This is a genomic window from Phytopseudomonas straminea, assembly GCF_900112645.1.
GTDB classification, from domain to species: Bacteria; Pseudomonadota; Gammaproteobacteria; order Pseudomonadales; family Pseudomonadaceae; genus Aquipseudomonas; species Aquipseudomonas straminea.
This window is the reverse complement of the sequence record NZ_FOMO01000002.1, coordinates 282,518-394,488: the sequence shown is the minus strand read 5'-3', so window position 1 is coordinate 394,488 and position 111,971 is coordinate 282,518. Positions and strand designations below refer to the sequence as shown.

The window sequence follows — 111,971 nt, the reverse complement described above, 5'->3', positions numbered from 1 at the left end:
TCACCTGGGGCATTCCAATTGGTGTCGGGGTAATCCTGTCTGCGTTCGTGCTGACTGGTATCTACGTGCGCCGCGCCAACAGCGAGTTCGACAACCTGAACCAGGCGATCCTGGACGAGGTGGGCAAATGATCGGCCGTATCCTTAGCGCCCTGGCCCTGATGGCCATGGCACCGGCCCTGTGGGCCGACGCGCTGACCGGTGATGTGCAGCGCCAGGCGGTCAACACGCCTGCCATCGTGATGTTCCTGGCTTTCGTCGGTGGCACCCTGTGCATCACCTACTGGGCTTCGAAACGCAGCAAGTCGACGTCGGACTTCTATACCGCGGGGGGCGGTATCACCGGCTTCCAGAACGGTCTGGCCATCGCTGGCGACTACATGTCGGCGGCGTCCTTCCTGGGTATTTCCGCCCTGGTGTTCACCTCCGGCTACGATGGCCTGATCTACTCGATCGGCTTTCTGGTCGGCTGGCCGGTGATCCTGTTTCTGATCGCCGAGCGCTTGCGCAATCTGGGCAAATATACCTTCGCTGATGTGGCGTCCTATCGCCTCAAGCAGAAGGCACCCTGTCGGCCAGCGGCTCGCTGGTTGTAGTGGCCTTCTACCTGATCGCGCAAATGGTTGGTGCCGGCAAGCTGATTCAGCTGCTGTTTGGCCTCGACTACCACGTTGCGGTCGTGCTGGTCGGCATCCTGATGGTGATGTACGTGCTGTTCGGCGGCATGCTGGCCACTACCTGGGTACAGATCATCAAGGCGGTGCTGCTGCTCTCCGGCGCGTCGTTCATGGCGCTGATGGTGATGAAGCACGTCGGCTTCAACTTCGCGACCCTGTTCTCCGAAGCCATCAAGGTACACGCCAACGGTGAAGCGATCATGAGCCCCGGTGGCCTGGTCAAGGACCCGATCTCGGCGATCTCTCTCGGCCTGGCGCTGATGTTCGGTACTGCTGGCCTGCCGCACATCCTGATGCGCTTCTTCACCGTGAGCGACGCCAAGGAAGCCCGCAAGTCGGTGTTCTACGCCACCGGTTTCATCGGCTACTTCTACATCCTGACCTTCATCATCGGCTTCGGCGCGATCCTGCTGGTCAGCACCAACCCGGCCTTCAAGGACGCCACCGGCGCGCTGCTGGGCGGCAACAACATGGCGGCGGTGCACCTGGCCAACGCCGTGGGCGGCAGCATCTTCCTGGGCTTCATCTCGGCGGTAGCCTTCGCCACCATCCTCGCGGTGGTTGCCGGTCTGACCCTGGCGGGCGCTTCGGCGGTTTCCCACGACCTGTATGCCAGCGTGTTCAAGAAGGGCAACGTCAACGAGAAGGACGAGCTGCGCGTTTCCAAGATCACCACCGTGTGCCTGGGTGTCCTGGCCATCGGCCTGGGCATTCTCTTCGAGAAGCAGAACATCGCGTTCATGGTGGGCCTGGCCTTCTCCATCGCGGCGAGCTGTAACTTCCCGGTGCTGTTCCTTTCCATGTATTGGAAAAACCTGACCACCCGCGGCGCGATGATCGGCGGCTGGCTGGGCCTTATCACCGCCGTGGTGTTGATGGTGCTTGGCCCAACCATCTGGGTCTCGGTACTCGGCCACGCGAAGGCCATCTTCCCGTACGAATACCCGGCGCTGTTCTCGATCGCCGTCGCCTTCATCGGTATCTGGTTCTTCTCGATTACCGACAAGTCCAAGGCTGCCGACGAAGAGCGCGCGCTGTTCCTGCCACAGTTCGTGCGTTCGCACACCGGCCTGGGAGCCAGTGGCGCTTCGGCTCACTGATCCACTGCTGGTAAACAAAAGGGGCGGCCTTCGGGCCGCCCCTTTTTTGTTTGCGTGGCGGATCGGCTTGCGCACCGCGGGATTGTGCTGGTGGATCTGATCGGCAAGTTGGCTCTTGCTGGAGGCAGCCGCTGAGCCCTGGCGGCAGGTGAGGCTCGGCTGTAAGGTCAGCCATTTTGAGGCGCAGCAGAGGCGATTAGTGGTGCCGGCGACGGGAAGGTCTGGCTCATATGCCGCGAAAGCGACTGCTGAACCTGAGAGAATCACCGCGCAGTGACAGAAGGTGCGAGTACCGCTCGCCGATAGTGCCGTAGCCGGCCTAGCTACCGTCAGGCCATTTCCACAGTCGGGTAGATATCGATATGGATGCGGTTGCGACCGGCGCGCTTGGCTTCGTAGAGCTGCTGGTCGGCGCGTTCCAGCCAGTCCCGCCAGCTTTCGTCGGCGTACAGCACGGCACCACCCATGGACACGGTCACCGGGCCATCGGGCGTTTTCAAATGCTGGGCGATCTGTGCCTGCAACTGCAGGGCAGCCGCACGCAAGCCCTTTTCGTTGGTGTTGCTGAGTAGCAGCAGGAATTCTTCGCCACCAAAGCGGAACAGCCGGTCTTCATGGCGGAAGCAGCGGTTGGTCAGCTCGACGAATTTGATCAGCACCTGGTCACCCATCGGATGACCGAAGCGGTCGTTGACCTGCTTGAAGTGGTCCATATCGATGACCAGCACAGCGCTGCTGATGCCGTGCCGGCGTTTATTGGCCACGGCGATCTTCAATTCCTGATCCATTATCCGGCGGTTGCGGGCGCCTGTCAGCGCGTCGCGAGTTGCCCAGGATTGTAGCTGCCTGCGCTGATAGGCGGCACGCTGGGCGAAAATGAAGCTCATGATGCCGGCGACCATCGCGGTGACGAGGAACGATAGCATTTGGTAGTGACTATCGAATACCGAGCCCGGCACCAGGGTCGCGTACGTTACCAGCACCGATAGCACCGCGCCCGTTGCCAGTAGCGCGATCAAGGGCACTACCATGAAGAAGTTCAGCAGGATCAGCGGATAGATCCAGAAAAGGCCGTTGACGCCCAGCTTGACTGCAATCAGCGTTGCGCAAAGGGAATCGACCGCTACCAGCCATAATCCGGCTTTGCGGGTATCGCCGGTTCGCCAGGCATAAGACATCGCCGCGATGGTCGACAGGACGATAACGGTGTCGGCGATGCCGACCGGGTAGTTGCCCTGGGAAAGGCGGTAGACCGCGTAGGGCGTAATGCCGAGCACACCGAAGAAGCCCATCAGGGTAATGATGCACAGCTGAAAATCCTTGCGCAGTCGCGCAAGAACACGGTTGAAACGTCTGCCCATGGCCTATTGTTCTCATAGATCGCGTGCTCGTCTGGCAGCCGATCTCGCACCTGTCTATAGCGCTTGGATCCATGGACAGCATCCATGGCGGGCAGTTGCGGCTATCGAGAAGCTTAGTGGCGGAAATGCCAGTGTCACTCTGGCTATGAGATATCAGAGTGCCATTGCGTTCAATATTTTTTTCAATCTGTAACGCTGCAGGCGTTCGGCCAGCGTTTCGGGCAGTGACGGGCAGGGTTCGAATCCCAGGCGGCTATAGAACGATTCGAGATCCGGGTGACAGAACAGCCACACCGGTGTGTCGACCTTTTGCAGGGCGCAGGTGATCAGTGCGCTGGCCACGCCTCGATGGCGTTGGTCGGCATCGACCAGCAGACTGGTCAGCCATTGCCCGTGGGCCATGGGCTGCAGGCACAGGGCGGCGATGATCTGCTTGTCTTCAGCCACCCACACCTGGTGGGCCGCCCGGGTGCGCATAGCCGAATGCTGGCTACGGTAGAACTTGTCGGCCAGGGGGCGCAGGTGGTCGGGCAGGCGGCGAAACGTTGGCATCGATCTGGCAGTTCATGAGAGTGCGCCAGTCTACGTTTCCGCTGCCCGGGCGACCAGTATCAGGCACTGCGTTTGAGAAGGCGCACGGCGCTGATTTCTGGTAGATCATCGCGGCGCAGGTAGACGCGCAGTGGTTCGCTGATAGCCAGGCGCTCGTCGATGCGCAGCTCGGCCAACAGGCGCAGGCGGTCGCGCTTGAGCGTCATCAGGTCGGCGCCGTCCGCGGCTTGCCAGACGAATTCGCTGGTTGGAGTGATGCTATCTTCGGCCACATCCAGACCGAAGGAATCTTCGCTGAAGCGCATGATGTGCTGGCCGGTCTTGAGGTTGAAACCCACGAACCCTTGCAACTGGTCGGCCGCGGCGCAGATGCCGGCAGAAGTGATAGCCATTGTGAGCCCTCGCGTAAGTGGATCGGCTCAGGCTAAGGGCTGGATGCGCGGGTGCCTTGTCGTGGATCAATGAATCGCCGGCCTGCATGCTGTGTCATTGCCGCAGCATGCAGGCCGATCAGCCTTCCGGCAGCGAGCGCGGCTGCGGGCCGATATCGCGGATGGAGTTCGACACGCGGTAGTTGGGCGCCTGCAGGGCGCTGCGGATCTTCTCGTAATCCTCGTACGGCAGGCCGCTGCGGCTGAGCATTTCCAGGGCGAACTGCTTGATCTCGGCGTCGGTGTAGGGGCGTTCGGCAGCCGACTGCGGGGTGGCGCAGCCGGCAAGCGAGAGGGTAAGAAGGGTGAGCAGAATGAGCAGTGAACGTTGCATGGTGGGCACCTGTGAGCGAGATCTTTGATAGCGCGTAGGCTATTGGCTGGCTCGCTGGCGCAGAAATCATTCACCTCGATAGTGGCTATCGGCACCTGAGGGCCTGTTCATGATCTTTCAGCCCAGACTAGGTGAGTTTGGCAATAAAGTGCTGGTAGCAGCCATCGTCGAGCGGGCCATGCCCGCGATTTTTCGCGCGCATGGCGCGCTCCCACAGTGGATCGGCTAGCGGCCGCTTCTGCCTTGTACCTACCGCTTCAGGCACATAAAGATCGTAAACAGGTTCTAAGAGGCTAAGTTGCGATCAACCCTTGGGCCAGATCAGCGGCAGTACATGCAGGCGCAGCAGCGGTGCCAGGTCGTCGCCATGCGGATCGTCAGGATGCAGCCAGCGCAGCTCTTCGAGCTCGGCTGCCGGTGCGACAGGATGGGAGAGGGCGGCGCGAAAGATATCGGCTTCAACGCGGGTATCGGCTTCGTTGGCGGCCGCTTCATTGAAACGGCCCAGCGGCGTGAAGGCCGTTTCAGGTAGCGTCAGATTCAGCTCTTCGTCGAGCTCGCGGGCCAGGGTCCGCAGGGCGCTTTCACCGGCTTCACGTTTGCCGCCTGGCAGCATGAACATGCGTGTGCCGCGTTTGCGCACCAGTAGCAGCCGGCCTGCGTCGTCGAGCAGGCAGGCGGCTGCGATGTTCAGGGTGCGTGGTGGCATGCTCAGCGCAGGTGGCTGTGCGGGGTTTCCAGCAGGCCGACCTTCACCGCCATCAGCGGCGAGTTGTTGATCCACACGTCGTCGATGACGATGGTGCGGCCAACATCTTCCTTGTCGGCGGCGACCAGCAGGTAGTAGGTGCCATCTTCCGGCGCTTCACCATCCCAGCCCATGCTGGTCATGCCGATTACCGTGGAAGGACGGGCAGGCTTGTTGGGGATGACCGTGCCGTAGGCGTCCATCAACACGGCGCGGGGCTTCAGGGCGAACTTGTTGATGCCCATGCAGGTGTGGTCGCAGAACGAGTTGACGTTCAGGCGATAGCGCTCGCCCTGCTTGAGCTTCAGCGAATAGACGCGATAGTTGGACAGTGAGCTGCCGAACTGCATGCTGGCATCGCCGGCGATGCCGTGGGGCACGCTGCTCTGCGGATCCAGCGGCAGCGGCACGACCTGGGCGTTGTGGATCGCCTCCAGGTTGCTGCGTACGATGCTGTCCTGATCGGCCGAGGCGGGGGCCTGCGCCGAGTGAGGTACGCCGCTGCAAGCTCCGAGCATAAAGCAGGCGGCAAGAATGAGGGATTTGTGCACGATGAAGCTCCTGTAAGGCGTATTCCACTGCGCCCCTGATGGGCGCGAAGGAAGCCGGACAGTATACCGGGTTATTGCGGCAAAACCGTGATGGATTGCCGCAATTTGCCGCTTCGGCTCAATTAGCCGGCCAGACCTACATAAACGTTCTGCACGTCGTCGTGGTTGTCGATGGCCTCCAGGAAGGCTTCGACTTCTTCGAGCTGCTCGGGTGTCAGGCTGGTGACCGGGTTCTTCGGGCGGTAGCCGAGCTTGGCCGAGTTGACGGTGAAACCTTGGTCCGGCAAGGCGCGGCTGACCAGATCTAGGTCGGTCGGCTCGGTGATGAACAGGGTGTTGCCTTCGTCGGCCTCGTCGAAATCCTGCGCACCGGCTTCGATAGCGGCCAGCTCAGGGTCGGCGTCGCTGTCGCTGGAGGCCTCGATCAGCCCGACATGGTCGAAATCCCAGGTTACCGAGCCGCTGCTACCCATCTGACCCTTGCGGAACAGCACACGGATCTCGGCCACGGTGCGGTTGACGTTGTCGGTCAGGCACTCGACGATCAGCGGCACCTGATGGGGGGCGAAACCTTCATAGGTGGTGCGCTCGAAGTTCACCGTCTCGCCGCTCAGACCAGCGCCTTTCTTGATCGCGCGGTCCAGGGTGTCCTTGGGCATCGAGGCTTTCTTGGCCTGGTGGATGGCTAGGCGCAGCTTGGGGTTCATATCCGGGTCGGCGCCATTGCGTGCGGCGACCATGATTTCCTTGACCAGGCGGCCGAAGATCTTGCCCCTGGCGTTGGCGGCGGCTTCTTTAGGTTTGGCTTTCCACTGGGCGCCCATGTCTGTTCTCTCGACTATGCGGATAATGGCGTGGCGCAGCCTTCAGGTGACCGGACAGGCTGTGCGACGAATTGCGGTGGCAGATTTTAATCGCTTGGCGTCGGCCTGGCACCCGGCAAATCGCATTTAAGCGGCAGGCATCGCTGCGAATTGCCCGGAGGAACCGGGCAATTGGGCGTTGCGAAGGGGGATCAGGGCGACTGGGTCAGCTTGTCGACCAGTTCAAGCGCCTTCTCGAAGGAGGGGTAGCCGCTCTTGGCAACGTCCAGTTCGGCGTAGTCGGCGCGGTATTCTTCGGCGCGGATCGGGTCGGCTTCATCGACCAGGTAGGGCTGCGACCAGATGCGATACAGTAGCGCCACGGCGTAGGGCTGCTGCTTCTCGGCAGCGGCTTCCAGCTTGGCCAGCACTTCGTCGGTCTGCGGGCCTTCGCGGATCATCAGAATCGCCTGGTAGAACTCCACTTCGCCGCGCTCGTCCTCGCTCGCCGCGCGGCGCAGCAGGGCATTGGCCAGCTCGTGGCTTTCCATATCGCCGGACATCACCAGCATCTTTGCCTGCAGCATGTCGTTCTGATAGAGCAGCTGACGATCGCGGCAGCTGTCGCCCGTCATCGGTTCATCGCAGGTGGTTGATGAAGTGGCGCAGCCCGCGAGCAGCATGCTCAGTAGCAGGCAGCCAACGCCATGTCGGCGGTCAATCATAAAAAATCCCCAGGCAAATCTGATGTATCGACCCGCGCGCCGTCTTCAGGTTCGCCGCGTCGTTGTTTTCCAGGCATGTTTTGTTAGCTCAGCGCAGCGCTTCGACCGCCGCGCCAATGAAGGCATAGGTTTCCATTTCCCGCTCGTCCATTTCCGGCTTCGGCCAGGTGCTCCAGATTACCGCCACGACCTTCTCTTTGGGATTGATATACAGGAACTGGCCAAAGATACCCTGGGCCTCGAAGACACCGCCGTCATGATTGGGCAGCGCTGCGGCTCCTGTCGGGAACAGCCACCACTGGTAGCCATAGCCCAGGGCGTAGTCGCCGTCGTACAGTTTGCCAGGCTCCAGGTGCGAGCCGGTGGGTGCACGAGTGGCGTGTTGTAGCCAGCCGGCCGGCAGGATGCGTTCGCCATTGATGACCCCGTCATCGAGGATGAACTGGCCGAAGCGGCCATAATCACGCAGCGTTGCCGACAGACCGCTGCTGCCGATTTCCTGGCCGGCACGGCTGTCGAGCTGCCAGAACGCATCGCGTTCCATGCCCAGGCGCGCCCAGATGCGCTCTGACAGATAATCGCTGGCCGTCATGCCGGTCGCCGCATGAACCAGTTCGCTCTGCAGGTGCGATTCACCCGTGCTGTAGTTGAAGGTGGTGCCGGGTGCCTGCGCCTTCTTCAGTGCGGACATCTGCTTGAGCAGCGCGCCGGGGTCGTTGGCCAGTTGCAGCTCGAACATGCGGCGCCGGTCCGATTGCGGGTCGCGATAGGTTTCGTCCCAGGCTACGCCGGAGCTCATCTGCAGCACCTGCTCGACGCTGACGCCGTCGTAGGCGCCGCCCTTGAGCTGTGGCAGATAGCGGGTGATCGGGTCGTTCACGCTGGCAATCTTGCCCTGCTGCACCGCAGCGCCGACCAGAGTCGAGGAAATCGACTTGACCACACTGAAGGACGTCCAGCGGGTGCTGGCGTCGTTGCCCATGGCGTAGCGCTCCAGGGCCACCTTGCCGTCCTTCAAAATCAGCAGGCCGCTGACTTGATTACGCTGCATGAACGCTTCTACACCCAGGCGCTGCCCATCTGCAGTGTATTGCACCGGCACCTCGCTACGCCTTGGCAGCGGCAGCACTTGGGCGCCGCGGTGCACTGTACGGGTGTAAAACAGCTCGTCCATGTTCCGGTAGGTTCCGGCCTGATACGCCGGCGGCAGCTCGTAGAGATCCTGGGCGCGGCCGATGCGCTCCGGCTTGTCGGCAGGCGTCGATGGGCTGGCACAGGCGCCTAGCAACAGGGCGATGGCGGCTGGGAGAAGGGCAGTGCTGCAACGCTGCAAAGTGGTCACGAGGCGTCCCCGGTGCGTGGTCGATGGCTCAACCATAGCCGATAACTGCGGCCGATAGCGCACTTGCAGCACAGCCGAGAGGTTGAACTGTCGTTTGCGGGCGCGGCTCTACACAGCATCTAGCACGCTGAAGGAGAGCTTCATGGAACTGCCCAACAAAGACCTCGGTACCCTGTTCGAGCAACTGGGCCTGCCGTCCGACCCCGCCAGCATCGACGCCTTTATCGCCAAGCACTATCCGCTGCCCGATGACGTGAAAGTCTCCGAGGCGCCTTTCTGGAATCAGGCCCAGGCCGCTTTTCTCAAGGACGAATTGCTGGAGGACGCCGAATGGGCGCCGGTGGTCGATGAACTCAATGTGCGTCTGCACGAGAACAAACTGGCGTAAGGCCTTAGGCCTTTTATTCGGTTGAGCTCAGGCGCTGCAACTCGCGCCTGACCATCGCCGCATATTCCGGCGGCGAGAGCTGGTAAAGCTCGCTGGCCACCCAGGTCAGCCAGCCGGCGCCGCGGCTGGCGCGCTGCTCCAGCAGGCGCTGGGCATCGGCGATGGCTTGCTCGGCACGTTGCTGGTGGAAGTCGGCACGGCTCATGATGGTTCTCTGTCTCGCGGAGCAAAGCGCTTATTGTCCCTGCCGCCAGGTGCTTGGTAAACCGAGCGCTGCGCGTTAGGCTCGCGGCTTGTATGCCTGATCGAGAGCCCGAGGATGCCAGCAGCGGTGAACTTCAAACAGCGAATTTGCGCGTTGCGCCCTGGCGATCAGGCTGGCGGCGATGTCGATCTGCTCTATGCCTTCGAAAGCGACCGCGGGCGGATCATCAACTCCGCGGCCATTCGCCGTCTGCAGCAACGCACCCAGGTGTTTCCCCTCGAGCGCAACGCGGCGGTGCGCAGCCGCCTGACCCATTCCATGGAAGTCCAGCAGACCGGGCGCTTCATCGTCCGCACGCTGTACGCCCAGCTCGGCGAGCGGGCTGCGGACTACGGCCTGGACGACTTGCAAGGCGCTCTGGAAAGCCTGGTGGAAATGACCTGCCTGATGCACGACATCGGCAACCCGCCATTCGGGCATTTCGGTGAGTTCGCCATTGGCGAGTGGTTCGAGCGGGCTCTGGATGGGCTGTTCGCCGTGGCCGTGCCGCAGCACCAGGCCAATCCTGATCTGCAAGCCCGCATGCGCGCCGACCTGCGCAATTTCGAAGGCAACGCCCAGGCGGTGCGACTGGTGGTCAATCTGCAGCGCCTACGCCTGACCTACACCCAGACCGCCGGCTTGCTTAAATACTTGCGCCCGGCCTACCAGCCCAGGCCCGGCAAGGGCACGGCCGGTGCCTACCTGAACAAGAAGCCCGGCTTCTATCTGTCCGAAGAATATTTTGTCGCCGAACTGCAGCAGGCGTTGGGTCAGGCGCCGGGGACCCGTCATCCGGTGGCGTACATCATGGAGGCCGCCGACGACATCTCCTATTGCCTGGCCGATATCGAGGATTCGGTGGAGAAGGGCATCCTCACCGTGACCGAACTGGCGCCGCTGCTGGTGTCCACGTTCGAGAAGCTGAAATCCCCGGACACTCCGATTCCCGGCTCCAAGCAGTCATTCCGGGGGCTGGTCGAGCAAGCTCTCGAGCGCTATCACCAGGAAGAGATCAACAAGGCCGGCGAATTCTTCGTCAAGTTGCGCGTCAGCATGATCCACCCGCTGGTGCAGCACGCGGCGCGGCAGTTCATCGACAATATCGACGCGGTTCACGCCGGCACCCTGGACCGCGCGCTGATCGAAGACGACAGCCTGCCTCACGCCATCGTGCAGACCTTCAAGGACGTGGCCATGGCGCGGGTGTTCTGTCACCGCGAGGTGGAAACCCTGCAGTTGCAGGGGCACCGGATCATTCAGGGCCTGCTGGACAGCTACGGTGCGCTGCTACGGGTGGATGCGCAGACCTTTGTCGAGCTGACCGAAGGCAACTGCCGCCGCGAGGCCTATCTGCAGATGCTGGTGCGCCGCCTGCCAAGCCAACTGATCAAGGCCTATCGCCAGGCTGTACGTGAGTGCGGCGAAGCGGATCGTGCCGCCTGGGAGTTCTACCACCGGTGCCGATTGGTGCAGGATTTCATTAGTGGCATGACCGATCAGCATGCCCATGACGAATACCGCACGCTGTCTGCGCTTTAAGTGCGTCAGGTGTTCTTCCAGACCAACTGCAGTCCGGCCAGCAGCATGCCCAGCCGGGCGATGCGGTAAAACCAGGTGTGGTTGATCCGTGACTGCAGCCACAGGCCCGTCCATACACCGAGCGGCACGATGGGCGCGAGCATCAGGCTGAGCAGTAGGTTCTCCTGGCTGAACTGACCAAGCCAGGTGTAGGGGATCAGCTTCATGGCGTTGGTGAGCAGGAAGAACATATTGATGGTGGCCACGTAGCGCAGTTTTTCCAGCTGCTGGGGCAGCAGGTGCATCATCACTGGCGGTCCGCCGGCGTGGGCGACGAAGCTGGTGAAACCTGCCACCGAGGACAGCGCCAGGCCGCGCCTGGGTTGCAGCGGTCGCGGCGCCGGGTCGCTCTTGAGCAGCCCCAGCATCACGAAGGAAATGGCGATCAGGCCGATCAACAGACCAATCAGATTCTCGTTGAGCAGCCCGAAGGTCAGCGAACCGATGACGATGCCGATCACCGCGCCGGGCAGCATGACCTTGAGGTTGGCCACGTCCCACTTGCCCCAGTAGGCCTTGAGCCCGACCACGTCGGCCAGGCAGAGGATCGGCAGCATCACTGCCACCGCCTGCATCGGCGAGGTGGCCAGGGCCAGCAGGGGCACGGCGATGCCGCCCAGCGCACCGCCGAAGCCGCCCTTGGACAGGCCGGTGAGAAAGACCGCAGGAATGGCGAACAACAGCAGGTCAGCGAGGGTCATTGCAGGAGGGCTCTTTCAGCGAATGCGCAGCGTAGAGGCTGTCGCCGCTGCCTCGCAAGCCAGCCGAGCATCATCAGCCTATTCAGGAGCGTCTGTCTCATGCCCGATTTCCAGCACCCCAGTCTCGATCTCGATGCCCGCTATACCTTCGCCAAACGGGTGGCGCTGGAAGCTGCCGAACGGGCCATGACCTTCTACGTGCGGCGCAGCGACCTCACTGTAGAGCACAAGGACGGCGATCTGCAGGATGTGGTGAGCATCGCCGATCAGCAGGTCGAGGCATTTATTCGCGGCGAACTGGCCGAGCATTTTCCGGAAGACGGCGTGGTCGGCGAAGAGGGCGGTAGCGCCGGCCTGCAAGCGCGCTGCATCTGGGTGATCGATCCCATCGACGGCACGGCGTGCTTTCTCAACGGCCTGCACAACTGGTGCGTGTCCATTGGCCTGCTGGTGGACGGCGAGCCGTTGCTTGGCGCCATTGCCGATCCCAATCACGGCGAGCTGTTTCATGGCTTCGTCGGACGCGGCGCCTTCGTCAACGACACGCCGTTACAGGCCCATGGCGCCGGGCATTTGTGCGAGGGCTTGGTCGGCGTTGGCACCACCCATCGCCCTGGCAAGGAACACTTTCTGCCATTTCTGCACGGCCTGCTCGATACCGGCGGTATGTTCGTGCGCAACGGCTCCGGTTCGCTGATGACCGCCTACGTCGCCGCCGGCCGGCTGATCGGCTACTACGAAACCCACCTGAAAAGCTGGGACTGCTTGGCTGGCCTGGTACTGGTGCGCGAGGCCGGCGGGCGCAGCAACGACTTCCTGCGTGGCGACGGTTTGCTCGCCGGCAATCCCTATCTGGTGGCGGCGCCCGGCGTTTACGAACAGCTGTCGGTACTGGTCGGGCCGTCTCTGGAAGCGCCCTGATTCAGTCCGGGTTGAACTCGGCGAACACCTGCTCGCCGGTCAGTTCGCGGGTCTGATTGGCGAAGCAGTAATAGGGTGGTCTGGATTCGACGAAGATCTGGCTGTCGAACTGCCAGTCACCGTGGTCATCGAGCAGGCCCACCGGCACTGCATGGTGGCCGTTGCTTTTCAGACGATAGAACAGGTGGGTGCCGCATTGGCCGCAGAAGCCCCGCTGGGCCCACTCCGACGAGTCGTGGATGCGCACCTGCTGCTCTCCACTGAGCTGCGCCAGTTCGCCTTCGGCGACCAGCAGCGGGCCGCCGCCCCATTTGCGGCAGGTCGCGCAGTGGCAGGCGCTGACGCTGGGGCTGGCGATACGCAAGGTCAGGGTGACGGCGCCACACAGGCAACTGCCATGTCGATCGAGATTAGCCATGGACGTGCTCCTTGAACGCGGCCGGTGCGCTTGCCAGCCTCAGGTGACAGGGGAGGCCGCCTCGACGACCTGGTGGATGAACTGCAGCTTGCCGACCACCGCCGCAGAAAGCACGAATGGATAGAGATCCTTGTGGCCCATGCTGCGCGCCAGCTCGTTGAGCATAGCGGCCAGTTCGATCCAGGCATTGATGAAGCGCAGGAACTCGTCGGCCTTCGGGTCGTGCGGGTCTGACAGCGCAGCGCCGGTGAACGGTCGGAACTCCAGTTCCACGTCGCCGGCGCGCATGCCGAAGCTCAGAGCGGTGTCCAGGGTGTCCATCATGTGCAGGTAATGGGCCCAGGTTTCCGCCCAGTCTTCCCAGGGATGCATGGTGGCGTAGGCACTGACGAACGATTCCTGCCAGTCGGCTGGTGCGCCCTGTTCGTAGTGGCGTTGCAGCGCGGCGCCGTAGTCGGCGCGCTCATCGCCGAACAGCCGGCGGTAGCCGTTCAGCCAGGGTGTACCGGCGACCAGCCGATCCCAGTAGTAGTGGCCGACTTCGTGGCGGAAGTGACCGAGCAGGGTGCGATAAGGCTCGTGCAGCTGAATGCGCGTCTGTTCGCGCACGTCGTCATCCGCCTCGGCGATGTTCAGGGTGATCAGACCGCGGGCGTGACCGGTCACCGGCGGTTGGCCGCTGAGGTCCGGGCCAAGAAAGTCGAAGGCCAGGCCGCGTTCGGTATCCTGGTGCTTGCTGATCAGCGGCAAACCCAGATTGAGTAGTTGCGCCACCAGGCGGCGCTTGGCGATTTCCAGGCGCGCCCAGCGCTGCTCGTTGCCGGATATCGACAGGTCGGGAATGGTGCGGTTGAGCTGGCAGGCGATGCACAGCTCGCCCGCGCTGTTGTGCGGCAGCAGCCAGTTGCAGCCGGCGGCGCTGTGCAGATTGGCGCAGCGCCTGTAGCGCCGGGTATCTCCGTCGATTCGCCAGCTGTGCGGGCCTTCACCGGCGTGCAGCGTGACCACCTGGCCGCGCTCGGGCTCGTAGCCCAGCGGCGACTGGCAGGCCAGGCACTGGCTGTTGCGAAAGAAGATGGGCTGGCCGCAGGTGCATTTGCCAAGGGCTTTCTGGCTGGGCGAGCGGGATTGGATGGCTGAGTCGCCAATGCGTAGGCCAAGGGCCTGGAAGAACCGGTTCATGCGAAGGCCTCACCCATGCTGACTACCGCAGCGATAGAGTGGCGTGCAGGGGCGGCGGTTCAGGGTTTTCGGCGAGAGGGGGCGGGGAGTGGAGAGAAGCCTGGCACCGGGCGGCACCAGGCGGGGGGTGTGAATCAGTCCTGGCGGCTGGTCACTTCAAGCAGGTGGTAGCCGAACTGGGTCTTCACCGGACCCTGCACCACGTTGACCGGGGCGCTGAATACCACGGTGTCGAATTCCTTGACCATCTGGCCCGGGCCGAACGAGCCCAGATTGCCGCCGTCACGGCTGGACGGGCAGCTGGAGTTGTCTTTGGCGACCTGGGCGAAATCGGCACCGCCTTCGATGGCAGCTTTCAGTTCGTTGCACTTCTCTTCGGTGGCAACCAGGATGTGGCGGGCAGTGGCTTTGGCCATGGGGAAACACTCCGTTCAAATGAGCTGCCGAGCCTACCGGATTGGCCCCATGAGTCAAATCGAGTGCGTTGCCGTTCGAGGGTGCCAGTCTTCGCGCAGGCTTTGCACCACATGCTCGATGAAGGCGCGCACCTTGGGCGTCAGATCAACGCGGTCGCGCACGCACAGGTAATAGTCCAGCGGCTCGATCAGCGCCTGGCTGCCAGCGTCTTCGGGCACCCCGAACAGCGGTAACAACTGCCCGCTCGCCAGCAGCGGCTCGGCGACGAAGGCCGCTAGGCGGGTGATGCCGCCGCCATTGACCGCCACCCTGGCCAGCACGTCGATGTCGTCACTGACCAGCGCCACGCGAAGCGGCGCGTCGAAACGCACGCCGTCGCGCACGAAGCGCCAGGGCATTAACCGTCCATCCACCGCGACCTTGAAGGCCAGGCAATCGTGCTGGCTGAGTTGTTCGGGCGCGCGAGGCGTGCCGGCTTTCTGCAGATAAGCCGGCGAGGCGCAGTAGATCGACGGCACGCTGGCGATATGTCGGGCCACCAGGCCGTCTTCAAGCTGTTGGGGAATACGGATGCTGATATCCACCGATTCCTGAATGTGGTTGACGCTGCGGTCGGTGGTGCTGAGTTCACAGGCGATGCGCGGGTAGCGGGCGGCGAAGGCCGGCAGCATTGCCGCCAGCACATACCGGCCAAAGGCGGCGCTAGAGGCGATGCGCAGGCGGCCCTGGGGCTGGTCGTGCTGCAGCGTGGCGTTGCTGCGCGCCAGCTCCAGATCACGCAGCACGTTGCGGACCTGGCTGAAATACAGCTCGCCACTTTCGGTCAGGGCCAGACTGCGGGTGGTGCGGGTCAGCAGGCGAATGCCCAGAGACGCTTCTAGTCGTGCGATGTTCTGGCTGGCTGCCGCCGCGCTGATGCCCAACAGACGCGCGCCCGCGGCAATGCTGCCGCTCTCCACCGCCTTCACGAAACTCTCGATGCCGCGCAGGGTATCCATAGTCGAGCTTTCTATTGGTAGCTGGATTGATAAGGTTTGCTTGGAACTGACCTTACCTGTGGGCGGCTACTCGGGGCAATGCGGCGCGTCGATAATCGCCGCCTCGCCACCCCTGGCTCTACACCGCTACCTGATAAGGATTTTTCCATTGCCCGATTCGACCCTGAATACCACCCGCACCAGCTGGAAGCTGCCGGCCAAGCTCTCGCCGATTGCTTTCGCCTTCTTTATGTCCGGGATTATGGCTTTTCTCATGTGCCTGGTGATCACCGCGACCAATCGCGGCTTGAGTGACGGTTACCTGAGTGCGGTGCTGGAAGCCTATCGGCTGGCCATGCCCGTAGCGTTCGTCTGCGTGATGGCCGTTCGGCCGGTAGTGGTGCGCCTGGTCAAATTGACGGTGAAAAGCTGATGCGCGGAGTGTGAGATGTATCCAAAAATGACGAAGCGTTACCAAATGATTCCGTGATGGATGGTAGGCTGTCACATCCGAATTCAGCCGATCCCATGGAGTTGCAGATGTACTACAAGGAGTTGTTATTGGCCGGCCTGCTGGCCACCGCCGTCCCGCTGAGCTGGGCCGACCAGGCGCCGCAAGCTTCGGATGCCCAGGAAAGTGCCGCTCAGCAAAGCCCCGTCGAGGCAGACGAAAGCGAGTACATGAGCGAGGAGCAGTTTCTCGACAGCCTCAATTTCCGCAGCGGCAAGGTGGTGTTGGGCGGCAATCTGGCGACCCTCAATCTGCCGGACAACATGGTGTTCCTGGACGGCGACGACGCCGAGCGCGTGCTGGTCCAGGCCTGGGGCAACCCGCCGGACGAGAAGCCGCCGCTGGGCATGATCCTGCCCAAGGGCGTTTCGCCGCTGGCCGAGGAGTCCTGGGCGGTGACCGTCGAGTACGAGGAAAGCGGCTACGTGTCCGACGAGGACGCTGCCGACATTGACTACAACGACATGCTCAAGGATCTGCAGGAGAGCGCCAAAGAGGACAACAAGTGGCGCGCTGAAAACGGTTACGAGCCGGTCTCCATCGTCGGCTGGGCCTCGGCACCGCACTACGATGCCGAGGGCAAGAAGCTGCACTGGGCCAAGGAAGTGAAGTTCGGCGACAGCGACGAGCACACCCTCAACTACAACATCCGCGTGCTGGGCCGTAAGGGCGTACTGGTGCTGAACTTCATCGCCGGTATGCACCAGCTGCCGCAGATCGAGCAGAACGTGCCCGCGGTCCTGGCGATGACCGATTTCAATGACGGTAACCGTTACGCCGACTTCAACCCGGACCTCGACAAGGTCGCCGCCTACGGCCTTGGCGCGCTGATTGCCGGCAAGGCGGCTGCCAAGGTCGGCCTGTTCGCCGCGGCCCTGGTGTTGCTGAAAAAGCTGTGGATCCTGCCCGTGCTGCTGATCGGCTGGGTATGGCGCCGCATCACCGGCAAGAAGTCCGAGGCGCAGTCAGCGCCGGTCGAGCCCCAAGTGCAGCCGCAGGCCCCGGCCGAGCCGGCGCCGAACGAGGTGCCGCCGAAGGTGTCCAGCGTGATGGATCTGAACAACACGCCTGACGACAAGCACAAGTAACGCCGTCGTCAGAATGAAAAAGCCCCGGCATCGACCGGGGCTTTTTCATGTCATTCGGGCAGGAACATCGCGATGGCGATGAACAGCCAGAGCAGGATGCCGGGTAGCATGCACAGCCAGTTGGCCAGGCTGAAACGGCTGTTCTGCTCGCTGGCGCTGTCACCGCTGGCCAGGTTGGCCTGTTGCTGGATGGTTGCCAGCGGCCAGGCTGTGACCAAGGTCGCCGCGATCAGCAGCACGATGTCCAGTATCGGATGGCCGAAACTCTCAACGCGGGAGAGGCCGTTACCGACGAAGACCATGATGATGTACGTCCAGGCGACGGCGGCGTATTTCCACTCGCCAAGACCCTTGGCCTGCAGCTGGCTCTGGATCAGTCGGCATAGCGAATGGATGAAGAAGATATGAAAGATCGAGCGCGCGGCGGGGCTGATCTTCTTCGGCAACATGGTGGCCCGCTGGCGATCCCAGTGCTTGTACGCCCAGTAGATCGAGTAGAAACCGAGGGTGAAGAAGTACAGCAGGTACAGCTTGCGGGTAGAGGTGACGAAAAAGGTGTCGCTGGCGCGCTCATGGGGCAGGAGATCGGCGCTTGGGGTCTGATAGATATTGTCCATTCTGGTGTCTCGCAGGCACTTTCTGAGTGCTATGGCTAGGCGTTCGCCAGGCGAACGGCTCCTCCAGGAGCGCGAGAGATTTTACCGGGTATTTCCAGAATGTGGCGTGACACGAGCCTTGGAAGGTGGGCCATGGCGGCCCACCGGGTAAGGTGCTCAGCAGTAGGTGTCGAGCAGTTCCTGCTTCTGGGCGCGCGGGCGGGCCCAGTCGTGCTGCAGGGTGCGCAGCACGTTGCCGATGAAGTCCCGGTCAGCCGCGGCGCGGCGGCCGACGTAGCCCTGGCCGCGGCGGTAAGTGCGCAGGCGGGTGCGCATGTTGGGGCGCTGGTTGACGAATTCGTCCTCCGGCTGGTCCGCCGGTACACGGTCGATACGGACTTCGCCGGTTTCGCAGACCCACAGGATGTGGTTGTGCAGACTGTCCTTGTGCTGGGAGAACAGTTGAGCGAGTTCGTCGATAGTCGGTTGCTGATTCAGGTTCATGGCGCTTACCCCTTCATTCTCTGTCTAGGGCGACCGCTTGAGCGCGGCCGTCAATGCCTGTGGCGTTTGAGTGCTGCCGACCAGCGTGTAGTGATGTGTGAATATCGCTACGCCGTGGCGGCTAACCGAGGTCGAGGATGCGGGGGAGAGTGTGGCGAAGACGGGATCGGATGCGGGAGATCGACTGATCAGCCACAGGCATCATGACAACGTCTCGCTAACGCTCTCGTCCTTGCAGGACGCTCGACTTCATCAATCTGCCTTGTGGGCAGTACATATCGTGGAACGCTCGGCTGGTATTACCGAGCTCGCCCAAGTGCCCTTGTCAGGGCTCCCATCAGGGGAGGCGAGCTCATCATGCAAAAGCGCAAAGGGACCGTCAATACTTTTGTAGTGATTTATTTTTACCACTACAAGAAATCTTTAAAGCCTCTGCGAAGCGTCTGGTACGCCGAAAAATGACCCTCCGGTCAACCGGCGAAGAGGCGCCCGTCGCGCTCGCGCTGGGCATCACGCTGCATCGATTCGAGGTTCTTCTCGATGGTCTCGCACAGCGCGTCCATCTGGATCTGGTGCTCGCTTACCTGGAACGGGCTCTGCAGGTCGCTACCGACCCGCTCGATGGCCAGCAGCATGAAGCCGACCACGGTCGAGGCCAGCGGTGTGTACCACTCCAGAGTCTCGACCAGACCGATGGGCACGATCACGCAGAACAGGGTGATGAACAGCCGCGGGAAGTACACATAGGGGTAGGGCAGCGGGGTATTGGCGATGCGCTCCAGGCCGCCCTGGCAGTTGGACACATCGACCAGCGTGGTTTCCAGGCGCGCCAGGCGGATGCTGTCCAGGCGACCGGCCTTGTACTCGCTGGCGATGATGGCCGCCGAGCCGTTGAGGATGTCGTTGGGGAAATTGTTGGTGGTGCCGCGCCGATCGAATTCCTCGGCGGACACGAAGGCACGCACTTCGTCATCGCAGGGCTGGTTGCGCAGGCTGGCGGACAGGCAACGCACGTAGGCTACGTGGCGGCGCAAAAGAGCAGCCTTGACCGGATTGCCGTCATCCTTATCGTCGATCAGGGTCAGCACCTGGCGGGCGAAGCTGCGCGAGCTGTTGATCAGTGCACCCCAGATGGTGCGCGCCTCCCACCAGCGGTTGTAGGCGCTGGTGTTACGAAAGCTGATCAGCACCACCAGCGCCGAACCGAGCAGGGTCAGCGGCATGGTTGGCAGGCTGATCTTGCGGTCGAGAAACAGCATGTAGTCGACCGTGACGATGATGTCCCAGATCAGCAGCCAGAACAGCGACCAGCCGACGTAGCCGAAGGTCTTGAGCAGGTAGCGATAACCCCGGTTGAAGGAATTCATCACGTGGAGTTCTCCGCGGGCAAGGAATGCGAAAGCGCAGAGGTTCGGACGTGGGGCCGGTGGAAAGGTTCGCCAGGTGCCGCCAATCAGCCGTGCTGGCGCGCACTGGCCAGCGCGCAGAAGAGTTCGACGTACTGGCGCGGCCCGCCGGCGAAGAGGGTGTCCAGGCGCAGCGGATCCTCGGCATCGGTGATGCCTGCCAGCGCCGGCCAGGGCTCGCTCGGGTGGGCTCGCAGATAGGCGGCATCCATGCCGGGGCGCTGCACTTCGCCCCGGCTGCTGTCGATGTACAGCACGCGGTTGTCCTGCCCGAATGCCTCGCCCAGTTGCTGCACCAGGGTAAGAAAGCCACGGTCGCTGCCGCCGCGCAGCCACTGGGTGCTGCCATCGTCAGCCGTGACGGCGGTGCTGGTCAGGGTATCGCCAACGCCGACCAGACGGGGCATGTGCTGCGGTTCGAAGCGTTCGACCGCCAACTGCAGCAGCGCCTCTAGGCTGGTCGGCGCCTGGCGCACGTTGAACGCTTCGCCCAGCGGATAGACGCCGGTGCGCTGGCCGTAATAGCGATTGAGGATCACCAGCACGCCGGCTTCCTTGATGGAGCCGCGCAGCATCAGTTGCAGATCGGTGGTGCCGGCTGCTGTGCCTTGCGCTGGGCGCAGGCGTTCGCGACCCTCGGCATTACGGCCAAGGTTGGGTGCGTAGTGCACGAAGAATGACTGCGCCAAACCCTGGGCGGCGGCCTTGTCGAGCAATTGCTGCAGGAGCGCGGCGCTATCGGTTTGCAGGCGCGCATAGAGATCCGGCCGCTCCTGCCAGTGATGATGGAAGGCGTTGAGGTTGAGCGTCGGCGATACCGGGTTGTCTAGCACGCTGCTGGCCAATAGAGGCTCGATATCGCGATCCGCCAGCCTGTAGGGTGCCTGTCGCAGCAGGCTTTGCAGCGCTTCGCTGAGCCAGACGGGTACGGCGGCTAGAAACGCCAACTCCTGGTCGCTTACGCCCGGGCGGGAGAGGCGCCCATGGCGATCCTGCAGCTGTACGCCACCAGCTGCCAGCCCGGGCAGGTAGAGACCCTGTTCCTGGCAACGTTGCGCCGAGCCGAGGGCACGCTCGACCAGGCTGTTCACACCGCGGCTACCGATATGTTCGCCATTGGTCAGCACCTGGAAATGACCATCCAGGTCGCGAGCGGCCTGCAGGTAGGCGGGGTTCAGCGTGCGGGTGAGGGGATCGCGCACCAGGTCCATGCACACACCATCCAGATCCTGGATGATCAGCAGGTTTTCGGTGCTGATGAGGCTGTCGAGCAGCGTAGAAGGGTCGAGCGAGTAAGCGGTTTCGGTCACAATCATGGCGCCCGAGTCTAACGCGGTTTTACCCGATGGGGCGATTGCCTGAAGCATTTGGCTCAGGCGGTTGTCCATCATCAGATTGGCAGAGCGGATCGAGAGGATGCACGGATGAGTGATTCACCCAAGCGGGTTCGGCAAATCGTTACGGCAGCGCTGCTGCTTTGCGCGAGTGCCGCGGGGACTGCGATGGGCGATGAAGCCGACCAACTGGCCAAATTGATCAACACCTATCGTGAGGCGGGGCAGGGCTGTGGCGGGCAAGCCAGCCCAGCTGCTGGCCCGCTGGCGCCGGATCGGCGCTTGGCCGCGCAGCAGGTCAATTCTTCCGAGCAGCTGCAGCAGGCGCTGCAGCAGGCCGGCTACCAGGCTGAAGCCGTGCAACTGATCCGCGTCACCGGCCCGAATACGCCGCAAGCGGCCATGACCATGCTGCAGCAGTCTTACTGCAAGCAACTGCAGGATGCGCAGTTCGCTGATATCGGCGTGCGCCACGAGGGCAACAGTTGGCAGGTGGTGCTCGGCCGCGCGCTGTTGCCGGCGCGCCTTGGCGACTGGCAGGAGGAGGGCAAGGCGATTCTGGCGGCTGTCAACAAGGCCCGTGGTACGGCACGGCAATGTGGCGACCAGCCCTTCGATGCCGCCGAGCCGCTGACCTGGAACGATGCCCTGGGTCAGGCCGCCCTGGCCCACAGTCGCGACATGGCGATGAACAGCCTGTTCAGCCACCAGGGCAGCGACCGCAGCCTGGTCGGCGCCCGCGCCACTGCCGCAGGCTACGACTGGACGGTGATCGGTGAGAACATCGCTGCCGGCCAGGGGCGCGCCCAGCAGGTGGTCGAGGGCTGGCTCGCCAGCCCGTCGCACTGCTACAACCTGATGAACCCGGACTTCCGGGAAATGGGCGCGGCCTACGCCAGCAACCCGCAGAGCCAGGCTACCATCTACTGGACTCAGGTGTTTGGGGCGGTGGGGCGTTCTGGGCTTTAGGTGGGCTTGGCGATCTGGCGGCGGTGGTTAGCGCGAATCTACGCCTGGCCATCACTTGTGGGAGCCGCTGCCAATACCGGTTTCTTGTTGATCGTCAGATCTGACGATCACTCAACAGCGGCGGCATCGGGCAATCCAGGGTGTCGGCCACTGCGCGCATCAGCTCCGCTTCACCGGCACTGATGCGTCCGTCGTGCTCGATGCAGCGGGCCATGGCCTTGAGCAGCTGCGGCTTCTGCAGTGGCCGCATCTGGTTAAGGCGGTTGAGCGCATCGTTCAGTTCGTTGATCCCCGCTTGGCGCTGTTCGGCAAAGGGCCGGTCGGTGAATGGCAGGGTGCTCCAGGCGGCCTGGAAGGCTTCGTCGGCGGCCTGCTCGCTGGTATTGCCGGCTCGCGCCAGGGCTGCCAGCAGTACGCAGCTTTCATTGCCCAGCGCGGCCAGCGGCAGACGACCCTGCACGGGGCGCTGCATGCCCAGGTTGCGCTCGACGATGCGTAGCAGCGCCCACTCCATGAAGCCCAATTGCCCGGTGCTGATCAGCAGGGTGCCGATATCGCGCTTGAGACTGACGAAATCCTGTGGCTCGAGTTGCTTGAGCGCGGGGATGGCCAGCTCCAGCAGCGGCAGGCGACGCCCGGCGGGCAACTGCTGCAGCGGCTCGGCCAGTTCCTGCAGACGGTCGGCCAACAGCGGTGGCAGGTTGGCCTGCATCCAGCCGAAGCGTTGCTGGCGTGTGGCCTGGTCCGGGCCGAGCAGCAGGCCGTAGAGAATCGTCAGTGCACCGTGGGGATCGTGGGCGGCGTCGCGCAGACGATCATCAATCTGCGCAAGGCTTTCACGCGCTTCTTCCAGGTGCAGGGGGTGGGGGTCGCCGATGCTGGCGATGGCCGCGCTCGCCGCGGCGGCGCTGAAGTTTGCGGTAGCCGGTTGTTGAGGCACGGCGGGCTTGGTAGGTGCTTCGAACACTTCATCGCCCAGCACCACGCCGTTCCAGTGAGGGTCGATACGGCGAATGCGCTCTTCCAGCGGTGGGTGGGTGGCCATCATCTTGCTCAATGCCAGGCCCTGGCCGAAGTACATATGGCTGTACTCGGCGGCATGGCTGGCTTCCAGGCGCGAACCGCGGCCGAGTTTCTTGAGAGCACCGGCGATGCCGCTGGGGTTGCGGGTGTACTGCACGGCCGAGGCGTCGGCGAGAAACTCGCGCTGGCGGCTGACCGCGGCCTTGATCAGGTTGCCGAAAAAGGTGCCGGCGTAGCCGATCACCAGCAATGCCAGGCCTACCACCATGACCAGCGCCACGACGTTGCCGCGGCCCTTGTCATCGGAGCGGCTGGAGGTGCGAGTGGCGCCACTGTTGCCGACGCCGCGCATCAGCAGCTCGCCGATCAAACCCAGTAGCAGAATGCCATGCAGCACCGCCACCAGGCGAGTATTGAGGCGCATGTCGCCGTGCAGGATGTGGCTGAATTCGTGGGCGATCACGCCCTGCAGCTCATCGCGGTTGAGCCGTTCAATGGCACCACGGGTGATGCCGATCACTGCGTTCTCAGGTCGCAAGCCGGCGGCGAAGGCGTTGATGGCAGGCTCTTCAAGCAGGTAGACGGGCGGCACCGGAACACCGGCGGCCAGGGCCATTTCCTCCACCACGTTGAGCACCCGTTGCTCGCGCATACCTTCGGGCTTGAGGTTGAGCAGGCGCCCGCCGAGGCGCTCGGCCACCACCTTGCCGCCGGCACTGAGCTGTGACGCCTTGAATGCCCAGCCCAGCAGCACCACGCCGACCACCACCGCGGCCACGCTGAGCAGAAGTTCCCTGCTCATCGCCTGTAGGCCGTAGTTGCCGTATTGGTAGACCTGCCAGGCGATGGCGATCACCAGGGTGGTACTGACCACCAGAGTCACAACCGCCAGAATCAGCAGGATCACCAGGCGTGAGGTATTACGCCGGGCCCGATCCTGATGCTCGAAGAAATCCATCCGCTAGGCCCCTGTACTCAGAAGGAGACTTTTGGTGCGTCCTGAATCGCCGCGCTGTCGGCGAACTCCAGCAGGGCAGCATCGCTGCCATGGCCGAAGGCACCGGCCAGCACCACTGGCGGGAAGCTCTGGCGGTAAGCGTTATAAGCGGTGACCGCATCGTTGTAGGCCTGGCGGGCAAAGGCCACCTTGTTCTCGGTGCTGGACAGCTCTTCGCTGAGCTGCTGCATGTTCTGCGAGGCTTTGAGGTCCGGGTAGGCCTCGACCGTCACATTGAGGCGGCCCATGGCGTTCTTCAGCGCGCCTTCGGCATTGGCCAGCAGATTCATGCTCCGGGCATCGCCCGGGTTCTGCGAGGCCTGCTTGAGGCCGTCAACCGCGCCGTTGCGCGCCGCGATCACCGCTTCCAGGGTTTCGCGCTCATGGGACAGATAGGCCTTGGCGGTTTCCACCAGGTTGGGGATCAGGTCGTAGCGGCGCTTGAGTTGCACTTCGATCTGCGCGAAGCCGTTCTGGTAGCGATTGCGCAGGGCGACGAGTCGGTTGTAGACGCTGATCACGTAGAAAACCACCACGACCAGTACGGCGATGATGATAAGGGTTGAGATATCCATGAGATGTCCCTATCGGTTGGTAAACGTTGCCGCATGGTAACGGAAAGTGCATCGTGTCGGGCGTGCCATGGCTGCCGGGCCTGCCTGGATGTGCGGTGGTTCCGGTTACTGTCCGTCGCCCTTGTTCGGGGCGAGCGCCAGCATCTGCACGGTCAGGCGCGGCGTGGCCAGGCTCAAGCCGGACTCGTCCAGATGGCGCTTGAGCGCCAGGTTGAAGGCCCGCGACACCTCCCACTGGCGTATCGGCGCGGTCTTGAAGCGCGCGCGCAGCACCGCGTTGCCGGACTCGAAGCTCTCCACGCCCTGGATTTCCAGGGGCGACCAGATGTTGCGACGCATCAACGTGTCGTTGCGCAGTTCGGTGGCCACTTCGCGCAACAGCTTGATGGCGTCGTCGATGTTCATGTCGTGGGGCACCGCGACGCGGAAGATGGCGTAGCCGAACTCGCGCGAGTAGTTCTTGATGCTCTTGATCTCGCTGAACGGGATGGTGTGCACGATGCCGTCGATGTCGCGCAGGCGCACGGTGCGGATGGTCAGGCCCTCGACGGTGCCCAGATGGCCGCCGACGTCGACATAGTCGTCGATGGCCAGGGAGTCTTCGATGATGATGAACAGGCCGGTGATCAGGTCGGCCACCAGCGACTGCGCACCGAAGCCGATGGCCAGGCCGATCACCCCGGCACCGGCCAGCAGCGGGGTGACGTTCACGCCCATGTTGGCCAGGGCGACGATGGCCGCGATGATGAAGATGCTGACGAACAGTACGTTGCGGATCAGCGGCATCATGGTCTGCGCGCGGGCGTTGGTCTGCCCCTTGCGCGAGCGGGTCAGGGCGTGATGCACCGCGGTGTCGGCAAGAATCCACACCAGCCAGCCACAGGCCAGGGTAGCGCCCAGGCCGACCAGCTTGAGACTGATTTCGTGCCCGCCGCCCTCGGCGAAACCGATCAGCGATAGCCCCCACACACGCAGGCCCAGTTCGAAAAACACCAGCCACACAGCCAGGCTGAGCATGGTGTGGAAGAAGTTGCGAAAGCGCTCGAAGTAGGCGGCATGCCGGCGGTGGCGCGAGCGGGGCTTGAACAGCCGCCGGCGGATCAGACCGTTGATGACCATGCAGGTGACCAGCAGCACGGTGCACATAAGCGACTGGCGAAACGCCGTGCTGGTGTCGCCGGCCGATACGAAGGTTGCTGCCAGGGAAATCGCTACCAGGGCCAGGGCCGGCAGGTACCAGAAGCTGCCGAGCAGTTCCACGGTCTCGCTGATGCCACGCTGGCGCAGGCGTCGCGCCAGGGGCTGGTTGCGCATCAGGTGGGCGATGGGGCGGCGGAAGCGGATGATGAACAGGCCGGTGCACAAGGCCGCCAGCACGTTGGTCAGCGTCGCCGTGGTGTGTGCCAGGTTGCCGCCGAGGCTGGCGACCAGGCGCGGATCGTTGAGCGCCTCGCCAAAGGCGGCGAAGCTGCCGATCAGCCACAACGGGCGAAAGGCGCGGCGGCGCAGGATGTTCAGGGCGGTGCGCCGGTGCGGGCCGTCGAGCAATGAGAAGGCGATCACGCAGATCGCCGAGAAGCAGGTGCCGACCACCAGCGCATAGGCCAGCACCATGGCCAGATCGCGGCCCAGGGAAGCCGGTAGCACGTAGCTCAGGTAGCCGGTGATCAATAGCGCAGCGAACCAGGGGCCGAGTTTGCGCAGGGCGAAGCGCAAGAGATCTGTGGGGCGCGGGTTCTGCGGCAGCTCCTCGGCCAGGCCGAAGCGCAGGCGTACCTGGTGGCTGAGCGCCCGTAGCCCGAAGGCCAGCAGGCTCCACACGCCGATGATCAAGGCGAAATTGCTGATCAGCGCCAGGCGCTCGCCGGCTTCGGGCAGTAGCGCCGCCAGCTCGCTGCGGCTGCGCGACAGCTCCAGCTGCCAGCGCGCTAGCGGGCTTTGTTCGCCCGAGAACTGGCTTTCGATGTCCGTCAGTGCGTTGCCGATCAGCCCCAGTACGCCGTCGCGGCTTTCGGGTTGGGCCTTCTGGGTGGTGTCGCGCAGGGTTTTCAGGTCATTGAGCAGCTGCGCACGCTGCTTGTCGTTTTCCAGGGACTGGATCACTTCATCCAGTGAGCGATCCAGCGGCTGATCCGCCTGGGGCTGCGTATTGCTGGCGTTGCCGGTGTTGCCGAACAGCGTGGGGATGCCCGCCGCCTGGGCAGAGGAGCAGGCCAGCATCATCAGGAACAGCAAAAGCAAGGGATGCAGCAGGGCGTGGAAGCGGATCACGCGCGAATTCTCCGTCACGCGGGTGAGTGCCGGGGCGGCGCCGAGCGACGCCGCCCCGGGCTCAGGCGTAGTTTTCCGGGCTGAGACGGCGCTCGACCAGCTCGATGAGGATATGGATGACCTTGATGTGCAGCTCCTGGGTGCGGTCGGCGAAATCGCCGCCCGGCGCACAGATGCACACGTCAGCCAGGCTTTCCAGCAGCGAACCAGGCTTGCCGGTCAGGGCGATGACCTTGATGCCCAGTGACTTGGCCGCTTCGGCGGCCTTGACCACGTTGGGACTCTTGCCACTGGTGCTGATGGCCAGCAGCACATCGCCCTCGCGGCCGTGGGATTCCACGTAGCGCGAGAAGATATGGTCGTAACCGAAGTCGTTGGCCACGCAACTGATATGGCTGGCGTCGCTGATCGACACCGCGGCGATGCCCGGGCGGTTCTTGCGATAGCGTCCGGTGAGTTCCTCGGCGAAGTGCATGGCATCGCACATCGAGCCACCGTTGCCGCAGGAAAACACTTTGCCCTTGGCCTCGAAACTGCTCACCAGCAGGTCGCCGGCGCGCTCGATATTGGCCAGCGTCTGCTCGTTGCCGATGAAGGCGTCGAGGGCGCGCTGGGCTTCGATCAGGCTATTGCGGATATGTTCGATCATGGTCGCCTCAGGGCAGGTCATGGCTGTTGTAGAAGGCGCCCAGCACTTTCACCAGGTGCGCCAGGTCCTGGCTGCCGGCCAGTTCGCGAATCGAGTGCATGGCGAAGGTCGGCAGACCGATATCCACGGTACGCACACCGAGCTGGCTGGCGGTGATCGGGCCGATGGTCGAGCCGCAACCCATGTCGCTGCGGGTCACGAAGCTCTGTACCGGCACTTCGTTTTCCAGGCACAGGTGGCGGAAGAAACCGGCGGTTTCGCTATTGGTGGCGTAGCGCTGGTTGCTGTTGATCTTGATCACCGGGCCAGCATTGAGCTTGGGCCCATGATTGCCGTCGTGCTTGGCTTCGTAGTTGGGGTGCACGCCATGGGCGTTGTCGGCCGACACCAGCAGCGAACGCTGGATGGTACGCACGAAGTCGTCACCCTGGGGCAGCACGCGGCGCAGCACCTGCTCGAGCATCGGGCCATCGGCGCCGCACGCCGAGCTGGAGCCGACCTCTTCGTGGTCGGTGCAGACCAGCACGCAGGTTTCCTCGTCACCGGCGTCGAGCAACGCCTGCAGGCCGGCGTAGCAGGACAGCAGATTGTCCAGACGCGCACTGGCGATGAAATCCTGGTTCAAGCCCACCACGGCGGCGCTCTGGGTGTCGTAAAAGCTCAGCTCGTAGTCGAGCACCGCATCGGCGTTGAAATCGTGCTCCATCGCCAGCTGCTCGCTGAGCAGGGCGCGGAAGTCGGCACCCTCGGCGCCAGCCAGCTGGGCGAGGATCGGTGGCAGCTCGTTCTGCGCATTGATCGCCCAGCCCTGATTGGCCTCGCGGTTGAGGTGGATGGCCAGGCTGGGAATCACGGCGATCGGCTGGTAGAAGTCGATCAGCGCGCTTTCCACCTTGCCGTCGCGGCGGTAAGTGACGCGGCCGGCCAATGACAGGTCGCGGTCGAACCAGGGGGCCAGCAGCGCGCCGCCGTAGACCTCGACGCCGAGCTGGAAGTAACCCTGACGCTCCAGCTCCGGGTTGGGCTTGACGCGCAGGCAAGGGCTGTCGGTATGGGCGCCAACCAGGCGCACGCCGCCTTCGACCGGCGAGCGGGTGCCGAGCTTGAAGGCGATGATCGAGGAATCATTGCGGGTCACGTAATAACGGCCACCGGCTTCGGTGTACCAAAGCGCGCGCTCGTCGAGCTGGCGGTAACCAGCGGCTTCGAGGCGCATTGCCAGGCTGCTGGTGGCATGAAACGGTGTAGGGGAGGCGTTGAGAAAGTCGAGCAGGCCTTGATTCAATTCTTCGCGCATGGGGCACTCCGGACGGCAATGTGCCGAGTTTATCGGATTTGCCCGCGGCGCTGTTGGCGTTTCCTTGCCGGCGGCATGCGCTTGGTAGCCCGGCGCCGAGCGAAATGACAACCAGGAGCGGTGCGGGCCAGGGCATATTGATGGGCTTGCGCCTATGCGGCCCGGCCCATCCTAAGGCCCGTGTGCGAGATGTCGCGCGCATGGCGCGCTCCCACAGGGTGAGGCTCGGTACTTGCCGGACCTGCTTCGTAGGGTGGGCGCAGCCAGCCCTGCCTACGCCGCGATGGCCAACAGGCTCAGGATCTGCCCGTCCAGCTCCGCGTAGTAACCCCCTAGCTCGCTACCGGCCGGCCATTCTTCGCCAAGGTCGATAATCAGGCGCAACCGCGCGGTTTGCTGAGCTGTGTCGAGGCTGAGAAGCTCGGCATCCTGAAAATAGAAGCGCGTGAGCACCAGCGGATAGAGCGCCTTGAACAGGCTCTCCTTGAGCGAGAAGGTCAGGCTGATCCGCCAGGCGCGCTGCTCTGGGCTCAAATCGGCTATCCGCACCAGCTCATCGGCGGTGAGAATCTCGCCCACCAGCCGCTCGGCGCGCTCGCTAGACAGCAGCCGCTCGACGTCCAGGCCCAGCCCTCGCCAATGCCGTGCGGGCGCGACGATGGCGGCGGCCCAGCCCTGGCCATGGGTGATTGACCCACTGACCTGTGCCGGCCATTGCGGCGCCCGGTCTTCGCCGACCGCCGGCACGCTGGCCACGCCGGTGACTCGATACAGCGCTTCGCGCGCGCATACACGCCCGGCCAGATGCTCGGCCTGGCGCTTGGCAACGCCGCGCACCAGCGGCACACCAGCGGCGGTGTAATCACCTTCGTCGAGTCGGCCGGGATCGAAATGGGTGCTGATCAACTGTACGCCGGCCAGTGGCTGCGTGAACGGCCAATGATCGTCTAAAGGGCTGCAGCAGCGGGGCAGGTGAGTCTCAATCATGGCCGGCATTCTGCCGCGCCGGCCGGCTGCTTACCAGCCGGATAGGTAGCACTGCTGGGCTGGTCATCTGACTGCTGCAAATGAACGTGTACAAGGCAGTAGTCGGATCAGACCCATCGTTCAGGTGAGGTTCAGCGAGGGTTCAGGAAGGGTTCAGTGGCTGGCAGGCAGGATGATTCTCGAGTTTTTCATTAACCCACTGCCATTCGAGAGGCATCTCCATGAAAGCGACTCTGACCAAACTGGCTCTGGCAACTTCCCTGGTATTCGGCGCTGCAGCCACCGCTCATGCCGACAACAACTTCGCCGGATTCACCTGGGGCCAGACCAGCAACAACATCCAGAAGTCCGACGCGCTCAATGCCAACCTGGGCAACCCGAACTTCGACAGCGTCATCAACAACGAAAGCACCTGGGGTATCCGCGCCGGTCAGCAAAATGATGCCGGCCGTTATTACGGCACCTACGAATACATCTCCGGCAGCAACAATGGCCTCAAGCTGCGTCAGCAGAACCTGCTCGGCAGCTACGATGCCTTCCTGCCGCTGAACGAGAACGGCACCAAGCTGTTCGGCGGTGGCACCCTGGGCCTCGTCAAACTGGAGCAGAACAGCTCTGGTGTCTCGCGTGACAGCAATGTCGGGTATGCTGCCGGCTTGCAGGCGGGCCTGCTGCAGGAAGTCAACGAAAACGCCTCCATCGAAGGTGGCTACCGTTACCTGCGCACCAACGCCAGCACCGAATTCGCACCGCACGGCGAAGGCAAGGTCGGCTCGCTCGATCTGCATAGCAGTGGTCAGTGGTATCTGGGTGCCAACTACAAGTTCTAAGTCTTGTCTGTAGAGAGTCCGGGTCGTCCGATGGGCGACCCGACTTCATTCATGATGAAGAGGACATGCAACGATGAAATTGCTGGTCGTGGAGGATGAGGCGCTGCTGCGCCACCATCTGTATACCCGACTCGGCGAACAAGGCCACGTGGTGGACGCGGTCGCTAACGCCGAGGAAGCCCTGTATCGCGTCGATGAATACCATCATGATCTGGCGGTGATCGATCTTGGTCTGCCAGGCATCAGCGGGCTGGACCTGATCCGTCAGTTGCGCAGCCGCGACAAGACCTTTCCCATTCTGATTCTCACTGCCCGCGGCAACTGGCAGGACAAGGTCGAAGGCCTGGCCTCGGGCGCCGACGATTACGTGGTCAAGCCCTTTCAGTTCGAGGAACTCGAGGCGCGCCTCAATGCGCTGCTGCGCCGCTCTTCCGGCTTCATTCAGTCGACCATCGAAGCAGGCCCGCTGCTGCTCGACATGAACCGCAAGCAGGCGCTGATCGAGGGGAATGGCATGGGCCTGACCGCTTACGAGTACCGCATCCTTGAATACCTGATGCGTCACCACCAGCAGGTGGTGCCCAAGGAACGCCTGATCGAACAGCTGTATCCCGATGATGAGGAGCGCGATCCCAACGTGATCGAAGTGCTGGTCGGTCGCCTGCGTCGCAAGCTGGAAAGCTGCAACGGCTTCAAACCGATCGAAACGGTGCGCGGCCAGGGCTATCTGTTCACCGAGAGATGCCGGTGACCCGAGGTTTCGCGCAACTCAAGGCGCGTTGGATTTCCTCGCTACGCCTGCGCCTGATGCTCGGCAGTACGGTTATCGCCGTGCTGTTCATGGCGGCGTTGCTACCAACCTTGCAGGGCGCCTTTCTGATCGCCCTGGAAAAATCCGTCGAGAAACGCTTGGCCGCCGACACCGGCGCGCTGATATCCGCTGCCCGCACCGACGATGGCAAGCTGCGCATGCCCATCAAGCTGCCCGACGAGGAGTTCGACCTGCCGGATGCCCAATTACTGGGCTTCATCTACGACCGGGACGGCACGCTGCTGTGGCAGTCGCCTTCTACCCGCGATATTTCCCTGTCCTACCTGCCCAGCTACGACGGCCGCGGCGATGAGCTTCTGCGTGTAGAGGACCGTCAGGGCCGCGAGTTCTACCTCTATGATGTGGAGATCAAGCTGCTACGCGGGCAGAGTGCGGCGTTCAGTATCGTCACCCTGCAGCCGGCCAGCGACACCCTGGCGCTGTACCGGGATTTCACCAAGCAACTCTACCTGTGGCTCGGCGGTGCGCTGCTGCTGCTTCTGGGGCTGCTGTGGTTCGGCCTGACCTGGGGCTTTCGCAGCCTGCGCGGGTTGCGTGAAGAGCTGGACGAAGTGGAGGGCGGCCTGCGCGAACGCCTGAGCGATGAGCATCCGCGCGAGCTGCTGCGCCTGACCGGCTCGCTGAACCGCCTGCTGGACAGTGAACGCCAGCAGCGCGAGCGCTACCGCCATTCCCTAGATGACCTGGCGCACAGCCTGAAGACCCCTTTGTCGGTGCTGCAGGGCGCAGCCGAGGTGATCGCCACCCGGCCGCAGAACCGCGAGCAGTCGCAGATCCTGCAGGGGCAGATCGAGCGCATGAGCCAGCAGATCGGCTATCAGCTGCAGCGCGCCAGCCTGCGCAAGAGCGGCCTGGTGCGCCACCGGGTGCCGCTTGCCGGGGTGGTGGACAACCTCTGCGACGCCCTCGACAAGGTCTATCGCGGCAAACAGGTCAGTGTGCAGCGCCAGTTCGATGCCTGGCTTGAAATTCCCATGGAGCGTGCAGCACTGCTCGAACTGCTCGGCAACCTGCTGGAAAACGCCTACCGCCTGTGCCTGGGGCAGGTGCGCATCGGCGCTCTTATCGAAGGCGGCACCTGCGAGCTGTGCGTCGAGGACGATGGCCCAGGCGTTCCGGTCGATCAACGCGAGCGCATCCTGCGCCGCGGCGAGCGTCTGGACACCCAGCATCCAGGGCAGGGCATCGGTACCGCTGTGGTCAAGGACATCATAGAAAGCTACGAAGGTGAGCTATTTCTCGAAGAGTCCGAGCTCGGTGGGGCGGCGTTTCGGGTACGGATCTGAGCGCCAGTCCACCGTTTTGGTGGGAATCCGCCACGCTCGCCTGAGTGCCCGTGCGGAAAACCGCCATCGGCCGCGCCAGGCCGGCCGAAATCTTTGCTAAAACCCACGCCAGTCAAAGGTTTATCCGGATATTTCCTGTGTGGCATGGCGCTTGCTTTTGCAGCGTCAAGGTCGCGAGAGCGCCCTATAACAAATCCCTCCAGGTCAGGAGGGTTGGCGCCTAAACAAGAAAGGTGGTGCGGACGTCGCAGGATGTCATTGCCGCACCCGAGAGGATTCACCATGACTGCCACAACGCATGAAGTTGTCCGTCAACCGTTCTACAAAATGCTCTATGTCCAAGTGCTGGCTGCTATCACCATCGGCATTCTCCTCGGTCACTTCTATCCTGAAACGGGCGTCGCCCTCAAGCCGCTAGGCGATGGCTTCGTCAAGCTCATCAAGATGGTCATCGCACCCATCATCTTCTGCACCGTCGTCAGCGGCATCGCCGGCATGCAGGACATGAAGGCAGTCGGCAAGACCGGCGGCTACGCGCTGCTGTATTTCGAAATCGTCTCCACCATTGCCCTGATCATCGGTCTGGTCGTGGTCAACGTCGTGCAGCCGGGCGTCGGCATGCACGTCGATCCGAGCACGCTGGATGCCAGCAAAATCGCCGCCTATGCCCAGGCTGGTGAAGCGCAGACCACCATCGGCTTCATCCTTAACGTGATTCCGGCAACCGTGGTCGGCGCGTTCGCCAACGGCGACATCCTGCAGGTGCTGTTCTTCTCGGTGATCTTTGCCTTCGCTCTGCAGCGCATGGGTGAGTTCGGTCGCCCGGTGCTCGAGTTCATCGATCGCATCGCCCACGTCATGTTCGGCATCATCAACATGATCATGAAGCTCGCTCCCCTCGGTGCCTTCGGTGCCATGGCCTTCACCATCGGTCAGTACGGTGTCGGCTCGCTGGTGCAGTTGGGCCAACTGATGCTGTGCTTCTACATCACCTGCTTCTTCTTCGTGCTCGTGGTACTGGGCGGTATCTGCCGTGCTCACGGTTTCAGCGTTCTGCGCCTGATTCGCTACATCCGCGAAGAGCTGATGATCGTGCTGGGTACTTCGTCGTCGGAGTCGGCCCTGCCACGCATGCTGACCAAGATGGAAAAGCTCGGTGCCAAGAAGTCGGTCGTTGGTCTGGTAATCCCGACTGGCTACTCCTTCAACCTCGACGGTACCTCGATCTACCTGACCATGGCCGCGGTGTTCATCGCCCAGGCTACCGATACCCCGATGGACATCACCCACCAGATCACTCTGCTGCTGGTGCTGCTGGTTGCTTCCAAGGGTGCTGCTGGCGTGACCGGTAGCGGCTTCATCGTTCTGGCCGCCACCCTGTCTGCCGTCGGCCACCTGCCGGTTGCCGGCCTGGCGCTGATCCTGGGTATCGACCGTTTCATGTCCGAAGCCCGCGCGCTGACCAACCTAGTCGGTAACGGCGTCGCCACCATCGTGGTCGCCAAGTGGTGCAAGGAGCTGGACGAAGACACCCTGCAGCGCGAGCTGGCTTCCGGTGGTCGTCCGGACGTGGTGGCTGTACCTGCCGACAACGCTGGCAAGGTGTCCTGATAGCAATGTCGTCGACCTTCCCGGCAGGGAGGGTCACCTGGCCCGCCCTTGTGGCGGGCTTTTTTATGGGTGCATGAAACTGGGCTGGCACGTCGCCTTTAGGTCACCTGTTCTATTGAGCGGGGCAGGGTTCGGCAGGAGCATTACCAGGCGGGTAGCGCTTCGCGTGATCGACAGTTGTAACGCGTGGCGCCGCTCATCAATCCTGGATGAATGGTGAGGTTTCCATGAAACGCATGAAGAACACGCGCTCACGTAGCCTGACGCTGGCCGCGGCGCTGGTAGCTGGAATAGCATTTAGCGGTACCGCCAGTGCCTGGACGTTCGAGCATGGCTGGAGTTGCCAGAACAAATGGTACCAGATGGGCCTGATCGAACTCATCGCCTGTGGTGGGGGTGGTGAGGGCTGAGCTCTGAGAGTTAAATGCCAGAAACGAAAAAACCGGCCATCAAGGCCGGTTTTTTTGGGATTTGGTCGGAGAGACAGGATTCGAACCTGCGACCTTCTCGTCCCGAACGAGACGCGCTACCAAGCTGCGCTACACTCCGAATGCGCTAAATTCTACTCAAAAACTTTTGCTGCACAAGGGGTTAGCAAAAATTTTTAATCAGGGCGCCGCGTTCGGCATGCGCCCTTGAGTAGAAAAGACGCTTACAGCTCCTTGACGGTACGAACCTGGTCCTTGTTGACCTTGGTGCGTTTGCCATCCAACTGCTCGAACTCGTAGAAACCGGTGTCCTTGTCGAAGTCGGGACGGTCGACGGTCTGAATTTCACGGCCATCGTTGAGGGTGATCACCGACGGGGTAGAGCAACCTGCCAGGGTAACCAGGCCGAAGGCGAGTAGAAACGCAGCGGTAGTCCGTTGCTTCATGGCTTGTCTCCTAAATCGAAGCTGAGTGATTACCTTGGCTCAGACGAAAGCGCCAAGCTCAAGTTCCGCCCTATTTATGCTCGGATGACGCGCCCGCTGCAAGCCTTAGAGCCTGTTCAAAGTCTCGCGAGCTAGAGCAATGCAAGGCCTAGGCGGCCCCGCAAAACAGGCGAGGACGCGGAGTTTATGAGCTGTAAATGAGCATTACTCGCTCCGCTCGCCCTTCGGGCCGCACTGAAGTGCGTTAGCCGCAAGCGGCTTTCCGAGCCTGTTTTTAACGCCGCAGTGCCGACGTGCAGCACACTCTGAACAGGTTCTTAGTCGAGCAGGTCGGGCGAGTTGAGGTTGCTCAGGCGCGGATCATCCGTCTCGCAGACCAGCGCCGCGGGCTGGTGGGCGCGCAGCCAGCGCTGGGTGCTACGCTCGCCAGCCTGCCAGGCCTCTTCCAATGATGGCAGCAGGCGGCGGGGTATGACCGCGAACAGCGGCTCCCAGTAACCGTCGCGCTGTGCCATGACCGGATGATCCTCGGCCAGGACGAGTAGGCTCTCGATCAGTGTGCGGTCGACCCTGGGGGCATCGCACGGCAGCACCAGCAGCAATGGGTGGCGGGCGACCTGCAGGGCGGCTCGGATGCCGGCCAGCGGGCCCGGATAGTCAGCGCTGTCGTCGCCGACCAGGCGGTCGGCGTAGGCCGCGTAGTTCTCCTGGTTGCGGTTGCAGGAGATGATCAGGTCGTCGGTGAGTGGGCGAACCACCTCGTGCAGCCATGCGATCATCGGCCGCGCCTGCCAGTGGACCAGGCCCTTGTCCAGGCCGCCCATGCGCTGGCCCCGGCCGCCTGCGAGCAGTACCACGGAGAAGGGCTGGGGCATTGCGGTGGCGGGCATGGCGGGGTCTCCGGAGGTGGCGCTGTGGTATAACACCGGCCTTTGTCGACCACAACTGGAAGCCTGCCATGAGCCACAAGGCCGATGCGCCATTCGTGCCCCTGAATATCGCCGTGCTGACGGTCAGCGATACCCGCACGCTGGAAACCGATACCTCCGGGCAACTTTTCGTCGACCGCCTCAAGGCGGCGGGCCATAACCTTGCCGATCGGGTGCTGCTCAAGGACGACCTCTACAAGATCCGCGCCCAGGTCGCCACCTGGATCGCCGAAGACGTCGTGCAGGTGGTGCTGATCACCGGCGGCACCGGCTTCACCGGTCGTGACAGTACACCGGAAGCGGTGGCCTGCCTGCTCGACAAGCAGGTCGATGGTTTCGGCGAGCTGTTCCGGCAGATTTCCACCGCCGACATCGGCACCTCTACCATCCAGTCCCGCGCGCTGGCCGGCCTGGCCAACGGCACCCTGGTGTGCTGCCTGCCGGGCTCGACCAACGCCTGCCGCACCGGCTGGGACGGCATCCTCGCCGAACAGCTCGATGCGCGTCATCGCCCGTGCAATTTCGTGCCACACCTGAAGCTCGCCGCGCCGTGCGAGAGCCGCGGATGAGCGAGGCGCATTCCCCGTTGATGCCGGTGGAACAGGCCCTGGCTCGGCTGCTGGAACTGGCCGAGGCCGCGCCGATCGTCGAGCACGAGCGAGTCGACCTGGCTGAAGCCGATGGTCGCGTGCTGGCCGAACCCATGGTCGCCGGCCTTGACCTGCCGCCCTGGCCGAACAGCGCCATGGACGGCTACGCATTACGCCTGGCCGACTGTCAGGGCGAGCCGCTGGAAGTCAGCCAGCGCATCCTTGCCGGCATGGCGCCCGATGCGCTGCGGCCCGGCACCTGTGCGCGCATCTTCACCGGTGCACCGGTGCCCGATGGCGCCGATACGGTGGAGATGCAGGAGAACGTCAGTGTCGGCGAGGACGGTCGCGTGCACTTCAATCAGCCGATGAAGATCGCGCAGAACATCCGCCCCCAAGGTCAGGAAAATCGTAAGGGCGAAACGCTGCTGGCTGCCGGTACGCGGCTGGGGCCCGTCGAGCTGGGGCTGGCGGCGTCCATCGGCCTGGCGCAGCTGGCGGTTCGCCGCAAACCGCGGGTGGCGGTGCTGTCCACCGGTGATGAGCTGATCGAACCCGGCCATGAACTGGGCGCCGGGCAGATCTACAACAGCAACCGTTATCTGCTGGTCGCCTGGCTTCAGCGTCTAGGTTGCGAAGTCATCGACGCCGGCATCCTGCCCGATAACCTTGAGCGTACGCGTCAGGCGCTCGGTGAGTTGGAAAATGTCGACCTGATCCTGTCCACCGGCGGCGTGTCGGTCGGTGAGGCGGATTTTCTCGGTATAGCCCTGCGCGAAGCCGGCGAATTGGCGTTGTGGAAGCTAGCGATCAAGCCGGGCAAGCCGCTGACCGTCGGCGAGTTCCGCGGGTGTCCGGTGATCGGCCTGCCCGGCAATCCGGCCTCGACGCTGGTGACCTTCGGTCTGCTGGCGCGCCCCTATCTGCTGCGCCGCCTGGGTGTGCAGAAGGTCGAACCCCTGGGCTTCAGCGTGCCGGCGGGTTTCACCTGGCCCAAACCGGGCAAGCGCCGCGAGTTTCTGCGCGCGCGCCTTGAAAACGGTCGCGTGGTGCCCTATTCGAACCAGAGTTCGGGGGTGCTGCGCAGCGCAGCCTGGGCCGAGGGGCTGGCCCAGGTGCTAGAAGGTGCCACGCTGGCTGAAGGCGATCCCGTGCGCTTTATCCCGATGAGCGAACTGCTCGGCTGACGACAGGCGCGTGCGACGGGCGTGATTATTCCCGCCGCACGCTGTCTGCATTAGGCAGCACAGACTTCTTTTCTGTATCGGAGCCCTTATGCAAGAGCGTAAAGCCCTGTTGATCCTTCATGGCAAGCAGGCCCTCAACGAAGAGGTGCGCGCGGCGGTCAACAGCCAGCGTGAGAAGTGCTGGGACCTGGCCGTGCGGCTGACCTGGGAGGCGGGCGATGCTCAGCGCCTGGTCGCCGAAGCGCTGCAGGCAGGCTACCCGACGCTGATCGCCGGCGGCGGGGACGGCACGCTGCGCGATGTCGCCGAAGCGATGGCCAAGGCCGAGACCGATGCCAGCCTGGTATTGCTGCCGTTGGGCACCGCCAACGATTTCGCCCATGCCGCCGGTATTCCGCTGACGCCTGGCGAGGCCCTGGCCCTGCTCGACACGCCGGCGCAGCCGATCGACCTGGGCGAGGTCGATGGCGAGCTGTTTCTCAACATGGCCACCGGCGGCTTTGGCTCCAACATCACGGCCAATACCTCGGAAGACCTCAAACGCTTCCTGGGTGGGGCGGCCTATATGCTAACCGGCCTGACCCGCTTCGCCGAGGTGCGCTCGGCCTTTGGCCGCTTCAAGGGGCCGGATTTCGCCTGGGAAGGCGAGTTCCTCGCCCTCGGCATCGGCAACGGTCGCCAGGCAGGCGGCGGGCATGTGCTGTGCCCCCATGCCCTTGTGAACGACGGCTTGCTGGACGTGTGCATCGTGCCGGCCGCCTCCGATGTGGTCGGAACGCTTGGCACGCTGCTGTCCGGCGGCTTGAAGGGTATTGAGGGTGTGTCGATCAGCGCGCGCGTGCCCTGGCTGGAAATCGACGCCCCCGAGGGCCTGGATCTGAACCTCGATGGTGAGCCCCGTGGCGGGCATCGTCTACGCTTCGCTGCAAGGCCTCAGGCGTTGCGGCTGCATTTGCCGGCAGGCTCGCCGTTGCTGCACGACTGATCAGCGGGTATTGCTGGTGCGCCGCCGCGCGCTGGTGCAAGATGGCGTTGCGCCATGCCGCCTACAGTAATTGCACGACTGGCCGATAGCTTCATACGAACACCACGCCTCACAGGAGCGAATAATGGCCGGTATTCTCGACACCGTTGATCAACGGACGCAGTTGGTAGGCGAGAACCGCCTGGAAATCCTGATGTTCCGTCTGGCGGGCCGGCAGATGTTCGCCATCAACGTTTTCAAGGTGCAGGAAGTGCTGCACATGCCCAAGCTGACCCTGATGCCGCACCGGCATCGGTTCGTCTGTGGGGTGATCCACCTGCGTGGCCAGACGCTGCCGGTCATCGACCTGTCCCAGGCCATCGGCATGCGCCCGATCGTGCCGGATGAGCGCAGCACCATCATCGTTACTGAGTACAACCGCTCGATTCAGGCGTTCCTGGTCGGCGGCGTCGACCGCATTCTCAATCTCAACTGGGAATCCATCCTGCCGCCGCCCGGCGGGGCGGGGCGTCAGCATTACCTGACAGCCATTACCAAGGTCGATGACCAGCTTGTCGAGATTATCGACGTGGAAAAGGTGCTGGCCGAGATCGTGCCCTACGACACGCGCATTTCCGGTGACCGCCTGGCCGATCCTCTGCTGGAAAAAGCTCGTGGCCGGGAGGTGCTGCTGGTCGACGACTCCAGTGTGGCTCTGGCGCAGCTGCGCGACACCCTGACTCAACTGGGCATCAAGCTGCATGTCGCCACCGATGGGCTGAAAGGCTTGAGGATGCTCAAAGCCTGGGCCGATGCGGGCGAGGTGATCACCGACAAGCTGCTGATGATGTTCACCGATGCCGAAATGCCTGAAATGGACGGCTATCGGCTGACCACCGAGATTCGCCAGGATCCGCGCCTGCGCGACCTCTATGTGGTGCTGCACACCTCACTATCCGGCAGCTTCAACGATGCGATGGTCAAGAAGGTCGGTTGCGACAACTTCCTGTCCAAGTTCCAGCCGGACAAACTGGTGGATGTGATTCGTCAGCGCCTCGCCCTGGACGAAAAGTAAGGCTCTGGCTGCTTGAGCCCCAACGGCGGTTTGCGTATAACCGCCGTTTCGCTCAAGTCAGGACGCCGAGCCATGCACCTCTCCGCGCTGTACCGCTTTCCCCTCAAATCCGCCATGGGTGAATCCCTGCCAAGCCTGCAGCTCGATGATCTGGGCGTCGCCGGCGATCGCCGCTGGATGTTCGCGGACGCGGAAACCGGGCGGTTCATGACCCAGCGTACCTTTCCCCAGATGAGCCAGTTGCAGGCGCGCTGGAACCTGTCTGGCGGGCTGACACTGAACGCGCCGGGCATGCCCACGCTGGAAGTAGCGTTGCCGGATCCCGACCAGGCGCTGCGTGGCGTGATCATCTGGCGCGATACCCTGCGCGTACCGGACGCCGGTGACGAAGCCGCCGCCTGGGGCAGTGCGTTCATGGGCAGGGGCTGTCGCCTGGTGCACGTGCCTGCCGAGCGGGCGCGTTTTATCGAAGGCAATGTCAACGGTGACGAGAAGGTGGGCTTTGCCGATGGCTTTCCACTGCTGCTGATCGGCCAGGCGTCGCTGGACGATCTGGTGGCGCGGGTCGGTCGCCCGCTGGAGATGCTGCGCTTTCGCCCCAACCTGGTGGTGCAGGGCGCCGAGCCATACGCCGAGGACACCTGGAAGCGTATCCGCATTGGTGGAGCCGAGTTCACCTTGGCCAAACGCTGCTCGCGCTGCGTGATCACCACCATCGACCCCAAGACCGGCGAGCGCAGCGCCGACCGTGAACCGCTGACCACCTTGCGCAGCTATCGCCAGGGCGAGGACGGCATCCTGTTCGGGCAGAACCTGATCAACCATGGCAACGGTGAGCTGCGCGTCGGCATGCCGGTTGAAATATTGCAGTAGGCGGGAGCTACAAACGTGTACACATGGGGCTGCCATCCTTGGCTTGGCCCGTATTGCCATTTCGACTCTTACTACGAGGAGTAACGAGTCGAAAGGCGCTGGTGCTCGTACGGTCAGCGCATATTTAGACCATCTCTATACCATCTTCCTCATTCGGCTGTTGTCGCTGGCGCTGACGTAGTTCATTGACTTGCCCCATCAGCTGTCGAGTTATCGCGTCCGAGTCGATGCTACCCACCATGGCGGCAGCGGTATCGAATGTTTGTCGGCCTGTTGCAAGTGCCGAGTTGATCCCATTGCGTGTGGATTCGAGCGCTTGGTTTGCGCTGTTACGCGTGGCTTCTATGGCGTGGCTTGTCCCGTTGCGTGTTGCCTCGACGGCGTGCTTTGTCCCGTCACGCGCGGACTCCATCGCCTGGCGAGCGGCCGCTTTGGGGGCCGCGTGGTTGTCTCTGTCGTACCACTCTGAGGCTTTATCGGCCACTTTCTGACCCACGGCGTTCATGGCGCCGTACACGCCAAACGCCGTAGCTGAGCCGACAAGGTTGATCGCATTGTTGACCGCAGCCTTGGCAAGAGGATTGCTGATCGGGGCCGTCGCCGCTTTCTGAATGGCGCTGACCCCGCTAAACGTTGCCGCAAAGCCGCCATTGGCCAGAACGCTACGCGCAGTGCCGAGGCTTCGTGCGCCGTCCAGGGTACTACTCAGGGTGCCCATCGCGGCATTGCCTACGCGGCTGCCACCATGACTGGCCATGGCCTTCCAACTGGTGTCTTTGGCCGCTTTATAGATGTCGTACCAGTCCCTTTCATCGGCGAGATTTTCCTTGGGCTCGGCATCTTTGCGCGCGAAGATTTGCGCAGGATCGCGTAGGCCACTCTTTTCTTCCCGCATACGTGCAAGATGCGCTGCCCCCATTGACGCTAAAACACCGCCGGCACTGGTGATTGTCGTCCCGGCGTTCGCGGCCTTGGTTGTCGCTGCCGCTTGCGCTTCCGGCCGAAGACCGGGCTGATTCGCCTGAGAAGAGAGGTGTATGTCAAGGCCGTTACGCAACACATTACGCACACTGAAGGTTTGCATTTCCGCGGCGCCAGTACCGGACTGTGTCAACCATCCTGGCTCCTTGTCTTTCAACGCCTCCACCATGACATCGTGCAAGTTGTCCTCAGGTGCTTTGAAAAACAGCAAGTCCTTGTTCATTTCATTCTGAGCGGCGGTGGATACCTGATCGATCGCGACCGCTTCTAGAGCAGCAACCAGGCCTTGAGCTGCCGCTTCGGCAACTGGGGAAGTGGTGCCAGCAAGGCTGGTCAACATCTTGGCAGGGGCCTCCACCAGGTTGGGGTAGAGATGCTGAGCAATCGCAACCAAGGCGAACGGCAATCCTGCGACCAATGAAGAGCCTGACGTCGACTTGCTGTCGAGTGAATGGGCGTTATCCAGCGTTCTGCGAACTGAATCGAGATCTTCGCCTTCACTCGCCAGCAGCTCGGCTCGGGAGCTCACCAGAGCGTCGATCTTTCTATTGTGCTCGGCGACTTTCGCATGATCTTGCGCGCTAGCGCCTGGTGGCAACGTGGTGGGTTTGCGATATTTCTGGAACATACCGTCCAGGTGTTCATGTATCTCACGCTGGTTCTGTGCTTGGCGCTGTGCTGCACTTATCTCGGTTACTCGGCGGCCCTCGGCGCGAGAGTCATTTCCGACCTGGGTATGCGATACAGCTGGTAATGCAGGGGTACCGCGCGAAACTCCATCCATAACAAATCCTCTTTTCTTTATGACATACAAGGCATCAAGCCGCGTAGCAGGGCAGTCAGTGATGTTGCTGTTTCATCGTTGTTATGTGCTTTGGGCTGAAATGGCCTAGCTCCTTGCGCGCAGTTGGAGGGCTGGGGCAGTAATCAGCCGCCTTCTCCAGTGAGAAAGCCATATCGCTGGGTGGTTTGGGCGGCAAACTGGTTCCCTGCGTGAGTCAACTACGTTACCCACAGGCGGCTGATCGAGCCTTGGAGGTTGCGGATCACTGCGCCAGAGCGCTGCGGATGCCGAGCGAGAAGGGAGGATGCTGGAGGCTGTCAGCTACCTAGCTGGAGAGACTGGAGGCAGTCACAGGGCTCAGCCAAGCAGGCTGTTCTGCGTACGATCCGCTGCAGGCTTGCCCTGCAGCGGTTGTTGTCGGGTTTGTGGTTTCAGTCAGTGGAGGCCAGGGTGACAGAACCGGAGCTCAGCATTTTGGCTGATGTTCATTGACCCTCGAAGAAGCGCTCATGCCAGCCAACCAGCGGCTGGGGCGCGTTGAGCTTGTCGCCGTAGATCACCGCGTAGGACAGCACGTTCTGCACGTACTGGCGGGTCTCGTTGAACGGAATGTTCTCCACCCACACATCGTAGGACAAGTGATCGGCGCCGCGCAGCCACTGGCGCACACGGCCCGGGCCTGCGTTATAGGCGGCCGAGGCCAGCACCCGGTTGCCGTTGAACTGGCCGTAGATCTGGCTCAGATAGGCGGCGCCCAGCTGGATGTTGACGCTGGGCAGCAGCGCATTGTTCGGGTTGCTCAGGGGGATGCCGAACTTGCGTGCGGTCTCCTTGGCGGTGGCCGGCATCACCTGCATCAGGCCGAGAGCCCCGGCGTGGGACTTGGCATCGGCCATGAAGCCGCTTTCCTGGCGGGTGATGGCGAATACCCAGCTCGAATGCAGGCCGCGCTTCTTGGCTTCCGCGGTCAGCGGCTCGCGATGGGCCATGGGGAAGCGGATGTCCAGGTCGTCCCAGTACTTGGCCTGGCTGATGGTGCGGATCGCCGGAAAGTACCACTGCATGTCGTAGGCCAGGCGCGCCTGGGCGACCAGCTCGTCACGGTCGAAATGGCGGCTGGCGTGGTACCACTCGCGGCGGCCTTCGACGACCTGGCCGCGGTCGTGGAATTCCATGGCACGGCGAATGCCGGGCGCGTTGCGTACTTTCTTGATCACGGCAGGGCTGAGCTGCAGCGGTGCGTTCTTCAGGAAGTACGGTTCCTTGACCTGGTCGGCGGCCATGAAGCCATAGAAGTCGCGCTCCTTGGCCAGGTCATGGAACAGCGGCTGGGCGGCCTTGCTGTTGGGCTGAGCCAATTGCAGGCTGCGCGCCTGCCAGTAGCGCCAGCGGTTGGTGCTGGCCAGGGACTCGGGCATGCGGCTGATCAGCTTGTTGGCTTCGTCCCAGCGGCCCAGGCGCAGCAGCAGGCGGGCGCGCCACTCGCTGACGGTGTCGTCGCGCAGGTTGGGGTCGTACTTGGCCATGATGTCGAGGGCGCGCGGGTCGAAGCGGCGCGCCAGGGTCAGGCCGATCTCGTTGGCGATGGCGACCTTTTCCTGATCGGAAAAGCGCATGCGCTGGGAGTAACCCTCGAGCAGGCTCAGGGCCTGTTCCGGATCCTGGCGCGCGAGGCGACGCAGGCCGAGGCTGACCACGTCACCCATGGCGTCGTCGGCCGGCGTGAAGCGGGCGGTCTGGGTAAGAATCTGCGGTTTCTGGACGACTTCCACAAGGAGCTTGCCGTGGTTGCTCAGGGTCGGCAGGTCCTTGCTCAGGAAGGTTGCCAGGCTGTAGTTGCGTGCTTCGGCGGCGAGCTTGGCGCGCTGCCAGCGGCGCTGCTCGGTCAGCTGGCCTTCGGCGGCCCAGCGATCGAACAGGCGGTCACAGGCTTCGGGCTGGGATTTGCCCACCAGCCAGAGCTTCTCGGCGCTGGCATAGCCTTCGGCGGTCTGGCCCTGGGCGAGCTGGCGCTGGCCGTTCAGGCAGTCCAGTTCGGTGAAGTTGAGCCCCGGGTCGTAGTACTTGGCGAAGGTTTGCCATTCGCCGCGTTCGGCGAGCCAGCGCAGCCAGCGCAACTTCATCCAGTTGGCCTGGGGCAGGTCACCATGGGCGGCGAGAAAGGCTTCGATTTCCTGATTGCTGGCCCATTTCAGCCGTGCGGTCAGCTCGTCGTAGGTCAGATACGGCGTCAGCGGGTAGTCGCGCAGCGCGCTGGCGTAGCGCTCGTAAGGCCCCTTGTCGCCCTTGGCGAGCGCGGCCTTGGCCTCGTCGTAGTACTGGCGTTGCTGCTGCAGGCTCGCGGCCTGGCTCAGCGTGGATGTGGCGGCGCAAAGAATCAGGCAGGACAGCAGACTGGGCAAACGACAGCGCATGGCACTTCCGGGGTCATCTCGTGATCGGGCGCGACCTGGCTGGTGCCGGTCGCCTGATGTGCCCTTGGGGCGGTTACCGGTGTGCGCCGCGGCGAAAAGTGCATCGTCAGGCGCGGCGGCGGCAATGGTCGCTAGCTTAGCCTTTTGCCTGCGTGCCGCGAAAGGGCCGCCGGTACATGGCGCATGTCCGTTTATGTCACATCAATGCGGGCTCACAGACGCCGCCGGCCATCTCGGTTAGAATACGCGCCCGTTTTTGGCTGGCGTGCGCGTCAGCCAGATCAGTTTCGTGGTCGGCAGCAACGAGGCCCTGGTCGCGCCCCAGGTTTTGGTCCACCACTCCCGCGTATTGTCGAGGCAACCCTGATGACCCTGCTCAAGTTCACCGATGTTTCCCTGGCCTTTGGCGCCATGCCGCTGTTGGACAAGGTGTCTTGGCAGATCGCCCGTGGCGAGCGGGTGTGCATCATCGGCCGTAACGGCACCGGCAAGTCGAGCATGCTCAAGCTGGTCAACGACCAGCAGAAGCCCGACGACGGCACAATCTGGCGGGCGCCGGGCCTGAAGATCGGCGAGTTACCCCAGGAATTGCCGGTCGCCGATGGCCGCACGGTGTTCGATGTGGTCGCCCAGGGCCTCGACGGCGTGGGTGATCTGCTCGCCCAGTACCACCATTTGGCGCAGAACTGCGTGACCGAGGAAGACCTCAACAAGCTGATGCATGTGCAGCAGGAGCTGGAAGCGAAGGATGGCTGGCGCCTGCAGCAACTGGTCGACAGCACCCTGAGCCGCCTGCAGTTGCCGGCCGACAAGACCCTTGCCGAGCTTTCCGGCGGCTGGCGTCGTCGTGTGCTGCTGGCCCAGGCGCTGGTCAGCGAGCCGGATCTGCTGTTGCTCGACGAGCCGACCAACCACCTGGACATCGGCGCCATCGCCTGGCTCGAAGAAGCCATCAAGGATTTCCAGGGCGCCGTGCTGTTCATCACCCACGACCGGGCCTTCCTGCAGAGCCTGGCCACGCGCATTCTGGAACTGGACCGCGGCGGGCTGATCGACTGGAACGGCGATTACGCCAGTTTCCTGGTGCACAAGGAGGCCGCGCTGGCCGCCGAAGAAACCGCCAATGCGCTGTTCGACAAGAAACTGGCCCAGGAAGAGGTGTGGATCCGTCAGGGCATCAAGGCCCGTCGTACCCGCAACGAAGGCCGCGTGCGCGCCCTCAAGGCATTGCGCGTGGAGCGCAGCGAACGTCGCGAGCGCACCGGCAAGGCCAATATCCAGCTGGATGTGGCGGACAAGTCCGGCAAGCAGGTGATGGTGCTGGAGAACGTCAGCTTCGCCCATCCGGGCGGCCCGCTGCTGATCAGGGACTTTTCCATGGTGCTGCAACGCGGTGATCGCATCGGCCTGCTCGGCGCCAACGGCACCGGCAAGACCACGCTGCTCAAGCTGATGCTCGACGGTCTGCAGCCGACCGCCGGCAAGGTGGAGCAGGGCACCAAGATCGAAGTGGCCTATTTCGATCAGCTGCGCCACCAGCTGGATATCGAAAAGACCGTGATCGACAATATTTCCGAGGGTCGCGACTTCATCGAGATCGATGGCCAGAACCGTCACGTGCTGAGCTACCTGGGCGACTTCCTGTTCAGCCCGCAGCGTGCGCGCACGCCGGTCAAGGCGCTGTCCGGTGGCGAGCGCGCGCGCCTGCTGCTGGCCAAGCTGTTCAGCAAGCCGGCCAACCTGCTGGTGCTCGACGAACCGACCAACGATCTCGACGTGGAAACCCTGGAGCTGCTCGAAGAGGTGCTTTCCAACTTCAAGGGCACCGTGCTGATGGTCAGCCACGACCGGGCCTTCCTCGATAACGTGGTGACCAGCACCCTGGTCTTCGAGGGCGAAGGGCGAGTCCGTGAATACGTGGGCGGTTATCAGGACTGGCTGCGCCAGGGCGGCTCACCACGCCTGCTCGGCGTGGGCGAGAGCAAATCGGGCAAGGCCGAACTGGGCTCGGCCATCGTCGAAACCGCCGTGGTCGAGGCGCCGGTCGCCGAGACTGCCGCCGCTGCACCGGCAGCCAAGAAGAAGCTCAGCTACAAGCACCAGCGTGAGCTGGACGCCATGCCGGAAATGATCGATACCGCCGAGCAGGCGATTGCCGCGCTGGAAGCCAGGATCGCCGATCCGGCCTTCTACCAGCAGCCTGCCGAGCAGACCGCCGCGGTGCTGGCGCAACTGCAGGCTCAACAGGAAGAGCTGGATCGCCTGGTCGAGCGTTGGGCTGAACTGGAAGGCTGACAGGCGAGGCTGGAGCAGCGTCGGAAGGATCGGGTGGGACGCCGCCGGGCGGGTGCCCGGCGGCGTTCGCCAGGGCTGATCAGGCCGCTGGTTTCTTCAGGCTGACCGCCAGTACGTCGCACGGCGCGCCATGCAGCACGTCGTTGGCGGTGGAGCCGAGCAGCAGGGCCAGGCCATGGCGACCATGGCTGCCGACGATGATCAGGTCGCAGTGTTGTTCGGCGGCCAGGCGGTGGATTTCCTGACGCGGCTGGCCGTAGGCCAGGTGACGGTTCTCGGCGCTGAGTTGCGGGTGTTTGATGGCGAAGGCGTCGAGACGCTCCTTGGCCTGTTCGAACTGCTGCTGTTGCAGCATTGACAGGTCCATCGGCACGTCGCCGCCGAAAGCCATGGCCATGGGTTCGACGATATGCACCACGGAAAGCTTGGCCTGGGTGCTGCTCGCCAGAGCCTGGGCGCGCTTCATTACCGGGTCGCACTCCTCGGTCAGATCGACGGCGACCAGAATGTGCTGGTAGGACATGGGGTTGTCTCCTTACAAGGGTGACCAGTGATTTCAAGTATGGCTGGTTTGAGCATTTACCACAGGTTGCGCAGTCGAGATAGAAATTATGACGGGATGGATCGTTCTGGCCCTGCTGGTCTTAGCCCTTAGTCCGCTGGTCTGGCTGGTGCCGTCGCGGCGTCAGCGGGGCCAGATGGACGTACGCCTGCAGGCCCGTCGCCTCGGTTTGGCGATGCAGCTGGCCCGCGAGGAGTGGCCGTACTGGCTGGGCAAGACACCGCCCAATCCGTGCCCGCAGTACCACCATCCGCGGCCCCGCGGGCGCCAGGACAGCTGGTGCTATTGGCAACGCGAGCCGGGTCAGTGGCTGAACAAGTGGCAGGAGCCCTGCGCCGATGCGGCGCTGGCCGAGCAGCTCGCCAGCTTGCCGGCCGATGTTTACAAGGCCGAAGCCACACCGCAGATGATCGCGCTGTGCTGGGGTGAACGTGGCCAGCCCGATTCCCTGACGGCAATCGCCGCATTTCTCAAATCCAACGCCTGAGTCGTACGTCTGCTCGCCGCGCAAAATCACGACTGGCTGCCTGACTGCGCGTAGAGCGCGTCGACATCCGCCAGGCTGCGAATGATGCTGTCCGAGTACTTGTTGACCAGAAATGGCACGCTCTTTTCGTTGTAATTGCGCAGCGAACCTTCGATGTAACGCCACTTGATCGCCACGCCGTCGAGCGCGGTATTGATCGCCGCGCTGTTGGCCTGCTGGTTGCGCAGTGCGTTCAGGCGTGCGGAGAAGTCGCTCACCAGGTCTTCGATAGGCCGCTCGCTGCTGTCACCCGAGAAGCTTGCGCCCACCGAGGCGCTGCGCGCCGCGTAGTTCACCGCGATGCTCTGCATCAGCACGCTGAGCTCGCGGGTGGCGGCCATCTGTGCGCTGATGGCGCTGCCGTCCATACGTTGCAGCGCCTCGTAAAGCGCCTGGGCGGTTTCCAGTACCTGGCGGTTGCGCGTCGCCATGTCCGCCACCGGCTGCAAATCTGTGTAACCCTGTTTCTGCATGACGCTCATCAGGCTCTTCAGCTCGGCGTCGTAAAGCTGCCACTGTTCCTGCAGCTGCGTCTGCAGGCGTGCGGCGCCCACGTCCTGCAGGCTGGACAGTTTGCTGAGCTGTTCGCGGGCCTGTTGGCGCGACGCCTCGATCATCTTCGCATAACGCTGGTCGCCTTCCATGCTGTTGTACATGTAGAAGTCGGCCAGGCTTTTCTGAGTGGCGAGGTGGAAGTCCTGCAGGTGCTGGAAGTCGTCGGCGGTGCTGGCGAAGAGGTTGGAAGCGTGCAGCGCCAGAGCGCCGAGCAGGAGGGTATGCAGAGAGAAGGCACGCAATTGGGCTGGCATGCGGATACCTCGGTGTCATCGTGTCGTTCTTGTTGTTTTTGGCTTCGGTGGCAGCCGAATGGGCGCGACTCTACCCGCGGTCGAGGGTTTTGGCTAGCGCTTGCACAGAGGCGATCCATGCCTCTCGAATGATGGATTATCGACGCGACTGATCGGCTTTTCGTCTGCCCTCAAACTGACTGTATGGTCTGCGTAGTGCCAGCTGTATGCGGCTACATAACGCCAATTGACAATCGCAGGCTTTTGCCTGAAGGTGTGCTCACCCAAATCAAACGGGCGTATGAATTGAGTGTTTGCCTCTTCGCAAATGCCCAATCCAGTCCGACTATCGCATCGGCGGGTAGCCCTTTTTCGTCTACGTTGTTCGTAGCGTGAATTGGCCGGTTGGCTCCGGTGTGTACTGTTCAGATTCCCTTAGCGTGGAGATCAGTTGATGATTTACGAAGGTAAAGCCATCACGGTTAAGGCTCTTGAAAGCGGCATCGTCGAACTCAAGTTCGACCTCAAGGGTGAGTCCGTCAACAAGTTCAATCGTCTGACCCTGAGCGAGCTGCGCCAGAGCGTCGATGCGATCAAGGCCGATGCCTCGATCAAGGGCGTTATCGTCAGCAGCGGCAAGGACGTGTTCATCGTCGGCGCCGACATCACCGAGTTCGTCGACAACTTCAAGCTGCCCGAAGAGCAGCTGGTTTCCAGCGGCCTGGAAGCCAACAAGATCTTCAGCGATTTCGAAGACCTGAACGTGCCCACCGTAGTCGCCATCAATGGCATCGCCCTGGGTGGCGGTCTGGAAATGTGCCTGGCTGCCGACTACCGGGTCATGGCCGAAGGTGCCAAGATCGGCCTGCCGGAAGTCAAACTGGGCATCTACCCAGGCTTTGGCGGCACCGTACGTCTGCCGCGCCTGATCGGTACCGACAACGCGGTCGAGTGGATCGCCTCCGGCAAGGAAAACCGTGCCGAAGAAGCCCTCAAGGTCGGCGCGGTCGACGCCGTGGTCGCCGCCGACAAGCTGCAGGCCGCTGCCCTGGACCTGATCAAGCGCGCCATCTCTGGCGAGCTCGACCACAAGGCCAAGCGTCAGCCCAAGCTCGAGAAACTCAAGCTCAACGCCATTGAGCAGATGATGGCCTTCGAAACCGCCAAGGGCTTCGTGGCCGGCCAGGCTGGCCCGAACTACCCGGCGCCGGTCGAAGCAATCAAGACCATCCAGAAGGCCGCCAACTTCGGCCGTGACAAGGCGCTTGAAGTCGAAGCCGCCGGTTTCGCCAAGCTGGCCAAGACTTCTGTCGCCAAGAGCCTGATCGGCCTGTTTCTCAACGATCAGGAGCTCAAGAAAAAGGCCAAGGCTCACGACGCCATCGCCAAGGACGTGAAGCTGGCTGCCGTATTGGGCGCCGGCATCATGGGTGGCGGCATCGCCTACCAGTCGGCTTCCAAGGGCACGCCGATCTTGATGAAGGATATCCGCGAGGAAGGCATCAAGATGGGCTTGGGCGAGGCTTCCAAGCTGCTAGCCAAGCGCGTCGAGAAAGGCCGCATGACCACCGCGCAGATGGCCGAATCGCTGAGCGCCATTCGCCCGACCATGTCCTACGGCGACTTCGGTCACGTCGATATCGTCGTCGAAGCCGTGGTCGAGAACCCCAAGGTCAAGCAGGCCGTGCTGGCCGAGGTCGAAGGCGCGGTCAAGGAGGGCACCATCCTGGCGTCCAACACCTCGACCATCTCCATCAGTCTGTTGGCCAAGGCCCTCAAGCACCCGGAAAACTTCGTCGGCATGCACTTCTTCAACCCGGTGCACATGATGCCGCTGGTCGAAGTGATCCGCGGCGAGAAGTCCAGTGACGAGGCGGTGGCCACCACCGTGGCTTACGCCAAGAAGATGGGCAAGAACCCGATCGTGGTCAACGACTGCCCGGGCTTTCTGGTCAACCGCATCCTGTTCCCGTACTTCGGCGGTTTCGCCACGCTGCTGAGCTTCGGCGTCGACTTCGCGCGTATCGACAAGGTCATGGAGAAGTTCGGCTGGCCCATGGGCCCGGCGTACCTGTCCGACGTGGTCGGCATCGACACCGGCCACCACGGCCGTGACGTGATGGCCGAAGGCTTCCCGGATCGCATGGCCGTCGACGGCCGTACCGCGGTCGACGTGATGTACGACGCCAACCGCCTGGGCCAGAAGAACGGCAAGGGCTTTTACGCTTACGAGACCGACAAGCGCGGCAAGCCGAAGAAGGTCAGCGATCCGGAGGCCTACGAGCTGCTCAAATCGATCGTCAAGGAGCAGCGTGAGCTGAGCGACGAGGACATCGTCAACATCATGATGATCCCGCTGTGCCTGGAAACCGTGCGCTGCCTGGAAGACGGCATCGTCGAGACCGCCGCCGAGGCCGACATGGGCCTGGTTTACGGCATCGGCTTCCCGCCCTTCCGCGGTGGTGCGCTGCGTTACATCGACAGCGTCGGGGTTGCCGAATTCGTGGCCCTGGCCGACAAGTACGCCGATCTGGGCGCGCTGTACAAGCCGACCGAGAAACTGCGTGAAATGGCCAAAAACGGCCAGGCCTTCTTCGGTTAATCGCGCAACGATTGGAGCGAGAGTGAATTTATGAGCCTGAATCCAAGAGATGCAGTCATCGTCGACTTCGGCCGGACCCCGATGGGTCGTTCCAAGGGCGGCATGCACCGTAATACCCGTGCTGAAACCATGTCGGCGCAACTGATCAGCAAACTGCTGGAACGCAACAGCAAGGTTGACCCCAAGGAAGTCGAAGACGTGATCTGGGGCTGCGTCAACCAGACCCTCGAGCAGGGCTGGAACATCGCACGCATGGCCTCGTTGATGACCCAGATTCCGCACACCAGTGCCGGGCAGACCGTCAGCCGTCTGTGCGGCTCGTCGATGAGCGCGCTGCACACCGCCGTACAAGCGATCCAGACCGATAACGGCGATGTATTCGTGGTCGGCGGCGTCGAGCACATGGGCCACGTCGGCATGATGCATGGCGTCGACCCGAACCCACACCTGTCGCTGTACGCCGCCAAGGCGTCCGGCATGATGGGCCTGACCGCCGAGATGCTGGGCAAGATGCACAACATCAGCCGCGAGGCCCAGGACAAGTTTGGCGTGCGCTCCCACCAGTTGGCCCACAAGGCCACGGTGGAAGGCAAGTTCAAGGACGAGATCATCCCGATGCAGGGCTATGACGAGAACGGCTTCCTTAAGGTCTTCGACTACGACGAAACCATTCGCCCGGAAACTACCCTGGAAAGCCTGGCCAACCTCAAGCCGGCGTTCAATCCCAAGGGCGGCACCGTCACTGCGGGTACTTCCTCGCAGATCACCGATGGCGCTTCCTGCATGATCGTCATGAGCGCCCAGCGTGCTCAGGATCTGGGTATTCAGCCGATGGCCGTGGTGCGTGCCATGGCCGTGGCCGGTGTCGATCCGGCGATCATGGGCTACGGCCCGGTGCCGTCTACCCAAAAAGCGCTCAAGCGCGCCGGCCTGACCATCGACGACATCGATTTCGTCGAGCTCAACGAAGCCTTCGCCGCCCAGGCCCTGCCTGTGCTCAAGGACCTCAAACTGCTCGACAAGATGGAAGAGAAGGTCAACCTGCACGGCGGCGCCATCGCGCTGGGGCACCCGTTCGGTTGTTCCGGGGCGCGTATCTCCGGTACCCTGCTGAACGTGATGAAGCAGAACAACGGCACCTTTGGCGTGGCGACCATGTGCGTTGGCCTGGGCCAGGGCATTACCACGGTGTTCGAGCGCATCTGACGATTCGCCAGGGCTGCTGCGCTATATAAGGTAGCGCGGCAGTTCTTCGAGTCCGCTGTACAGGTTGCACAACCGGGGCTTCTGCCCCGGTTTTTGTTTTTTGGTGCTCCGCCAATCGTGGAGGCCAAGCAGGGCGAACCGTCGGGCAATTGTCGAGGTCGTTCCTTTGTATCGGACGAAAAACTTTCCAGGAAATTGAATGATGTCGCTGCAACCCGGTCTCTACCGTCATTACAAAGGTCCCGAGTACCGCGTGCTGGGTGTGGCCAGGCATTCGGAGACGGAAGAGGAAGTCGTGGTCTACCAGGCGCTGTATGGAGAATACGGCTTGTGGGTACGACCGCTGTCGATGTTCACCAGCCAGGTGGAACTGGACGGCGAGCAGGTTCCGCGCTTTGCTTTGGTCGAGGCCGAAGCGAGCCTTTTCAGTCGCCCCTGAGGGCACTGCGAAAAGCGCTCGCCCTTGACCTTGCCTTGACCGCCACTATATATAGCGGGGCCAAAGCTGAGCGCAGGGCCATCGGAGATGTGCAAAAGCACCACTCCGGGCTGCGGCAGCACCACGCTTTTTGCGTTCGCTCCCTCGAGCGGGCGCCTTCATCGTCGACGTGATAAACGTCGGCTCGATACGCCCAACAGTGTTTTCAGGCGTCTGTCGCCTTCACTTACCGAATTTCAGGAATTTTCCAATCCATGGGTAAATCGCTGGTCATCGTGGAATCCCCGGCCAAGGCCAAGACCATCAACAAGTACCTGGGCAGCCAGTACGTGGTGAAGTCGAGCATCGGCCATATCCGCGACCTGCCCACCAGCGGCGGGGCGGCTACCAAGGAACCTGCCAAGCGCGGCAAGGCAGCAGCAGGCGAAGCGCCGGCGCTGTCGCCGAAGGAAAAGGCCAAACGCCAGCTGTTCGCGCGCATGGGCGTCGACCCGGAGCACGGCTGGAAAGCCAAATACGAAATCCTGCCTGGCAAGGAGAAGGTGGTCGAGGAACTGCGCCGCTTGGCCAAGGAAGCCGACACCATCTATCTCGCGACCGACTTGGATAGAGAGGGGGAGGCCATCGCCTGGCACCTGCGCGAATCCATCGGTGGCGATGACAGCCGCTACAAACGCGTGGTGTTCAACGAGATCACCAAGAAGGCCATCCAGGAGGCGTTCTCCGCCCCGGGTGAGCTGGACATCAACCGTGTCAACGCTCAGCAGGCGCGCCGCTTCCTGGATCGCGTGGTGGGCTACATGGTTTCTCCGCTACTGTGGGCGAAGATCGCCCGTGGCCTGTCGGCCGGTCGTGTGCAGTCGGTAGCCGTGAAGCTGGTGGTCGAGCGCGAGAAGGAAATCCGCGCCTTCGTGCCTGAAGAATACTGGGAAGTGCACGCCGACCTGGGTACCGCCAAGGATGCCCAGGTGCGCTTCGAAGTGGTTCGTGAGAACGGCGCCGCCTTCAAACCGCTGAACGAAGCCCAGGCCATGGCCGCGCTGGCGACCCTCAAGGCGTCGAGCTACAGCGTCGCCAAGCGCGAGGACAAACCGACCAGCAGCAAGCCGACTGCGCCGTTCATCACTTCCACCCTGCAGCAGGCCGCCAGCACGCGCCTGGGCTTCGGGGTGAAGAAGACCATGATGATGGCCCAGCGTCTCTACGAGGCCGGCTACATCACCTATATGCGTACCGACTCCACCAACCTGTCGGCCGACGCCATCGAGATGGTGCGCGGCTTCATCGACAAGGAGTACGGCAAGAAATACCTGCCGGAGAAGCCCAACTTCTACTCCAGCAAGGAAGGCGCCCAGGAGGCGCACGAAGCGATTCGTCCTTCTGACGTCAACCTGCGTCCGACCCAGCTGTCGGGCATGGAACGTGATGCCGAGCGTCTGTACGAGCTGATCTGGCGCCAGTTCGTGGCCTGCCAGATGCCTCCGGCCGAGTACCTGTCGACCACCGTGACCGTCAACGCCGCACAGTTCGAGCTGCGTGCCAAGGGCCGCATCCTCAAGTTCGACGGTTACACCCGTGCCCAGCCGCAGCTGAGCAAGCCGGGCGACGACGCCGTACTGCCGGAAATGAAGGAAAGCGAGTCGCTCAAGCTGATCAAGCTCGATCCTAGCCAGCACTTCACCAAGCCGCCGGCGCGCTATTCGGAAGCCAGCCTGGTCAAGGAAATGGAAAAGCGCGGCATCGGCCGCCCGTCGACCTACGCGGCGATCATTTCCACCATCCAGGACCGCGGCTACGTGGCGCTGCACAATCGCCGCTTCTATTCCGAGAAGATGGGCGACATCGTCACCGAACGCCTCAGCGAGAGCTTTTCCGACCTGATGGACTACGGCTTCACCGCCGGCATGGAAGAGAACCTCGATGACGTCGCCCAGGGCGAGCGCGAGTGGAAGCACCTGCTCGACGAGTTCTACGGCGACTTCAAGAAAAAGCTCGAAGTGGCGGCCGACGGCGACAATGGCATGCGTGCCAACACGCCGACCCTGACCGACATTCCGTGCCGCGAATGTGGCCGGCCGATGATGATTCGTACCGCGTCCACCGGCGTGTTCCTCGGCTGCTCGGGCTACGCCCTGCCGCCGAAAGAGCGCTGCAAGGCGACCATCAACCTGGTGCCGGGCGACGAGATCGCTGCCGATGACGAAGGCGAATCCGAATCGCGCGTGCTGCTGGGTAAGCATCGCTGCCCGATCTGCGCCACGGCGATGGACGCCTACCTGCTGGATGAAACCCGCAAGCTGCATATCTGCGGCAATAACCCGGATTGCGCGGGTTACGAAATCGAGCAGGGCCAGTTCCGCATCAAGGGTTACGAAGGCCCGAGTCTGGAGTGCGACAAGTGCGGCAGCCAGATGCAGCTCAAGACCGGTCGCTTCGGCAAGTTCTTCGGCTGCACCAACAGTGAGTGCAAGAACACCCGCAAACTGCTGCGCAACGGCGAGCCTGCGCCACCCAAGATGGACGCGGTGAAGATGCCGGAGCTCAAGTGCGAGAAGGTCGACGATACCTACGTGCTGCGCGACGGCGCCTCGGGGCTGTTCCTGGCTGCCAGCCAGTTCCCTAAGAACCGCGAAACCCGTGCGCCGCTGGTGCTCGAGCTGTTGCCGCATAAGGACGAAATCGATCCGAAGTACCACTTCCTGATCGATGCGCCGGCCAAGGATCCGGAAGGCCGCGCAGCGGTCATCCGCTACAGCCGCAAGACCAAGGAGCAGTACGTGCAGACCGAAGTCGATGGCAAGCCCACCGGCTGGAAGGCGTTCTTCGACGGCGGCAAGTGGAAGGTCGAAGACAAGCGTTGATCCGTACCGGGTGCCCCCTCGCGGCGTGCGCCCGGCGCCATCTGGAGAATGCAAATGGCTGGCGAGCTGTATACCCGCACCAATCAGAAGATCTTCTATGCCGGGCTGTCTCTGGAATCCTGGCGCAAGGCTGAGGAAGGCCGGGCGATGAATGCTCAGGCATTGGTGCAGGCCGAGCGCGAAGCCACGCTGTTTCATCTGTACGGCGCGCTGCTCGGGCTGTGCCATGAGATCGCCGGTTTTTATCGCTTGCCCAACAGCAGCGCCGCGCGTGCCGAGGTGCTGCTGGACCGGCAGAACCTCGATGGCGCGCCGAGCCCCGAGCTGGCTGAGCTGGTCGAGCTGGCGGCAAATCGTGACGCTTGGCTGGGGCAGTTGCTGGCCGCACACGCCGAGCTGTTCAAGCCGCCGCGCCCGCCACGTGAGCTGAAAGGCGAGCCCGGCGCTTCGGCGTTGATCCAGGCGGTGAGCGTCGATGAGCAGGCGCCACAGCTGGCGCGTGAAACCCTGGAAAACTGGCGGCAGGAACTCAAAGCCCTTGCCCAGCGTTTTCGTGAAGGCCTGAGCGAGTGGTGAGCACCGCCTGTCGCTGATTGAAAGTCCGTTGGCATCTGGCAGGTTTTTCGCCAAGCCATCGGGCGGACTGGCTGTTACACTGTACGGCCTTTTGCGGCACGCCTCCTTGAGGTACTGCCCTTCGTGGAGAATCCGAGTCATGCCTACATCCTTCCTTGAGATCGTCGAACTGCCCGATGGGCGTATTGCCCTGCGTCGAGCCGACGATGAGGAAGCGCTGGTGGTGCTGGATTTCTCGGAAGATGCCAAGGCCTTCCTGCAGGGTCAGCACGTGGAGGTCGCCAAGGCGATGCTCAACGTCGGTGTGCAGATGGCAGGTCGAATGGCCGAAGGCGATTTCGAGCACGAAGAAGACGAACAGCCGCGGGTACTTCATTGACAGGCATTGGCCTGAGCGAGCCCAGATAAACAAAAGGCCAGCAGATGTGCTGGCCTTTTGTTTATCTAGTCGATCGTTACGCCGCCAGATTTCAACCCAGGCTGATATTCAGGCTCTGCGCTTTGCCGGTACGTGCCGCTGTTTCCAGTTGCTGGCGGGCGTGCGAGGGCAGGGGATGCAGCCAGCTCACCACGGTGTGGCTGCGGCCAAGCTTCAACGCTTCCTCGGCCAGCTGCAGCGCACTCTGGTTGCGGCGCGGCTGCAGCAGCAGGATACGTTCGCGGTTCAGGCCGGCCTCGCGTAGCCAGTTCTGGGTCAGGCTGGCGGGCGGGGCGATCAAAGTCAGCCAGCGTTCGTCATCCTTTTCGCTCAGTTCCCGCAGCATGGGCGCCAGTAGCGTCAGACAATGGCCGGCTGCACCACGCAGCGACACTTCGCTGAAGGTGGTTTCCTGGCTTGCCGGTTCTTCTACGGCTGCGAGGGTCGAGGCCAGAAAGGCATCGAACAGGGGCAGCTGGTTACGGCTCAACGACTGGGGGAACTGCATGACGCCTCCAATTAGCGGCGGATGATGCCGACACTTAAACCTTCAATGACCAGATCCTGCTCTTCCAGATTCACCTTGATCGGGGCGAACTCCGGGTTTTCCGCCAGCAGCCACACGGTGTTGCCTTCACGCTTGAAGCGCTTGACCGTCACTTCATCGTCGATACGTGCTACCACCACCTGGCCGTTACGCGCCTCGCTGGTGGTGTGCACTGCCAGCAGGTCGCCATCGATGATGCCGATATCCTTCATGCTCATGCCGCGCACGCGCAGAAGGTAATCGGCTTTGGGGCGGAAGAAGTCCGGGTTGATCCGGCAGGCTTCCTCTATATGCTGCTGCGCGAGGATTGGCGCGCCGGCGGCGACGCGGCCAATGACCGGCAGGCCGTCTTCCTCCTCCTGCTGATTGGGCTCGAAGCCCGGAATGCGAATGCCGCGCGAGGCGCCTGGAGTCATTTCAATGGCGCCCTTGCGTGCCAGGGCCTTGAGGTGTTCCTCGGCGGCGTTGGGCGATTTGAAGCCCAAGGCTTGCGCGATTTCCGCGCGGGTCGGGGGATAGCCATTGTCTTCCAGGCACTGCTTGATGAAGGCGAGAATTTCACCTTGGCGGGGCGTCAGCTTGATCATGTGAGGCGCTCTGGCTTTTTATACAGTGACTGGGATTATATACAGTAAGGCGTGCTTGGCAATCGCTTGATGCGTACCACCTGGATTTATCGGCAAGCAGCGGATGATCGGTTGTCGGCATAGCGCAACCGGGAGCCGGGTTGCGTGCGACGCTATCGCCAAATGATGACTGAGCATCCAGAATACGCCTTGCGCGGCTTGACAGTAGCATGCGCTGAAACGTATGTTTCAAACACTTGTTTGTCTGGTGGATGTTATGGCGCAATCGGAAACCGTTGAACGCATTCTCGACGCTGCGGAGCAGTTGTTCGCGGAGAAGGGCTTTGCCGAAACGTCGCTGCGCCTGATTACCAGCAAGGCCCTGGTCAACCTGGCCGCCGTCAATTATCACTTCGGCTCCAAGAAGGCCCTGATCCAGGCGGTGTTCTCGCGTTTTCTCGGGCCATTCTGCACCAGCCTGGAGCGTGAGCTGGACAAGCGCCAGAGCAAGCCGGGCGTCACCTTCAGCCTTGAAGAGCTGCTCGAGCTTCTGGTCGAGCAGGCCCTGGCGGTCAAGCCGCGCAGTGGCAACGATCTGTCGATCTTCATGCGTTTACTGGGCCTGGCATTCAGCCAGAGCCAGGGGCACCTGCGTAAGTACCTCGAAGAGGTCTACGGCAAGGTATTCCGCCGCTACATGTTCCTGGTCCATGAGGCCGCTCCTGGTATTCCGCCGCTGGAGCTGTTCTGGCGCGTGCACTTCATGCTCGGGGCGGCGGCGTTCAGCATGTCCGGCATCAAGGCGTTGCGCGCCATGGCCGAAAGCGACTTTGGCGTGGACACCTCCATCGAGCAGGTGATGCGCCTGATGGTGCCGTTCCTGGCCGCCGGCATGCGCTCGGAGAGTGGCGTGACCGATCCGCGCCTCGCCTCTGCGCAGCTCATTCCTCGCCACAAAAGCCCGCCCATCATCAAGCCTTGAGTCGGGGGCATCGCTTGCCCACGGCTCCTGGCTGCCCCTAAGCTAGCGTCCTTCGAGATAACCGCCCACGGCCCGGAACTCTGGGTTGCACCAATGTCCCATGGGCGTGAAGCTTCTATTCAAGGAATACGCGTTGTGACGACTCCCCTGTATGGCTCCCTGATGGTGGACATCGCCGGTACCTGGCTGACCGCCGAAGACCGCCAGTTGCTGCGCCAGCCCGAGGTGGGCGGCCTGATCATCTTTGCCCGCAATATCGAGAACCCGCGCCAGGTCCGTGAGCTGTGCGAGTCCATTCGCGCGGTGCGTCCCGATCTGCTGCTGGCGGTGGACCAGGAAGGCGGTCGCGTTCAGCGCTTGCGACAGGGCTTTGTGAAGCTGCCGGCCATGCGGGCGATTGCCGGTTGCGCCGACGCCGAGCAACTGGCCCGCCAGTGCGGCTGGTTGATGGCCACCGAAGTGTTGGCGGTGGGGCTCGATCTGAGCTTTGCCCCGGTACTGGATCTGGACCACGCGCGCAGCGCGGTGGTTGGCCATCGCGCCTTCGAGGGCGATGCCGAGCGTGCCACGCAACTAGCCGGTGCCTTTATCCGCGGCATGGCAGAGGCGGGCATGGCCGCTACAGGCAAGCATTTCCCTGGCCATGGCTGGGCCGAGGCCGACTCCCACGTGGCGATTCCTACCGATGAGCGCAGCCTGGAGGAAATGCGCCAGAACGATCTGCGCCCGTTCGCCGCGCTGAGTCGCGATCTGGCTGCTGTGATGCCGGCCCACGTCATCTATCCGCAGGTCGATGATCAGCCGGCCGGCTTTTCGCGTCGCTGGCTGCAGGACATCCTGCGCGGTGAGCTGGGTTTCGACGGGGTGATCTTCAGCGACGACCTTTCGATGGCCGGCGCTCACGTGGTCGGCGATGCGGCCAGTCGTATCGAGGCGGCGCTGACTGCCGGCTGCGACATGGGCCTGGTATGCAACGACCGGGCGGCCGCGGAACTGGCCCTGTCGGCCGCGCAGCGACTCAAGGTGGTGGCGCCCAAGGGCCTGGCGCGCATGCGTCGGCGGGCCTTTCCAGGTGTCGACTATCGCCAGGATCCGCGTTGGGCGCAGGCGCTTTCGGCGCTGCGGGCTGCGCAGTTGGTGGAGTGAGGCGAACTTCCGCCTAGTGGCGGGAGCAGCCATTTGCAGCGGTGGGCTGAAGCCCACCCTGCAGATCGTGCCAGCCTCGTATGGTGGGCTTCAGCCCACAAATATGAGCAGTAAGTTTCAAATAGCAGCACGACCGTCCGCTTCTGCTTCACAGCAGTCGCTTAAGCGATGTCTTAAATCGCCCATGCAACAAACAATCAGGGCCGCTTATGCGGCCCTGATCATTTTCAGCTCTTCACCGTCGCCAGCAGCCGCTCCAGCAGCGCTTCCAGCGTATTGAAGCGTTCCTCGGCGCGCTCCATCGGTACCGAGAAGCGGAACAGTGTGGCGCCCTCAAACTTGTAGCGGTTCGGCGCGCTCTGGATCAGCTTGATCAGCGTCAGCGGATCGACCGGTGTCTCCGCCGCGAATTCGATGCGTCCGCCCTGCGGGCCCGCATCGATCTTCTTGATGCCCAGCCGCTCGGATTGCAGCTTGAGCAGCGTGATGCGCACCAGGTTCTTGGTCGGCTCGGGCAGCAGGCCGAAGCGGTCGATCATCTCCACCTGCAGTTCCTTGAGACCGTCCTCGTCGGTGGCATTGGCGATGCGCTTGTAGAGGATCAGGCGGGCGTGCACGTCCGGCAGGTAGTCCTCGGGGATCAGCGCCGGCACCCGCAGGTTGATTTCCGGCCCGCCGCCCAGGGGCTGGTCGAGATTCGGCTGCTCACCCTTGCGGATCGACTTGACCGCACGTTCGAGCATTTCCATGTACAGGGTGAAGCCGACCGCCTGAATCTGCCCGCTCTGGCCGTCGCCGAGTAACTCGCCGGCGCCGCGGATTTCCAGGTCGTGGGTGGCGAGCACGAAGCCGGCGCCCAGGTCCTGGGCGTTGGCAATGGCCTCCAGGCGCTTCTGCGCATCGTCGGTCATCTGCTTGCGTGGCGGGGTCAGCAGGTAGGCGTAGGCCTGGTGGTGGCTACGGCCAACGCGACCGCGCAACTGGTGCAGCTGGGCCAGGCCGAACTTGTCGGCGCGCTCGATGATGATGGTGTTGGCGCTCGGCACGTCGATGCCGGTCTCGATGATGGTCGAGGCGATCAGCACGTTGAAGCGCTTGTGGTAGAAGTCGCCCATCACCTGTTCCAGCTCGCGCTCGTTCATCTGCCCGTGGCCGATGCCGATGCGTGCTTCGGGCACCAGCTCGGCCAGATCCGCCGCGCATTTCTCGATGGTTTTCACGTCGTTGTGCAGGTAATACACCTGGCCGCCGCGCAGCAGCTCACGCAGCAAGGCTTCCTTGATGGTCGGCTTGTTCTGCTCCATGACGAAGGTGCGCACCGACAGGCGCCGCGCCGGCGGCGTGGCGATGATCGACAGGTCGCGCATGCCCGACACGGCCATGTTCAGGGTGCGCGGGATCGGCGTGGCGGTCAGGGTGAGAATGTCCACCTCGCTGCGCAGGGCCTTGAGGGCTTCCTTCTGGCGCACGCCGAAACGGTGTTCCTCGTCGATGATCACCAGGCCGAGGTTCTTGATCTTGACGTCGTCCTGCAAGAGCTTGTGGGTGCCGATGATGATGTCGATCTTGCCTTCGGCCAGCTGCTCGATGGCGGCGCTGACTTCCTTGGCGCTCTTGAAGCGGCTCATCACCTCGACGGTCACCGGCCAGTCGGCGAAGCGGTCGCGAAAGCTGTTGTAGTGCTGCTGGGCGAGCAGGGTGGTGGGCACCAGAATCGCCACCTGGCGGCCGCCGTGCACGGCGATGAACGCCGCGCGCATGGCCACTTCGGTCTTGCCGAAGCCGACGTCGCCGCACACCAGGCGATCCATCGGCTTGGCGGCGAGCATGTCTTCGCGCACCGCCTCGATGGCGCTCTGCTGGTCCGGCGTCTCCTCGAACGGGAAGCCGGCGCTGAAGGTTTCGTAATCGGCCTTTGGATCGCGGAACGCGTAGCCTTCACGGGCGGCGCGGCGTGCGTAGATGTCGAGCAGCTCGGCGGCGACGTCGCGTACCTGCTCGGCAGCCTTGCGCTTGGCCTTCTGCCAGGTTTCCGATCCCAGCCGGTGCAATGGCGCCAGGGCGTCGTCGCTGCCGGTGTAGCGGGCGATCAGGTGCAGGCTGGCCACCGGCACATAGAGCTTTGCTTCCTCGGCATACATCAGGGCCAGGAACTCGGCGGCCTGGCCGTCGAATTCCATGGTCACCAGGCCCAGGTAACGGCCTACGCCATGGTCGATATGCACCACCGGCGCGCCTTCGCGCAGCTCGGTGAGGTTCTTGATCACGTTGTCGCCGGCATCGCGAGTCTTCTCGCGGCGGCGGCGCTGCATGATGCGCTGGCCGAACAGCGGGCTCTCGGCGATCAGCGCGATGTCTTCGAGCTGCAGACCTTCATCGAGCGGCGCGATGGTGATGCCCAGGCGCTCCTTGCTCGCGCAGAACTGCGGCCAGCCTTCGACTTCCTTGGGCTTGAGCTTGAGGCGGGCAAGCAGTTCGAGCAGCACCTCGCGGCGCCCGGCGGACTCGGCGCAGAACAGCACGCGGCCCGGGTATTCCTCGATGAAACGGCGCAGAGCAGCCAGCGGCTCGCTGGTCTTGGCCTGGATCGCCAGGTCGGGCAGAGCGCTGGCCTCGAAACGGGTGCGGCCGACGCCTGGTTCGATGTCTCCCGGGCTGATCACCACCCGGGGCCAGTCCTTCAGGCGGGCGAAGCAGTCCTCCACTGGCAGGAAGATATCGGCCGGCGGCAGCAGCGGACGCTCAGGGTCGACACGGCGTTCGTCGTAGCGGTTGCGGGCGTCCGTCCAGAACTGCTCGGCGGCCTTCTCGATGCCCGGCAGCGAGAACACCTGGGTGTCCTGGGGCAGGTAGTCGAAGAGGGTGGCGGTTTCCTCGAAGAACAGCGGCAGGTAGTACTCGATGCCCGCCGGGGTGATGCCGGTGGACAGATCCTGGTAGATCGGGCAACGGCGGAAGTCGACATCGAAGCGCTCGCGGAAGCGCCCGCGGAAGTCGGTGACGGCTTTCTTCTCCAACGGAAATTCGCGGGCCGGCAGCAGCTTGATCGATTCGACCTTGTCGATCGAGCGCTGGGTTTCCGGGTCGAAGGTGCGCAGGGTTTCGATCTCGTCATCGAACAGGTCGATACGGAACGGCTGCTTGCTGCCCATGGGATACAGGTCGATCAGCGCGCCGCGCACGGCGAACTCGCCATGTTCGTAGACGGTATCGACATAGCGATAACCCGCCGCCTCCAGGCGTGCGCGCATCTCATCGACATCGATGCGCTGGCCGACGTCCAGCACCAGGCTGCTGCCCAGCAGGAAACGCTTCGGCGGCAGGCGGTGCAGGGCGGTGGTGATCGGCACCACCAGCACGCCATGGCTCAGCGACGGCAGGCGATAGAGTGCCGAGATGCGCTGGGAAATGATGTCCTGGTGCGGCGAGAACAGGTCGTAGGGCAGCGTTTCCCAGTCCGGGAAATGCAGCACGGGCAATTCCGGCGCGAAGAAGCTCAGTTCCTGCTCCAGGCGCTCGGCGCTCTGGCTGTCGGCGGTAAGCAGCAGTGTGAAGCGTTTGGCGGAGCTGGCCGCCTCGGCGATGGCCAGGCTCAGCGCGGCACCGGGCAGGTTGCCCCAGTGTTGTTTACCGGCGGTGGCCGGCAAGGACGGCAGACGCAGTACAGGCACGGGTGGCTCGCGATTGGTAACGATTTGGCCCCCGATTGTAACTATCCGCGAGGATGACTGTCAGTGTTTCGACCGCTGCAGATTGCCGACCCACAGCCGGGTCGTCATAATGTAGCCCCTTTTTTCAGCCCCTACATGTGGAAGGTATTGCCGTGACTCAGAAGCCCGACCAGTGTCTTGGTGAATGGATTGACCGTGAAGCCCTCGCCGAGGCGATGATTCCGCTGATTGGTCAGCTGTACCGCAACAACAACGTGGTGCTGTCGATCCATGGCCGCAGCCTGATCAACCGCTCGGTCATCGAGATTCTCAAGGCGCACCGCTTCGCCCGTCACCGTCAGGCTGACGAGAGCGGCCTGGCCGTGCATGACACCTACGCCGTGCTCAAGGCCATGAGCGAGCTCAAGCTGGGCGCTGCTTCCGTCGATCTGGGCAAGATGGTCGGCAAGTTCAAGGCTGAAGGTAACGGCCGCAGCATCGAGCAGTTCGTCAAGAATGAGCTGGCCGAGGTCGTCAATCAGCAGAACGCTTCGCCGCGCAAGGGCACTGATGTCGTGCTGTACGGTTTCGGCCGTATCGGTCGTCTGCTGGCGCGCATCCTGATCGACCACACCGGTGGTGGCGATGGCCTGCGTCTGCGCGCCATTGTCGTGCGCAAGGGCTCCGAGAACGACCTGGTCAAGCGCGCCAGCCTGCTGCGCCGCGACTCGGTACATGGCAAGTTCAATGGCACCATCACCATTGATGAAGAAAACAGCACCCTGACCGCCAACGGCAACCTGATCCAGGTGATCTACGCCAAGGATCCGTCGGCCATCGACTACACCCAGTACGGCATCAAGGACGCACTGCTGGTCGACAACACCGGCGTATGGCGTGATGCCGAGGGCTTGGGTCAGCACCTCAAGTGCCCGGGCATCGACCGCGTTATCCTCACTGCGCCGGGCAAGGGCGCGCTGAAGAATATCGTGCATGGCATCAACCATGGCGAGATCACCGCCGATGACAAGATCATCTCGGCGGCCTCCTGCACCACCAACGCCATCGTGCCGGTGCTCAAAGCCGTCAATGACCAGTACGGCATCGTCAATGGTCACGTCGAAACCGTTCACTCTTACACCAACGACCAGAACCTGATCGACAACTTCCACAAGGGCAGCCGTCGTGGCCGTAGCGCCGCGCTGAACATGGTCATCACCGAAACCGGTGCGGCTACCGCTGCAGCGAAGGCACTGCCGGTGCTCAAGGGCAAGCTGACCGGCAATGCGATCCGCGTCCCGACGCCGAACGTGTCGATGGCTATTCTCAACCTGAACTTGGAAAAGGCCACCAGCCGCGAAGAAATCAACGAGTACCTGCGCCAGATGGCCATGCACTCGGACCTGCAGAAGCAGATCGATTTCGTCAGCTCCCAGGAAGTGGTTTCCACCGACTTCGTCGGCTCGCGCCACGCCGGTGTGGTAGACGCCGAAGCCACCATCGCCAACGACAACCGCGTCGTGCTGTACGTTTGGTACGACAACGAGTTCGGCTACAGCTGCCAGGTGATCCGTGTGATGGAAGACATGGCCGGGGTCAACCCGCCTGCGTTCCCGCGCTGATCGCAGCGCACCTCGCGACATCAGATGGGAGCCTTCGGGCTCCCATTTTTTTGCCTGCCGTTTTGGTGCAGCCGCTCAATGTCGAAGCCGGAGGGCAGAGTGGTGCGGCGTTATGTCGCTGCTTGGCGAGCCGGCCTGCGTTAAATTCTTGTTGCGTTCTGTAACGGAAATCCGAAAAAAGCCGGCCGCCCGGGTGGCTTCCCGTTGTCGCATAACTCTATAATCCCGGCGATTTCTCTCCCGCGTTCGACATTGATCCACGCCAATAGCGATATTGGGGTGCGTCTTGCTTTGTGACCGAAGGTTTGTCGGGCGTCATTCGAAAATTTATAAGCTCAGTGGTTAGGCAAACCTATGATCAAAATAAAACGTGGGCTCGATTTGCCCATAGCAGGCGCGCCGGCTCAGCAGATCGATACATCGAGACCGGTGCGCAGCGTGGCTGTCATAGGCTTCGATTATCACGGGATGAAGCCCACCATGGCGGTACAGGTGGGCGACCGGGTCAAGCTGGGCCAGGTGTTGTTCTCCGACAAGCGTTCGGAGGGTATCCACTACACCGCGCCAGGCGCTGGTGTGGTCAGCGCGATTCACCGCGGTGAAAAACGCGTGCTGCAGTCGGTGGTCATCGACCTCGATGGCGACGAGCAGGAAACCTTCGCCCAGTATCCGGCCGCCCAGCTGGCTAGCCTCGATGCGGCTCAGGTTCGCGACAATCTGCAGCAGTCTGGTCTATGGACGGCGCTGCGTACCCGCCCGTTCAGCAAGGTGCCAGCCGTCGATGCCGTGCCGAGCTCGATCTTCGTGACCGCCATCGACACCCATCCGCTGGCCGCCGACCCGGCACCAATCATTGCCGAGCATGCTGCCGATTTCGAAAGCGGCCTCAAGGTGCTGGCGCGACTAGGCAAGGTGTTCCTGTGCAAGGCGCCGGGCGTGAGCCTACCAGGCGAACAGGTGGAAGGCGTGCGTAGCGAGGTATTCGCCGGGCCGCACCCGGCCGGATTGCCGGGCACCCACATTCATTTTCTGGATCCGGTCAGTGCCAGCAAGAGCGCCTGGACGATCAACTATCAGGACGTGATCGCCGTCGGCAAGCTGTTCACCACGGGCCAGCTGTGGGTCGAGCGCGTGGTCGCGCTGGCCGGGCCGGTGGTCGAGCGTCCACGCCTGCTGCGCACCCGTCTGGGCGCCAATCTCACCGAACTGACCGCAGGCGAATTGGCGCCGGGCGAGAACCGGGTGATCTCCGGATCGGTACTTGGCGGCCGCACCTCGCGCGGCGCCTGTACCTACCTGGGGCGCTATCACCTGCAGGTGTCGTGCCTGGCCGAAGGCAATGAGCGCGAGATGCTGCATTACCTGCGCGCCGGGGTGAACAAGCACTCGATCCTCAACGTCTTCGTCTCCAAGCTCAATGCTGCCAAGCGCTTCGCGTTCTCCACCAGCACCAATGGCAGCCCGCGCGCCATGGTGCCGGTCGGCAATTATGAAGAAGTGATGCCGCTGGACATCCTGCCCACCCAACTGCTGCGCTCGCTGATCGTCGGTGATACCGAGATGGCCCAGCAGCTCGGCTGCCTGGAGCTGGACGAGGAAGACCTGGCGCTGTGCACCTATGTGTGTGCCGGCAAATACGAATACGGTCCGATCCTGCGCGATTGTCTGACCCTCATCGAGAAGGAGGGCTGAGCGTGAGCGTGCGTGATTTCCTCGACAAGATCGAACACAACTTCGAAAAAGGCGGCAAGTACGAGAAGTGGTACGCCCTCTACGAGGCCGTGGACACTTTCTTCTATCGCCCCGGCAGCGTGACCAAGAGCACCGCTCACGTGCGTGACGGCATCGACCTCAAGCGCATCATGATCACCGTGTGGGCCTGTACCTTCCCGGCGATGTTCTTCGGCATGTGGAACACCGGCTACCAGGCCAACCTGGTGTACGCGCAGAGCCCTGACCTGCTGGCTGCTCAAGAAGGCTGGCGCTTCGCATTGATCGGTGCGCTGGGCGGCTTCGACCCGAGCAGCCTGTGGGACAACTTCATTCAGGGCGCGGCGTACTTCCTGCCCGTGTATTTGACGGCGTTCATCGTCGGCGGATTCTGGGAAGTGCTGTTCGCCTCCATCCGCCGGCACGAGGTCAACGAAGGCTTCTTCGTCACCTCCGTGCTGTTCGCGCTGATCCTGCCGCCGAGCATTCCGCTCTGGCAGGTCGCGCTGGGCATCAGCTTCGGCGTGGTGATCGGCAAGGAAGTGTTTGGCGGTACCGGCAAGAACTTCCTCAACCCGGCTCTGGTCGGCCGCGCTTTCCTGTTCTTCGCCTACCCGGCGCAGATTTCCGGTGACGGCGTATGGACTGCGGTAGATGGTTACGCGGGGGCCACGGCGCTGGCCACCATCGGCGGCAGCGGTGTTGATGGTCTGATCAACGACGGCCTGACCTGGACTGATGCCTTCATCGGCCTGATGCCAGGCTCGATCGGCGAGACCGGCACCCTGGCGATTCTGCTCGGCGGCGCGGTATTGCTGATCACCAAGATTGCCTCCTGGCGCATCGTCAGCGGCGTGATGATCGGCATGATTGCTACCGCCACGCTGTTCAACGCAATCGCTTCGGACAACAACCCGCTGTTCGCCATGCCCTGGTACTGGCATCTGGTCACCGGGGGCTTCGCCTTCGGCATGATCTTCATGGCCACCGACCCGGTGTCGGCCTCCATGACCAATACCGGCAAGTGGATCTTCGGCATCCTCATCGGCCTGTTGGTGACCATCATCCGCGTGGTCAACCCGGCGTTCCCGGAAGGCATGATGCTGGCGATCCTGTTCGGCAACCTGTGTGCGCCCCTGATCGACCACTATGTGGTGCGGGCCAACGTCAAGCGGAGGCTGGCACGTAATGTCTAAGTTGAAAGAAACACCCGTCCGCACCCTGGTAGTGGCATTGGTCATGTGCCTGGTGTGTTCCATCGCCGTATCGGCGGCGGCGCTGATCCTGCGGCCGGCCCAGCAGGAAAACGCATTGGTCGACCGTCAGCGTGCCGTGCTGGAGATTGCCGAACTGTGGAAGCCCGGCATGTCCAGCGACGAAGTGCGTGAAGTGTTCGCCTCGCGCGTGACGCCGCGCCTGGTCGACCTGCGTACCGGTGAGTACAGCGACGCCTTCGACCCCCATACCTTCGATCAGAACAAGTCGGTTGCCGATGGCTCGCTGGCCAGCCAGATCCCGGAGGACAAGGACATCGCGTCGATCCGCCGTCTGGAACACTACGCAGTGGTCTATCAGATCGAGCAGAACGGCGATCTCGAGCGTCTGGTGCTGCCGGTGCGGGGTTATGGCCTGTGGTCGACCATGTACGGTTTCGTTGCACTGCAGAGCGATCTGGAAACGGTTGCCGGTATCGGCTTCTATCAGCACGGCGAAACGCCGGGCCTGGGTGGCGAGATCGATAATCCCAACTGGCAGGCCAAGTGGGTTGGCAAGAAGGTTTACCAGGATGGAGAGCCGACCCTGCGCGTGATCAAGGGCAGCGTCAACCCGCAGAGCCCGCAGGCTGATTACCAGGTCGACGCCATTGCTGGCGCGACGCTGACCGGTAACGGCGTGACTCACATGATTCACTTCTGGCTCGGCGAGGACGGCTTCGCGCCGTTTCTCAAGAAGCTGTCCGCAGGGGAGGCTTGATCCATGTCCAAACCCACCATGAAAGAGTTGCTGCTCGATCCGATTCTCAACAAGAACCCGATCGGGCTGCAGATTCTCGGTATCTGTTCGGCACTTGCAGTCACCTCCAGCCTCAGCACCGCCCTGGTGTTGTCGGTGGCCTTGACGCTGGTAACCGGTTTTTCCGGTTTCTTCATCGCCCTGGTCCGCAACCAGATTCCAAGCTCGATTCGCATGATCGCCCAGGTGGTGATCATTGCTTCGCTAGTCATCGTGGTCGATCAGTTCCTCAAAGCCTACGCCTACAGCCTGAGTCAGCGGTTGTCGGTGTTCGTCGGCCTGATCATCACCAATTGCATCGTCATGGGCCGCGCCGAAGCCTTCGCCATGTCCAACCCGCCGGTGGCCTCGTTCGTCGACGGCATCGGCAATGGTCTTGGTTACAGCGCCATGCTGGTGGCACTGGGCGTGGTGCGTGAACTGTTCGGCGCCGGCTCGCTCTTGGGCGTGGAAATCATGCATACCGTCAACAATGGCGGCTGGTACCAGCCCAATGGCTTGTTGCTGCTGCCGCCGTCGGCGTTCTTCCTGATCGGTCTGTTCATCTGGGCACTGCGTAGCTACAAGAAGGAGCAGGTCGAGAAGGTCGAGTACCGCATGGCGCCGCAGGTGAAGAACGAGGAGGCTTACTGATATGGAACATTACATCAGCCTGTTCGTCCGCGCGGTGTTCATCGAGAACATGGCGCTGGCGTTCTTCCTGGGCATGTGCACCTTCCTGGCGATTTCCAAGAAGGTCGAAACGTCCCTGATGCTTGGCCTGACGGTCATCGTGGTGATGATCATCACCGTGCCGCTCAACAACCTACTCTACGTCTACCTGCTCAAGGAAGGCGCGCTGAGCTGGGCCGGCATGCCGGATACCGACCTGAGCTTCCTCGGCCTGATCTGCTACATCGGCCTGATCGCCGCGGTGGTACAGATCATGGAGATGGTGCTCGACAAGTACCTGCCCGCGCTCTACAACGCGCTCGGTATCTTCCTGCCGCTGATCACCGTGCACTGTGCCATCTTCGGCGGCACGCTCTTCATGGTCGAGCGCGACTACAACTTCACCGAGAGCGTGGTCTATGGTGCCGGTGCCGGGGTGTCCTGGGCGCTGGCGATCGTACTGCTGGCCGCTATCCGCGAGAAGCTCAAGTACAGCGATCCACCCGCCGGTCTGCGCGGTCTGGGCCTGACCTTTATCACCGTTGGCCTGATGTCGCTGGGCTTCATGTCGTTCTCCGGCGTACAGCTGTAAGGGGTTGCCGATGGCTTTTGAAATTCTGGTAGCAGTCTCCATGTTCACCGGGGTCATCGTGGCACTGGTCGCCGTGATCCTCATGGCGCGTGCGCGTCTGGTTTCTGGCGGCGACGTGAACATCGAGATCAATGGTGAGCGCACCATCACCGTTCCGGCTGGCGGCAAGCTGCTGCAGACCCTGGCCGAGAATGACATCTTCCTGTCGTCGGCCTGTGGCGGCGGTGGTACCTGTGCGCAGTGCAAGTGCATCGTGGAAAGCGGCGGCGGCGAGATGCTGTCCACCGAGGAGTCGCACTTCAACAAGCGCGAGGCCCGCGAGGGCTGGCGTCTGTCCTGCCAGACCCCGGTCAAGCAGGACATGAAGATCGAAGTGCCCGAAGAAGTTTTCGGCGTGAAGAAGTGGGAATGCACGGTCGAGTCCAACCCGAACGTGGCCACCTTCATCAAGGAGTTGACCCTTAAGTTGCCGGAAGGCGAGAACGTCGACTTCCGTGCTGGCGGCTACGTACAGCTGGAGTGCCCGCCGCACACCGTGCACTACAAGGACTTCGACATCCAGGAGGAGTACCGCGGCGACTGGGACAAATTCAACCAGTGGAAGTACGTGTCCAAGGTCGACGAGACGGTGATCCGAGCCTACTCCATGGCCAACTATCCCGAAGAAGTCGGCCTGGTGAAATTCAACATCCGTATTGCCTCGCCACCGCCGGGCAAGGACCATCTGCCGCCGGGCAAGATGTCGTCCTGGGTGTTCAGCCTCAAGCCGGGTGACAAGGTCACCGTGTACGGTCCGTTCGGTGAATTCTTCGCCAAGGACACTGATGCCGAGATGGTCTTCATCGGCGGCGGTGCCGGCATGGCGCCGATGCGTTCGCACATCTTCGACCAGCTTAAGCGCCTGAAATCCAAGCGCAAGATCAGCTTCTGGTACGGTGCGCGCTCGATGCGCGAGGCCTTCTATACCGAAGAGTACGATCAGCTGCAGGCGGAGAACCCCAACTTCGAGTGGCACTTGGCGCTGTCCGACCCGCAGCCGGAAGACAACTGGACGGGGCTCAAGGGCTTCATTCACAACGTGCTCTACGAAAACTACCTCAAGGATCATCCGGCGCCCGAGGATTGCGAGTTCTACATGTGCGGCCCGCCCATGATGAACGCTGCCGTGATCAAGATGCTCACCGACCTGGGTGTCGAACAGGACAACATCCTGCTCGACGATTTCGGCGGATGATTGCAGCCGCTCTGAAACAGCCCGCCCTTGTCGTAGCCCTGGCTACGACATTGGTGGGCTGCGGTTTTTCCGAGACAGTTGAGGAGTTCGGTGGCCCGGCGCAGGGCAGCACCTATTCGGTGAAGTATGTCAGCGGCAAGGGCATGCCGGACAAGGCATCGCTGAAGGCCGATGTGGAGGCGATCTTCGCCGAAATCGACGAGCAGATGTCCACCTACCGCGACGATTCGCTGATCGAACAGTTCAACCGCGCACCTGCTGGCACCTGCATGCCGATGCCAGCAGGCGTGTTGCAACTGGTCGAGACCGGCAATGCACTGCATCGCGACAGCGGTGGGGCGTTCGACCTGACCGTGGAGCCGCTACTTAATCTGTGGGGCTTCGGCCCCCATGGAAGTGGCGAGCGCCAGGTGCCGGACGCCGAGGCGTTGAAGGACGTTCGTGCACGTGTTGGTCAGGATCATCTGCATATCGACGGCGATCGGCTGTGCAAGGACATCGACCTGCAGGTCGACTTCAACAGCATCGCGGCCGGCTATACGGTTGACCGAATCATCGCCAAGCTGGTCGAACGTGGGGTGAGCAGTTACCTGGTCGAAGCCACCGGTGAGCTCAAGGCGGTAGGGCGCAAGCCCGATGGTCAGCCATGGCGCATCGCTCTCGAGGCGCCGCGCGATGATCAGCGTGCCATCCAGCGCGTACTCGAATTGGACGGCTATGGCATCTCCACCTCCGGTGACTACCGCAACTATTTCGAGGAGCAGGGCGTACGTTACTCCCACACCCTCGACCCACTGACCGCTGCGCCTATTCAGCACAACCTGGCGGCGGTTACCGTGGCGGCACCCACCGCGCTGATGGCCGATGGGCTGTCCACCATGCTGCTGGTGCTTGGCCCGGAAAAGGGCTGGGAATATGCCGAGCGCGAGGGCATCGCGGCGTTCTTCGTGACCCGTGAGGGTGACGGATTCGTCACACGCAGTACCGCCACTTTCGAGCAGCTGTTCGCTGCGGGAGGCAAACAATGACATTCGTGATGGTTTTTCTGATCATGCTCACCGTCGTCGGTCTGATGGCCGTTGGGGTGATGATGGGCCGCAAGCCCATCGCCGGCTCCTGTGGCGGTATCGCCAACTTGGGCATCGAGAAGAAATGCTCGATCTGCGGCGATGACCGCGAGAAATGCCCGGAGGTATCGGGTGAGGGCAGCAGCCAATCCAGCGTGCAAACCTACGACGCCAGCAAGCGCTGATCGCCAAGCGCTGCATAGGACGTTACCCTATGCAACGTTTTGCATGATGTTGCGTACCAGGCCACCCGTTCGGCCTGGTTCTGTCGATAACGCGCAATAAGCGTTACGGCGTGATCAGAGGAGTGAACATGGCGGTCTACAACTACGATGTCGTGGTATTGGGTTCCGGCCCGGCGGGTGAAGGGGCGGCGATGAACGCGGCCAAGGCCGGTCGCAAGGTGGCGGTGGTCGATGACCGCCGTGAAGTGGGCGGCAACTGCACCCACCTGGGCACCATCCCGTCCAAGGCGCTGCGCCACTCGGTGCGGCAGATCATGCAGTTCAACACCAACCCCATGTTCCGCCAGATCGGCGAGCCGCGCTGGTTCTCCTTCCCTGACGTGCTGAAAAGCGCCGAGCGGGTGATCGCCAAGCAGGTCACCTCGCGCACCGGTTACTACGCGCGCAACCGCATCGATGTGTTCTTCGGCACCGGTAGCTTCGCCGACGAGCAGACCATCGAAGTGGTCTGCCCCAATGGCGTAGTGGAAACCCTGTCGGCCAAGCAGGTGATCATCGCCACCGGCTCGCGCCCGTACCGCCCGGCTGACGTCGACTTCAACCATCCACGCGTCTACGACAGCGACACCATCCTCACTCTCAGCCACACCCCGCGTCGTCTGATCATCTACGGCGCCGGCGTGATCGGCAGCGAGTATGCCTCGATCTTCAGCGGCCTGGGCGTGCTGGTCGACCTGATCGACAACCGCGATCAGTTGCTGAGCTTCCTCGACTCGGAAATCTCCGACGCCCTGAGCTATCACCTGCGCACCAACAACGTGCTGATTCGTCACAACGAGGAGTACGAGCGCATCGAGGGCCTGGACAACGGGGTGATCCTGCACCTGAAATCCGGCAAGAAGATCAAGGCCGATGCGCTGCTGTGGTGTAACGGCCGTACCGGCAACACTGACAAGCTGGGCCTGGAAAACATCGGTATCAACGTCAACAGCCGTGGCCAGGTGCAGGTCGACGAGTACTACCGTACCGAAGTCCCGAACATCTATGCCGCCGGTGACGTGATCGGTTGGCCGAGCCTGGCCAGTGCCGCCGCCGACCAGGGCCGTTCGGCCGCTGGCAGCATCGTCGACAACGGCAGCTGGCGGATCGTCGACGACATCCCGACCGGCATCTACACCATTCCCGAGATCAGCTCGATCGGCAAGAACGAGCACGAGCTTACCAAGGCGAAGATTCCGTACGAAGTCGGCAAGGCGTTCTTCAAGAGCATGGCGCGGGCGCAGATCTCCCACGAGCCGGTGGGCATGCTGAAGATCCTCTTCCACCGCGAAACCCTGGAAGTGCTCGGCGTGCACTGCTTCGGCTACCAGGCTTCGGAGATCGTGCACATCGGCCAGGCGATCATGAACCAGAAGGGCGAGGCGAATACCCTCAAGTATTTCGTCAACACCACCTTCAACTACCCGACCATGGCCGAGGCCTACCGGGTGGCGGCGTTCGACGGGCTCAACCGGCTTTTTTGAGCGGCTCCGGCCGGCGGCCTGAGCCGGTCGGGGATCCGTTCGCCGACTCCCGCAACTGGCGCTGGCCAAACCGCGAGAGCGTCTGAGCAGGCCAGAAAACCGATCCCTGGTGGATCGGTTTTTTTATGGGCGGGCCTTTCAGGTTTTCAAGCGCGGTTTTTGATGGCTGCGGTTACGTGCTCAATGAGCAGTGCCAGCGCTACGTCTGTCGACAGCTGCGCGGTATCGACGGTCAGTGGCGCCTGCGTCCAGGATTCGTACTCGTGGGCCGTGACTGACCGCCAGTCCGGTAACACCAGCCCCGGTACGTCGCTGATTCGTGATTCCACGCGTTGGCGATGTCGATCAAGATCGGAACAGATGATCTGCACGTTCAACAATGGGCATCCCGCTTTTGCGGCTGTATCAGCCCAGGCCTGGCGGCTTTCCGCGACGGGATTGACGCAGTCGGCGATCACCCGGCGTCCCATCTTGAGGTTATCCAGCGCCATGGCGTTGGCCACCTGATAACCGCTGCTGCCGACCTCCCGTCTGAGGGTGCCGCTATTGCGTAGCGCCTGTTCGATGCTGTCGATACGCAGGTAAACGGCTTCAAGTTGGGTGGCCAGGGCTTTGGCGAGCGTGGTCTTGCCGGTGCCGGGCAGGCCGCTGAAGACGATCAGCATGTTCTGTCCTTTAAATCCTGAGCGGCACCCAGGCTTATTTGGGAACGGGCCATGCCCGTGATTTCGCGCGCATGGCGCGCTCCCACATGTTGATAACGTGCCTAACCGCGCAACGTACTGACGGCGATACCCGGGAAGTCGGTGATGATGCTGTCCGCGCCGAAGTCTGCGAGGCGGCGCATCAGGGCGGGTTCGTTGACCGTCCATACCGACACATGGAGGCCGGCTTTTTGCGCCTTGAGCAGGCGTTCCGGGGTGCACAGCGTCCAGTTCAGGGCCAGCAGATCGCAGCCGTAGTTGCGTGCCACCTTGATCGGGTCCAGCCAGGCGTATTCGGCTACCAGACCGCGGCCCAGGTGCGGCGTCAGGCGCTGGGCGGCGCTGAGCACTTCGCGGGAGCTGGAGGTGATGGTGATCTTGTCATCCAGGCCGAAGCGGCGGCTGAGCAGGGCGATGGCTTCCACGGTGCGCGCGGCACGTACTTTGGAGGCGCTCTTGACCTCCAACTGCCAGTGCTCGAAATCGCATTGCTCGAACAGTTCGCTCAGCCGGGGAATGGGGCAGGGGTGACGCCAGCCAGGGCCGCCACGGCGGGCGTCGTAGTGCACCAGTTCGGCGGCGTCGTGCTCGACCACCTTGCCGCGCTGGCCGGTGGTGCGCTTGAGCGTCGGGTCGTGGATGACCATCAGCTCGCCGTCACGCGACAGGTGCAGGTCCAATTCGCAGCGGCGCACGCCGTGCTCCAGGCACTGCTGAAAACTGACCAGGGTATTTTCCGGGGCTTCGCCCTTGGCGCCGCGATGGCCGTAGATCAGGGTCACGGTTGCTCCTTACTCGGTGGCGGTGGTGCGCGGTTGCAGGTGGCGCACGCTGTCGATCACATGATCGTATTCGAAATAGACGCTGAATTCGCGGTAGTCCCAGCGGGTGATCGGCGGCTTGCCGACTGCGGGGTGTTCTTCATCGGCGAGGCCGAAGCGCTCCAGCACCGAGCGCTTGGACTGGCCCTTTTGCGGCACCTCGGTCAGGTCCGCGCCTTGCTGGCCGATGGGAATCGTCAGGGTGTCAGCCTGGGCTGCCAGGGGCAGCAACAGGACCAGCGAAAGCAGCAGCCGGGAAGGGTTCACGTGAGCTCCTCGCGGGCCTGGCGGCGCTCCTGCGCCTGACGCTGCAGGATATGCCGGGCCAGCAACTGGCGCTGTGCGTCAGTCAGCGCTTCGAACTCGGCGCCGATCTCGAATTGGCCGTCGCGCTCGTTGCAATGTACGACCTTGGCGCGTAGCAACAGGCCCAGCGCCTGGGGCATCAGCACCATCTTCATGGCCACATGGCTGTCGACCGCCACCGGTTGCGGGTTGAGGAAACTGATACCGCCTTCGGATAGCGTAACGCGCTTCGGCGGGCCGATATCGCGCAGCAGGCTCTGGGCCATGGCCTGGCCGAGCAGGTCGATGCGTTTGTTGACCACCTTGAGGTAGCCCGCCAGGGTACGGTCGCGCTCGCTGATGTTGCGCAGCAGGTGTTGGGATTCGAAATCCAGCACATGTAGTTCGCTGAGCAGATTAAACAGCGGCGAGGCGTCGTGAAGCTCGTCACTGGCCAGGGCTTCGGCGCCAGCCAACGGGGTGAAATCCAGTGCGATCGTGTCCTCGATACGGTAGTATTCGCGGCGATCGTTTTCGTCTTGAATCGACATGGCGAACCCATGGCAGCAGTGGTGGTCAGAGTGTAAGGCCGCTCGCCAGGCCCCGCCACAAGGACGTTTCTCTTTCCCTCGAACAAGCGCCCCACATGTTCAGACCCCTGTCCGTTTTTCTCGGTACGCGCTACACGCGGGCCAAGCGTCGCAACCACTTCGTTTCGTTCATTTCCCTGACTTCCATGATCGGGCTGGCGCTTGGCGTGCTGGTGATGATTCTGGTGCTGTCGGTGATGAATGGCTTCGACCATGAAATGCGCACCCGGGTGCTGGGCATGGTGCCCCATGCGACCATCGAGAGCGCCACGCCGATCACCGACTGGCAGCGCCTGGCCGACCGCGCCCTGAAGAACCCGCAAGTGCTCGCGGTCGCGCCTTTCAGCCAGATGCAGGGCCTGCTGACCAACGACGGCAAGGTGCAGAAGGTGCTGATCAACGCCGTGGATCCGGCCGAGGAGCGCAAGGTGTCGATCATCGGCGACTTCTTCCGCGAAGGCCGACTCGAGGATCTGCAGCCCGGCACCTTCGGGATCGTCATCGGCGACAAAGCCGCTGCCAAGCTGGGCGTCGGCATGGGCGACAAGATCACCTTCGTGGCGCCTGAGGTCACCGTCACCCCGGGCGGCGTGTTCCCGCGTTTGAAGCGCTTTACCGTGGTCGGCATCTTCCACGTTGGCGCTGGTGAAATCGATGGTTTCATGGCCATGACCCACGTTCAGGATCTGGCCCGCCTGCAGCGCCATCAGCCGGATCAGGTGCAGGGTATCCGACTCAAGTTCGCCGACCTGTTCCAGGCACCGCGCACCGCCTGGCAGCTGGCTCAGAGCTTCGGCCAGGATGATTACCTGGCCCGCGACTGGACCCGTACTCACGGCAACCTCTACCAGGCCATCCGCATGGAAAAAGCCATGATCGGTCTGCTGCTGCTGCTGATCGTCGCCGTCGCCGCCTTCAACATCATTTCCACCCTGGTGATGGTGGTCAACGACAAGAAGGGCGATATCGCCATCCTGCGTACCCTGGGCGCCATGCCGATGCAGATCATGGCCACCTTCATGGTGCAGGGCACGGTGATCGGCGTGATCGGCACCGCCATCGGCGCGTTGCTGGGCATTCTCGCCGCGCTGAACATCAGCGCCATCATCGCCGGCGTCGAGCGCCTGCTGGGCTTCAAGTTTCTCAATGCCGACGTGTACTTCATCGACTACCTGCCGTCGCAGCTGATGCTCGCCGACGTGGTGCAAGTCTGTGGTGCGGCATTGCTGTTGAGTTTCCTCGCTACTCTTTATCCGGCCTGGCGCGCGGCGCGCACCCAGCCCGCGGAGGCATTACGTTATGAGTGATCCGGTCGTGCAGGCGCAAGGCGCCGTGCTCAGCTGCCGCAACCTGAGCAAGCGCTACGAAGAAGGCCCGCAATCGGTGGTGGTGCTCGACGATCTGCAACTGGAGCTGTTTCCCGGCGAGCGCGTGGCCATCGTCGGCAGCTCGGGCTCGGGCAAAAGTACGCTGCTCAACATGCTCGGCGGCCTGGATACGCCGAGCAGCGGCAGCGTGTGGCTGGCCGGCGAGGAGCTGTCGGCGCTCAACGAGAAGCAACGCGGTTTGCTGCGCAATCGCGCACTGGGTTTCGTCTACCAGTTCCATCACCTGCTGGCCGAGTTCACCGCGCTGGAAAACGTCTGCATGCCGCTGTTGATCGGCAAAACGCCGATTCCCGAAGCGCGTCAGCGTGCCACCGAGCTGCTCGAGCGCGTCGGCCTTGGTCATCGTCTGAGTCATAAACCTGCCGAACTTTCCGGTGGCGAGCGTCAGCGCGTGGCTATTGCCCGTGCCCTGGTCAATCGCCCTGGCCTGGTGTTGCTCGACGAGCCCACTGGCAACCTGGATTCGCACACCGCCCAGGGTATTCAGGAACTGATGCGCGAGCTGAGCAGCCAATCGCAGACTGCCTTCCTGATCGTGACCCACGACTTGCAGCTGGCGCGGCAGATGGACCGGGTGCTGAGCCTGGAAGACGGCAAGCTGGTGAACGCCTGATGTTTCGCCCGCTGAGTGTCTTCATAGGCCTGCGTTACACCCGCGCCAAGCGGCGTAATCACTTCATTTCATTCATTTCCCTGACCTCGATGATCGGCCTGTCCCTGGGCGTGCTGGCGATGATCGTGGTGCTGTCGGTGATGAATGGCTTTCACCGGGAAATGAGCTCGCGCATCCTCGGCATGGTTCCCCACGCAACCATTGCCGGCTCGCCAGCCCTGACCGACTGGCAGGCAACTGCCAAGGTGGCGCTGGACAATCCTCGGGTCGAGGCGGCGGTGCCGTTCGCCGAGCTGGAAGGCATGCTGTCCTACCGTGGCGTGATGCAGCCGATTCAGCTGCACGGCATCGATCCGGCGCTGGAGCCGAAGGTCTCGATCATCGGCGACCACATGGTGCAGGGCCGCCTGAGCGACCTGCGCGAAGGCGAGTACGGGGTGATCATCGGCGAGATCACCGCGCGGCGCTTTCAGCTGCAGATCGGCGATCGTCTGGCGCTGATCGTGCCCGAGGTCAGCTCGGCGCCCGGCGGTATCACGCCGCGCATGCAGCGCCTCAACGTGGTCGGCATCTTCAAGGTCGGCGCCGACCTGGATAGCTCCCTGGCGTTGATCAACGTCGCCGACGCGGCGCAGATCCAGCGTCTGGATCCGGGCTCGGTGCAGAGCATCCGCCTCAAACTCAAGGATCTGTACCAGTCGCCTCAGGTGGCGGCGGCGATTGCCAAGCAGCTTGGCGAGGGCTACCACGCCAGCAACTGGACGCAGACCCAGGGCAGTCTGTTCAGCGCCATGAAGATGGAAAAGACCATGATCGGTCTGCTGCTGCTGCTGATCGTCGCGGTGGCGGCCTTCAACATCATCGCCACGCTGATCATGGTGGTTGCCGACAAAGGTGCCGATATCGCCATCCTACGTACCCTCGGCGCCACACCGCGGCAGATCATGGGCATCTTCATGGTGCAGGGTACGGTGATCGGCGTAATCGGCACCCTGATCGGCGGCGTGCTCGGCGTGCTGGCGGCGCTCAACGTCAGCGAACTGGTCGGTTGGCTGGAGCGGGTCACCGGCCAGCACGTATTCAGCTCGGATGTGTACTTCATCAGTACTTTGCCGTCGGAGCTGCAGGTCGCCGACGTGGTGCTGATCTGCACCGCGGCACTGACCCTGAGCTTCCTCGCCACGCTGTATCCGTCCTGGCGCGCCTCGCGTACCCAGCCTGCCGAGGCATTGCGTTACGAGTGACGGACGCCGCTACACCGTCCGCCTGCTAGGCTCGAAAGGCCGCTATGAAGATAGCGGCCTTTTCGTTTTTTCAGCTTCTGATTGTCAAATAGCGGGACGCCCATGGACGGGACTCGAACAGCAGATTTGCGCCGCGCATTGCTGGCCCTGGCCGCCGGCCTGTTGGTGCTGCGCTGGCTGCCGCAACTGCCACCTACCGCTTTTCTGTTTGCAGCTGCTCTGCTCGGGCTCGTGCTGCTGCCGTTTCGCAGCCACCTGATCGGCCTGTTTCTGCTCGGCTTCAGCTGGGCCTGCCTGTCGGCGCAATGGGCGCTGGATGATCGCCTGGATTCGGCGCTGGACGGCCGCACACTCTGGCTGGAGGGCAGGGTGGTGGACCTGCCCGACGTGCGCGAAGGCGTGGTGCGTTTTCACCTGGCCGATGCGCAGTCTCGGCGCGCCGAACTGCCGCAACTGCTGCGTCTGTCCTGGTACGGCGGGCCGGAGATTCGCGCCGGTGAAACCTGGCGACTGGCGGTGAACCTCAAGCGGCCCCATGGGCTGGTCAATCCGCAGTCCTTCGATTACGAAGCCTGGCTGCTGGCGCAGCGCATCGGCGGGGTCGGCACCATCAAGTCCGGTCAGCGTATGAGTGAAGCCGGCGGCAGCGCAGCGTGGCGCGACCGCTTGCGCCAGCACATGCTTGCTGAGGATCCTCATGGCCGCGCCGGTGGCCTGGCCGCTCTGGTGCTGGGCGACAGCTCCGGCCTGTCGGTCGCCGACTGGCGGGTGCTGCAGGACACCGGCACGGTGCACCTGCTGGTGATCTCCGGTCAGCACGTGACATTGGTGGCCGGCATGTTCTACGGCCTGGTGTTCTGGCTGGCCCGCCTGGGCTGGTGGCCGCGGGCGTTGCCCTGGCTGCCGGTGGCTTGCGTTCTGGGCTTCGTCTCGGCGTTGGGCTACAGCCTGCTGGCAGGTTTCGAAGTGCCGGTGCAGCGCGCCTGCGCGATGATCGGCCTTGTGCTGTTGTGGCGTTGGCGCTTTCGTCATCTGGGCATTACCTTGCCGCTGCTGATGGCGCTGGTGGCGGTGCTGCTTCTCGAACCGCTGGCCGTGCTGCAACCGGGCTTCTGGCTGTCGTTCGGCGCGGTGGGTTTGCTGATTCTAATTTTCGCCGCGCGTCTGGGGGCCTGGGCCTGGTGGCGCACCCTGGGGCGCGCGCAGTGGGCAATGACCGTAGGGCTGCTGCCGATGCTGCTGGCGCTGGGCCTGCCGATCAGTGCCAGCAGCCCGCTGGCCAATCTGATCGCCGTGCCCTGGGTCGGCTTTGCCGTGGTGCCAGTGGCATTGCTCGGCACCTTGCTGCTGCCGGTGCCCTGGTTTGGCGAGGCGCTTCTCTGGCTCGCCGGCTTCTCGCTGGAGTGGCTGTTTCGCCTGCTCGGCTTGATGGCCGAGTGGCTGCCGGCCTGGCTGCCCAGTGATCTGCCGTTTTGGGGCTGGTTGCTGGTGGCGCTGGGCGCGCTGTTCATTCTATTGCCGGGTGGCGTGCCAGTGCGTGGCCTGGGATTGATCCTGCTGCTGCCGTTGCTGTTCACGCCGGTAGAGCGGCCTGCCGAGCAGCGCGCCGAGGTATGGATGCTGGATGCCGGCCAAGGCCTGTCGATGCTGGTGCTGACCCGCCAGCACGCGCTGCTGTATGACGCCGGCCCCAGCTTCGGCGATTTCGACATGGGCGAGCGGGTGGTGCTGCCGTCGCTACGGGCACTGGATGTCCGCGAGCTGGACATGCTGCTGATCAGTCATTCGGACAACGATCATTCTGGCGGTGCAGAGGCGGTGGCGCGCGGCATGCCGGTCAAGCGCGTGGTCAGCGGCGAGGCGTCGGCGTTACCCGTCGGGCTCGATGCGCAGGCGTGCAAGGAGGAACGCTGGTCGTGGGATGGCGTGCAGTTCGATACCTGGCGTTGGGACGATGCGGCGGACAGCAACCAGTCTTCCTGCATCCTGATCATCGAGGCGGCCGGTGAGCGCATCCTGCTGACCGGCGATATAGACACCCGGGCCGAGCGCGCGCTGATCGACGCGGGGTTCGATCTGGACGCTCAATGGCTGCTGGCGCCGCACCATGGCAGTCGCAGCTCCTCGTCCTGGGCCTTGCTCAAGGCCGTGCAGCCCCAGGGGGTGCTGTATTCGCGAGGCAAGCACAACGCCTATGGCCATCCTCATCCGGCGATCGTCTCTCGCTACGAGGTCTTCGATGCACGCGCCTACGACAGCGTCGAGACCGGTGCACTGCGTATCGATCTCGGCAGTTTCGGCGAGCCACAGGCGCTGCGTGAAATACCGCGTTTCTGGCGGGAAAAATGAGAACCGCAGCCGTCGGCGACATCACGACCCTATGCTAGAGTGGCGCCACTTTTGCGAAGGGGATCTGCCACCGTGTGGGAACTGGTTAAATCTGGCGGCTGGGTGATGCTGCCGATCATTTTGTGTTCAATCGCCGCCCTGGGCATCATTGCCGAACGCCTGTGGACGCTGCGTGTCAGCCGTGTCACGCCGCCGCATCTGCTGGGGCAGGTATGGCGCTGGATCAAGGACAAGCAGCTCAACAGCCAGAAGCTCAAGGAGCTGCGCGCCGACTCGCCGCTGGGCGAAATTCTCGCCGCGGGCCTGGCCAACTCCAAGCACGGTCGCGAGATCATGAAAGAGTGCATCGAGGAGGCCGCCGCACGGGTGATCCACGAGATGGAGCGCTACCTCAATGCGCTGGGCACCATCGCCGGGATCGCGCCGCTGCTCGGCCTGCTCGGTACGGTGATCGCCATGATCGACATCTTCAGCTCGTTCATGGGCGGCAGCATGGCCAACCCGGCGCTGCTCGCCGGTGGCATCGCCAAGGCGCTGATCACCACCGCTTCGGGCCTTACCGTCGCTATTCCGGCACTGTTCTTCCATCGTTTCCTGCAGCGCCGCGTCGATGAGCTGGTGGTCGGCATGGAGCAGGAAGCTATCAAGTTGGTGGAAATGGTGCAGGGCGAGCGCGACGTCGACCTGGCCGAGGAGCCCAAGCCGGCCAAGGGGAGCAAAAAGGCGTGAAGTTCAGACGTAGACGGCGTGAGCAGGTGGAGATCAATCTCGCCTCGCTGATCGACGTGGTGTTCATCCTCCTGCTGTTCTTCGTGGTGACCACCACCTTCACCCGTGAAACCCGCATGCAGGTCGACCTGCCCGAGGCAGCCAGTGGCACGCCGCCGGAGCAGAGCGAGCTCAAGCAGCTGGAAGTGGTGATCTCGGCAGATGGCACCTTCTCGCTCAACGGCCAGGCTCTGATCAAGAACGACTTGGATAACCTGATGGCGGCATTGCAGAAGGAGTCCGGCGGCGACAACAGCCTGCCGCTGACCATTAGCGCCGATGCCAAGACCAGCCACCAGTCGGTGATCACTGCTATGGACGCCGCTGGCAAGCTGGGCTTCGCGCACCTGCGTATCACCACGGTCGAGACCCAGGCCGCACCCTGATGGCTAGCCTGTCCGACCGCCTGGTGCGGGCGTGGTATGCGGGGCACCCGGCGCTGGCGCTGCTGCGCCCGCTGGAGGCTTTGTATCGCGGTGTGGTAGAGCGCAAGCGCGAGCGTTTCCTGGCCGGCGAGGGCGAGATCTACCGCGCGCCGGTGCCGCTGATCGTGGTGGGCAACATCACCGTCGGCGGCACCGGCAAAACCCCTTTGATTCTCTGGCTGGTCAAGCAGTGCCAGGCCCGGGGCCTGCGCGTTGGTGTGATCAGCCGCGGCTATGGCGCCAAGCCACCGAGCCTGCCCTGGCGGGTTTGCGCCGAGCACAGCGCCGAGCAGGCGGGTGACGAACCCTTGTTGATCGTGCAGCGCAGCGGTGTGCCGCTGATGATCGATCCGGATCGCAGCCGGGCGGCCCGCGCGCTGCTCGCCGAGGAGTCGCTGGATCTGCTGCTCAGCGACGACGGCCTGCAGCACTACCGCCTGGCCCGCGATGTGGAGTTGGTGCTGATCGACGCCGCCCGTGGCCTCGGCAATGCCCGCTGCCTGCCCGCCGGGCCGCTGCGCGAGCCGGCCGAGCGCCTGCAGAGCGTAGATGCCTGCCTGTACAACGGCGCGCCTGAGGATCCACCCGGCGGCTACGCCTTCACCCTGGTGCCCAGCGCGCTGATCAACCTGCGCAGCGGCGAGCGCCGCTCACTCGATCATTTTCCCCCCGGCCAGGCCGTGCACGCCGTGGCTGGCATCGGTAACCCGCAGCGTTTCTTCAAGACCCTCGAGGCGCTACACTGGCGGCCTGTCGCCCATGCCTTCGCCGACCATGCTGCCTACAGCGCCGAGCTGCTGAATTTCTCGCCGGCGCTGCCGCTGGTGATGACCGAGAAGGATGCGGTGAAATGCCGGGCCTTCGCGGCCGATGACTGGTGGTACCTGGCTGTCGACGCCCAGCCGTCCGCTGCCTTCCGTGCCTGGTTCGACGCCCGGCTGGAACGTCTGCTCGGCGAACGACACTAAGCCTGCGCGCCTACTTCCTCTCTGTTCTCAAGGATTTCCCATGGACCCGAAACTGCTCGATATCCTGGCCTGCCCAATTACCAAGGGCCCGCTCAAGCTCAGCCAGGACAAGACCGAACTGATCAGCAAGGGCGCCGGTGTGGCCTATCCGATCCGCGACGGGATTCCGGTCATGCTGGAAAGCGAAGCCCGCACCCTCAACGATGACGAGCGCCTGGACAAGTAACATGAGCAACGCCTTTACCGTGGTTATTCCGGCGCGCTATGCGTCGACCCGCCTGCCTGGCAAGCCGCTGCAGGACATCGCCGGCAAACCGATGGTCCAGCATGTCTGGGAGCAAGCCTGCAAGAGCAGTGCGACCCAGGTGGTAGTGGCCACCGACGATGCGCGCATCGTCGAAGCATGCAAAGGCTTTGGCGCCCAGGTGCTGTTGACCCGCGTCGACCATAACTCCGGTACCGATCGCCTGGCCGAAGTGGCCGCGGCGCTGGGCCTTGCCGCCGATGCCATCGTGGTCAACGTGCAGGGTGACGAGCCGCTGGTGCCGCCGTCGATCATCGACCAGGTGGCCGCCAACCTGGCCGGCAATCCCCAGGCGGGCATCGCCACCCTGGCCGAGCCGATCGAGGATGTCGCTGCGCTGTTCAATCCCAACGTGGTCAAGGTCGCCAGCGACCTCAACGGCCTGGCGCTGACCTTCAGCCGCGCGCCACTGCCCTGGGCGCGTGATGCCTTTGCCGCCGACCGTGATCGCTTGCCGGCAGGTGTGCCTTATCGCCGCCATATCGGCATTTACGCCTACCGCGCAGGCTTCCTGCAGGACTTCGTCGCCTGGGGCCCTTGCTGGCTGGAGAACACCGAGTGCTTGGAGCAGCTGCGTGCACTCTGGCATGGCGTGCGCATCCACGTCGCTGACGCCCTGGAAGCGCCGCCCGCCGGCGTCGATACCCAGGAAGACCTGGACCGTGTCCGCCGCCTGCTGGGTGCCTGATGCGCGTCCTGTTCGTCTGCCTGGGTAACATCTGCCGTTCACCCACCGCCGAGGCGGTCATGCGTCAGCGCCTGCAGCAGGCTGGTCTGGCCGAGCGTATCGAGCTTGATTCCGCCGGCACCGGCGACTGGCACGTCGGCAAGGCGCCGGATTCACGTACCCAACAGGCGGCCAGCCGCCGTGGCTACGACCTGTCCAGTCTGCGTGGCCGCCAGGTCTCGGCCGACGATTTCGCTCGTTTCGACCTGATACTGGCCATGGATAGTGCCAATCTGCGCGACCTGCAACGTATTCGTCCAGCCAATGCGCGAGCCGAGCTGGACCTGTATCTGCGCCGCTTCGAGTTGGCCGAGGACGAGGTTCCGGATCCCTATTACGGTGGCAGCGAAGGTTTCGAGCACGTGCTGGATCTGCTCGAGCAAGCCAGCGATGCCTTGCTGATCGAACTCAAGGGGCGGTTATGAGCCTGTTGGTGCAGTCGGGCGTATCGCTCAAGGCTTACAACACCTTTGGTGTGGACGTGGCCGCGCGCTACTGGGCCGAGGCCATCGACGAGCACCAGATTCGTCAGGCGCTCGAAGCGGCACGCGAGCGTCAGGTGCCGCTGCTGGTGCTCGGCGGCGGCAGCAACCTGCTGTTGAGCTCCGATGTCGAGGCGCTTGTGCTGCGCATGGTCGGCCGCGGCATTCGCGTGCTGGCCGACGACGGCGAGCACGTGCAGATCGAAGCCGAAGCCGGTGAGCCCTGGCATGACTTCGTGCTGTGGACGCTAGGCCAGGGTTTTGGCGGCCTGGAAAACCTCAGCCTGATTCCCGGCACCGTCGGCGCCTCGCCGGTGCAGAACATCGGTGCCTACGGCGTCGAGCTCAAGGACTGTTTCCTCGGCCTTACGGCCCTGGATCGGCAGAGCGGTGAGGTTCGCGAGTTCGACCTGCAGGATTGCGCCTTCGCTTACCGCGACAGCCTGTTCAAGCGCGAAAGCGGGCGCTGGATCATCCTGCGCGTACGCTTCGCCCTGAGCCGCAATGCAGCGCTGCATCTGGATTACGGCCCGGTGCGCCAGCGCCTGGCGGAGCAGGGCATCGAGGCGCCAACTGCCCTGGATGTCAGTCGCGCCATCTGCGCCATCCGCAGCGAGAAGCTGCCGGACCCGGCCGTACTCGGCAACGCCGGCAGCTTCTTCAAGAATCCGCTGGTGCCTGCTGAACTGGCGCAGCGTCTGCAGTCCGAATACGTCGACCTGGTGGCTTACCCGCAGGCCGATGGCCAGGTGAAACTGGCTGCCGGCTGGCTGATCGAGAAGGCCGGCTGGAAGGGCTACCGCGACGGTGACGCCGGCGTGCATCGCCTGCAGGCGCTGGTGCTGGTCAACCATGGCAACGCCACCGGGCAGCAATTGCTCGGCCTGGCGCAGCGCATTCAGGCGGATATCGCCGAGCGTTTTGGTGTCAGCCTGGAGATCGAGCCGAACGTGCTCTGATTGCGTAGCTCCGCCGCATTGGCGGGGCTGCATAGGTCTCCTTATCCCATCTTTCTCGTTGCTCCCGGGTATCGCTGCGCTCAACCGCGGGCTACAGCGTTTTGCTTTTCATAGCCTGGGTTGAGCGTAGCGATACCCGGGGCTGTCCATGACTCACACAAAATGCCCGCGCGCTTGCGATCAGACCTCGAATCGCAGGCAATAAAAAAGGGATGCCGAAGCATCCCTTTCGTTTACGCGTCAGCTATCAGGCTTGCGGCTTGGGCACATCCTGATCGCGCTGGGCGCTTTCGTCGACCGGCGTGACGATCACGTCAGCCTGTTCGGGCTGCTCGGCCTGCTCGCTGGCTGGCTGAGCCTCGACCACGGTTTCGCTTTCCACGGCTGGAGCCGCTTCAACGACCGGTGCCGCTTCGGCCACGGCAGGCGCTGCAGCGGCGGCCTTGGCTGCCTCCTCTGCTTCGCGAGCCAGGCGCTCCTCCTCACGCTTGCGACGACGCACTTCACGCGGATCGTTCGGCGCGCGGCCATTGCTGCTGGCAGGTGCCGCAGGCGCTGGCTGCTCGGCTTCTAAGGCTGGCGCTTGCTCAACCGCGGGTGCGGCTTCGACTTCGGCGACTGGCGCGGCTTCGGTGGCAGGAGCTGGTTCAGCGACAGGCGCTTCGACCGCTGGCTGCTCGCTGGCAGGTGCTTCGGCCACGAACGGCTCGGCGGCAACAACTGGCTGCTCGGCAACGGTTTCGAAAACCGGAGCGTGCTCACGCGGCTGCTCGACTTCCGGCAGAGCCTCGACCACCACGTCGGCGCGCTCGGCGACTACAGGGGCCGGAGTGGCTTGCGCGGCCGGAGCCGGTTGCTCGGCTTCGACTGCGGCGGGTGCCTGAGCGGCTTCGACTGGGACGGCCGCCTGGCTTTCGCTGGCGACGTTCTGCTCGGCAGGTTGCTCGGTTTCGGCGATCACGGCGGCCACGGTAGCGGCGGCTGCGATGCTGGCACCAGCGACCGGCTGCTCGGCGTTTTCTTCGCTGCCTTCGATCGGGTTGCCATCGGCATCGCGCTGACGCTCGCGACGGTTGCTGCGGCGACGCTGGCCACGGGAGCGGCGACGTGGGCGGTCACCACCTTCGTTGCCGTCCTGATCGTCGTCCTGCTGCTCTTCACTGTTCAGCACTTCTTCTTCAGCGCTGTCGGCCTTGGCCTGCTCGGCGCGCGGTTGGCGCTCTTCACGCGGCTGGCGTGGCTGACGCGGCTCGCGTTGCGGGCGCTCGGCGCGAGCTTCTTCGCCTGCGACTGCGGCATTTTCGTTTTGCGGCTCGGCGTCCAGCGGAGCACGCAGTTCGCGTGGCTGACGCTCTTCGCGTGGGCGACGCTCACGACGGTTTTCCTGGCCTTCACGCGGCGGACGGGACTGACGCACTTCCTGTGGCTCGCGAACTTCCACGTTCTCACGCGGCTGGCGATCTTCACGCGGGGCGCGCGGCTGACGCTCTTCGCGTTGCGCACGCTCTTCACGCGGTGCACGCTCTTCGCGGGCGGCACGATCCTCGCGCGGCTGGCGCTCTTCGCGTGGCTTGCGATCATCGTCACGACGGTTGCCGCGGTTGCGGTTCTGCTGACGGCCGTTGCGACGCTCGTCACCACGCGGCTGACGCTCGCCCGGCTTCTTCTCGACGACGGTTGGCTTCTGCTCTTCGGCGCCAGCGAACAGACCCACCAGGGACTTCACCAGGCCTTTGAACAGGCCACCGGCAGGTGCTGCTGCAGCAACCGGAGCGGCAGCTGGTGCGGCTTCGCTGACCGGGGCTGGTGCGCTGCGTGGCGGCGCGGCCTTGATGGCAGCTTCCTGACGAACCAGAGTGCGGGTGGCGGCTGCCGGTTTTTCTTCTTCGGCTTCGACCGTGGCCATTTCGTAGCTGGTCTGGGCGCTCTGAGCTTCCGGGCTGTCGTCACGGATACGCTGCACTTCGAAGTGCGGGGTTTCCAGGTGATCGTTCGGCAGGATGACGATGCGCGCACGGGTACGCAGTTCGATCTTGGTGATCGAGTTGCGCTTCTCGTTGAGCAGGAACGCGGCGACCGGGATCGGCACCTGGGCGCGTACTTCGGCGGTGCGGTCTTTCAGGGCTTCTTCTTCGATCAGGCGCAGGATGGCCAGCGACAGCGATTCGACGTCGCGGATGATGCCTTGACCGTTGCAGCGCGGGCAGACGATGCCACTGCTTTCGCCCAGGGATGGGCGCAGGCGCTGACGGGACATTTCCAGCAGGCCGAAGCGCGAGATGCGGCCGACCTGTACGCGAGCGCGGTCGGCTTCCAGGGCTTCGCGAACCTTCTCTTCGACAGCGCGCTGGTTCTTGGCCGGGGTCATGTCGATGAAGTCGATGACGATCAGACCACCGATGTCACGCAGGCGCAGCTGGCGGGCGATCTCTTCGGCCGCTTCCAGGTTGGTCTGCAGGGCGGTTTCTTCGATGTCGCTGCCTTTGGTGGCGCGCGCCGAGTTGATGTCGATGGATACCAGGGCTTCGGTCGGGTCGATGTAGATCGAGCCGCCGGATGGCAGCTTCACTTCACGCTGGAAGGCGGTTTCGATCTGGCTTTCGATCTGGAAACGGTTGAACAGCGGCACGCTGTCTTCGTACAGCTTGATCTTGCTGGCGTACTGCGGCATCACCTGGCGAATGAAGGTCAGGGCTTCTTCCTGGGCTTCGACGCTATCGACCAGTACTTCGCCGATGTCCTGGCGCAGGTAGTCGCGGATGGCGCGGATGATGACGTTGCTTTCCTGGTAGATCAGGAATGGGGCAGGGCGGTCCTGGGACGCCTCCTTGATGGCGCTCCACAGTTGCAGCAGGTAATCGAGGTCCCACTGCATTTCTTCGCTGCTGCGGCCCAGGCCGGCGGTGCGCACGATCAGACCCATGTCACCCGGGATGTCGAGGCCGTTCAGCGCTTCGCGCAGTTCGTTGCGCTCTTCACCCTCGATGCGGCGGCTGATGCCACCTGCACGCGGGTTGTTGGGCATCAGAACCAGGTAACGACCGGCGAGGCTGATGAAGGTAGTCAGGGCTGCGCCCTTGTTGCCACGCTCTTCTTTCTCGACCTGAACGATGACTTCCTGGCCTTCCTTGAGCACGTCCTTGATGTTGACGCGGCCTTCGGGGGCTTTGGAGAAGTATTCGCGGGAGATTTCTTTGAGGGGGAGGAAGCCGTGACGCTCGGAGCCGAAGTCGACGAATGCCGCTTCGAGGCTGGGTTCTACGCGGGTGATGCGACCTTTGTAGATGTTGGATTTCTTCTGTACGCGGGCGCCGGACTCGATGTCCAGATCGTACAGGCGCTGGCCATCTACCAGCGCAACACGCAACTCTTCGGGTTGAGTTGCGTTAATCAGCATTCTTTTCATGTGGTACCAGTGGTTTCCGGTGCTGCCGGAAGCCGCGTTAGGCACACACGACGCTCAGGGTCGGTGTCAGGTGCGTCAGAAGCGGGCGTAAATCGCTTCAGTGTCTAGCGGCAGCAGCCAGTTTTGCTGGGCCGCGACGGACGTCTCCTGCTTGCTGTATGTGACAGAAAGCCCTCAGAACTCGCTTGTGATCGGCTAAGCATCGGCCTTGCTGCGTTGAAACCGGTCTGGAAAATCCGTTTACCACGTGGGTAAAGGTCGCTTCCTCGGCCGCCCCGAACGGGGGCTGTTACTAACGTAGCGTCTTGCGTGGCGCTAGCTCGCGAGACCCTAAACAGGTTCTCAGTCAGGAGGAGGAATCAAGGGTCGGTAGCGGACGATATGACGCGTCTTTAGATGAAGCTCTTTGCTACGCAGGCCGACCGTTGTGCATCTCCACCTTTACACGTATCGCTGAAAATCGGGTGCCGCTCACGAATATCCGCAGCGGGTTGGCATTACCGCGACCGTCCAGTTGGGCAGGTCACGCATCTGTGTCTCAGGCCTTGTTTCCGAGTTTCTCGAGCAGCCATGCTGGCCTTTCGCTCTCTGAGATGCCCGTCGGACGGCCTTATGTCCTGAAGTGGGTTGCTCGATTCGCGATGGCGGTTTGGCAACATCCGCGAATCAGGCCGCTTTTGACGGCATTCGCGACTATAGCAGCAATGATTAAGTGCTTCAAATGCATAAAAATTGTATGATCGCGGGCATGACGACACCTACTCCCCCAACCTCCGGCGTACAGCTGCTCGAGGTCGCGCCAGAGCTCGCCGGCCAGCGCATCGACAACTTCCTTCGCAACCAACTCAAGGGCGTTCCCAAGACCCTTATCTACCGCATCCTGCGCAAGGGTGAGGTACGGGTCAACAAGGGCCGGGTCAAGCCTGAATACAAGCTGCAGGCTGGTGACATCGTGCGCGTGCCGCCGCTGCGCCTGGCCGAGCGCGACGAACCTGAGCCGTTGGCCCAGGGCCTGTTGCAGCGTCTGGAAGCGGCCATCGTCTATGAAGACAAGGCGCTGATCGTGCTCAACAAGCCGGCCGGCATTGCCGTGCATGGCGGCAGCGGCCTCAATTACGGGGTGATCGAGGCGTTTCGCCAGTTGCGCCCGGATGCCAAGGATCTGGAACTGGTGCACCGCCTGGACCGCGATACCTCGGGCCTGCTGATGATCGCCAAGAAGCGCAGCATGCTGCGCCACCTGCACGAGCAACTACGCGGCGATGGCGTCGACAAGCGCTACATGGCGCTGGTGCGCGGCCACTGGGCAACCGCCAAAAAGCAGATCAACGCGCCGCTGCTCAAGAGCAACCTGCGCTCCGGCGAGCGCATGGTCGAGGTCAACCCGGAAGGCAAGGAAGCGCTGACCGTGTTTCGCGTGCTGCGCCGTTTCGGCGAGTTCGCCACCCTGGTCGAAGCCAAGCCGGTCACCGGCCGCACCCACCAGATTCGCGTGCATGCCCAGTATGGCGGGCATTGCATCGCCGGTGACAGCAAATACGGCGATGACGACTTTACCCGCGAGATTCGCGAACTGGGCGGCAAGCGCCTGTTCCTGCATGCCTACGAACTGAACATCCCGCTGCCCGAGGGTGGCGTGCTGAAGCTCGAGGCGCCGGTCGACGAGATGTGGGCACGCACCGTGGAGCGACTGAGTGCGTGACTACAAGCTGCTGATCTTCGACTGGGACGGCACCCTGGTCGATTCCATCGCCCGTATCGTCACCGCCATGCATCAGGCCGCCGATCTGTGCGGCCTGCCACGACGCAGCGATGAGGCGGTCAAGGGCATCATCGGCCTGGCGCTGCCGCAAGCGATCACCACCCTTTATCCGGAACTCGACGAAGCGGCGCACGTCGAACGCTTCCATGCCGCCTACAGCGAGTGCTACGTAGCTCTGGATCGTACGCCTTCGGCGTTCTTCGACGACGTCGAGCAGAGCCTGGCGAGGTTCCGCGAGCAGGGCTACCAGTTGGCGGTCGCCACCGGCAAGAGTCGCCGTGGCCTGCAGCGGATTCTCGACACCCTGGGCTGGCAGAATTATTTCGATATCACCCGCTGCGCCGATGAGACGGCCAGCAAACCGGACCCGCGGATGTTGCACGAGATTCTGCAGCATTGCGGGGTGAGCGCCGAGCAGGCACTGATGGTCGGCGATTCGTCGTTTGATCTGGAAATGGCTCAGCGCGCGGGCATGGATTCGGTGGCGGTGGGCTACGGCGCACAGACGCTGGAAGCGCTGAGCCGTTATGAGCCGAAATTGTCGATCAACCATTTCACGCAATTGAGTACCTGGCTGAGCTGCACGGTAGCCGAGACCCGAACCGAGGAGAGTGAGCATGTGGGGTGAGAGAAAGACGTCGTCGGTCTCCGAGAGCGACCCGAAGAGCTGGAAGCTCCTCGAAAAGACCTTGCTGGCCAGCGTCCATGAGCAGCGCCGCTCGCGCCGCTGGGGCATCTTCTTCAAGCTGCTGACCTTCATCTACCTGTTCGGCGCCCTGGCGCTATTCTCGCCCCTGATTAGCAATCAGGGCAGCGGCAGCAGTTCGCCCCATACCGCGGTCATCGAAGTGCGCGGGATGATCGCCGACAAGGAAGCGGCCAGCGCCGACAACATCGTCGGCAGCCTGCGCGCCGCCTTCAAGGACCCGAACACCAAGGGCGTTATCCTGCGCATCAACAGCCCGGGCGGCAGCCCGGTGCAGTCGGGTTACGTGTACGACGAGATTCGCCGTCTGCGTGGCGAGAACCCGAACATCAAGGTCTACGCGGTGATCTCCGACCTCGGTGCGTCCGGCGCCTATTACATCGCCAGCGCCGCCGACCAGATCTACGCCGACAAGGCCAGCCTGGTGGGTTCCATCGGCGTCACGGCAGCCAGTTTCGGCTTCGTCGACACCATGGAGAAGCTTGGCGTCGAGCGCCGTGTGTACACCTCGGGTGAGCACAAGGCATTCCTCGACCCGTTCCAGCCGCAGAAGGACGAGGAAACCCGTTTCTGGAAGACGGTGCTGGACACCACCCACAAGCAGTTCATCGACAGCGTGAAGAAGGGCCGGGGCGATCGCCTCAAGGATGCCGAGCATCCCGAACTGTTCTCCGGCCTGATCTGGTCTGGCGAACAGGCCCTGAGCCTCGGCCTGATCGACGGGCTGGGCAGCACCAGCTACGTGGCCCGCGAAGTGATCGGCCAGGAAGAAATGGTCGACTTCACCGTGCAGGAAAGCCCCCTGGATCGCTTCACCAAGAAGCTCGGTGCCAGCGTGGCAGAGCATCTGGCCTTGTGGATGGGCTTCCAGGGCCCAACGCTGCGTTGATGGTGGCGTTGTAAATAGAGAGCCCCGGCCAGGTGCCGGGGCTTTTTATTGGTTTCGAATCCATCCCCCCTCTATAGGGTGTCAGGCGTTGCTGATGCTCTTGGCGTTGTTTTGCTGCTCGACCAGGGCGCGAATGCGCGGTAGCAGGTCCTGGCCGTATTCCACGGCGTCGCGCAGTTGCTCGAAGCCGCGGAACAGGAAGGTGGTCACGCCGATGTTGTAGTACTCCAGCGCGGCCTCGGCGACCTGCTCCGCTGTGCCAACCAGCGAGGTGGAATTGCCGGCACCGCCGCTAAGGGCGGCGATCTCGGTCCACAGGCGTTTGTCATGCACCTTGCGCTGGCTCGCCAGCTCCACCAAGCGCGAGGAGCCGGCGTTGCTGGTGCCGAAGTTCTTGTCGCGCCGTTTGCCCTGGCGCAGATGGATCAGTTCGCGCGCGTCAAGCAGGGTGCGCTCGGCGCGGGCCCAAGCTTCTTCCTCCGTGGCGCCGAGGATTGGCCGTAGCGACAGGCTGAAGCGGATGTGCTTATCGCGCCCGTATTTGGCGGCGGCCTTGCGCACCTTGGCGATGCGCTCGCGAACCTGCTCCAGCGGTTCGCCCCACATCATGTACACGTCGGCGTGTTTGGCGGCGACCTCCACGGCAGCGTCGGATGCGCCGGAGAAGTAGATAGGTACGTGTGGTTTCTGGACCGGCTTGACCAGCGTCAGGTTGTCTTCGATGCGGTAGTGCTCGCCCTGATGATCGAAGGGCTCGATGTTCGTCCAGGTCTTGCGGAAGATGTCCAGGTACTCCTCGGTACGCGCATATCGCGCGTCCTTGTCGAGGTAGTCGCCGTCGCGTTGCAGGTCGCCGCTGTCACCGCCGGTGATCACGTTGATCGCGGCGCGGCCCCGGCTGAGGTGATCGAGAGTGGCGAACTGCCTGGCGGCGAAGGTAGGCGCCTGAAAGCCCGGGCGGTGGGCGACTAGCAGGCCCAGCTTGTCGGTCACTGCGGCCACGTAGCTGGCCAGGATCATCGAGTCCGGTGCGCTGGTGTTGACGGCCAGCAGGGCTTTGTCGAAACCGCCATATTCCTGGGCCTGGGCGAAGGCCTTGATGAAGTCGATATCCACCACCGGGCCACGTGGCGCCTGGGATTCGCTGGCTTCCTGGGGGCCGATCAGGCCGATGAATTCGAGGCTCATGGTTGCTCCTTTCGATTGACGTGGTCTGCTACCGGCCCGCCTGGCGAGCTCGGCGGCGGGGATGCTCAGGCCACTCGGCCTTCCAGGCGGCGCACCGTGTTGCGGTTGGCGGGTACGGCTAGGCCAAAGTTGTCGCGCAGCGTTTGGCCTGCATATTCACGGCGCAGCAGGCCGCGCTCCTGCAGCAGTGGCACTACCAGCTCGGTGAAATACTGCAGGCCGTCGGGCAGCAGCGAGTTGACGATGAAGCCGTCGGCGGCGCCGTCCTCGAACCAGTCCTGCAGGGCGTTGGCGACCGCTTGCGGGGTGCCGACGAAATCGCGGCGCGGGCGCGAGAACTGCAACGCCACCTCGCGCAGGGTCAGGTGCTCGTCGCGGGCGCGCTGCTTGATCTGTTCCGACGTGCCCTTGTGGCTGTTGCTGCCCAGGTCGCCAAGGTCAGGGAAGGGCGCATCCAGTTCGTGACGACTGAAGTCGTAGTCGTTGAATGGGCGGCCAAGGGCGCCGATGGCGTCCTCGATGCTGACCAGCTCGACGGCCTGCTGGTAGCGGCTTTCCACTTCCTCGGCATCGCGGCCGATGATCGGGCGAATGCCCGGCAGGATGAATAGCTCATCCGGGTTGCGGCCGGCCTTGGCCGCGCGCTGTTTGAGGTCGGCGTAGTAGGCCCGGGCCTCGCTGAAGGATTCCGGGCTGACGAAGATCGCATCGGCATTCTGGGCAGCGAAATTGCGGCCATCCTCGGAAGTGCCGGCCTGGAAGATCAGCGGCTGGCCCTGGCGCGAGCGCTGGATGTTGAGCGGGCCTTTGACCTTGAAGAATTCACCCTGGTGATCGAGGGTGTGCAGCTTGCTCGGGTCGAAGAATTCGCCGCTCTGCTTGTCGCGGGTAAAGGCGTCGTCCTCCCAGGAGTCCCACAGGCCCTTGACCACATTCACGTGCTCGCGGGCGATGCGGTAGCGGGTGGCATGGGGCGGGTGCTCGGCTTTGCCGAAGTTGTCGGCGGTTCCGGAGAGCCATGAGGTAACCACGTTCCAGCCGGCGCGCCCGCCGCTTATGTGATCGAGCGAGGCGAACTGACGGGCGACCTGGAACGGCTCGCTATAGCTCACCGTCACGGTGGCCACCAGGCCAATGTTTTCGGTCACAGCGGCCAGCGCTGAGAGAATGGTCAGCGGCTCGAAGCGGTTGAGGTAGTGCGGGCTGGATTTGGCATGGATGTGCAGGCTGTCGGCGATGAACGCGAAGTCGAACTTGGCGCCTTCGGCCAGTTTGGCCTGCTGTTTGTAGAAGCCGAAATTCACACTGGCATCGGCCAGTGCATCCGGGTGGCGCCATTCGCCCCAGCCGTGGCCGACCCCGTGAATCATGGCGCCGAGTTTGATCTGTCGTTTGCTCATGGACGTTGCTCCTGTCGGATTACTGGGGCTGCACCTGGGCGAGCGCTTTTGCGGGTTGCTCGGCGCGAGCGGCGTTGAAGCTGGGGTCAAAGCCCTTGGAAACGTCCACGGCGCGGCTCAGCACGCCTTCTTCCAAGTAAATGTCCGAAACCTGCTGCAGGCCGGCGATGACCTCATCGGTGATTTCCGCGCGCGAATGGACGGTGGCCTTGACCGATTCCAGGTGCACCTCGACCGGCAGGCCGGTCACCCGCGCCTGGGCCTCTGCGTACGCCTGGTGGTGATCGTTGGCCCATAGGAAGGCGCGTTCGACACGTTTGACGAAGTCTTCGAGCTGCACGCGTTTGTCGTCGACGGCAGTCTGCGTGGCCGCCAGGTAGAAATGGTTGGTCAGCAGGTCGTCACTGCTGCGCAGAATGCGTGCGCCGTTCTGGGTGATGGCGATGGTGGTGTATGGATCCCAGGTCGACCAGGCATCGGCGGCGCCGCTTTCCAGGGCACTGCGGGCATCGGTGGGCAGCAGATTGACGAAGGTCACGTCAGAGGTTTTCAAGCCGGCTTCGCGCAGCGCGCGGATCACCAGGAAGTGGCCGATGGAACCGCGGTTGGTGACGATGCGTTGGCCCTTGAGGTCGGCCACGGTCTTCAGCGGCGAATCCTTCGGCACCAGAATCGACGTGGTGTAGCGACCGTCGCGCTTGATGATTTCCACTACCTTGAGTGGCGCGCCGGCGCCCAAGGCGAACACATAGGGCGCATCGCCCAGGCCGCCGATGTCCACCGCGCCGGCGTTCAGCGCCTCGCCCAAGGGGGCGGCGGCCGGGAACTCGGAGAAGTCGATTTCGTACGGCACGTCGTCGAGCTCGCCGGCAGCCTCCAGCAGCAGCTTGATGCTGGATTTCTGGTTGGCGACACGTAGCGGCTCGAGGTCCGTGGCGCTGGCGTAGCCGCCGAGCAGCAGGCTGCTGCCCAGCAGAGTGGTGAGGAGGGTACGGATCAGCATGGGTGAGCTCCGGTCAGGCCGCCAGCGCGGCCAGATTGGTCAGGTAAAAGTGCGCGTGAGCGATGCCGCGTTGTGGAGTGCACGGATTGCGCCACGGGGAATCTGCGGGAATGAAGGCGGGGTCAGGCATGGGCGTAGCGCTCCTGGCATGGGTCGGGGGACGGCCTCCGCCAGGAAAGGGGTCGGTCTGCAATCGACCTTATAGAGCTAAGAAAGGGCTGTGAAAGTCTTTGTGGTTCTAAGCTAATTATGTAATTTCATTATCTAATTTGTTTTTAAATATCAGTAATGGGTATTTAATGCGGACATCCCTAGAGTGTTCGAGAGTTCTCCCATGAGCAGCAAGAGGCAGATAAAACTGGGCGCGGTGCCGATGGGTGTCGGCGGGCCAGGGCGCCATAATCTATGGCACGACCCCGAAGTGCCGGCCGATGCCAGCGTCAGTGTCGAGTGGTTCATCGACCTGGCGCAGCAGGCCGAAGCTGCGCTGTTCGACCTGATATTCATTGTCGACAGCCAGTTCATCACCCCCGATTCGCCGCCCCATTACCTCAATCGACTGGAGCCCCTGACGTTGCTCTCAGCCCTGGCGGTGACCACCCGCCATATCGGCCTGGTCGGCACCCTGACCACCTCCTACAACGAGCCCTTCAACGTGGCGCGACGGCTGGCGTCGCTGGATCTGATCAGCAAGGGACGGGCGGGATGGAACGTGGTGACCAGTGGCGATGCCGGCACCGCGGGCAACTACGGGCGCGACGAGCATTACGACTACGACACCCGCTATGGGCGCATGTCGAAGTGGTGCAGAAGCTGTGGCGCTCCTACGAGGACGATGCCCTGGTGCGCAACCGCGAGACTGGGCAATTCCTCGACCGCAGCAAGCTGCATGCGCTGCATCACAAGGGCGAGCACTTCTCGGTGGTCGGCCCGCTGAACATCCAGCGCTCGCCGCAAGGGCAGCCGGTGATTTTCCAGGCGGGCGACTCGCCCCAGGGGCGCGACCTGGGCGCCAGCGTGGCCGACGTGGTGTTCACCCATGCACCGAGCGTGGAGAAGGGCCAGGCCTTCTACCGCGATATCAAGGCGCGCGCCCAACACCTGGGGCGTAACGCCGATGACATCATCATCCTGCCCGGCGCACAGATCTACATCGGTGACACCGACGCCGAGGCGCGTGAGATCGAGCGGCACTATCATGCCGTTGACCACAGCTTCGAGCAGGCCCTGGCTGAATATGGGCGCAGTTTCGGCTGGCACGACTTCCGCCAGTACGACCTCGACGCGCCGTTCCCGGTCGAGGCGCTTGAACATGCTCGCAGCAGTTTCTATACCGCCGCCAAGGCAGCCACCGACCAGGCCGTCGCCAATGGCTGGACGCTGCGCCAGGCGGTGGCGGCCGGCCTGCAGCTAAGGCCCAGTGCCTTCGTCGGGTCGGCCGAGACGGTCGCCAACGAGATGGTTCGCTGGTTCGAGGCGAGGGCACTAGATGGCTTCAACCTCTACATCGGCCACCCGGAGCAATTCCGGCGCTTCACCCGGGAGGTCGTACCGATCCTGCAGGAGCGTGGCGTGTATCGTCGCGCCTATGAGGGCAGCACATTGCGTGAGAGTTTGGGGTTGGAAATTCCGCGCAATCGTCGATAACGCTCTCCCGGATGAGGCCGACGAATCTGTATCGCCGGCCTCATGCTCGCAGGGCAAAAAGAGCCTTGGCTATGCCGAGCGCTCTTAAGCTGCCAAGCCTGACGAATGACGCCCCGGTATGGCCGTGATCAGTTCCCGGGTGTAGTCGCTGGCTGGCTGCTCGAATACCTGGCCAACCGGGCCCTGTTCGACGATCTGGCCGTTGCGCAGCACCAACACCTGGTCGGCTATATTGGCCACCACGGCCAGGTCGTGGGAGACCAGCACGTAGGCGATACCGAGTTCGCGCTGCAGTTCGAGCAGCAGGTCGAGAATCTGCGCCTGCACCGAAACGTCCAGCGCTGAAACCGGCTCGTCGAGCAGCAGCAGATCCGGCTTGAGGGCCAGGGCACGTGCGATGGCGACGCGCTGGCGCTGGCCGCCGGACAGCTCGCGGGGCAGGCGATCCAGGTAACTGAGGGGGAGGTGCACGCGACTGATCAGCTCCCGCGCGGCCTGTTCCAGTGCCGGTCCCTTGAGCAGCCCGAATGACACCAGCGGTTCGACGATGCTGTCGAAGATGGTGAAGCGTGGATCGAGGGCGGCGAACGGATTCTGCTGCACCAGCTGGATACGCTGGCGCAGTGGGCGGAATTCGCGCCAGCTGAGATCGGTCACGTCGCGTTGCTCGAACTGCACGCGACCCTGGTTGGGTTTTTCCAGGCCGAGGGCGATGCGCAGGGCGGTGCTTTTGCCCGAACCGGATTCACCGACGATGGCCAGCGTCTGCCCGGGATAGACGTCGAAGCTGAGGTTCTGCAGGGCGATGAAGGTGCTGCTCTCGCCCTTGACCCGTGGCAGGTCGAAGGTCTTGCCGACGCCCTGCAGGCTCAGGATCGGCGTCTGGGCGGTGTGCTGGGGCGAGCGCGGTTTGCTCCGATTGGCGAACGCCGGTGCGGCCGCCAGCAGCGCGCGGGTGTAGTCGTGCTGCGGCGCATCGAGGATCTGCCGGGGCGGGCCCTGTTCGACCAACTCGCCGTGTTTCATCACCAGGATGCGATCGGCACGGTCGGTGGCCACGCCCAGATCATGGGTGATGATCAACAGGGAAATGCCCCGTTCGGCGACCAGGCGTTGCAGGTGGTCGAGAATCTTGCGCTGCACCGTCACATCCAGGGCGCTGGTCGGCTCGTCGGCGATGATCAGCCGCGGGTTGCCGGCCAGGGCGATGGCGATCAGCACGCGCTGGCGCATGCCGCCGGACAGCTCGTGGGGATACTGGCGGGCACGCAGCAGCGGCTTGTCCAGGCCGACATGTTCCAGCAGCTCGATCACGTCGGCATCGATGTCGGGGTAGCGGCGGCCGTGGGCGAGAATCAGCGCTTCGCCGATCTGCTGGCCGATACGCAACGTCGGGTTCAGGCTGACCATCGGATCCTGGGGCACCAGGCCGATGGTGCGCCCGCGCAGCGCGCGTTTCTGCTTTTCGCTGGCGCCGCTCAACTCGACACCGTCGACCCGTAACTGGCCGTGGGGCTGGGCGTTGTCGGGCAGCAGGCCAAGAATGGCGTTGGCCAGGGTCGACTTGCCAGAGCCAGATTCACCGACGATGGCCACCGTTTCGCCCTGGCTGATCTGGACCGAGACGCCCCGGACGGCCTCGGTGATCTGCCCGGCGAAGCGGTAGTTGACGCAGAGCTGGCGGATGTCGATCAAGGAGCTACTCATCGCGGGTTTTCCTCCAGTGTGCGGGCGATATGGTTGAGGCTGAACACCACCGCGACCACGAACAGACCTGGCAGCAGGGACACCCAGGGTGCGGTGATCAGGAAGTGTCGGCCATTGGCGATCAGCGTGCCCCATTCGGCAGCCGGTGGCGCCGCGCCGAAACCGAGAAACGACAGGCCGGCGGTGGCCAGAATCGCCGCGCCGAAATCCAGGGTGGCGAGCACCGCCACCGGGCTCCAAGCATTGGGCAGAATGTGCCGTAGTAATGTGCGACCCCAGCTGGCGCCGCCCAAGCGGGCCGCTTCCACGTAGGGCAGGGTTTTCACGCGCAGCACTTCGGCGCGGGTGGTGCGGGCGAAGCCGGGAATGATGCCGACGCCCACGGCGATGGCCACCGGGATGGTGCCGAAACCGATGGCGGTGACGATGGCCAGGGCCAACAGCAGACCGGGCAAGGCCAACAGTACGTCGACGAAACGCATGATCACGGCATCGGTACGCCCACCGGCGAACCCGGACAGCACACCCAGGCCGAGCCCGCCGACCAGGGCGATGCCCACGGCCAGCAGTGCGGCCTGCACCGACAGGCTGGAGCCGTAGACCACGCGGGTGTACAGGTCGCGGCCCAATTCGTCGGTGCCGAACCAGTGCACCAGATTCGGTGCGGTGAGCTTGTCCGTCGGCGAAGTGGCGTAGGGATCGAAACTGCTCAGCAGCCCCGGCAGCAGCGCCGCGACAAGGGCGAACAGCACGATCAGCACGGCCAGGCTGAAGCCGGGACGGCGCAACAGCGGCAGCAATGCGGTGGCCGCGTGCTGCAGGCGGCTGCGGCGCCGCCAGGCCAGCGACACTGTGGCAGGCGAGTGGGACAGCGAGGCGATGCGGCTTTCGGCGTTCATGGTCAGGACACCTTTGGCGTGTGGGCGATGCGTGGATCGAGGTAGGGGTAGAGCAGATCGACGACCAGGTTGACCAGCACGAAGGCGGCCGCAGACACCGCGACGATGGCCAGCACCACGGGAATGTCCTGGCGCAGCACCGCTTCCTGGGCGAGACGGCCGACGCCGTTGCGGGCAAAGATGGTTTCCACCAGCACCGCGCCGGACACCGTATTGCCCACCTGCAGGCCGATCAGCGTGAGGATCGGCAGCGCGGCGTTCTTGAAACCGTGGCGCGCCTGCACCTGCCAGCGGCTGAGGCCCTTGGCGTAGGCCGTGGCGATATAGGGTTCCTGCCACACGCCCTGGAAACCGCGTTGCAGCACCTGGGCGTATACCGCGGCGCTGGGAATCGCCAGGGTCACGGCCGGCAGGATCAGGCTGTCGAAGCCGCGGCTGCCGGTGGCCGGAAACCAGCCAAGGCTGAAGGCGAATACCTGGATCAGCAACAGGCCCATCCAGAACACCGGCACCGAAAAGCCCAGCGACGGCAGACGGGCCAGCGCCACCTTCAGCGGTTGCCAGCGCACGTAAGCGGTCAGGTAGGCCAGGCCGATGCCGCCGATCATCGACAGCACGATAGCCAGGCCTGCCAGTGACAACGTCTGCGGCAGACGCTCGACGAGCAGCTGGTTTACCGGGCGGTTGAGCGACAGCGATTGCCCGAAGTCACCCTGCACGGCGTTCCACAGCAAGCTGAAGTACTGCTCGAAGATGCCCTTGTCGAGGCCGTAGTAAGCCTGCGCTCTGGCCAGGTCCTCGGGTGACAGCGAATCGACTTCCATGCCCGCGGCGCTGAGCATGATCGCCAGGGTGTCGCCCGGCAGCAGATAGAGGATGAAGTAGGTGATGCTGTAGGCGCCCCAGAGCACCAGCAGCGCCTGGCCGACGCGGCCGATCAGGTAGCGGCTCATGGTTCATCCACCTCGATATCGCTTAACAGCGCGAAGCCTTCGGCGGTCCAGCGAAAGTTCTTCACCCGCGGCGCGGTGGCGGCCTGCCAGACGCGCTCGTAGATCGGAAACGCGGAGGCTTCGTCGACCAGCAGATCCTGTAACTGCCCGTAGGCCTCGGCGCGCTGCTCGGCCTGGGTGGCGGTGATGCCGGCATCGAACAGCGCCTTGGCCCGTTCCAGGGTTGGCGGCTCGTAGAGGTTGGTGGCCAGGGTCGAGCTGTTGGCGGTGCGCGGATCGAGAATGGTCTGCAGGATGATCGGGTCGGCGCGGGTCATGTAGGTTGAAGTCAGGTCATAGTTGCCCTGGGCGTTGGCCGTGACCCATTCGGCGCGGGTTACCACGGCGAGCTTCAGCTCGATGCCGAGCTTGCGCAGTTGATCCTGCACCAGCACGTCGCCGGCGGTTTCCGCACCCTGGATGTTGTAGCTCAGGCTCAGGCGCTTGCCGTCCTTGCTGCGATAACCATCGGCGCCCTTGCTCCAGCCCGCTTCGTCGAGCAGCCTTTCGGCGCCCTGCGGGTCATAGGCCAGCTTGGCGCTCTGGTCCTTGAAGAATGGCGTGGTCACGTCATAGACGCTGCGCACCACCGGAAACTCGGCGTTGTACACGGTGCTGGCGTAGGTCTTGCGGTCGATGCCTTTCTGCAGCGCCAGGCGCACGCGCTTGTCTTCCAGCACGCGGCCGCTGCGGGTGTTGGGGAACAGATTCAGCGACGGCCCCGGCAGCGCCCGGCTCTGGATGGTCGCGCCTTTCGACTGGAACAGTTTCAGGTCCACTTCCGAGAACGGATTGCGCGGCCACAGGATGTCGGCCTCGCCCTGCAGGAACAGGCCATTGCGCACGCTTTCCTCGGGGATGTAGCTGATCTCCACGGCATCGAGATGGGCTTCACCCCTGTTACTGACGTTGGCCGACGGCCAGGCGTAACCGCTGCGTTTGACCAGCCTGGCGCCGACTTCCGGGGTGTAGTGTTCGAGCACGAACGGGCCACTGCCGATGATCTTGCCCAGCGAGCGCTCCTTTGGCGTCAGTGCGTAGGACGCTGGTGCGAGAATCGCCAGGTTGGTGGTCGAGGTGGCCTGCAGAAAACCAGCGTTCGGTCGCGACAGCACCAGTTTGACGGTGAAGTCGTCGACCACTTCGGCGTGATCGAAACCGGCCAGGTAGGTGGCGCCAAAGGTCGCCGGCAGTTCGCTGGCCAAGGCCTTGTTGCTGTCGAACGCGGTCTTCACGGCCTTGGCGTCGAAGCGTTCGCCATTGCTGAAGGTGATGTCATCGCGCAGCTGGAAGGTGTAGGTCAGGGCGTCGTCGCTGATCGTCCAGCTTTTCGCCAGCCAGGGAATGATCTCGCCGCTGTGGGGATCCTGATCGGTCAGGCTTTCGGCGACATTGCGCAGCAAAACGCGGTGCTCCAGCCAGTAGACCTGGAAGGGATCGACGCTGACCAGCGTGGTGTTGTCGCCGAAGAAGGCGATGCTCAGGGTTTTGCTGGTGGCTTGCTGGTCTGACGGCGAGCAGCCGATCAGCGCGGCGGCGAGGGCGCATGAGGCCAGCAGGTGGATCGCGAAGTAGGTTTTTTTCATCTCTTTGTCCCGACTTTTCTAATTAGGTGCATGCAAGGCTGGGGGCTTACGGCTGCGTCCGCGGTGGGGCGCTGCTTTACATAGGCGTACGAAGCCTCGACGCGCCGGCGTTCACAGTTGCGGTTCGTGGCTTTGGTGGGAGCGACAAGGCGGTGGTAGATCGCTCGAGGTGTTGCGGGGTCTGTCCGGTGAGCTGTCCGGTTAGACGATCAGTGCGGGCGGCACATTCGCTCGCCGTTGTCGGCTGGCGGCACGCCCGGCCAGCCGATCAATGTGCTGATACGGTCGCCATGCAGGTTGTCGAGCAGGCGGCTGACGAGACGGCAGAGAACGCGTTTCATGACTGGCTTCCTGCCTCAGATGGCGATGGCGCTGAGCGGATAGCCCGGCGTGATGAATGGGTTGTGATCCCGCGCGAGGCTCTCTGGATCGTCTTTTTCCACGCCAAGCAGGGCCAGCAGGCGCGTGCGGATGGCGTTGAAGCCGGCCTGGCCGTTGTCCCGAGGGCGCGCGAGTTCAACCTGCACTGCTTCGGCGATGCGCCCGTGCTGCAGCACGATGATGCGATCGGCGAGCAGGATCGCTTCGTCGACATCATGGGTGACCAGCAGCACCGCCGGTGTGTGCTTGTGCCACAGGTCGATGATCAGCCGGTGCATGCGGATGCGGGTCAGCGCATCGAGGGCAGCGAAGGGTTCATCGAGCAGCAGCAGTTTCGGCTCGCGTACCAGGCTGCGGGCCAGCGCCACGCGCTGTGATTCGCCACCGGACAGAGTGGCCGGAAAGGCCTCCAGGCGATGGGCCAGGCCGACCTCGGTGAGCGCCTGCACGGCGCGCTCCCTGGGGTTGTCCACTCGCAGGCCGAGGGTGACGTTCTTCCAGGCGCGCTTCCAGGGCATCAGGCGTGGTTCCTGGAACACCGCGGCGCGGGCCTGCGGGGCGATCAGTTCGCCGCCCTCGATGGGGTCCAGGCCTGCCAGGGAGCGCAGCAGGGTGGTCTTGCCGGAACCGCTGGCGCCGAGCAGGGCGACGAACTCGCCAGGGGCGATGTCCAGGTCCAGCTCGTCGATCACCCGGTTGTCGCCGAACTGGCGCACCACGCCGCGCAGGCTGACGGCCGGCGAAAAGTCGATTTTGCTGTGCGCATTCATGCATCAGGTCCTTATGAACGAGGGGCGCCAGGCCAGGGCCAGGCGCTCCAGGGTGCGGATGAGGCCATCGATGAGCAGGCCTAGCAGGCTGTAGATCAGCAGGCAGATGACGATCACGTCGGTGCGCATGAAATCCCGCGCATCGCTGGCCAGGAAGCCGATGCCGGCGGTGGTGTTGATTTGCTCGACGAACACCAGCGCCAGCCAGGAAATGCCCAGGGAATAGCGCAGACCGACGAAGAACGAGGGCAGGGCGCCGGGCAGGATCACATGCCAGATCAGCTCGCGACGGTTGAGGCCCAGGGTGTTGGCCGCCTCCACCAGTTTCGGGTCGATGTTGCGGATGCCGGCGAACAGGTTGAGGTAGATCGGAAAGGTGGTGCCCATGACGATCAGCGCCACCTTGGTGAACTCGCCGATACCGAACCACAGGATGAACAGCGGCACCAGGGCCAGGGATGGAATGGTACGCAGCATCTGCATGGGCGAGTCGAGGGCGATCTCGCCGCGTTTCGACAGGCCGGTGATCAATGCAGCGCTGACGCCAATGGCCACGCCGATGCTCAAGCCGGTGACGGCACGTTGCAGCGATACCAGCAGATGGCGCAGCAGCTCGCCACTGCGGATCAGCTCCCACAGCGTGGTGCTGATTTCGCTCGGCGCGGCGATCACCCGGGTGGGAATCAGCCCGGCCCGCGAGGCGATTTCCCACAGCAGCAGGATGGCCAGGGGGCTGAGCAGACGCAGGACGAAATCCGGTGCCGTCCATTTGCGGCGGCGGGCGGACAGTATCGCGCGGCTTACGGTGATGGTGCTGGTGTCGCTCATCTGCATCTCCCGTCGCTCAGTGCTTGTAGCTCTGGCCCGAGGCGCGCTCGAGCTGGCGAATCAGGGCGTCCCAGTGCAGTTTGATGCCCGGGCCCTTGCCGTCGGAAAAGCGCGCCGACTGCTGGTGTACCTTCTCGATGGCTTCGGCCGGCGCATGCAACAGGTCGGCATTACCACCGGCCTGGGCCGCAATCTGGATGTTGCAGGCCCGCTCCAGCCCATGCAGCTCGCGAAACGCGTGCTCGACGCTGATGCCGCCGGTGAGCAGCCCGTGGTTGCGCAGGATGAAGATGTTGCTGTCGCCCAGGTCGGCGATCAGGCGTTCCTGCTCGTCGAGATCCAGCGCCACGCCTTCGTAGTCGTGGTACTTCACCCGGCTGTAGTAGCCCAGCGCGTGTTGCGAGAGCGGCAGCAGGCCGTTGCGCTGGGCGGAGACCGCCGCGCCGTCGCGGGTGTGGGTGTGCAGCACTGCCTGCAGGTCAGGCCGTGCACGGTGGATGGCGCTGTGGATCACGTAGCCGGCCTGGTTGATGCCCAGGTTCAGCGGGTCATCGATGAGGGTGCCGTCGACGTCGACCTTCACCAGGTTCGAGGCGGTGATTTCGTCGAACAGCAGGCCAAAGGCGTTGATCAGGAAGTGCTCGTCCGGCCCCGGCACCCGGGCGGAAAAGTGCGTGTAGATATGATCCGTCCAGCGAAACAGCGCCGCCAGCTGGTAGGCGGCTGCGAGCTTGACGCGCACTTCCCATTCTTCAGGGCTGACGCGCTCTCTGACCGACGCGGTGCTGTGCAGGGTGGCAAGTGAACTCATGGCAATCTCCTGGCCGTGGTGGGCAATCGGGTGGTGGTGTGTGCAGGCGGCACAGGTTTGGGCGGGCGTTCGCGACGGCTCATTGCTGCGTCTCGCGGAAATGGGCAAAGGCGGCGCGGCCGGCGGCATTCAGGGCCACGTCGTCCTGCGGGGTATGGATACGGCTGCACAGCACGTCGCGCAGGTGTCGCTCCAGTGGATTCTTGCGTGACAGCCCGGGGTTGCCGGCGGCCTCGATGGCCAGCTCCACGGCACGGATCGCGTTGCCGCTGACCAACTGCTTGATCTGCCCGGCGTGACTGGCGTCGATCCGGCCGGCGGCCGCCGAGTCGAGCAGGCTGCGATTGGCGAACAGCAGCGTATCGATGCGCCCCACGACTTCCTGAAAGCGCGGCAGGCTGGAAAGCGGCGCGCCGAGATTCGACGGTTTGCGCCCTTCGAGAAAACCCACCAACCAGTCTCGCGCCGCCTGGGCTACGCCGTCGTAGACCGCCGGCAGCAGCACCGACATCCACAGCAGGCCTTCGCTATCCAACTCCGGCTTGGGTGCGCTCCACGGGCTGACACTGACGGCGTGGTCGAGGGGAATCAGCACCTCTTCGAAACGCACTTCGTGGCTGCAGGTGGCGCGCATGCCCAAGTGATCCCAGTCGTCGACGATCTGGATGCCGGGGGTGTCGCGGTGCACCAGGTAGCCGCCCACCAACGGGTCTGCGTCGTCGCTGCGGGCCCACACCAGGTACCAGGTGAGGCCGTGGCTGCCGGTCGAATAGATCTTGCGGCCACTGAGGCACCAGCCTTGCGCAGTGCGCCGGGCAGTGGTCGCCGGCAGCCCGCCTCGTGCCGGTGTGCCGAGCTCCGGCTCGACACGAAAGGCATTGATCAGTGCACCTTCTTCGACGGCATCGATCGCCACACGGCGGCGCAGATGCTCCGGCCAGGCACGGTTCTGCTGCAGGCGAAAATGCTGCAGGTACTGCATCACCAGAATCAATGCGGTGGAGGGCTCACCCTTGGCCACTGCACTGATGACCTGTCGCGCAGTGGCTAGCTCAGCGCCGCTGCCGCCGAGATTTTTCGGCACCGTCAAGGCCAGCAACCCGTGGCGCTGCAGCAGTGCGAAGTTCTCCGCTGGAAACTCGCCACTGCGGTCGAAACGCTCGGCGCTGGCGGCCAGGGTACGGGTTATTTCAGCCAGCAGGCGTGCGAAGCGGACCGCGTCTCGCTCAGGGAACTGGCGTTGGGCGGCAAAGGCGAGGGTGTCGGCAGGGTGCGTCATGGGTCTCTCATCACTGGCGCAGAGGGCAGGCAATGCCTGTTGGATTTCTGAGCGCCCCAGGGTGATGAGGTGGCCTGAGTGAGACCGTATTCTTATAACTTAATGCTGTAAAAGTCTTTTTTGTTCTAAGCTAATTATCAGCTTTTCTGAATTATACGTTTGCTGTTTATGCATTAATGGAATTTTATTTTCTGTCAGGGCACCTGCTTCTGCAGCCATTCCCGGTGTCGATCATCGCGGAGTCTGGGCGGTGCGAACGCCTACAGGCCCTGGCCTCAGGTCGAGCGCAGGCGCTCTGCTGCGACATCACTGAACAGGTTCACGGCATCCTGCAAGTTGCCCAGATACTGCGGGTGCAGCAGCCAGAGGTCGATCATCGGCTTGAAGTCGCCCACGCTGATCACGTCCAGTTCGTCACGATGGCCGCTGCGCTCCAGCAGTGGCGCCGGCACCAGGCCGAAGCCCATGCCGCTGGCGACCAGCCCCAGTTGCAGTTCGGTGCCGAAGGTTTCCAGGTTGATCTGAAGTGATAAACCCTGTTCGGACAGTGCACGCTGCAGGCCGGCGCGGAACCCGCAGCCATCCGGGTTGAGCACCCAGCCGTGCTGGTAGCAGTCCTTGAGCTTGCAGCTGCGCTTGCGAACGGCGCCCTTTGCAGCGACCACCAGCAGCGGCATGCGGCCGATGGAACGGCTGGCGATACCTTCGGGGAAGATCTTGCCGGCCGGAAAGAGCGCCGCGGCGGCGTCCAGTTCGCCGTTTTCCATGCGTGCGATCAGGCTGCTACCCCAGCCGTTGACCACCTGGGTCTTGAGTTCCGGAAAGGTTTCGCGAATCTGCTGCAGGGCATCGAGCAGCACCACATCGCTGATGGTCTGCGGCACGCCGAGGCGTAGCGAGCCACTGGGCGAGCCATCGCTGGCCACCAGTTCACGCAGCGAATCGATCTCGCGCAGGATTGCCTTGCACTGCTCGTAGACGCGCAGACCCATGGGCGTCGGCTTGAGCGGTTTGGTGTTGCGGTCGAGCAGGTTGGCGCCCAGGTCTTCCTCGAAGTTCTGTACGCGCCGGGTGATGGCTGGCTGGGTCAGTTGCAGCGCATCGGCCGCCAGCTTGGTCGATTGACAGCGGATCACCGCAACGAATGCATCCATGTCATCGATCTTCATCTTTGCGCTCACATATTAAGAGTTGGAAAAAATACGCTTATAGAATAACTCGCTGGATCGAGCCAGAACACGGATCGATTTGGGAATGTGACCGACAAAGTGGTGGCGGTTTGCTGAAGCACGGAATCGCCAGCCAGCTTTTGCGCGGCGGCCTCGAAAGAAGCGCATAGGCTGGCAGCGCGGGGCATCTACCGCGGTCATTGGATAACGTGATGGGCGAGAGCAAGAGGCTTGGCGAAAGCCTCCTGTTGCAGCTTTCGGCCTCTCGAAACCTGTTCAAGATCTTCGCGCATGAGGCATCAACCACAAGGCAGAAGCGGTCGGTAAGCAGAGTTTATTTTGTAGGAGGGGCTTTAGCTCCGAGCCCTTTTGCCCCCCTAGTACACAGCTCGGGGCTGAAGCCCCTCCTACGAGTTACGCGAACGGCCGTTCCCGGCACTTTGCTACCGAAATCGACGAACCTGTACTGCAAGACTATGCGCAGGTTCTCAGATCACCTGGAAGTGATGGGTTCCATCGCGGCCCAGTTGCTCGACCAGGCCGAACTCCCAGTCCAGGTAGGCCTGCATGGCCTCGCGGGGGTTGTCGGTGCCCTCGTAGGGGCGACGGTAGCGGTCGCTGCGCGGTACGGCGAGGTGCTGTTCGCCGCTCTCCGTCGGCAGGCCGGCAGCGACCCAGGCCGCGGTGCCGCCTTCGAGCAGTGCCACTGGCTTGCCGGTCAGCTCCTCCAGTTCGCTGACCACGAAGCGGGCCAGCAGGCTGCTGCCACAGGTGAGCACATAGCGTTTAGCTACCGGTAATTTTTCCAGGGCTTGCGGCAGTTGCGAACGTAATACCCACCAGGCGCCGGGGATATGCCGGGCCACATGGTTGGCGCTGGCAGTGAAGTCCAGCACCAGCGTGTCGCCTGCGGCCTGCCAGGCGGCCAGCGTCTGCGCATCGATAGCGGCGGGTTGGGGCAAGGCCGGCAATGGCGGCTGCCAAGCGCCGCGGGCGCTGAAGTGGCCGTCCTGCAGGCCATCGAGCACGTGCACTTCCCAGCCCAGCTGCGCCAGCCACGAGGCGCTCATGTTGGCGCGCACGCCGTCATCGTCGGCGAGCACCACGCGGGCGCCGCGCACGCTGGCGAAATGATCGGTTTCCTGCACCAGCTGGCCGCCCGGCGTCGAGCGGGCACCCGGCAGATGGCTGGCCTCGTATTCCTCGGGTGTGCGGACGTCGAATAGGTAGGTGGTGCGAGTGCTCTCGCCCTGCCAACGTGTCAGGTCCTGCAGGCTGGCGCGGCCGACTCCAGCCTTGTCTGCCACGGCGCGCGCCGACTGCGCGGCTTGTTGGTGATTGTGCTCGCTCACCTCGCCGAAGCGCCGCGCCTGGCCGTGTTCCAGCTTCTGACCGGCCAGGGTCCAGCCGATGGTGCCGTTGCGCAGCGCCGCTACCGGGTTGGGAAGGCCGGCGTTGACCAGCGACTGGGTGCCGATGATGCTGCGGGTGCGACCGGCACAGTTCACCACGATACGGGTAGCCGGATCGGGCGCCAATTCGCGGGCGCGCAGTACCAGCTCGGCGCCCGGCACGCTGATGCCGGTAGGAATGCTCATGGTCTGATATTCATCGAAGCGGCGGGCGTCGAGCACCACCACGTCGGCCCTGGCATCGAGCAGGGCTTTGACTTCTTCGGCAGCCAGCGATGGTGTGTGGCGCACGCTCTCGACCAGTTCGCCAAACGCCTTGCTCGGCACGTTGACGTCGCGAAACAGCTCACCGCCGGCATTGCGCCAGCCGGCCAGGCCGCCTTCGAGCAGCGCCACCTGGCTATAACCCAGGGCGACCAGGCGTTTGGCCGCTTCCTGCGCCAGGCCCTCGCCGTCGTCATACACGGTTACGGCGGTACCACGCCGCGGAATACGTGCGTAGACCTCCAGTTCCAGCTTGGATAACGGAATATTGGCGGCGAACAGCGGATGCGCTTCGGCGAACGGCGCCTCTTCGCGGACATCGATCAGCGCCACTTCCTGCTTGTCGAGCAGTGCCTGGCGGATGGCGTGAAAGGAGCGTGTGGCGATCTGGCTCATGCAGGGTTCTCTTTGGACAGATCCCAGAGGTTGGGAAGAAGGCTGTTGGAATAGCCGGAAATGAAAGGCTTCTCGCTGCCGTCGTCGAGGTAGACGGCACGCCGTACCGCGCCGATGTTGGCGCCATAGACGTGGATGCTGATGGAGGTGCGATCGTCGAAGGCGTTGCTGACACGGTGGATATCACCGATGCGTGGTG

The 111,971-nt window shown here is 63.3% G+C and carries 105 protein-coding genes, 1 tRNA gene and 2 pseudogenes (2 of these 108 running past the window's edge); 53 read left to right on the top strand and 55 right to left on the bottom strand.

Translation table 11 applies throughout. The features are described 5' to 3' along the window. Together BM279_RS06015 and BM279_RS06010 are read left to right on the top strand one after the other, a co-directional pair. A protein-coding gene (locus tag BM279_RS06015) for a DUF485 domain-containing protein (protein ID WP_070886806.1) crosses the window boundary here: on the top strand, positions 1–131 show its 3' portion. Its footprint begins 181 nt before the window's first position; the window shows 131 of its 312 coding nt (coding positions 182–312); the start codon falls outside the window, past its left edge; the stop codon is at positions 129–131. Continuing rightward, positions 128–1,776: pseudogene (locus BM279_RS06010) on the top strand (cation acetate symporter). The gene BM279_RS06015 and the pseudogene BM279_RS06010 overlap by 4 nt, the downstream one beginning before the upstream one ends. A 329-nt stretch (positions 1,777–2,105) precedes the next feature. Here the strand turns inward: BM279_RS06010 and BM279_RS06005 are convergent. From BM279_RS06005 to BM279_RS05965, 9 genes are all read right to left on the bottom strand, one after another. Continuing rightward, positions 2,106–3,137: a GGDEF domain-containing protein gene (locus tag BM279_RS06005; RefSeq protein ID WP_093501898.1), complete on the bottom strand. Its 1,032-nt coding sequence runs from the start codon at positions 3,135–3,137 to the stop codon at positions 2,106–2,108. Between the two features lie 153 nt (positions 3,138–3,290). After that, positions 3,291–3,689, bottom strand: a complete 399-nt coding sequence (locus tag BM279_RS06000; protein WP_093501896.1) for a GNAT family N-acetyltransferase — start codon at positions 3,687–3,689, stop codon at positions 3,291–3,293. A 59-nt stretch (positions 3,690–3,748) separates the two neighbouring features. Next, positions 3,749–4,081, bottom strand: a complete 333-nt coding sequence (locus tag BM279_RS05995; RefSeq protein ID WP_093501894.1) for a DUF2025 family protein — start codon at positions 4,079–4,081, stop codon at positions 3,749–3,751. Between the two features lie 118 nt (positions 4,082–4,199). Next, on the bottom strand, positions 4,200–4,454 hold the full coding sequence (locus tag BM279_RS05990; protein ID WP_093501892.1) for a hypothetical protein: 255 nt from the start codon (positions 4,452–4,454) through the stop codon (positions 4,200–4,202). 304 nt (positions 4,455–4,758) lie between these two features. Continuing rightward, positions 4,759–5,163 (bottom strand): NUDIX hydrolase, encoded by a 405-nt coding sequence (locus BM279_RS05985; protein ID WP_093501890.1) that lies wholly within the window; start codon positions 5,161–5,163, stop codon positions 4,759–4,761. Between the two features lie 2 nt (positions 5,164–5,165). Further along, positions 5,166–5,753, bottom strand: coding sequence for a hypothetical protein (locus BM279_RS05980; RefSeq protein ID WP_093501888.1), 588 nt, complete (start codon positions 5,751–5,753; stop codon positions 5,166–5,168). A 122-nt stretch (positions 5,754–5,875) separates the two neighbouring features. Then, positions 5,876–6,577 (bottom strand): YebC/PmpR family DNA-binding transcriptional regulator, encoded by a 702-nt coding sequence (locus BM279_RS05975; RefSeq protein WP_093501886.1) that lies wholly within the window; start codon positions 6,575–6,577, stop codon positions 5,876–5,878. A 191-nt stretch (positions 6,578–6,768) separates the two neighbouring features. Next, positions 6,769–7,281, bottom strand: a complete 513-nt coding sequence (locus BM279_RS05970; RefSeq protein ID WP_093501884.1) for a hypothetical protein — start codon at positions 7,279–7,281, stop codon at positions 6,769–6,771. Between the two features lie 88 nt (positions 7,282–7,369). Beyond that, the gene (locus BM279_RS05965; protein WP_425272674.1) at positions 7,370–8,614 is read right to left on the bottom strand and encodes a serine hydrolase domain-containing protein; all 1,245 of its coding nucleotides are present in this window, start codon (positions 8,612–8,614) and stop codon (positions 7,370–7,372) included. Between the two features lie 151 nt (positions 8,615–8,765). On the opposite strand from BM279_RS05965, the gene BM279_RS05960 reads away from it, so the two are divergent. Next, positions 8,766–9,011, top strand: coding sequence for a DUF2789 domain-containing protein (locus tag BM279_RS05960; RefSeq protein ID WP_013792056.1), 246 nt, complete (start codon positions 8,766–8,768; stop codon positions 9,009–9,011). Positions 9,012–9,024: 13 nt separating this feature from the next. Here the strand turns inward: BM279_RS05960 and BM279_RS05955 are convergent, their stop codons facing one another. Beyond that, positions 9,025–9,216, bottom strand: coding sequence for a hypothetical protein (locus BM279_RS05955; RefSeq protein WP_093501879.1), 192 nt, complete (start codon positions 9,214–9,216; stop codon positions 9,025–9,027). 114 nt (positions 9,217–9,330) lie between these two features. Between BM279_RS05955 and dgt the strand changes: the two genes are divergently transcribed. Beyond that, on the top strand, positions 9,331–10,797 hold the full coding sequence (gene dgt / locus BM279_RS05950; protein WP_093501878.1) for a dGTPase: 1,467 nt from the start codon (positions 9,331–9,333) through the stop codon (positions 10,795–10,797). A gap of 5 nt (positions 10,798–10,802) precedes the next feature. Here dgt and BM279_RS05945 read toward each other — a convergent pair whose 3' ends face one another. Beyond that, positions 10,803–11,537: a sulfite exporter TauE/SafE family protein gene (locus BM279_RS05945; RefSeq protein ID WP_093501876.1), complete on the bottom strand. Its 735-nt coding sequence runs from the start codon at positions 11,535–11,537 to the stop codon at positions 10,803–10,805. A 99-nt stretch (positions 11,538–11,636) separates the two neighbouring features. Between BM279_RS05945 and BM279_RS05940 the strand changes: the two genes are divergently transcribed. Then, a complete protein-coding gene (locus BM279_RS05940; protein ID WP_093501874.1) occupies positions 11,637–12,458 on the top strand; it encodes an inositol monophosphatase family protein in 822 nt (273 codons plus the stop codon). A gap of 1 nt (position 12,459) precedes the next feature. Here the strand turns inward: BM279_RS05940 and BM279_RS05935 are convergent, their stop codons facing one another. The 4 genes from BM279_RS05935 to BM279_RS05920 form a co-directional block, all read right to left on the bottom strand. Continuing rightward, complete coding sequence (locus BM279_RS05935) at positions 12,460–12,876, bottom strand: GFA family protein (RefSeq protein WP_093501872.1); 417 nt, start codon at positions 12,874–12,876, stop codon at positions 12,460–12,462. Positions 12,877–12,915: 39 nt separating this feature from the next. Next, positions 12,916–14,058 carry a zinc-binding metallopeptidase family protein gene (locus BM279_RS05930; RefSeq protein WP_093501870.1) on the bottom strand — a complete coding sequence of 381 codons (1,143 nt, stop codon included), beginning with the start codon at positions 14,056–14,058 and terminating at the stop codon, positions 12,916–12,918. 134 nt (positions 14,059–14,192) lie between these two features. After that, a complete protein-coding gene (locus tag BM279_RS05925; protein WP_070886824.1) occupies positions 14,193–14,474 on the bottom strand; it encodes a peptidylprolyl isomerase in 282 nt (93 codons plus the stop codon). A gap of 54 nt (positions 14,475–14,528) precedes the next feature. Continuing rightward, on the bottom strand, positions 14,529–15,473 hold the full coding sequence (locus BM279_RS05920; RefSeq protein ID WP_093501868.1) for a LysR family transcriptional regulator: 945 nt from the start codon (positions 15,471–15,473) through the stop codon (positions 14,529–14,531). Between the two features lie 148 nt (positions 15,474–15,621). Here BM279_RS05920 and BM279_RS05915 point away from each other — a divergent pair, with 148 nt between their 5' ends. Both BM279_RS05915 and BM279_RS05910 read left to right on the top strand, forming a co-directional pair. Beyond that, entirely contained in the window at positions 15,622–15,885 is a 264-nt protein-coding gene (locus BM279_RS05915; RefSeq protein WP_093501866.1) for a DUF2798 domain-containing protein, read from the top strand. Between the two features lie 107 nt (positions 15,886–15,992). Beyond that, positions 15,993–17,051, top strand: a complete 1,059-nt coding sequence (locus tag BM279_RS05910) for a DUF2167 domain-containing protein (protein ID WP_093501864.1) — start codon at positions 15,993–15,995, stop codon at positions 17,049–17,051. Between the two features lie 50 nt (positions 17,052–17,101). On the opposite strand, the gene BM279_RS05905 is transcribed toward BM279_RS05910, so the two are convergent. The 4 genes from BM279_RS05905 to stpA all read right to left on the bottom strand — a co-directional run bounded on the left by BM279_RS05905 (position 17,102) and on the right by stpA (position 20,873). Beyond that, a complete protein-coding gene (locus BM279_RS05905) occupies positions 17,102–17,668 on the bottom strand; it encodes an MFS transporter permease (RefSeq protein WP_093501862.1) in 567 nt (188 codons plus the stop codon). Positions 17,669–17,824: 156 nt separating this feature from the next. Further along, positions 17,825–18,151, bottom strand: a complete 327-nt coding sequence (locus BM279_RS05900) for a hypothetical protein (RefSeq protein ID WP_093501860.1) — start codon at positions 18,149–18,151, stop codon at positions 17,825–17,827. Positions 18,152–18,621: 470 nt separating this feature from the next. Continuing rightward, on the bottom strand, positions 18,622–19,518 hold the full coding sequence (locus BM279_RS05895; protein ID WP_093501858.1) for a bestrophin family protein: 897 nt from the start codon (positions 19,516–19,518) through the stop codon (positions 18,622–18,624). 86 nt (positions 19,519–19,604) lie between these two features. Then, complete coding sequence (gene stpA / locus BM279_RS05890; RefSeq protein WP_244154124.1) at positions 19,605–20,873, bottom strand: glucosylglycerol 3-phosphatase; 1,269 nt, start codon at positions 20,871–20,873, stop codon at positions 19,605–19,607. A gap of 108 nt (positions 20,874–20,981) precedes the next feature. Between stpA and BM279_RS05885 the strand changes: the two genes are divergently transcribed. Further along, a complete protein-coding gene (locus BM279_RS05885; protein ID WP_093501856.1) occupies positions 20,982–21,860 on the top strand; it encodes a CAP domain-containing protein in 879 nt (292 codons plus the stop codon). Between the two features lie 94 nt (positions 21,861–21,954). Here BM279_RS05885 and BM279_RS05880 read toward each other — a convergent pair whose 3' ends face one another. The 6 genes from BM279_RS05880 to BM279_RS05855 all read right to left on the bottom strand — a co-directional run bounded on the left by BM279_RS05880 (position 21,955) and on the right by BM279_RS05855 (position 29,668). Further along, positions 21,955–23,841 (bottom strand): M48 family metallopeptidase, encoded by a 1,887-nt coding sequence (locus BM279_RS05880; protein WP_093501854.1) that lies wholly within the window; start codon positions 23,839–23,841, stop codon positions 21,955–21,957. Positions 23,842–23,858: 17 nt separating this feature from the next. Beyond that, a complete protein-coding gene (locus BM279_RS05875; RefSeq protein ID WP_093501852.1) occupies positions 23,859–24,455 on the bottom strand; it encodes a LemA family protein in 597 nt (198 codons plus the stop codon). Between the two features lie 105 nt (positions 24,456–24,560). Continuing rightward, positions 24,561–26,678, bottom strand: a complete 2,118-nt coding sequence (locus tag BM279_RS05870) for a mechanosensitive ion channel family protein (protein ID WP_093502518.1) — start codon at positions 26,676–26,678, stop codon at positions 24,561–24,563. 109 nt (positions 26,679–26,787) lie between these two features. Then, entirely contained in the window at positions 26,788–27,375 is a 588-nt protein-coding gene (lpcA, locus tag BM279_RS05865; protein WP_093501850.1) for a D-sedoheptulose 7-phosphate isomerase, read from the bottom strand. A gap of 7 nt (positions 27,376–27,382) precedes the next feature. Next, a complete protein-coding gene (locus tag BM279_RS05860) occupies positions 27,383–28,672 on the bottom strand; it encodes a M18 family aminopeptidase (protein WP_093501848.1) in 1,290 nt (429 codons plus the stop codon). Between the two features lie 273 nt (positions 28,673–28,945). Next, on the bottom strand, positions 28,946–29,668 hold the full coding sequence (locus BM279_RS05855; RefSeq protein ID WP_093501846.1) for a 4'-phosphopantetheinyl transferase family protein: 723 nt from the start codon (positions 29,666–29,668) through the stop codon (positions 28,946–28,948). Positions 29,669–29,880: 212 nt separating this feature from the next. Between BM279_RS05855 and BM279_RS05850 the strand changes: the two genes are divergently transcribed. From BM279_RS05850 to BM279_RS05830, 5 genes are all read left to right on the top strand, one after another. Then, a complete protein-coding gene (locus tag BM279_RS05850; protein WP_093501844.1) occupies positions 29,881–30,489 on the top strand; it encodes an outer membrane protein in 609 nt (202 codons plus the stop codon). A 73-nt stretch (positions 30,490–30,562) separates the two neighbouring features. Then, a complete protein-coding gene (locus BM279_RS05845; RefSeq protein WP_093501842.1) occupies positions 30,563–31,240 on the top strand; it encodes a response regulator in 678 nt (225 codons plus the stop codon). Continuing rightward, positions 31,231–32,607, top strand: a complete 1,377-nt coding sequence (locus BM279_RS05840) for an ATP-binding protein (protein WP_093501840.1) — start codon at positions 31,231–31,233, stop codon at positions 32,605–32,607. The genes BM279_RS05845 and BM279_RS05840 overlap by 10 nt, the downstream gene beginning before the upstream one ends. Before the next feature lie 282 nt (positions 32,608–32,889). Further along, complete coding sequence (locus BM279_RS05835; RefSeq protein WP_093501838.1) at positions 32,890–34,218, top strand: dicarboxylate/amino acid:cation symporter; 1,329 nt, start codon at positions 32,890–32,892, stop codon at positions 34,216–34,218. 227 nt (positions 34,219–34,445) lie between these two features. Further along, positions 34,446–34,628, top strand: a complete 183-nt coding sequence (locus BM279_RS05830; RefSeq protein ID WP_093501836.1) for a hypothetical protein — start codon at positions 34,446–34,448, stop codon at positions 34,626–34,628. Positions 34,629–34,690: 62 nt separating this feature from the next. On the opposite strand, the gene BM279_RS05825 is transcribed toward BM279_RS05830, so the two are convergent. From BM279_RS05825 to mobA, 3 genes are all read right to left on the bottom strand, one after another. After that, positions 34,691–34,767 (bottom strand) — tRNA-Pro (locus BM279_RS05825). A gap of 103 nt (positions 34,768–34,870) precedes the next feature. After that, a complete protein-coding gene (locus BM279_RS05820) occupies positions 34,871–35,092 on the bottom strand; it encodes a YgdI/YgdR family lipoprotein (protein WP_013792021.1) in 222 nt (73 codons plus the stop codon). Positions 35,093–35,409: 317 nt separating this feature from the next. Further along, a complete protein-coding gene (gene mobA, locus BM279_RS05815; protein WP_093501834.1) occupies positions 35,410–35,982 on the bottom strand; it encodes a molybdenum cofactor guanylyltransferase MobA in 573 nt (190 codons plus the stop codon). Between the two features lie 68 nt (positions 35,983–36,050). Here mobA and moaB point away from each other — a divergent pair, with 68 nt between their 5' ends. From moaB to BM279_RS05790, 5 genes are all read left to right on the top strand, one after another. Then, positions 36,051–36,590: a molybdenum cofactor biosynthesis protein B gene (gene moaB, locus BM279_RS05810; protein ID WP_093501832.1), complete on the top strand. Its 540-nt coding sequence runs from the start codon at positions 36,051–36,053 to the stop codon at positions 36,588–36,590. Further along, the gene (locus tag BM279_RS05805; RefSeq protein ID WP_093501830.1) at positions 36,587–37,798 is read left to right on the top strand and encodes a molybdopterin molybdotransferase MoeA; all 1,212 of its coding nucleotides are present in this window, start codon (positions 36,587–36,589) and stop codon (positions 37,796–37,798) included. The genes moaB and BM279_RS05805 overlap by 4 nt, the downstream gene beginning before the upstream one ends. A gap of 88 nt (positions 37,799–37,886) precedes the next feature. Further along, entirely contained in the window at positions 37,887–38,783 is an 897-nt protein-coding gene (yegS, locus tag BM279_RS05800) for a lipid kinase YegS (protein WP_093501828.1), read from the top strand. A 124-nt stretch (positions 38,784–38,907) separates the two neighbouring features. After that, positions 38,908–39,837: a chemotaxis protein CheV gene (locus BM279_RS05795; protein ID WP_093501826.1), complete on the top strand. Its 930-nt coding sequence runs from the start codon at positions 38,908–38,910 to the stop codon at positions 39,835–39,837. A gap of 72 nt (positions 39,838–39,909) precedes the next feature. Continuing rightward, positions 39,910–40,710 carry an MOSC domain-containing protein gene (locus tag BM279_RS05790; protein ID WP_093501824.1) on the top strand — a complete coding sequence of 267 codons (801 nt, stop codon included), beginning with the start codon at positions 39,910–39,912 and terminating at the stop codon, positions 40,708–40,710. A 124-nt stretch (positions 40,711–40,834) separates the two neighbouring features. Here BM279_RS05790 and BM279_RS05785 read toward each other — a convergent pair whose 3' ends face one another. Then, positions 40,835–42,475: a hypothetical protein gene (locus BM279_RS05785; protein WP_093501822.1), complete on the bottom strand. Its 1,641-nt coding sequence runs from the start codon at positions 42,473–42,475 to the stop codon at positions 40,835–40,837. Positions 42,476–42,960: 485 nt separating this feature from the next. Next, a complete protein-coding gene (locus tag BM279_RS05780) occupies positions 42,961–44,889 on the bottom strand; it encodes a transglycosylase SLT domain-containing protein (protein ID WP_093501820.1) in 1,929 nt (642 codons plus the stop codon). 366 nt (positions 44,890–45,255) lie between these two features. Between BM279_RS05780 and BM279_RS05775 the strand changes: the two genes are divergently transcribed. Continuing rightward, a complete protein-coding gene (locus tag BM279_RS05775; RefSeq protein WP_093501818.1) occupies positions 45,256–47,184 on the top strand; it encodes an ATP-binding cassette domain-containing protein in 1,929 nt (642 codons plus the stop codon). Positions 47,185–47,263: 79 nt separating this feature from the next. Here the strand turns inward: BM279_RS05775 and BM279_RS05770 are convergent, their stop codons facing one another. Further along, the gene (locus BM279_RS05770) at positions 47,264–47,707 is read right to left on the bottom strand and encodes a universal stress protein (RefSeq protein ID WP_093501816.1); all 444 of its coding nucleotides are present in this window, start codon (positions 47,705–47,707) and stop codon (positions 47,264–47,266) included. A gap of 88 nt (positions 47,708–47,795) precedes the next feature. Here BM279_RS05770 and BM279_RS05765 point away from each other — a divergent pair, with 88 nt between their 5' ends. Further along, entirely contained in the window at positions 47,796–48,233 is a 438-nt protein-coding gene (locus BM279_RS05765; RefSeq protein ID WP_093501814.1) for a hypothetical protein, read from the top strand. A gap of 26 nt (positions 48,234–48,259) precedes the next feature. On the opposite strand, the gene BM279_RS05760 is transcribed toward BM279_RS05765, so the two are convergent. After that, entirely contained in the window at positions 48,260–49,081 is an 822-nt protein-coding gene (locus BM279_RS05760) for a hypothetical protein (RefSeq protein WP_093501812.1), read from the bottom strand. A 433-nt stretch (positions 49,082–49,514) separates the two neighbouring features. Between BM279_RS05760 and fadB the strand changes: the two genes are divergently transcribed. The 6 genes from fadB to BM279_RS05730 all read left to right on the top strand — a co-directional run bounded on the left by fadB (position 49,515) and on the right by BM279_RS05730 (position 57,123). Beyond that, entirely contained in the window at positions 49,515–51,662 is a 2,148-nt protein-coding gene (gene fadB / locus BM279_RS05755) for a fatty acid oxidation complex subunit alpha FadB (RefSeq protein WP_093501810.1), read from the top strand. 30 nt (positions 51,663–51,692) lie between these two features. After that, on the top strand, positions 51,693–52,868 hold the full coding sequence (fadA, locus tag BM279_RS05750; RefSeq protein ID WP_093501808.1) for an acetyl-CoA C-acyltransferase FadA: 1,176 nt from the start codon (positions 51,693–51,695) through the stop codon (positions 52,866–52,868). Between the two features lie 202 nt (positions 52,869–53,070). Beyond that, complete coding sequence (locus BM279_RS05745) at positions 53,071–53,307, top strand: DUF1653 domain-containing protein (RefSeq protein ID WP_093502516.1); 237 nt, start codon at positions 53,071–53,073, stop codon at positions 53,305–53,307. Between the two features lie 254 nt (positions 53,308–53,561). Further along, entirely contained in the window at positions 53,562–56,168 is a 2,607-nt protein-coding gene (gene topA / locus BM279_RS05740) for a type I DNA topoisomerase (protein ID WP_093501806.1), read from the top strand. Between the two features lie 54 nt (positions 56,169–56,222). Then, complete coding sequence (locus BM279_RS05735; protein WP_093501804.1) at positions 56,223–56,744, top strand: DUF6586 family protein; 522 nt, start codon at positions 56,223–56,225, stop codon at positions 56,742–56,744. A gap of 139 nt (positions 56,745–56,883) precedes the next feature. Beyond that, positions 56,884–57,123 (top strand): hypothetical protein, encoded by a 240-nt coding sequence (locus BM279_RS05730; RefSeq protein WP_027910358.1) that lies wholly within the window; start codon positions 56,884–56,886, stop codon positions 57,121–57,123. A 91-nt stretch (positions 57,124–57,214) separates the two neighbouring features. Here BM279_RS05730 and sulA read toward each other — a convergent pair whose 3' ends face one another. Together sulA and lexA are read right to left on the bottom strand one after the other, a co-directional pair. Continuing rightward, positions 57,215–57,670, bottom strand: coding sequence for an SOS-induced cell division inhibitor SulA (gene sulA, locus BM279_RS05725; RefSeq protein ID WP_093501802.1), 456 nt, complete (start codon positions 57,668–57,670; stop codon positions 57,215–57,217). A gap of 11 nt (positions 57,671–57,681) precedes the next feature. Further along, a complete protein-coding gene (gene lexA, locus BM279_RS05720; protein WP_093501800.1) occupies positions 57,682–58,296 on the bottom strand; it encodes a transcriptional repressor LexA in 615 nt (204 codons plus the stop codon). Positions 58,297–58,552: 256 nt separating this feature from the next. On the opposite strand from lexA, the gene BM279_RS05715 reads away from it, so the two are divergent. Both BM279_RS05715 and nagZ read left to right on the top strand, forming a co-directional pair. After that, positions 58,553–59,257, top strand: a complete 705-nt coding sequence (locus tag BM279_RS05715) for a TetR/AcrR family transcriptional regulator (RefSeq protein WP_093501798.1) — start codon at positions 58,553–58,555, stop codon at positions 59,255–59,257. 135 nt (positions 59,258–59,392) lie between these two features. Continuing rightward, the gene (gene nagZ, locus BM279_RS05710; protein ID WP_093501796.1) at positions 59,393–60,403 is read left to right on the top strand and encodes a beta-N-acetylhexosaminidase; all 1,011 of its coding nucleotides are present in this window, start codon (positions 59,393–59,395) and stop codon (positions 60,401–60,403) included. Between the two features lie 227 nt (positions 60,404–60,630). Here the strand turns inward: nagZ and mfd are convergent, their stop codons facing one another. After that, a complete protein-coding gene (mfd, locus tag BM279_RS05705) occupies positions 60,631–64,074 on the bottom strand; it encodes a transcription-repair coupling factor (protein ID WP_093501794.1) in 3,444 nt (1,147 codons plus the stop codon). Positions 64,075–64,226: 152 nt separating this feature from the next. Here mfd and BM279_RS05700 point away from each other — a divergent pair, with 152 nt between their 5' ends. The 10 genes from BM279_RS05700 to sthA all read left to right on the top strand — a co-directional run bounded on the left by BM279_RS05700 (position 64,227) and on the right by sthA (position 74,650). Then, positions 64,227–65,675: a glyceraldehyde-3-phosphate dehydrogenase gene (locus BM279_RS05700; RefSeq protein ID WP_093501792.1), complete on the top strand. Its 1,449-nt coding sequence runs from the start codon at positions 64,227–64,229 to the stop codon at positions 65,673–65,675. Positions 65,676–66,029: 354 nt separating this feature from the next. Then, a complete protein-coding gene (locus BM279_RS05695) occupies positions 66,030–67,367 on the top strand; it encodes a Na(+)-translocating NADH-quinone reductase subunit A (RefSeq protein ID WP_093501790.1) in 1,338 nt (445 codons plus the stop codon). 2 nt (positions 67,368–67,369) lie between these two features. Further along, entirely contained in the window at positions 67,370–68,581 is a 1,212-nt protein-coding gene (locus tag BM279_RS05690; RefSeq protein ID WP_093501788.1) for an NADH:ubiquinone reductase (Na(+)-transporting) subunit B, read from the top strand. Then, positions 68,574–69,359, top strand: coding sequence for a Na(+)-translocating NADH-quinone reductase subunit C (locus BM279_RS05685; RefSeq protein WP_093501786.1), 786 nt, complete (start codon positions 68,574–68,576; stop codon positions 69,357–69,359). Before BM279_RS05690 ends, BM279_RS05685 begins: the two co-directional genes overlap by 8 nt. Positions 69,360–69,362: 3 nt before the next feature. Beyond that, entirely contained in the window at positions 69,363–70,031 is a 669-nt protein-coding gene (locus BM279_RS05680; protein WP_013791994.1) for an NADH:ubiquinone reductase (Na(+)-transporting) subunit D, read from the top strand. 1 nt (position 70,032) lies between these two features. Beyond that, positions 70,033–70,641, top strand: a complete 609-nt coding sequence (nqrE, locus tag BM279_RS05675) for an NADH:ubiquinone reductase (Na(+)-transporting) subunit E (protein ID WP_093501784.1) — start codon at positions 70,033–70,035, stop codon at positions 70,639–70,641. Positions 70,642–70,651: 10 nt separating this feature from the next. Beyond that, positions 70,652–71,875, top strand: coding sequence for an NADH:ubiquinone reductase (Na(+)-transporting) subunit F (gene nqrF / locus BM279_RS05670; RefSeq protein WP_013791992.1), 1,224 nt, complete (start codon positions 70,652–70,654; stop codon positions 71,873–71,875). Further along, positions 71,872–72,903: an FAD:protein FMN transferase gene (locus BM279_RS05665; protein ID WP_093501782.1), complete on the top strand. Its 1,032-nt coding sequence runs from the start codon at positions 71,872–71,874 to the stop codon at positions 72,901–72,903. The genes nqrF and BM279_RS05665 overlap by 4 nt, the downstream gene beginning before the upstream one ends. After that, positions 72,900–73,127, top strand: coding sequence for a (Na+)-NQR maturation NqrM (nqrM, locus tag BM279_RS05660; protein ID WP_093501780.1), 228 nt, complete (start codon positions 72,900–72,902; stop codon positions 73,125–73,127). Before BM279_RS05665 ends, nqrM begins: the two co-directional genes overlap by 4 nt. Positions 73,128–73,255: 128 nt before the next feature. Further along, positions 73,256–74,650 (top strand): Si-specific NAD(P)(+) transhydrogenase, encoded by a 1,395-nt coding sequence (sthA, locus tag BM279_RS05655; protein ID WP_075929404.1) that lies wholly within the window; start codon positions 73,256–73,258, stop codon positions 74,648–74,650. A 146-nt stretch (positions 74,651–74,796) separates the two neighbouring features. Here sthA and BM279_RS05650 read toward each other — a convergent pair whose 3' ends face one another. From BM279_RS05650 to BM279_RS05635, 4 genes are all read right to left on the bottom strand, one after another. Beyond that, the gene (locus tag BM279_RS05650; RefSeq protein WP_093501778.1) at positions 74,797–75,315 is read right to left on the bottom strand and encodes a P-loop nucleotide/nucleoside kinase family protein; all 519 of its coding nucleotides are present in this window, start codon (positions 75,313–75,315) and stop codon (positions 74,797–74,799) included. Between the two features lie 101 nt (positions 75,316–75,416). Next, positions 75,417–76,136 carry a glycerophosphodiester phosphodiesterase gene (locus BM279_RS05645; RefSeq protein WP_093501775.1) on the bottom strand — a complete coding sequence of 240 codons (720 nt, stop codon included), beginning with the start codon at positions 76,134–76,136 and terminating at the stop codon, positions 75,417–75,419. A gap of 9 nt (positions 76,137–76,145) precedes the next feature. Continuing rightward, positions 76,146–76,442, bottom strand: coding sequence for a phosphodiesterase (locus BM279_RS05640; protein WP_093501773.1), 297 nt, complete (start codon positions 76,440–76,442; stop codon positions 76,146–76,148). After that, entirely contained in the window at positions 76,439–77,011 is a 573-nt protein-coding gene (locus BM279_RS05635; protein ID WP_093501771.1) for a PilZ domain-containing protein, read from the bottom strand. The genes BM279_RS05640 and BM279_RS05635 overlap by 4 nt, the downstream gene beginning before the upstream one ends. Positions 77,012–77,106: 95 nt before the next feature. Between BM279_RS05635 and BM279_RS05630 the strand changes: the two genes are divergently transcribed. From BM279_RS05630 to murB, 11 genes are all read left to right on the top strand, one after another. After that, on the top strand, positions 77,107–78,357 hold the full coding sequence (locus BM279_RS05630) for a lipoprotein-releasing ABC transporter permease subunit (protein ID WP_093501769.1): 1,251 nt from the start codon (positions 77,107–77,109) through the stop codon (positions 78,355–78,357). Continuing rightward, positions 78,350–79,051 carry a lipoprotein-releasing ABC transporter ATP-binding protein LolD gene (lolD, locus tag BM279_RS05625; RefSeq protein ID WP_093501767.1) on the top strand — a complete coding sequence of 234 codons (702 nt, stop codon included), beginning with the start codon at positions 78,350–78,352 and terminating at the stop codon, positions 79,049–79,051. The genes BM279_RS05630 and lolD overlap by 8 nt, the downstream gene beginning before the upstream one ends. After that, entirely contained in the window at positions 79,051–80,295 is a 1,245-nt protein-coding gene (locus tag BM279_RS05620; RefSeq protein WP_093501763.1) for a lipoprotein-releasing ABC transporter permease subunit, read from the top strand. The genes lolD and BM279_RS05620 overlap by 1 nt, the downstream gene beginning before the upstream one ends. 102 nt (positions 80,296–80,397) lie before the next feature. Next, a complete protein-coding gene (locus BM279_RS05615) occupies positions 80,398–82,644 on the top strand; it encodes a DNA internalization-related competence protein ComEC/Rec2 (protein WP_093501762.1) in 2,247 nt (748 codons plus the stop codon). Positions 82,645–82,716: 72 nt separating this feature from the next. Further along, positions 82,717–83,373, top strand: coding sequence for a MotA/TolQ/ExbB proton channel family protein (locus BM279_RS05610; RefSeq protein ID WP_013791980.1), 657 nt, complete (start codon positions 82,717–82,719; stop codon positions 83,371–83,373). After that, on the top strand, positions 83,370–83,798 hold the full coding sequence (locus BM279_RS05605; protein WP_013791979.1) for an ExbD/TolR family protein: 429 nt from the start codon (positions 83,370–83,372) through the stop codon (positions 83,796–83,798). The genes BM279_RS05610 and BM279_RS05605 overlap by 4 nt, the downstream gene beginning before the upstream one ends. Further along, entirely contained in the window at positions 83,798–84,805 is a 1,008-nt protein-coding gene (gene lpxK / locus BM279_RS05600) for a tetraacyldisaccharide 4'-kinase (protein ID WP_093501760.1), read from the top strand. The genes BM279_RS05605 and lpxK overlap by 1 nt, the downstream gene beginning before the upstream one ends. Positions 84,806–84,845: 40 nt before the next feature. Beyond that, positions 84,846–85,031 (top strand): Trm112 family protein, encoded by a 186-nt coding sequence (locus tag BM279_RS05595; RefSeq protein ID WP_013791977.1) that lies wholly within the window; start codon positions 84,846–84,848, stop codon positions 85,029–85,031. Position 85,032: 1 nt separating this feature from the next. Continuing rightward, positions 85,033–85,797: a 3-deoxy-manno-octulosonate cytidylyltransferase gene (kdsB, locus tag BM279_RS05590; RefSeq protein WP_093501758.1), complete on the top strand. Its 765-nt coding sequence runs from the start codon at positions 85,033–85,035 to the stop codon at positions 85,795–85,797. Further along, on the top strand, positions 85,797–86,261 hold the full coding sequence (locus BM279_RS05585; RefSeq protein WP_093501755.1) for a low molecular weight protein-tyrosine-phosphatase: 465 nt from the start codon (positions 85,797–85,799) through the stop codon (positions 86,259–86,261). Before kdsB ends, BM279_RS05585 begins: the two co-directional genes overlap by 1 nt. Continuing rightward, positions 86,258–87,277, top strand: a complete 1,020-nt coding sequence (gene murB / locus BM279_RS05580; RefSeq protein WP_093501753.1) for a UDP-N-acetylmuramate dehydrogenase — start codon at positions 86,258–86,260, stop codon at positions 87,275–87,277. The genes BM279_RS05585 and murB overlap by 4 nt, the downstream gene beginning before the upstream one ends. 247 nt (positions 87,278–87,524) lie before the next feature. Here the strand turns inward: murB and rne are convergent, their stop codons facing one another. Further along, positions 87,525–90,683 carry a ribonuclease E gene (gene rne / locus BM279_RS05575; RefSeq protein WP_093501751.1) on the bottom strand — a complete coding sequence of 1,053 codons (3,159 nt, stop codon included), beginning with the start codon at positions 90,681–90,683 and terminating at the stop codon, positions 87,525–87,527. Between the two features lie 748 nt (positions 90,684–91,431). Between rne and rluC the strand changes: the two genes are divergently transcribed. The 3 genes from rluC to sppA are packed head-to-tail and all read left to right on the top strand — an operon-like array spanning position 91,432 to position 94,040. After that, entirely contained in the window at positions 91,432–92,385 is a 954-nt protein-coding gene (gene rluC, locus BM279_RS05570) for a 23S rRNA pseudouridine(955/2504/2580) synthase RluC (RefSeq protein ID WP_093502514.1), read from the top strand. Further along, positions 92,378–93,073 carry an HAD-IA family hydrolase gene (locus BM279_RS05565; protein WP_093501749.1) on the top strand — a complete coding sequence of 232 codons (696 nt, stop codon included), beginning with the start codon at positions 92,378–92,380 and terminating at the stop codon, positions 93,071–93,073. Before rluC ends, BM279_RS05565 begins: the two co-directional genes overlap by 8 nt. After that, positions 93,063–94,040, top strand: a complete 978-nt coding sequence (gene sppA, locus BM279_RS05560; protein ID WP_093501747.1) for a signal peptide peptidase SppA — start codon at positions 93,063–93,065, stop codon at positions 94,038–94,040. Before BM279_RS05565 ends, sppA begins: the two co-directional genes overlap by 11 nt. 81 nt (positions 94,041–94,121) lie before the next feature. Here sppA and BM279_RS05555 read toward each other — a convergent pair whose 3' ends face one another. The 3 genes from BM279_RS05555 to BM279_RS05545 form a co-directional block, all read right to left on the bottom strand. Next, on the bottom strand, positions 94,122–95,228 hold the full coding sequence (locus tag BM279_RS05555; protein WP_093501745.1) for an LLM class flavin-dependent oxidoreductase: 1,107 nt from the start codon (positions 95,226–95,228) through the stop codon (positions 94,122–94,124). A 65-nt stretch (positions 95,229–95,293) separates the two neighbouring features. Further along, positions 95,294–96,628: an LLM class flavin-dependent oxidoreductase gene (locus BM279_RS05550; RefSeq protein ID WP_093501743.1), complete on the bottom strand. Its 1,335-nt coding sequence runs from the start codon at positions 96,626–96,628 to the stop codon at positions 95,294–95,296. A gap of 19 nt (positions 96,629–96,647) precedes the next feature. Further along, positions 96,648–97,631, bottom strand: coding sequence for an ABC transporter substrate-binding protein (locus BM279_RS05545; RefSeq protein ID WP_093501741.1), 984 nt, complete (start codon positions 97,629–97,631; stop codon positions 96,648–96,650). Between the two features lie 334 nt (positions 97,632–97,965). Between BM279_RS05545 and BM279_RS05540 the strand changes: the two are divergent. Beyond that, a pseudogene (locus BM279_RS05540) lies at positions 97,966–99,278 on the top strand (LLM class flavin-dependent oxidoreductase). Positions 99,279–99,362: 84 nt separating this feature from the next. Here the strand turns inward: BM279_RS05540 and BM279_RS05535 are convergent. The 12 genes from BM279_RS05535 to BM279_RS05485 form a co-directional block, all read right to left on the bottom strand. Continuing rightward, the gene (locus BM279_RS05535) at positions 99,363–100,985 is read right to left on the bottom strand and encodes a dipeptide ABC transporter ATP-binding protein (RefSeq protein ID WP_093501739.1); all 1,623 of its coding nucleotides are present in this window, start codon (positions 100,983–100,985) and stop codon (positions 99,363–99,365) included. Then, on the bottom strand, positions 100,982–101,884 hold the full coding sequence (locus tag BM279_RS05530) for an ABC transporter permease (protein WP_167363102.1): 903 nt from the start codon (positions 101,882–101,884) through the stop codon (positions 100,982–100,984). Before BM279_RS05530 ends, BM279_RS05535 begins: the two co-directional genes overlap by 4 nt. 2 nt (positions 101,885–101,886) lie before the next feature. Then, the gene (locus BM279_RS05525) at positions 101,887–102,837 is read right to left on the bottom strand and encodes an ABC transporter permease (protein WP_093501736.1); all 951 of its coding nucleotides are present in this window, start codon (positions 102,835–102,837) and stop codon (positions 101,887–101,889) included. Further along, positions 102,834–104,462: an ABC transporter substrate-binding protein gene (locus BM279_RS05520; RefSeq protein WP_093501734.1), complete on the bottom strand. Its 1,629-nt coding sequence runs from the start codon at positions 104,460–104,462 to the stop codon at positions 102,834–102,836. The genes BM279_RS05525 and BM279_RS05520 overlap by 4 nt, the downstream gene beginning before the upstream one ends. 209 nt (positions 104,463–104,671) lie before the next feature. Then, on the bottom strand, positions 104,672–104,803 hold the full coding sequence (locus tag BM279_RS23630; protein ID WP_256562794.1) for a hypothetical protein: 132 nt from the start codon (positions 104,801–104,803) through the stop codon (positions 104,672–104,674). 15 nt (positions 104,804–104,818) lie between these two features. Beyond that, on the bottom strand, positions 104,819–105,613 hold the full coding sequence (locus BM279_RS05515) for an ABC transporter ATP-binding protein (protein WP_093501732.1): 795 nt from the start codon (positions 105,611–105,613) through the stop codon (positions 104,819–104,821). A gap of 3 nt (positions 105,614–105,616) precedes the next feature. Beyond that, positions 105,617–106,441 carry an ABC transporter permease gene (locus BM279_RS05510; protein WP_425272665.1) on the bottom strand — a complete coding sequence of 275 codons (825 nt, stop codon included), beginning with the start codon at positions 106,439–106,441 and terminating at the stop codon, positions 105,617–105,619. Positions 106,442–106,457: 16 nt separating this feature from the next. Then, a complete protein-coding gene (locus BM279_RS05505) occupies positions 106,458–107,252 on the bottom strand; it encodes a class II aldolase/adducin family protein (protein ID WP_093501728.1) in 795 nt (264 codons plus the stop codon). Positions 107,253–107,331: 79 nt separating this feature from the next. Then, positions 107,332–108,531 (bottom strand): acyl-CoA dehydrogenase family protein, encoded by a 1,200-nt coding sequence (locus tag BM279_RS05500; protein ID WP_093501726.1) that lies wholly within the window; start codon positions 108,529–108,531, stop codon positions 107,332–107,334. Positions 108,532–108,806: 275 nt separating this feature from the next. After that, a complete protein-coding gene (locus tag BM279_RS05495) occupies positions 108,807–109,700 on the bottom strand; it encodes a LysR family transcriptional regulator (RefSeq protein WP_093501724.1) in 894 nt (297 codons plus the stop codon). Positions 109,701–110,188: 488 nt separating this feature from the next. Further along, the gene (locus BM279_RS05490; RefSeq protein WP_093501722.1) at positions 110,189–111,772 is read right to left on the bottom strand and encodes a rhodanese-related sulfurtransferase; all 1,584 of its coding nucleotides are present in this window, start codon (positions 111,770–111,772) and stop codon (positions 110,189–110,191) included. Next, positions 111,769–111,971, bottom strand: the end of a protein-coding gene (locus BM279_RS05485; protein WP_093501720.1) for a cysteine dioxygenase family protein. 400 nt of this gene lie beyond the right edge of the window; only the last 203 of its 603 coding nucleotides appear in the window; its start codon lies off the right edge, out of view; it ends in the stop codon at positions 111,769–111,771. The genes BM279_RS05490 and BM279_RS05485 overlap by 4 nt, the downstream gene beginning before the upstream one ends.

Bases quoted from the DNA above. Each gene is read 5' to 3' on its own strand.
- BM279_RS06005 (WP_093501898.1), bottom strand. From the start codon at position 3,137: ATGGGCAGACGTTTCAACCGTGTTCTTGCGCGACTGCGCAAGGATTTT.
- BM279_RS06000 (WP_093501896.1), bottom strand. From the start codon at position 3,689: ATGCCAACGTTTCGCCGCCTGCCCGACCACCTGCGCCCCCTGGCCGAC.
- BM279_RS05995 (WP_093501894.1), bottom strand. From the start codon at position 4,081: ATGGCTATCACTTCTGCCGGCATCTGCGCCGCGGCCGACCAGTTGCAA.
- BM279_RS05990 (WP_093501892.1), bottom strand. From the start codon at position 4,454: ATGCAACGTTCACTGCTCATTCTGCTCACCCTTCTTACCCTCTCGCTT.
- BM279_RS05985 (WP_093501890.1), bottom strand. From the start codon at position 5,163: ATGCCACCACGCACCCTGAACATCGCAGCCGCCTGCCTGCTCGACGAC.
- BM279_RS05975 (WP_093501886.1), bottom strand. From the start codon at position 6,577: ATGGGCGCCCAGTGGAAAGCCAAACCTAAAGAAGCCGCCGCCAACGCC.
- BM279_RS05970 (WP_093501884.1), bottom strand. From the start codon at position 7,281: ATGATTGACCGCCGACATGGCGTTGGCTGCCTGCTACTGAGCATGCTG.
- BM279_RS05960 (WP_013792056.1), top strand. From the start codon at position 8,766: ATGGAACTGCCCAACAAAGACCTCGGTACCCTGTTCGAGCAACTGGGC.
- BM279_RS05955 (WP_093501879.1), bottom strand. From the start codon at position 9,216: ATGAGCCGTGCCGACTTCCACCAGCAACGTGCCGAGCAAGCCATCGCC.
- dgt (WP_093501878.1), top strand. From the start codon at position 9,331: ATGCCAGCAGCGGTGAACTTCAAACAGCGAATTTGCGCGTTGCGCCCT.
- BM279_RS05945 (WP_093501876.1), bottom strand. From the start codon at position 11,537: ATGACCCTCGCTGACCTGCTGTTGTTCGCCATTCCTGCGGTCTTTCTC.
- BM279_RS05940 (WP_093501874.1), top strand. From the start codon at position 11,637: ATGCCCGATTTCCAGCACCCCAGTCTCGATCTCGATGCCCGCTATACC.
- BM279_RS05935 (WP_093501872.1), bottom strand. From the start codon at position 12,876: ATGGCTAATCTCGATCGACATGGCAGTTGCCTGTGTGGCGCCGTCACC.
- BM279_RS05930 (WP_093501870.1), bottom strand. From the start codon at position 14,058: ATGAACCGGTTCTTCCAGGCCCTTGGCCTACGCATTGGCGACTCAGCC.
- BM279_RS05925 (WP_070886824.1), bottom strand. From the start codon at position 14,474: ATGGCCAAAGCCACTGCCCGCCACATCCTGGTTGCCACCGAAGAGAAG.
- BM279_RS05920 (WP_093501868.1), bottom strand. From the start codon at position 15,473: ATGGATACCCTGCGCGGCATCGAGAGTTTCGTGAAGGCGGTGGAGAGC.
- BM279_RS05910 (WP_093501864.1), top strand. From the start codon at position 15,993: ATGTACTACAAGGAGTTGTTATTGGCCGGCCTGCTGGCCACCGCCGTC.
- BM279_RS05905 (WP_093501862.1), bottom strand. From the start codon at position 17,668: ATGGACAATATCTATCAGACCCCAAGCGCCGATCTCCTGCCCCATGAG.
- BM279_RS05900 (WP_093501860.1), bottom strand. From the start codon at position 18,151: ATGAACCTGAATCAGCAACCGACTATCGACGAACTCGCTCAACTGTTC.
- BM279_RS05895 (WP_093501858.1), bottom strand. From the start codon at position 19,518: ATGAATTCCTTCAACCGGGGTTATCGCTACCTGCTCAAGACCTTCGGC.
- stpA (WP_244154124.1), bottom strand. From the start codon at position 20,873: ATGATTGTGACCGAAACCGCTTACTCGCTCGACCCTTCTACGCTGCTC.
- BM279_RS05885 (WP_093501856.1), top strand. From the start codon at position 20,982: ATGAGTGATTCACCCAAGCGGGTTCGGCAAATCGTTACGGCAGCGCTG.
- BM279_RS05880 (WP_093501854.1), bottom strand. From the start codon at position 23,841: ATGGATTTCTTCGAGCATCAGGATCGGGCCCGGCGTAATACCTCACGC.
- BM279_RS05875 (WP_093501852.1), bottom strand. From the start codon at position 24,455: ATGGATATCTCAACCCTTATCATCATCGCCGTACTGGTCGTGGTGGTT.
- BM279_RS05870 (WP_093502518.1), bottom strand. From the start codon at position 26,678: ATGATGCTGGCCTGCTCCTCTGCCCAGGCGGCGGGCATCCCCACGCTG.
- lpcA (WP_093501850.1), bottom strand. From the start codon at position 27,375: ATGATCGAACATATCCGCAATAGCCTGATCGAAGCCCAGCGCGCCCTC.
- BM279_RS05860 (WP_093501848.1), bottom strand. From the start codon at position 28,672: ATGCGCGAAGAATTGAATCAAGGCCTGCTCGACTTTCTCAACGCCTCC.
- BM279_RS05855 (WP_093501846.1), bottom strand. From the start codon at position 29,668: ATGCCGGCCATGATTGAGACTCACCTGCCCCGCTGCTGCAGCCCTTTA.
- BM279_RS05850 (WP_093501844.1), top strand. From the start codon at position 29,881: ATGAAAGCGACTCTGACCAAACTGGCTCTGGCAACTTCCCTGGTATTC.
- BM279_RS05845 (WP_093501842.1), top strand. From the start codon at position 30,563: ATGAAATTGCTGGTCGTGGAGGATGAGGCGCTGCTGCGCCACCATCTG.
- BM279_RS05840 (WP_093501840.1), top strand. From the start codon at position 31,231: ATGCCGGTGACCCGAGGTTTCGCGCAACTCAAGGCGCGTTGGATTTCC.
- BM279_RS05835 (WP_093501838.1), top strand. From the start codon at position 32,890: ATGACTGCCACAACGCATGAAGTTGTCCGTCAACCGTTCTACAAAATG.
- BM279_RS05830 (WP_093501836.1), top strand. From the start codon at position 34,446: ATGAAACGCATGAAGAACACGCGCTCACGTAGCCTGACGCTGGCCGCG.
- BM279_RS05820 (WP_013792021.1), bottom strand. From the start codon at position 35,092: ATGAAGCAACGGACTACCGCTGCGTTTCTACTCGCCTTCGGCCTGGTT.
- mobA (WP_093501834.1), bottom strand. From the start codon at position 35,982: ATGCCCGCCACCGCAATGCCCCAGCCCTTCTCCGTGGTACTGCTCGCA.
- moaB (WP_093501832.1), top strand. From the start codon at position 36,051: ATGAGCCACAAGGCCGATGCGCCATTCGTGCCCCTGAATATCGCCGTG.
- BM279_RS05805 (WP_093501830.1), top strand. From the start codon at position 36,587: ATGAGCGAGGCGCATTCCCCGTTGATGCCGGTGGAACAGGCCCTGGCT.
- yegS (WP_093501828.1), top strand. From the start codon at position 37,887: ATGCAAGAGCGTAAAGCCCTGTTGATCCTTCATGGCAAGCAGGCCCTC.
- BM279_RS05795 (WP_093501826.1), top strand. From the start codon at position 38,908: ATGGCCGGTATTCTCGACACCGTTGATCAACGGACGCAGTTGGTAGGC.
- BM279_RS05790 (WP_093501824.1), top strand. From the start codon at position 39,910: ATGCACCTCTCCGCGCTGTACCGCTTTCCCCTCAAATCCGCCATGGGT.
- BM279_RS05785 (WP_093501822.1), bottom strand. From the start codon at position 42,475: ATGGATGGAGTTTCGCGCGGTACCCCTGCATTACCAGCTGTATCGCAT.
- BM279_RS05780 (WP_093501820.1), bottom strand. From the start codon at position 44,889: ATGCGCTGTCGTTTGCCCAGTCTGCTGTCCTGCCTGATTCTTTGCGCC.
- BM279_RS05775 (WP_093501818.1), top strand. From the start codon at position 45,256: ATGACCCTGCTCAAGTTCACCGATGTTTCCCTGGCCTTTGGCGCCATG.
- BM279_RS05770 (WP_093501816.1), bottom strand. From the start codon at position 47,707: ATGTCCTACCAGCACATTCTGGTCGCCGTCGATCTGACCGAGGAGTGC.
- BM279_RS05765 (WP_093501814.1), top strand. From the start codon at position 47,796: ATGACGGGATGGATCGTTCTGGCCCTGCTGGTCTTAGCCCTTAGTCCG.
- BM279_RS05760 (WP_093501812.1), bottom strand. From the start codon at position 49,081: ATGCCAGCCCAATTGCGTGCCTTCTCTCTGCATACCCTCCTGCTCGGC.
- fadB (WP_093501810.1), top strand. From the start codon at position 49,515: ATGATTTACGAAGGTAAAGCCATCACGGTTAAGGCTCTTGAAAGCGGC.
- fadA (WP_093501808.1), top strand. From the start codon at position 51,693: ATGAGCCTGAATCCAAGAGATGCAGTCATCGTCGACTTCGGCCGGACC.
- BM279_RS05745 (WP_093502516.1), top strand. From the start codon at position 53,071: ATGTCGCTGCAACCCGGTCTCTACCGTCATTACAAAGGTCCCGAGTAC.
- topA (WP_093501806.1), top strand. From the start codon at position 53,562: ATGGGTAAATCGCTGGTCATCGTGGAATCCCCGGCCAAGGCCAAGACC.
- BM279_RS05735 (WP_093501804.1), top strand. From the start codon at position 56,223: ATGGCTGGCGAGCTGTATACCCGCACCAATCAGAAGATCTTCTATGCC.
- BM279_RS05730 (WP_027910358.1), top strand. From the start codon at position 56,884: ATGCCTACATCCTTCCTTGAGATCGTCGAACTGCCCGATGGGCGTATT.
- sulA (WP_093501802.1), bottom strand. From the start codon at position 57,670: ATGCAGTTCCCCCAGTCGTTGAGCCGTAACCAGCTGCCCCTGTTCGAT.
- lexA (WP_093501800.1), bottom strand. From the start codon at position 58,296: ATGATCAAGCTGACGCCCCGCCAAGGTGAAATTCTCGCCTTCATCAAG.
- BM279_RS05715 (WP_093501798.1), top strand. From the start codon at position 58,553: ATGGCGCAATCGGAAACCGTTGAACGCATTCTCGACGCTGCGGAGCAG.
- BM279_RS05695 (WP_093501790.1), top strand. From the start codon at position 66,030: ATGATCAAAATAAAACGTGGGCTCGATTTGCCCATAGCAGGCGCGCCG.
- BM279_RS05685 (WP_093501786.1), top strand. From the start codon at position 68,574: ATGTCTAAGTTGAAAGAAACACCCGTCCGCACCCTGGTAGTGGCATTG.
- BM279_RS05680 (WP_013791994.1), top strand. From the start codon at position 69,363: ATGTCCAAACCCACCATGAAAGAGTTGCTGCTCGATCCGATTCTCAAC.
- nqrE (WP_093501784.1), top strand. From the start codon at position 70,033: ATGGAACATTACATCAGCCTGTTCGTCCGCGCGGTGTTCATCGAGAAC.
- nqrF (WP_013791992.1), top strand. From the start codon at position 70,652: ATGGCTTTTGAAATTCTGGTAGCAGTCTCCATGTTCACCGGGGTCATC.
- BM279_RS05665 (WP_093501782.1), top strand. From the start codon at position 71,872: ATGATTGCAGCCGCTCTGAAACAGCCCGCCCTTGTCGTAGCCCTGGCT.
- nqrM (WP_093501780.1), top strand. From the start codon at position 72,900: ATGACATTCGTGATGGTTTTTCTGATCATGCTCACCGTCGTCGGTCTG.
- sthA (WP_075929404.1), top strand. From the start codon at position 73,256: ATGGCGGTCTACAACTACGATGTCGTGGTATTGGGTTCCGGCCCGGCG.
- BM279_RS05650 (WP_093501778.1), bottom strand. From the start codon at position 75,315: ATGCTGATCGTCTTCAGCGGCCTGCCCGGCACCGGCAAGACCACGCTC.
- BM279_RS05635 (WP_093501771.1), bottom strand. From the start codon at position 77,011: ATGTCGATTCAAGACGAAAACGATCGCCGCGAATACTACCGTATCGAG.
- BM279_RS05630 (WP_093501769.1), top strand. From the start codon at position 77,107: ATGTTCAGACCCCTGTCCGTTTTTCTCGGTACGCGCTACACGCGGGCC.
- lolD (WP_093501767.1), top strand. From the start codon at position 78,350: ATGAGTGATCCGGTCGTGCAGGCGCAAGGCGCCGTGCTCAGCTGCCGC.
- BM279_RS05620 (WP_093501763.1), top strand. From the start codon at position 79,051: ATGTTTCGCCCGCTGAGTGTCTTCATAGGCCTGCGTTACACCCGCGCC.
- BM279_RS05615 (WP_093501762.1), top strand. From the start codon at position 80,398: ATGGACGGGACTCGAACAGCAGATTTGCGCCGCGCATTGCTGGCCCTG.
- lpxK (WP_093501760.1), top strand. From the start codon at position 83,798: ATGGCTAGCCTGTCCGACCGCCTGGTGCGGGCGTGGTATGCGGGGCAC.
- BM279_RS05595 (WP_013791977.1), top strand. From the start codon at position 84,846: ATGGACCCGAAACTGCTCGATATCCTGGCCTGCCCAATTACCAAGGGC.
- kdsB (WP_093501758.1), top strand. From the start codon at position 85,033: ATGAGCAACGCCTTTACCGTGGTTATTCCGGCGCGCTATGCGTCGACC.
- BM279_RS05585 (WP_093501755.1), top strand. From the start codon at position 85,797: ATGCGCGTCCTGTTCGTCTGCCTGGGTAACATCTGCCGTTCACCCACC.
- murB (WP_093501753.1), top strand. From the start codon at position 86,258: ATGAGCCTGTTGGTGCAGTCGGGCGTATCGCTCAAGGCTTACAACACC.
- rne (WP_093501751.1), bottom strand. From the start codon at position 90,683: ATGAAAAGAATGCTGATTAACGCAACTCAACCCGAAGAGTTGCGTGTT.
- rluC (WP_093502514.1), top strand. From the start codon at position 91,432: ATGACGACACCTACTCCCCCAACCTCCGGCGTACAGCTGCTCGAGGTC.
- sppA (WP_093501747.1), top strand. From the start codon at position 93,063: ATGTGGGGTGAGAGAAAGACGTCGTCGGTCTCCGAGAGCGACCCGAAG.
- BM279_RS05555 (WP_093501745.1), bottom strand. From the start codon at position 95,228: ATGAGCCTCGAATTCATCGGCCTGATCGGCCCCCAGGAAGCCAGCGAA.
- BM279_RS05550 (WP_093501743.1), bottom strand. From the start codon at position 96,628: ATGAGCAAACGACAGATCAAACTCGGCGCCATGATTCACGGGGTCGGC.
- BM279_RS05545 (WP_093501741.1), bottom strand. From the start codon at position 97,631: ATGCTGATCCGTACCCTCCTCACCACTCTGCTGGGCAGCAGCCTGCTG.
- BM279_RS05535 (WP_093501739.1), bottom strand. From the start codon at position 100,985: ATGAGTAGCTCCTTGATCGACATCCGCCAGCTCTGCGTCAACTACCGC.
- BM279_RS05530 (WP_167363102.1), bottom strand. From the start codon at position 101,884: ATGAACGCCGAAAGCCGCATCGCCTCGCTGTCCCACTCGCCTGCCACA.
- BM279_RS05525 (WP_093501736.1), bottom strand. From the start codon at position 102,837: ATGAGCCGCTACCTGATCGGCCGCGTCGGCCAGGCGCTGCTGGTGCTC.
- BM279_RS05520 (WP_093501734.1), bottom strand. From the start codon at position 104,462: ATGAAAAAAACCTACTTCGCGATCCACCTGCTGGCCTCATGCGCCCTC.
- BM279_RS23630 (WP_256562794.1), bottom strand. From the start codon at position 104,803: ATGAAACGCGTTCTCTGCCGTCTCGTCAGCCGCCTGCTCGACAACCTG.
- BM279_RS05515 (WP_093501732.1), bottom strand. From the start codon at position 105,613: ATGAATGCGCACAGCAAAATCGACTTTTCGCCGGCCGTCAGCCTGCGC.
- BM279_RS05510 (WP_425272665.1), bottom strand. From the start codon at position 106,441: ATGAGCGACACCAGCACCATCACCGTAAGCCGCGCGATACTGTCCGCC.
- BM279_RS05505 (WP_093501728.1), bottom strand. From the start codon at position 107,252: ATGAGTTCACTTGCCACCCTGCACAGCACCGCGTCGGTCAGAGAGCGC.
- BM279_RS05500 (WP_093501726.1), bottom strand. From the start codon at position 108,531: ATGACGCACCCTGCCGACACCCTCGCCTTTGCCGCCCAACGCCAGTTC.
- BM279_RS05495 (WP_093501724.1), bottom strand. From the start codon at position 109,700: ATGAAGATCGATGACATGGATGCATTCGTTGCGGTGATCCGCTGTCAA.
- BM279_RS05490 (WP_093501722.1), bottom strand. From the start codon at position 111,772: ATGAGCCAGATCGCCACACGCTCCTTTCACGCCATCCGCCAGGCACTG.